This window comes from Sphingomonas sp. BL-S-28, from assembly GCF_055521515.1.
Genome location: NZ_CM145484.1, coordinates 7,501 through 118,471, shown reverse-complemented (window position 1 = coordinate 118,471; position 110,971 = coordinate 7,501). Strand labels below are relative to the sequence as shown.

110 protein-coding genes (2 of these 110 running past the window's edge) are annotated in these 110,971 nt (G+C 65.8%); 65 read left to right on the top strand and 45 right to left on the bottom strand.

Annotation, left to right across the window (positions count from 1 at the left end; genetic code table 11):
• The 3 genes from ACZ1JC_RS09325 to ACZ1JC_RS09315 form a co-directional block, all read right to left on the bottom strand.
• A protein-coding gene (locus ACZ1JC_RS09325; protein WP_465137125.1) for a DoxX family protein crosses the window boundary here: on the bottom strand, positions 1-462 show its 5' portion. The gene continues 108 nt to the left of window position 1, outside the view; the window shows 462 of its 570 coding nt (coding positions 1-462); the start codon lies at positions 460-462; the stop codon falls past the left edge of the window.
• An 82-nt stretch (positions 463-544) separates the two neighbouring features.
• Positions 545-2,380: a flavin-containing monooxygenase gene (locus tag ACZ1JC_RS09320; RefSeq protein ID WP_465137126.1), complete on the bottom strand. Its 1,836-nt coding sequence runs from the start codon at positions 2,378-2,380 to the stop codon at positions 545-547.
• Positions 2,381-2,496: 116 nt separating this feature from the next.
• On the bottom strand, positions 2,497-3,423 hold the full coding sequence (locus ACZ1JC_RS09315) for an SDR family NAD(P)-dependent oxidoreductase (protein ID WP_465137127.1): 927 nt from the start codon (positions 3,421-3,423) through the stop codon (positions 2,497-2,499).
• Positions 3,424-3,661: 238 nt separating this feature from the next.
• Here ACZ1JC_RS09315 and ACZ1JC_RS09310 point away from each other — a divergent pair, with 238 nt between their 5' ends.
• The 6 genes from ACZ1JC_RS09310 to ACZ1JC_RS09285 all read left to right on the top strand — a co-directional run bounded on the left by ACZ1JC_RS09310 (position 3,662) and on the right by ACZ1JC_RS09285 (position 9,802).
• Positions 3,662-5,278 (top strand): SMP-30/gluconolactonase/LRE family protein, encoded by a 1,617-nt coding sequence (locus ACZ1JC_RS09310; protein WP_465137128.1) that lies wholly within the window; start codon positions 3,662-3,664, stop codon positions 5,276-5,278.
• 127 nt (positions 5,279-5,405) lie between these two features.
• Entirely contained in the window at positions 5,406-5,819 is a 414-nt protein-coding gene (locus tag ACZ1JC_RS09305) for an EthD domain-containing protein (protein WP_465137129.1), read from the top strand.
• Position 5,820: 1 nt separating this feature from the next.
• Positions 5,821-7,053, top strand: coding sequence for an MFS transporter (locus ACZ1JC_RS09300; RefSeq protein WP_465137130.1), 1,233 nt, complete (start codon positions 5,821-5,823; stop codon positions 7,051-7,053).
• An 89-nt stretch (positions 7,054-7,142) separates the two neighbouring features.
• Entirely contained in the window at positions 7,143-8,501 is a 1,359-nt protein-coding gene (locus tag ACZ1JC_RS09295) for an aromatic ring-hydroxylating oxygenase subunit alpha (protein WP_465137131.1), read from the top strand.
• A gap of 16 nt (positions 8,502-8,517) precedes the next feature.
• Positions 8,518-9,429, top strand: coding sequence for a VOC family protein (locus tag ACZ1JC_RS09290; RefSeq protein ID WP_465137132.1), 912 nt, complete (start codon positions 8,518-8,520; stop codon positions 9,427-9,429).
• A gap of 46 nt (positions 9,430-9,475) precedes the next feature.
• Entirely contained in the window at positions 9,476-9,802 is a 327-nt protein-coding gene (locus ACZ1JC_RS09285) for a YnfA family protein (RefSeq protein WP_465137133.1), read from the top strand.
• A gap of 3 nt (positions 9,803-9,805) precedes the next feature.
• Here ACZ1JC_RS09285 and ACZ1JC_RS09280 read toward each other — a convergent pair whose 3' ends face one another.
• Both ACZ1JC_RS09280 and ACZ1JC_RS09275 read right to left on the bottom strand, forming a co-directional pair.
• Positions 9,806-10,027: a hypothetical protein gene (locus ACZ1JC_RS09280; protein ID WP_465137134.1), complete on the bottom strand. Its 222-nt coding sequence runs from the start codon at positions 10,025-10,027 to the stop codon at positions 9,806-9,808.
• Between the two features lie 80 nt (positions 10,028-10,107).
• The gene (locus ACZ1JC_RS09275) at positions 10,108-10,629 is read right to left on the bottom strand and encodes a TlpA family protein disulfide reductase (RefSeq protein ID WP_465137135.1); all 522 of its coding nucleotides are present in this window, start codon (positions 10,627-10,629) and stop codon (positions 10,108-10,110) included.
• 82 nt (positions 10,630-10,711) lie between these two features.
• Between ACZ1JC_RS09275 and argH the strand changes: the two genes are divergently transcribed.
• The 8 genes from argH to ACZ1JC_RS09235 all read left to right on the top strand — a co-directional run bounded on the left by argH (position 10,712) and on the right by ACZ1JC_RS09235 (position 17,120).
• Entirely contained in the window at positions 10,712-12,085 is a 1,374-nt protein-coding gene (gene argH, locus ACZ1JC_RS09270; RefSeq protein ID WP_465138639.1) for an argininosuccinate lyase, read from the top strand.
• 5 nt (positions 12,086-12,090) lie between these two features.
• Positions 12,091-12,342, top strand: a complete 252-nt coding sequence (locus ACZ1JC_RS09265) for a hypothetical protein (protein ID WP_465137136.1) — start codon at positions 12,091-12,093, stop codon at positions 12,340-12,342.
• Positions 12,343-12,363: 21 nt separating this feature from the next.
• Complete coding sequence (lysA, locus tag ACZ1JC_RS09260; protein ID WP_465137137.1) at positions 12,364-13,629, top strand: diaminopimelate decarboxylase; 1,266 nt, start codon at positions 12,364-12,366, stop codon at positions 13,627-13,629.
• A gap of 39 nt (positions 13,630-13,668) precedes the next feature.
• Positions 13,669-14,457 carry a precorrin-2 dehydrogenase/sirohydrochlorin ferrochelatase family protein gene (locus ACZ1JC_RS09255; RefSeq protein ID WP_465137138.1) on the top strand — a complete coding sequence of 263 codons (789 nt, stop codon included), beginning with the start codon at positions 13,669-13,671 and terminating at the stop codon, positions 14,455-14,457.
• A 180-nt stretch (positions 14,458-14,637) separates the two neighbouring features.
• Entirely contained in the window at positions 14,638-14,817 is a 180-nt protein-coding gene (locus ACZ1JC_RS09250) for a hypothetical protein (protein ID WP_465137139.1), read from the top strand.
• Positions 14,818-14,839: 22 nt separating this feature from the next.
• Positions 14,840-15,793, top strand: a complete 954-nt coding sequence (locus ACZ1JC_RS09245) for a hypothetical protein (RefSeq protein ID WP_465137140.1) — start codon at positions 14,840-14,842, stop codon at positions 15,791-15,793.
• Positions 15,793-16,686 carry a transposase gene (locus ACZ1JC_RS09240; protein WP_465137141.1) on the top strand — a complete coding sequence of 298 codons (894 nt, stop codon included), beginning with the start codon at positions 15,793-15,795 and terminating at the stop codon, positions 16,684-16,686. Before ACZ1JC_RS09245 ends, ACZ1JC_RS09240 begins: the two co-directional genes overlap by 1 nt.
• An 83-nt stretch (positions 16,687-16,769) precedes the next feature.
• Complete coding sequence (locus ACZ1JC_RS09235) at positions 16,770-17,120, top strand: hypothetical protein (RefSeq protein ID WP_465137142.1); 351 nt, start codon at positions 16,770-16,772, stop codon at positions 17,118-17,120.
• Positions 17,121-17,124: 4 nt separating this feature from the next.
• Here ACZ1JC_RS09235 and ruvX read toward each other — a convergent pair whose 3' ends face one another.
• The 7 genes from ruvX to pyrE all read right to left on the bottom strand — a co-directional run bounded on the left by ruvX (position 17,125) and on the right by pyrE (position 22,657).
• Entirely contained in the window at positions 17,125-17,610 is a 486-nt protein-coding gene (gene ruvX / locus ACZ1JC_RS09230; RefSeq protein WP_465137143.1) for a Holliday junction resolvase RuvX, read from the bottom strand.
• Positions 17,611-17,641: 31 nt separating this feature from the next.
• A complete protein-coding gene (locus ACZ1JC_RS09225; RefSeq protein WP_465137144.1) occupies positions 17,642-18,763 on the bottom strand; it encodes an AI-2E family transporter in 1,122 nt (373 codons plus the stop codon).
• Entirely contained in the window at positions 18,760-19,689 is a 930-nt protein-coding gene (gene lepB, locus ACZ1JC_RS09220; protein WP_465137145.1) for a signal peptidase I, read from the bottom strand. The genes ACZ1JC_RS09225 and lepB overlap by 4 nt, the downstream gene beginning before the upstream one ends.
• 21 nt (positions 19,690-19,710) lie before the next feature.
• Positions 19,711-20,121 (bottom strand): holo-ACP synthase, encoded by a 411-nt coding sequence (gene acpS, locus ACZ1JC_RS09215; RefSeq protein ID WP_465137146.1) that lies wholly within the window; start codon positions 20,119-20,121, stop codon positions 19,711-19,713.
• Between the two features lie 115 nt (positions 20,122-20,236).
• Complete coding sequence (locus ACZ1JC_RS09210) at positions 20,237-20,980, bottom strand: pyridoxine 5'-phosphate synthase (protein WP_465137147.1); 744 nt, start codon at positions 20,978-20,980, stop codon at positions 20,237-20,239.
• Positions 20,977-22,059 (bottom strand): serine hydrolase domain-containing protein, encoded by a 1,083-nt coding sequence (locus ACZ1JC_RS09205; RefSeq protein ID WP_465137148.1) that lies wholly within the window; start codon positions 22,057-22,059, stop codon positions 20,977-20,979. The genes ACZ1JC_RS09210 and ACZ1JC_RS09205 overlap by 4 nt, the downstream gene beginning before the upstream one ends.
• A 13-nt stretch (positions 22,060-22,072) precedes the next feature.
• Complete coding sequence (pyrE, locus tag ACZ1JC_RS09200; RefSeq protein ID WP_465137149.1) at positions 22,073-22,657, bottom strand: orotate phosphoribosyltransferase; 585 nt, start codon at positions 22,655-22,657, stop codon at positions 22,073-22,075.
• Between the two features lie 221 nt (positions 22,658-22,878).
• Here pyrE and coxB point away from each other — a divergent pair, with 221 nt between their 5' ends.
• The 15 genes from coxB (at position 22,879) to ACZ1JC_RS09125 (ending at position 34,587) form a co-directional block, all read left to right on the top strand.
• Positions 22,879-23,949 (top strand): cytochrome c oxidase subunit II, encoded by a 1,071-nt coding sequence (coxB, locus tag ACZ1JC_RS09195; RefSeq protein WP_465137150.1) that lies wholly within the window; start codon positions 22,879-22,881, stop codon positions 23,947-23,949.
• Between the two features lie 28 nt (positions 23,950-23,977).
• Entirely contained in the window at positions 23,978-25,663 is a 1,686-nt protein-coding gene (gene ctaD / locus ACZ1JC_RS09190) for a cytochrome c oxidase subunit I (RefSeq protein ID WP_465137151.1), read from the top strand.
• Positions 25,664-25,780: 117 nt separating this feature from the next.
• Entirely contained in the window at positions 25,781-26,725 is a 945-nt protein-coding gene (locus tag ACZ1JC_RS09185; RefSeq protein WP_465137152.1) for a heme o synthase, read from the top strand.
• 11 nt (positions 26,726-26,736) lie between these two features.
• Positions 26,737-26,880, top strand: coding sequence for a hypothetical protein (locus ACZ1JC_RS09180; RefSeq protein WP_465137153.1), 144 nt, complete (start codon positions 26,737-26,739; stop codon positions 26,878-26,880).
• Between the two features lie 2 nt (positions 26,881-26,882).
• Positions 26,883-27,500 carry a cytochrome c oxidase assembly protein gene (locus ACZ1JC_RS09175; RefSeq protein ID WP_465137154.1) on the top strand — a complete coding sequence of 206 codons (618 nt, stop codon included), beginning with the start codon at positions 26,883-26,885 and terminating at the stop codon, positions 27,498-27,500.
• An 89-nt stretch (positions 27,501-27,589) separates the two neighbouring features.
• On the top strand, positions 27,590-28,411 hold the full coding sequence (locus ACZ1JC_RS09170) for a cytochrome c oxidase subunit 3 (RefSeq protein ID WP_465137155.1): 822 nt from the start codon (positions 27,590-27,592) through the stop codon (positions 28,409-28,411).
• Between the two features lie 114 nt (positions 28,412-28,525).
• Positions 28,526-29,092 carry an SURF1 family cytochrome oxidase biogenesis protein gene (locus ACZ1JC_RS09165; protein WP_465137156.1) on the top strand — a complete coding sequence of 189 codons (567 nt, stop codon included), beginning with the start codon at positions 28,526-28,528 and terminating at the stop codon, positions 29,090-29,092.
• A 234-nt stretch (positions 29,093-29,326) separates the two neighbouring features.
• Positions 29,327-30,727, top strand: coding sequence for a threonine synthase (thrC, locus tag ACZ1JC_RS09160; RefSeq protein WP_465137157.1), 1,401 nt, complete (start codon positions 29,327-29,329; stop codon positions 30,725-30,727).
• Positions 30,727-31,638: a class I SAM-dependent methyltransferase gene (locus tag ACZ1JC_RS09155; RefSeq protein ID WP_465137158.1), complete on the top strand. Its 912-nt coding sequence runs from the start codon at positions 30,727-30,729 to the stop codon at positions 31,636-31,638. Before thrC ends, ACZ1JC_RS09155 begins: the two co-directional genes overlap by 1 nt.
• 11 nt (positions 31,639-31,649) lie before the next feature.
• A complete protein-coding gene (locus tag ACZ1JC_RS09150) occupies positions 31,650-32,021 on the top strand; it encodes a dihydroneopterin aldolase (RefSeq protein ID WP_465137159.1) in 372 nt (123 codons plus the stop codon).
• A 2-nt stretch (positions 32,022-32,023) separates the two neighbouring features.
• Positions 32,024-32,350, top strand: coding sequence for a Rossmann fold domain-containing protein (locus ACZ1JC_RS09145; protein WP_465138640.1), 327 nt, complete (start codon positions 32,024-32,026; stop codon positions 32,348-32,350).
• Positions 32,351-32,357: 7 nt separating this feature from the next.
• Positions 32,358-33,374 (top strand): GTP 3',8-cyclase MoaA, encoded by a 1,017-nt coding sequence (moaA, locus tag ACZ1JC_RS09140; RefSeq protein WP_465137160.1) that lies wholly within the window; start codon positions 32,358-32,360, stop codon positions 33,372-33,374.
• A gap of 2 nt (positions 33,375-33,376) precedes the next feature.
• Positions 33,377-33,637 carry a MoaD/ThiS family protein gene (locus ACZ1JC_RS09135; protein ID WP_465137161.1) on the top strand — a complete coding sequence of 87 codons (261 nt, stop codon included), beginning with the start codon at positions 33,377-33,379 and terminating at the stop codon, positions 33,635-33,637.
• A 1-nt stretch (position 33,638) separates the two neighbouring features.
• Positions 33,639-34,085 (top strand): molybdenum cofactor biosynthesis protein MoaE, encoded by a 447-nt coding sequence (locus ACZ1JC_RS09130; protein WP_465137162.1) that lies wholly within the window; start codon positions 33,639-33,641, stop codon positions 34,083-34,085.
• Between the two features lie 70 nt (positions 34,086-34,155).
• Positions 34,156-34,587: a hypothetical protein gene (locus ACZ1JC_RS09125; protein ID WP_465137163.1), complete on the top strand. Its 432-nt coding sequence runs from the start codon at positions 34,156-34,158 to the stop codon at positions 34,585-34,587.
• A 102-nt stretch (positions 34,588-34,689) separates the two neighbouring features.
• Here the strand turns inward: ACZ1JC_RS09125 and ACZ1JC_RS09120 are convergent, their stop codons facing one another.
• Positions 34,690-35,205 (bottom strand): hypothetical protein, encoded by a 516-nt coding sequence (locus ACZ1JC_RS09120; RefSeq protein ID WP_465137164.1) that lies wholly within the window; start codon positions 35,203-35,205, stop codon positions 34,690-34,692.
• Positions 35,206-35,630: 425 nt separating this feature from the next.
• On the opposite strand from ACZ1JC_RS09120, the gene rplU reads away from it, so the two are divergent.
• From rplU to ACZ1JC_RS09100, 4 genes are all read left to right on the top strand, one after another.
• Positions 35,631-35,927 (top strand): 50S ribosomal protein L21, encoded by a 297-nt coding sequence (rplU, locus tag ACZ1JC_RS09115; RefSeq protein WP_465137165.1) that lies wholly within the window; start codon positions 35,631-35,633, stop codon positions 35,925-35,927.
• A gap of 23 nt (positions 35,928-35,950) precedes the next feature.
• Positions 35,951-36,220, top strand: a complete 270-nt coding sequence (gene rpmA / locus ACZ1JC_RS09110; protein ID WP_395330454.1) for a 50S ribosomal protein L27 — start codon at positions 35,951-35,953, stop codon at positions 36,218-36,220.
• A gap of 255 nt (positions 36,221-36,475) precedes the next feature.
• A complete protein-coding gene (locus ACZ1JC_RS09105) occupies positions 36,476-37,078 on the top strand; it encodes a GNAT family N-acetyltransferase (protein ID WP_465137166.1) in 603 nt (200 codons plus the stop codon).
• Between the two features lie 197 nt (positions 37,079-37,275).
• Positions 37,276-37,839: a GNAT family N-acetyltransferase gene (locus ACZ1JC_RS09100; protein ID WP_465137167.1), complete on the top strand. Its 564-nt coding sequence runs from the start codon at positions 37,276-37,278 to the stop codon at positions 37,837-37,839.
• 32 nt (positions 37,840-37,871) lie between these two features.
• Here the strand turns inward: ACZ1JC_RS09100 and ygfZ are convergent, their stop codons facing one another.
• Positions 37,872-38,627 (bottom strand): CAF17-like 4Fe-4S cluster assembly/insertion protein YgfZ, encoded by a 756-nt coding sequence (gene ygfZ, locus ACZ1JC_RS09095; protein ID WP_465137168.1) that lies wholly within the window; start codon positions 38,625-38,627, stop codon positions 37,872-37,874.
• 247 nt (positions 38,628-38,874) lie between these two features.
• Between ygfZ and ACZ1JC_RS09090 the strand changes: the two genes are divergently transcribed.
• Complete coding sequence (locus tag ACZ1JC_RS09090; RefSeq protein WP_465137169.1) at positions 38,875-39,453, top strand: nitroreductase family protein; 579 nt, start codon at positions 38,875-38,877, stop codon at positions 39,451-39,453.
• Positions 39,454-39,576: 123 nt separating this feature from the next.
• Here the strand turns inward: ACZ1JC_RS09090 and ACZ1JC_RS09085 are convergent, their stop codons facing one another.
• Positions 39,577-39,918, bottom strand: a complete 342-nt coding sequence (locus ACZ1JC_RS09085) for a hypothetical protein (RefSeq protein WP_465137170.1) — start codon at positions 39,916-39,918, stop codon at positions 39,577-39,579.
• Between the two features lie 218 nt (positions 39,919-40,136).
• Here ACZ1JC_RS09085 and ACZ1JC_RS09080 point away from each other — a divergent pair, with 218 nt between their 5' ends.
• Positions 40,137-40,784, top strand: a complete 648-nt coding sequence (locus tag ACZ1JC_RS09080; RefSeq protein WP_465137171.1) for an HPP family protein — start codon at positions 40,137-40,139, stop codon at positions 40,782-40,784.
• A 10-nt stretch (positions 40,785-40,794) separates the two neighbouring features.
• Here the strand turns inward: ACZ1JC_RS09080 and rarD are convergent, their stop codons facing one another.
• A complete protein-coding gene (gene rarD, locus ACZ1JC_RS09075; protein ID WP_465137172.1) occupies positions 40,795-41,694 on the bottom strand; it encodes an EamA family transporter RarD in 900 nt (299 codons plus the stop codon).
• 214 nt (positions 41,695-41,908) lie between these two features.
• Here rarD and ACZ1JC_RS09070 point away from each other — a divergent pair, with 214 nt between their 5' ends.
• Both ACZ1JC_RS09070 and ACZ1JC_RS09065 read left to right on the top strand, forming a co-directional pair.
• Complete coding sequence (locus ACZ1JC_RS09070; RefSeq protein WP_465137173.1) at positions 41,909-42,343, top strand: glycine zipper 2TM domain-containing protein; 435 nt, start codon at positions 41,909-41,911, stop codon at positions 42,341-42,343.
• Between the two features lie 309 nt (positions 42,344-42,652).
• Positions 42,653-43,345, top strand: a complete 693-nt coding sequence (locus tag ACZ1JC_RS09065; protein ID WP_465137174.1) for a hypothetical protein — start codon at positions 42,653-42,655, stop codon at positions 43,343-43,345.
• A gap of 3 nt (positions 43,346-43,348) precedes the next feature.
• Here ACZ1JC_RS09065 and ACZ1JC_RS09060 read toward each other — a convergent pair whose 3' ends face one another.
• Together ACZ1JC_RS09060 and ACZ1JC_RS09055 are read right to left on the bottom strand one after the other, a co-directional pair.
• Positions 43,349-44,758, bottom strand: a complete 1,410-nt coding sequence (locus ACZ1JC_RS09060; RefSeq protein ID WP_465148417.1) for a succinylglutamate-semialdehyde dehydrogenase — start codon at positions 44,756-44,758, stop codon at positions 43,349-43,351.
• 150 nt (positions 44,759-44,908) lie between these two features.
• Entirely contained in the window at positions 44,909-46,315 is a 1,407-nt protein-coding gene (locus ACZ1JC_RS09055; RefSeq protein ID WP_465137175.1) for a protein adenylyltransferase SelO family protein, read from the bottom strand.
• Positions 46,316-46,380: 65 nt separating this feature from the next.
• On the opposite strand from ACZ1JC_RS09055, the gene ACZ1JC_RS09050 reads away from it, so the two are divergent.
• The 5 genes from ACZ1JC_RS09050 (at position 46,381) to ACZ1JC_RS09030 (ending at position 52,239) form a co-directional block, all read left to right on the top strand.
• Entirely contained in the window at positions 46,381-47,247 is an 867-nt protein-coding gene (locus ACZ1JC_RS09050) for an alpha/beta fold hydrolase (protein ID WP_465137176.1), read from the top strand.
• Positions 47,248-47,258: 11 nt separating this feature from the next.
• On the top strand, positions 47,259-48,422 hold the full coding sequence (locus tag ACZ1JC_RS09045; RefSeq protein WP_465137177.1) for a glycosyltransferase: 1,164 nt from the start codon (positions 47,259-47,261) through the stop codon (positions 48,420-48,422).
• A gap of 163 nt (positions 48,423-48,585) precedes the next feature.
• Positions 48,586-49,407, top strand: a complete 822-nt coding sequence (locus ACZ1JC_RS09040; protein ID WP_465137178.1) for a tetratricopeptide repeat protein — start codon at positions 48,586-48,588, stop codon at positions 49,405-49,407.
• A 17-nt stretch (positions 49,408-49,424) separates the two neighbouring features.
• Positions 49,425-50,792 carry an outer membrane protein assembly factor BamB family protein gene (locus ACZ1JC_RS09035; RefSeq protein WP_465138642.1) on the top strand — a complete coding sequence of 456 codons (1,368 nt, stop codon included), beginning with the start codon at positions 49,425-49,427 and terminating at the stop codon, positions 50,790-50,792.
• A 106-nt stretch (positions 50,793-50,898) separates the two neighbouring features.
• Entirely contained in the window at positions 50,899-52,239 is a 1,341-nt protein-coding gene (locus ACZ1JC_RS09030; protein ID WP_465137179.1) for a methyltransferase family protein, read from the top strand.
• Between the two features lie 751 nt (positions 52,240-52,990).
• Here ACZ1JC_RS09030 and ACZ1JC_RS09025 read toward each other — a convergent pair.
• From ACZ1JC_RS09025 to ACZ1JC_RS09015, 3 genes are all read right to left on the bottom strand, one after another.
• Positions 52,991-54,364, bottom strand: coding sequence for a glutamate--cysteine ligase (locus ACZ1JC_RS09025; RefSeq protein WP_465137180.1), 1,374 nt, complete (start codon positions 54,362-54,364; stop codon positions 52,991-52,993).
• Positions 54,365-54,641: 277 nt separating this feature from the next.
• Entirely contained in the window at positions 54,642-55,385 is a 744-nt protein-coding gene (locus ACZ1JC_RS09020) for a 16S rRNA (uracil(1498)-N(3))-methyltransferase (RefSeq protein WP_465137181.1), read from the bottom strand.
• Positions 55,386-55,412: 27 nt separating this feature from the next.
• The gene (locus ACZ1JC_RS09015; protein ID WP_465137182.1) at positions 55,413-56,819 is read right to left on the bottom strand and encodes a M20/M25/M40 family metallo-hydrolase; all 1,407 of its coding nucleotides are present in this window, start codon (positions 56,817-56,819) and stop codon (positions 55,413-55,415) included.
• A 106-nt stretch (positions 56,820-56,925) separates the two neighbouring features.
• Here ACZ1JC_RS09015 and ubiA point away from each other — a divergent pair, with 106 nt between their 5' ends.
• Entirely contained in the window at positions 56,926-57,876 is a 951-nt protein-coding gene (gene ubiA / locus ACZ1JC_RS09010; RefSeq protein ID WP_465138643.1) for a 4-hydroxybenzoate octaprenyltransferase, read from the top strand.
• Positions 57,877-57,890: 14 nt separating this feature from the next.
• On the opposite strand, the gene ACZ1JC_RS09005 is transcribed toward ubiA, so the two are convergent.
• A complete protein-coding gene (locus tag ACZ1JC_RS09005) occupies positions 57,891-58,262 on the bottom strand; it encodes a VOC family protein (protein ID WP_465137183.1) in 372 nt (123 codons plus the stop codon).
• 102 nt (positions 58,263-58,364) lie between these two features.
• On the opposite strand from ACZ1JC_RS09005, the gene soxR reads away from it, so the two are divergent.
• Positions 58,365-58,805 (top strand): redox-sensitive transcriptional activator SoxR, encoded by a 441-nt coding sequence (gene soxR / locus ACZ1JC_RS09000; protein WP_132390452.1) that lies wholly within the window; start codon positions 58,365-58,367, stop codon positions 58,803-58,805.
• A gap of 164 nt (positions 58,806-58,969) precedes the next feature.
• Here soxR and smc read toward each other — a convergent pair whose 3' ends face one another.
• The 4 genes from smc to ACZ1JC_RS08980 all read right to left on the bottom strand — a co-directional run bounded on the left by smc (position 58,970) and on the right by ACZ1JC_RS08980 (position 64,746).
• Positions 58,970-62,407 (bottom strand): chromosome segregation protein SMC, encoded by a 3,438-nt coding sequence (gene smc, locus ACZ1JC_RS08995; RefSeq protein ID WP_465137184.1) that lies wholly within the window; start codon positions 62,405-62,407, stop codon positions 58,970-58,972.
• Between the two features lie 32 nt (positions 62,408-62,439).
• Entirely contained in the window at positions 62,440-63,210 is a 771-nt protein-coding gene (locus tag ACZ1JC_RS08990) for a thioredoxin domain-containing protein (RefSeq protein WP_465137185.1), read from the bottom strand.
• A 229-nt stretch (positions 63,211-63,439) separates the two neighbouring features.
• On the bottom strand, positions 63,440-64,195 hold the full coding sequence (locus ACZ1JC_RS08985) for a thioredoxin domain-containing protein (protein ID WP_465137186.1): 756 nt from the start codon (positions 64,193-64,195) through the stop codon (positions 63,440-63,442).
• Positions 64,192-64,746 (bottom strand): DUF721 domain-containing protein, encoded by a 555-nt coding sequence (locus ACZ1JC_RS08980; RefSeq protein ID WP_465137187.1) that lies wholly within the window; start codon positions 64,744-64,746, stop codon positions 64,192-64,194. Before ACZ1JC_RS08980 ends, ACZ1JC_RS08985 begins: the two co-directional genes overlap by 4 nt.
• Before the next feature lie 29 nt (positions 64,747-64,775).
• Here ACZ1JC_RS08980 and mutY point away from each other — a divergent pair, with 29 nt between their 5' ends.
• Genes mutY through nudC form a run of 3 tightly spaced genes read left to right on the top strand, consistent with a single transcriptional unit; the run spans position 64,776 to position 68,004 of the window.
• The gene (gene mutY, locus ACZ1JC_RS08975; RefSeq protein WP_465137188.1) at positions 64,776-65,822 is read left to right on the top strand and encodes an A/G-specific adenine glycosylase; all 1,047 of its coding nucleotides are present in this window, start codon (positions 64,776-64,778) and stop codon (positions 65,820-65,822) included.
• Between the two features lie 26 nt (positions 65,823-65,848).
• Positions 65,849-67,117, top strand: coding sequence for a serine hydrolase domain-containing protein (locus ACZ1JC_RS08970; RefSeq protein WP_465138644.1), 1,269 nt, complete (start codon positions 65,849-65,851; stop codon positions 67,115-67,117).
• On the top strand, positions 67,114-68,004 hold the full coding sequence (nudC, locus tag ACZ1JC_RS08965) for an NAD(+) diphosphatase (RefSeq protein ID WP_465137189.1): 891 nt from the start codon (positions 67,114-67,116) through the stop codon (positions 68,002-68,004). Before ACZ1JC_RS08970 ends, nudC begins: the two co-directional genes overlap by 4 nt.
• A 190-nt stretch (positions 68,005-68,194) precedes the next feature.
• Here nudC and ACZ1JC_RS08960 read toward each other — a convergent pair whose 3' ends face one another.
• The 6 genes from ACZ1JC_RS08960 to ACZ1JC_RS08935 all read right to left on the bottom strand — a co-directional run bounded on the left by ACZ1JC_RS08960 (position 68,195) and on the right by ACZ1JC_RS08935 (position 75,063).
• The gene (locus tag ACZ1JC_RS08960; RefSeq protein ID WP_465137190.1) at positions 68,195-68,899 is read right to left on the bottom strand and encodes an HAD family hydrolase; all 705 of its coding nucleotides are present in this window, start codon (positions 68,897-68,899) and stop codon (positions 68,195-68,197) included.
• A 211-nt stretch (positions 68,900-69,110) separates the two neighbouring features.
• The gene (locus ACZ1JC_RS08955; protein WP_465137191.1) at positions 69,111-70,388 is read right to left on the bottom strand and encodes an N-succinylarginine dihydrolase; all 1,278 of its coding nucleotides are present in this window, start codon (positions 70,386-70,388) and stop codon (positions 69,111-69,113) included.
• Between the two features lie 7 nt (positions 70,389-70,395).
• The gene (locus ACZ1JC_RS08950; RefSeq protein WP_465137192.1) at positions 70,396-71,415 is read right to left on the bottom strand and encodes an arginine N-succinyltransferase; all 1,020 of its coding nucleotides are present in this window, start codon (positions 71,413-71,415) and stop codon (positions 70,396-70,398) included.
• A complete protein-coding gene (locus ACZ1JC_RS08945; RefSeq protein WP_465137193.1) occupies positions 71,412-72,620 on the bottom strand; it encodes a hydrolase in 1,209 nt (402 codons plus the stop codon). Before ACZ1JC_RS08945 ends, ACZ1JC_RS08950 begins: the two co-directional genes overlap by 4 nt.
• On the bottom strand, positions 72,617-74,035 hold the full coding sequence (astD, locus tag ACZ1JC_RS08940) for a succinylglutamate-semialdehyde dehydrogenase (protein ID WP_465137194.1): 1,419 nt from the start codon (positions 74,033-74,035) through the stop codon (positions 72,617-72,619). The genes ACZ1JC_RS08945 and astD overlap by 4 nt, the downstream gene beginning before the upstream one ends.
• A complete protein-coding gene (locus ACZ1JC_RS08935) occupies positions 74,032-75,063 on the bottom strand; it encodes a 2-oxoadipate dioxygenase/decarboxylase family protein (RefSeq protein WP_465137195.1) in 1,032 nt (343 codons plus the stop codon). Before ACZ1JC_RS08935 ends, astD begins: the two co-directional genes overlap by 4 nt.
• Positions 75,064-75,434: 371 nt before the next feature.
• On the opposite strand from ACZ1JC_RS08935, the gene ACZ1JC_RS08930 reads away from it, so the two are divergent.
• Both ACZ1JC_RS08930 and ACZ1JC_RS08925 read left to right on the top strand, forming a co-directional pair.
• Positions 75,435-77,798, top strand: a complete 2,364-nt coding sequence (locus ACZ1JC_RS08930; RefSeq protein ID WP_465137196.1) for a glycosyltransferase family 4 protein — start codon at positions 75,435-75,437, stop codon at positions 77,796-77,798.
• On the top strand, positions 77,770-79,083 hold the full coding sequence (locus ACZ1JC_RS08925) for a glycoside hydrolase family 130 protein (protein WP_465137197.1): 1,314 nt from the start codon (positions 77,770-77,772) through the stop codon (positions 79,081-79,083). Before ACZ1JC_RS08930 ends, ACZ1JC_RS08925 begins: the two co-directional genes overlap by 29 nt.
• Here the strand turns inward: ACZ1JC_RS08925 and ACZ1JC_RS08920 are convergent.
• From ACZ1JC_RS08920 to zwf, 6 genes are all read right to left on the bottom strand, one after another.
• On the bottom strand, positions 79,055-80,008 hold the full coding sequence (locus ACZ1JC_RS08920) for a DUF2268 domain-containing putative Zn-dependent protease (protein WP_465137198.1): 954 nt from the start codon (positions 80,006-80,008) through the stop codon (positions 79,055-79,057). The genes ACZ1JC_RS08925 and ACZ1JC_RS08920 overlap by 29 nt on opposite strands.
• Entirely contained in the window at positions 80,001-82,799 is a 2,799-nt protein-coding gene (locus tag ACZ1JC_RS08915; protein WP_465137199.1) for a phosphoenolpyruvate carboxylase, read from the bottom strand. Before ACZ1JC_RS08915 ends, ACZ1JC_RS08920 begins: the two co-directional genes overlap by 8 nt.
• Positions 82,796-83,422 carry a bifunctional 4-hydroxy-2-oxoglutarate aldolase/2-dehydro-3-deoxy-phosphogluconate aldolase gene (gene eda, locus ACZ1JC_RS08910; RefSeq protein ID WP_465137200.1) on the bottom strand — a complete coding sequence of 209 codons (627 nt, stop codon included), beginning with the start codon at positions 83,420-83,422 and terminating at the stop codon, positions 82,796-82,798. Before eda ends, ACZ1JC_RS08915 begins: the two co-directional genes overlap by 4 nt.
• Positions 83,419-84,411 (bottom strand): glucokinase, encoded by a 993-nt coding sequence (locus tag ACZ1JC_RS08905; protein WP_465137201.1) that lies wholly within the window; start codon positions 84,409-84,411, stop codon positions 83,419-83,421. The genes eda and ACZ1JC_RS08905 overlap by 4 nt, the downstream gene beginning before the upstream one ends.
• Positions 84,408-86,222, bottom strand: coding sequence for a phosphogluconate dehydratase (edd, locus tag ACZ1JC_RS08900; RefSeq protein WP_465137202.1), 1,815 nt, complete (start codon positions 86,220-86,222; stop codon positions 84,408-84,410). The genes ACZ1JC_RS08905 and edd overlap by 4 nt, the downstream gene beginning before the upstream one ends.
• 234 nt (positions 86,223-86,456) lie before the next feature.
• Positions 86,457-87,929 (bottom strand): glucose-6-phosphate dehydrogenase, encoded by a 1,473-nt coding sequence (zwf, locus tag ACZ1JC_RS08895; RefSeq protein WP_465148418.1) that lies wholly within the window; start codon positions 87,927-87,929, stop codon positions 86,457-86,459.
• Positions 87,930-88,377: 448 nt separating this feature from the next.
• Here zwf and ACZ1JC_RS08890 point away from each other — a divergent pair, with 448 nt between their 5' ends.
• Positions 88,378-89,376 carry a sensor histidine kinase gene (locus ACZ1JC_RS08890; protein ID WP_465137203.1) on the top strand — a complete coding sequence of 333 codons (999 nt, stop codon included), beginning with the start codon at positions 88,378-88,380 and terminating at the stop codon, positions 89,374-89,376.
• 108 nt (positions 89,377-89,484) lie between these two features.
• Positions 89,485-90,156 carry a beta/gamma crystallin-related protein gene (locus ACZ1JC_RS08885; protein ID WP_465137204.1) on the top strand — a complete coding sequence of 224 codons (672 nt, stop codon included), beginning with the start codon at positions 89,485-89,487 and terminating at the stop codon, positions 90,154-90,156.
• Positions 90,157-90,174: 18 nt separating this feature from the next.
• On the opposite strand, the gene ACZ1JC_RS08880 is transcribed toward ACZ1JC_RS08885, so the two are convergent.
• A complete protein-coding gene (locus ACZ1JC_RS08880; protein WP_465137205.1) occupies positions 90,175-91,644 on the bottom strand; it encodes an OprO/OprP family phosphate-selective porin in 1,470 nt (489 codons plus the stop codon).
• Between the two features lie 305 nt (positions 91,645-91,949).
• Here ACZ1JC_RS08880 and ACZ1JC_RS08875 point away from each other — a divergent pair, with 305 nt between their 5' ends.
• The 8 genes from ACZ1JC_RS08875 (at position 91,950) to ACZ1JC_RS08840 (ending at position 100,736) form a co-directional block, all read left to right on the top strand.
• Complete coding sequence (locus ACZ1JC_RS08875) at positions 91,950-93,428, top strand: OprO/OprP family phosphate-selective porin (protein WP_465137206.1); 1,479 nt, start codon at positions 91,950-91,952, stop codon at positions 93,426-93,428.
• A gap of 209 nt (positions 93,429-93,637) precedes the next feature.
• Positions 93,638-94,681 (top strand): substrate-binding domain-containing protein, encoded by a 1,044-nt coding sequence (locus ACZ1JC_RS08870; protein ID WP_465137207.1) that lies wholly within the window; start codon positions 93,638-93,640, stop codon positions 94,679-94,681.
• Positions 94,682-94,714: 33 nt separating this feature from the next.
• Positions 94,715-96,088, top strand: a complete 1,374-nt coding sequence (gene pstC / locus ACZ1JC_RS08865; RefSeq protein WP_465137208.1) for a phosphate ABC transporter permease subunit PstC — start codon at positions 94,715-94,717, stop codon at positions 96,086-96,088.
• A complete protein-coding gene (gene pstA, locus ACZ1JC_RS08860) occupies positions 96,081-96,968 on the top strand; it encodes a phosphate ABC transporter permease PstA (RefSeq protein ID WP_465137209.1) in 888 nt (295 codons plus the stop codon). Before pstC ends, pstA begins: the two co-directional genes overlap by 8 nt.
• Before the next feature lie 4 nt (positions 96,969-96,972).
• Entirely contained in the window at positions 96,973-97,734 is a 762-nt protein-coding gene (pstB, locus tag ACZ1JC_RS08855) for a phosphate ABC transporter ATP-binding protein PstB (protein WP_465137210.1), read from the top strand.
• Positions 97,735-97,762: 28 nt separating this feature from the next.
• Positions 97,763-98,458: a phosphate signaling complex protein PhoU gene (phoU, locus tag ACZ1JC_RS08850; protein ID WP_465137211.1), complete on the top strand. Its 696-nt coding sequence runs from the start codon at positions 97,763-97,765 to the stop codon at positions 98,456-98,458.
• A complete protein-coding gene (phoB, locus tag ACZ1JC_RS08845) occupies positions 98,455-99,141 on the top strand; it encodes a phosphate regulon transcriptional regulator PhoB (RefSeq protein ID WP_465137212.1) in 687 nt (228 codons plus the stop codon). The genes phoU and phoB overlap by 4 nt, the downstream gene beginning before the upstream one ends.
• A gap of 182 nt (positions 99,142-99,323) precedes the next feature.
• Complete coding sequence (locus tag ACZ1JC_RS08840) at positions 99,324-100,736, top strand: voltage-gated chloride channel family protein (protein WP_465137213.1); 1,413 nt, start codon at positions 99,324-99,326, stop codon at positions 100,734-100,736.
• 280 nt (positions 100,737-101,016) lie between these two features.
• On the opposite strand, the gene ACZ1JC_RS08835 is transcribed toward ACZ1JC_RS08840, so the two are convergent.
• On the bottom strand, positions 101,017-101,547 hold the full coding sequence (locus ACZ1JC_RS08835; protein WP_465137214.1) for a YceD family protein: 531 nt from the start codon (positions 101,545-101,547) through the stop codon (positions 101,017-101,019).
• Positions 101,544-102,071 carry a ubiquinol-cytochrome C chaperone family protein gene (locus ACZ1JC_RS08830; protein ID WP_465137215.1) on the bottom strand — a complete coding sequence of 176 codons (528 nt, stop codon included), beginning with the start codon at positions 102,069-102,071 and terminating at the stop codon, positions 101,544-101,546. The genes ACZ1JC_RS08835 and ACZ1JC_RS08830 overlap by 4 nt, the downstream gene beginning before the upstream one ends.
• A gap of 220 nt (positions 102,072-102,291) precedes the next feature.
• Here ACZ1JC_RS08830 and ACZ1JC_RS08825 point away from each other — a divergent pair, with 220 nt between their 5' ends.
• From ACZ1JC_RS08825 to ACZ1JC_RS08800, 6 genes are all read left to right on the top strand, one after another.
• Positions 102,292-102,798 (top strand): outer membrane protein assembly factor BamE, encoded by a 507-nt coding sequence (locus tag ACZ1JC_RS08825; RefSeq protein ID WP_465137216.1) that lies wholly within the window; start codon positions 102,292-102,294, stop codon positions 102,796-102,798.
• A 131-nt stretch (positions 102,799-102,929) separates the two neighbouring features.
• A complete protein-coding gene (hslV, locus tag ACZ1JC_RS08820; RefSeq protein ID WP_395330565.1) occupies positions 102,930-103,487 on the top strand; it encodes an ATP-dependent protease subunit HslV in 558 nt (185 codons plus the stop codon).
• Between the two features lie 14 nt (positions 103,488-103,501).
• On the top strand, positions 103,502-104,803 hold the full coding sequence (hslU, locus tag ACZ1JC_RS08815) for an ATP-dependent protease ATPase subunit HslU (RefSeq protein WP_465137217.1): 1,302 nt from the start codon (positions 103,502-103,504) through the stop codon (positions 104,801-104,803).
• Positions 104,804-104,918: 115 nt separating this feature from the next.
• Positions 104,919-105,320, top strand: coding sequence for a GFA family protein (locus ACZ1JC_RS08810; protein WP_465137218.1), 402 nt, complete (start codon positions 104,919-104,921; stop codon positions 105,318-105,320).
• A complete protein-coding gene (locus ACZ1JC_RS08805; RefSeq protein WP_465137219.1) occupies positions 105,313-106,047 on the top strand; it encodes a phytanoyl-CoA dioxygenase family protein in 735 nt (244 codons plus the stop codon). Before ACZ1JC_RS08810 ends, ACZ1JC_RS08805 begins: the two co-directional genes overlap by 8 nt.
• A gap of 24 nt (positions 106,048-106,071) precedes the next feature.
• Entirely contained in the window at positions 106,072-106,272 is a 201-nt protein-coding gene (locus ACZ1JC_RS08800; RefSeq protein ID WP_021235064.1) for a DUF1737 domain-containing protein, read from the top strand.
• A 16-nt stretch (positions 106,273-106,288) separates the two neighbouring features.
• Here ACZ1JC_RS08800 and ACZ1JC_RS08795 read toward each other — a convergent pair whose 3' ends face one another.
• The 4 genes in view from ACZ1JC_RS08795 to ACZ1JC_RS08780 are tightly spaced (at most 58 nt apart) and all read right to left on the bottom strand, a layout consistent with a single transcriptional unit that may run on beyond the window.
• On the bottom strand, positions 106,289-106,855 hold the full coding sequence (locus ACZ1JC_RS08795) for a hypothetical protein (RefSeq protein WP_465137220.1): 567 nt from the start codon (positions 106,853-106,855) through the stop codon (positions 106,289-106,291).
• A gap of 58 nt (positions 106,856-106,913) precedes the next feature.
• Positions 106,914-108,734, bottom strand: a complete 1,821-nt coding sequence (locus tag ACZ1JC_RS08790) for an ABCB family ABC transporter ATP-binding protein/permease (protein WP_465137221.1) — start codon at positions 108,732-108,734, stop codon at positions 106,914-106,916.
• Positions 108,735-108,739: 5 nt separating this feature from the next.
• Positions 108,740-109,696: an aspartyl protease family protein gene (locus ACZ1JC_RS08785; RefSeq protein WP_465137222.1), complete on the bottom strand. Its 957-nt coding sequence runs from the start codon at positions 109,694-109,696 to the stop codon at positions 108,740-108,742.
• A gap of 55 nt (positions 109,697-109,751) precedes the next feature.
• Positions 109,752-110,971, bottom strand: partial view of an oligosaccharide flippase family protein gene (locus ACZ1JC_RS08780; protein WP_465137223.1) — the 3' portion only. Its footprint extends 331 nt past the window's final position; 1,220 of the gene's 1,551 nt are visible here — the last part of the coding sequence; its start codon lies off the right edge, out of view; its stop codon occupies positions 109,752-109,754.

Here is a 110,971-nt window from a genome sequence, read left to right as displayed (position 1 = left end):
ATCGGCGCGTGCCTCGGCCCGGGCGGCGCGCAGTTCGGCCTCGCGCACGCGGGCATCGGCATCGCGCGCGGCCAGTTCGCCGCGCCGCTCGCTGGCGATGGCGTAGTAGTGGTTCCACATCTGGCTATGTGCGAAGGCCAGACAGAGGCCGCCGATGATCGCGACGTTCTTCAGCGCCATGATCTGCTGCATCGGATCGGTGAACTGGCGGTGGAAGAACAGGATCGTCAGGGCCACGAAGCCAATCAGCAGCACCGAGACCAGCCGCACCATGAAGCCGGCAGCAAGGCACAGGCCCGTGATCAGTTCGAACAGCCCGGTGGGTATGGCAAGGCCGGCAGGCAGGCCGGCGGCGACGATCAGGGTTTCGGTGGCGGAAACGTCCATCAGCTTGGACGCGCCGGATGTGATGAAGATCAAGGCGATCAGGAAGCGCCCGATTATGGCGGCAATCTTGGACATGTCTGCTCTCCCGACAGGTCTTTATACTTGCCGGGAGTAGCGGGCGGGAACGCGGATTGTTCCCGCCCTGAGGTTTATTCGCTTAGTCTTCGAACTTCACGCCTTCGAGTTTCTCGCTCTTGCGCCAGTCACCCAGCATGTCGCGGAAGGCGTCCCAACCGGGCAGATAGCCGCGGAACAGCGCCCACTTCAGTTCCTTGTCGCCCTCGTTGTTGAAGTAGCTGGGCGTGCAATCGTTCTGGAAGCCGGACATGTCGACTTCGTTTTCCTTGCAGTGCGCGCAGTAGCCTTCGACGCCCTGCTTGGTGGCGGCGATGGTGCTGGCACCGCGGCGCAAGGTCTCGCCCACCATGAAGCCGATGTGCTCCGCCTGACGCCCGAACTGTTCGGTGGTGGAGGAGTTCGTCGCGCCCTGGATGTAGCCCATGTAGAACATCGCCGGGAACTCGTCGGTGATCACGCCGTGGAACGTGCTCGCGCCGTTGGTCCAGTGGTCGTAGATCGACTTGCCGCCGCGTCCTTCCACCGTGTCGATGCCCCAGCGGCGCTTCAGGTCGCTGGTCACTTCGAAGCCGGAGGCGAAGATCATCAGGTCTACTTCGTGCTCCACGCCATCGGCGATGAAGCCCTTCTCGGTCATCCGCTCAACCCCCTGCGTGCCGGACACGTCGATCAGCGTGACGTTGGGCTGGTTGAACGCGGGGTAGTAATCGTTGTTGGACAGCGGCCGCTTGCACATGAAGCGGAAGTAGGGCTTCAGCTTTTCCGCCGTGTCCTTGTCCTCGACGATCGAGTCCACGCGGCGACGCAGGCGTTCCATCACCTGGAAGTCCACCACTTCGCGGCGATCCATGAATTCCAGCGGATCGAGCGCGGGCCAGCCTTCCTCGCCCAGTTCGATGGCAAGGTTACGGCTGATCTCGGTCCAGATGTCGCAGATCAGGTCGGGCTCGCCGGGGATGAAGAACTGCTGCGCGGCGCGGTGGAAGTTCGCCATGCGCTCCTGCTGCCAGCCGGGCTGGAGCGAGGCCGCCCACTTGGCATCGGTCGGCGGATTGGGCCGCTCGTCGATGTTCGAAGGCGTGCGCTGCAGCACGTAGAGGTGCTTCGCATACTTGGCGAGATAGGGCACCGCCTGGACCGAGGTTGCCCCGGTGCCGACGATGGCCACGCGCTTGTCGCGCAGCTTTTCCAGTTCCGGCGCGGTCCACGAACCGCCGGTATAGTCATGCTCCCACCGGCTGGTGTGGAACATCTTGCCCTTGAAGTCGTGAATGCCGGGGATGCCGGGCAGCTTGGGCATGTTCATCACGCCGCCGGCCATCACCACGAAGCGGGCGCGAATGTCGTCGCCGCGATTGGTGGTCACATGCCAGCGCTTGATGCTCTCATCCCAGCGGATGCCGGTGACCAGCGTGTGGAACAGCGCCTTGTCGGCAAGGTCGAACCGCTCGGCCATGTCCTGGCAGTACTGCTGGATTTCCCAGCCATCCGAGAACTTCTTGCTGGGCATGAAGCCCGTTTCTTCCAGCAGCGGCAGATAGCAGTAGGCATCGTTGTCGCACTGCACGCCGGGATAGCGGTTCCAGTACCACACGCCGCCGAAGCCGCCGGCGTGATCGATGTTGCGCACATTGGAAACGCCTGCCTCACGCAGGTGATAGCCGGCGAGAATGCCCGAGAACCCGGCGCCGAGGATGGCGACGTCGATATCCTCCACCAGCGCTTCACGCTCGGTAACGGGCGTGAAGGGGTCGTGGGCGTAATTGTCCGAAAAGTCGTCGGTCGGCCGCATATACTGCTCGCCGCCCTCGCGCCGCATGCGCTTGTCACGCTCCTGACGATACTTGGCCTTCAGCGCCGGGATATCGAGTTCCTCAGGGCTTGGCACATCGGACTTGAGGCAGGTCATTTCCATCGAATGGGCATCCTCTTGGCGGCGACTCTGCTCCGGTCGCCCGTTACCGCTGAATCTGGCGCAGCAGCCGGTTAGTTGTCAACAGTGTTGTTTATTAGTGATGCTCGGGCGCCCCGTCAGGCATCCGCGCCAGCAGTCGCCATCTTGAATGAGTAGCCGATGTGATCGACATGCCCGTGCAGCCCGAAATCGTGCAGCTTCGCCTTGTCGTGGAAGGCTTCGGATGCCGCCGCGACATCCTCGATCGTCCAGTGCGGGCGGTAGACGCCCTCGGTTTCCGCCACGAACATCCGCGCCACGCGGCCCGCCATCGATGCGATCATTTCGCCGGTCACGGGGCACTGCTCATGCGCCAGCCAGCCGACCACCGGGGCCACCAGTTCGGGCTCCATCGGCGGGTACTGCGAGATGTCGAGCCCCTCGGCCATGCGCGTCACCGCGCCGGGCACGATCACGTTGCACTTCACATTGTGCTCTTCGCCCTCCAGCGCGGCGATGTTGTTCAGGCCCAGCATCGCCGACTTCGAGATGCCGTAGTTCACGCAGCGCTCGTTGCCGTAGAGCCCGCCGACCGAGCTGGTCAGCACGATGCGGCCATACCCGGCATCGCACATCGGCCCGAACGCCGCCTGCACCACATGGAACGCACCCAGCAGATGCACGTCGAGCACGGCGTGCAAGTCCGCGCTGGAAAGCTCGCGGATCGATCCGTAGCGCACGTTGCCGGCATTGTGGACCAGCACGTCGATGCGGCCCCACTTGTCCAGCGCGGCCTGGACGATGGCCTTGCCGCCTTCGGGCGTAGCGACGGAATCGGTATTGGCGATCGCTTCGCCGCCGGCCGCCACGATCTCGTCCACCACGCTCTGCGCCACGCTGATATCCGCGCCCGGCGCATCGAGATCGCCCCGGATCGCGCCGCCCAGATCGTTGACCACCACTTTGGCCCCGCGCGCGGCCAGCAGCAGCGCATAGGCCCGGCCAAGCCCGCGTCCGGCCCCGGTGATCACGGCCACGCGGCCGTCGAAACGCATCTCTTCCATGGAACTCTCCCGGCTGACCGTCTCTGATGGAGGCGGTCTCTTTTCCGTCTGACGATCGAATATGCGCACGGGGGAGGGCGGGGCAATCGAACAAAGCCCCGTGAACGTCGCCGGGGCGATAGTGCGCGCCCGAGAGGCTCTCGCCCGGGTCCTCGCGTTGCCTGCTTCGGATGTGCTGGATAGGCTCGAAGGGAAAAGAACGGCCGCAAGAGCGCCGGACGAGAGGACGATTTCACCGATGCTCGAACCCGCAGGACGCAATCACGGCGTCGTCTCCGCCCGCCCGGCCGAAGGCTGGATGCTGCACCGCATGACGCCGCCGACGCGGCTCTACAGCGCCAATGGCCTACGCACCGGGGCGGATGGGCGGATCTACGTCGCACAAGTGGGCGGCAGCCAGATCAGCGCGGTCGATCCGGACAGCGGCGCGGTGGAAGTGATCAGCCCGATGGGCGGCGGCATTACCGCGCCTGACGATCTTGCCTTCGATGAGGAGGGCAACCTCTACGCCACCGAAATCACCGAAGGCCGCGTTTCGGTGCTGCGCTCGAACGGCACCAGTGCGGTCGTCTACGGCGACCTGCCCGTCGCCAACCCGATCACCTATTCGCAGGGCCGCCTGATCGCGGGCGGATGCGAAATGGGCGCGCAAGTGCTCGAACTCGACCGAAACGGCGGGGCGCCGCGCGTGATCGCGAACAATGTGCCGATGCCCAATGCCTTCGAAGTGGGCCCCGACGGCAAGCTCTACATGCCGGTGATGGGGGCCAATGCGATCTGGCGCGTCAATCTGGACGGCAGCGGTGAGCCCGAAGTGGTCTGCGGCGATCTGGGTGTGCCCGATTCGGTGAAGTTCGATGCAGAGGGCATGATCGTCTCTACTCAGGTCGCCAGCGGGCAAGTGCTGCGCATCGATCCGCGCACCGGCGCCAAGACGGTGCTGGCCGATATTGGCGCCGGGCTGGACAACTGCACGTTCGTCGGCGACCGGCTGTTCATCTCGCACATTCTCGGCTCGATCCATGAGATCACCACGCCCAAGGCCGCGGGCGGGCTGGTGAAGCCGCTGATCGAGAAGGGCCTGCAATGGCCGCTCGATGTCTCGATGGGCGCCGATGGCGTGTTGTGGATCGCCGATGGCGGCTTCGTTTTCTCGCTGCGCGCGGGGGAGGCGGTGAAGCTGGAAGGCATGCTGTTCAGCCCGAACTTCCCCGGATATTCGCGCGGCGTCGTCGCAGCGGGAGCGGGCGAGATGATCGTGACGACCGCCAATGGCGAAGTCGCGAAGTTCCATCCCGCCGGCCCCTCGATGGAACTGCTGGCCAGCGGGTTCGACCAGTTGATGGGCGTGGCCGTTGCCCCCTCTGGCGCGGTGGTTTTCGCCGAATATGGCACCGGCAAGGTCCATTCGGTTTGGGGCGGCAAAGTGGAGGAGCTGGTTTCCGGGCTCGACCGTCCCAAGGGTGTGGCGGTGGCCGGGGACGGCACCGTCTATGTCGCGGAAAGCGGTGCGGGCCGGGTGGTCAAGCTGGTCGGCGGACGCGCGGAAGCGGTGATCGAGGATCTGGTCCGGCCGGAGGGGCTGGCGATCCGCGATGGCCGGATCACCGTGCTTGATGTGAAGCGCCGCGAAGTGGTGCAGTCGGACCTTTCGGGCGGCGCGCGCGAAGTGATCGCGCAGGGGCTGCCGGTCGGGCCGCCGGAAGGCACCGATCCCAAACCGCTCGGCGGCGTCGGCCACATGTGCGGGCCGATGGGCAACATGACCGGGCTCGATGTCGGGCCGGACGGCACGGTGTGGATCTGCGGCGACCTTGAAGGCAGCGTTCTGGCACTCAGGAGCAAGTCTTCGTGAAGGGTTGCGGCACCGGCCCGCTCCCCCACCCGACCTCCCATCAGGATACACTCGTGGGTGGTCGGGTGGGGGAGCGGGCCGGTGCCGCTTCGATCCGGCTGCGCCGGATCGTCAAAGGAGGGTAATCATGCTCAAACAGCTATGCTTCTTCAGGAAGCGGCCGGACATGACCATGGACGAGTTCATGGACTACTACGAGAACCAGCACTCGCAGCTTGCCAAGAAGATGGGCGCGGCGCCGGCGATCCCCGGCGCGGTGCGTTATGTGCGGCGCTATCTGGTGCCGGAGAAGAACCCGATCACCGGCGAAGTGCACGATCCCGGCTACGACTGCGTGATGGAAATCTGGTGGAACAGCCGCGAGGATTTCGAACGCTCGCAGGCGATCATCAGCGATCCCGCGCGCCTGCCGATGACCAAGGCGGATGAGGAAAAGCTGTTCGCCAGCCACGCCAATCCGGTCTGCACCTGCATCGAATACGATTCGCCGATGGGCCCCAATGGCGAAGCAACGCGGGTCGAACTTTCCTACGGTGACTGACGTGACGGCTTCGCCAACAGCACGAGACGAGTGGCGGCAGTTCGGGCTGGTGCCGGTGGCGGCCGGGCTCGGCTACGCGACCAGCGTGATCCATATCTACGGCATCGGGCCCTATATCGGCCCGGTGGCCGAAGCGATGGGATGGAGCCGCACCGAAGTGACCTTCGGGCTGACCATCGCCACATTGGTGCAGGCTATCGGAGGCATTTTCATCGGCCTTGCGGTCGACCGCTTCGGCCCACGCCGTTTCGGCGTGATCGGCATCGTGCTGTTGACGGTGGCGTTCGCGTTGCTCGGCACGGTGGGGGCCAGCCTGTCGCAGTGGTATCTGCTCTGGGGCCTGATCGCGATGGTTTCGCTGCCGGTGCAGGCCTCGGTCTGGACCAGCGCGGTGGCTTCGCGCTTCGAACTTTCGCGCGGACTGGCGCTGGCGGTGACGCTCTGCGGCGCGTCGATTGCGGCGGGGCTGTTCCCGATCCTGGGAACATGGGCGATCAAGACCTTCGGCTGGCGCATGGCCTTCGCGGTGCACGGCGGGCTGTGGTTCGTGGTGGCCGCTCCGGTGATTTTCCTGTTCTTTCGCGGCGCGCACGATCGCGGCAATCGCAAGGAACCGGCGCCTGCCAAGCGCGACCTTCCGGGCGCGACATTGGGTGAGGGGCTGCGCTCCAGCGTCTACCACCGCCTCTTCGTGGCTAGCCTGCTGTTCACTTTCACGATCATCGCCATCGTCGTCCACTTCGTCTCGATCCTGGGGGACCGGGGCGCGGATGCGATGACGGCGGCGGCCATCGCCTCGTTCGTCGGCTGGTTCTCGCTGGCCGGGCGGCTGGGGACGGGCGTGCTGCTCGACCGCTTCCCCGCCTCGCTGGTGGGCGCGGCGGTGTTCATGCTGCCGGTGATCGGCTGCCTCTTGCTGCTGGGATCGGGCACCTCGTTTCTGGCGCTGGTGCTCGCCTCCGGGCTGATCGGGCTGACCTTGGGGGCGGAGATCGACGTGGTGGTCTACCTGATCACCCGGCACTTCGGCCTCAGGAACTTCGGCGGGCTCTACGGCGGCGTGCTGGCGGCGCTCTCGATCGGCACGGCGGTCGGCCCCTTGGTGGCGGCGCTGATCCATGACCGGACGGGCAGCTACGAGATGTTCCTCTATCTGGCGATCGGCACGATGGCGGCCAGCAGCCTTGCCATCGGCACCTTGCCGCGCGGCAGCCGCAAATACGCACCGGCATGACGGCGGGTAGCGCCACGGCGATTGGCCTGGCGTGCGAATAATGGGATAACGGCCGCAAATCGGCGCGATAGCAATTTGGGAAAAGAGCGATGGGTGAAGAAGGCAGGATCGTGCAGGCTCCCGGGGACCTGACCGTCCCGGTCCGCGTCCCGGCCGAGGCCTACATCTCGCCGGACTACGCCAAGGCGGAGCGTGACAGGCTGTGGCGCAAGGTCTGGCTGCAGGCCGGGCGACTGGAAGACATCCCGGAGGTGGGCGATTTCATCACGTTCGACATCATCGACGATTCGGTGATCGTGGTCCGCGCCTCCGAAACCGAAATCCACGCCTTCCACAACGTCTGCCCGCATCGCGGCCGCAAGCTGGTCGATACCCCGGCCGGAAAACGCAATGCGCGCGGCACCCGTCGCAGCTTCATCTGCGGCTATCACGGCTGGACCTTCGGGCTCGACGGGGCGAACACCTATCTGGAGCATCAGGAGGACTGGCAGGGGCAACTCTGTGCCGGTAGGGCCGACTTAGGTGTCGTTAAGGTCGACACCTGGGGCGGGTGGATCTGGATCAATCTGGACCCCGATTCGATGCCGCTGGCCGACTATCTGCACCCGGCGGCGGGCATGCTCGATCCCTATGGCCTGCAGAACATGCGCCCGCGCTGGCGCAAGTGGGTGGTGTTCGAATGCAACTGGAAGGTCGCGATGGAGGCCTTTTGCGAGACCTACCACGTCGCCACCACGCACCCGGAATTCATGGAATTCGGCCAGTTTCGCGGCTGGGCCCGCAATCAGGGGCTCCATTCCAACATCGGCTATGACGCGCCGAAGGGGCAGGAGGAGGACTCCGGAAAACTCCGCCTCGGCGCCGGTGAGGATCCGCGCCTGACCACGGCGGAAATGCAGAATTTCACCTGGGCCAATGCCAATACCAACACGACGATGACGCTGGTCGGCGTCGCCAACCGCCTGAAGGACGAACTGCCCGAAGGCACTCCGGCGGCGGAAGTCTCGGCCTATTGGATCGGTACCGCGCGCAAGGAAGACGCGGAGCGCGGCGTGGTCTGGGCGCAAGTCGATCCGCAGCACACCGCGCAGGCAGGCACGGCCTGGCAGATCTTCCCGAATTTCCAGATCGGCCACGCGGTCAACAACATGCTTTGCTATCAGGCCCGGCCTTACGGCACCGATCCGGACAAGTGCATCTTCGAAGCCGCCGTCTACGAACTCTGGCCCGAGGGCGAGGCGCCCGAGACGGAGTGGGATTATACCCCGCCTGCCGATTGGCCGCCGGTGCTGCAGCAGGACTTCGCCAACATGGCGGCGGTCCAGCAGGGCATGAAAAACGTCGGTTTCCGAGGCGCGCAGCCCAATCCCTACATGGAGCGATCGGTGGCATCGCTGCACATGAACCTTGCCAAGTTCATGGGCACCGGCTCCCCGGAAAAGTACTAGGATTTCCGGCCGGAACATGCAGTTTCCGCTGGTCCACGTAAGCTGGTCGCTGGCTGATAACGACCAGCGGCCGGCCTGCGACGCCTTCTTTCGCGAGGTGTTCGGGGCAGGCACCGCGCATGAAATCCTGATCACGCCGGAAACCGAGAAAATGGGGCTCGACCGCGAGGAGAGCCTGCTCATGATCGGCGATACCATGCTGATCCCCATCGCCCCGGCCGGGCGCGGCGCGCAGGAAGGTCATCCGCTGGGCGACATGCTGCGCCGTTCGGCCGCACCGCATCGCTGGATCGGCGTGGCGCTGAAAGTCCGCGATCTTGCCGAGGCCGATGCATGGTTCGCCGCGCGCGGGTTCAAGCGGCATTACGATCCGGGGATGGAGGCATTCTACTTCCTCGTCCCGCGCGGGCAGGCGCTGGGGATGCGGCTGGAGATCGTCCGGCAGGACATGCCCGGCGATCCGCGACGCGATCCCGCATGGCGGCCTGCCGCCGACCATCCGCTGGGGATCGAGGGGCTTCAGGCTATCGGCCTGTCGACACCCTCGCTGGAAGAGGCCCGCGCGCTTTTCGCGGAAAAGCTGGAATGGCCGGAGATCGGAACACGCGACTTGCCCGAGGCCCGCTGCGCGGCCTTCGCCATGGGCGATACGGTTCTGGAAGCGCTCGAAGGCCGCGAAGGCTCAGCCATCGCGGCCCATGCCCGCGATGTGAAGGGCCTCTACCATCTCGTCTTCAAAGTCCGCGATGCGGAGGCGACCGCCCGAACCCTCCGCGCGCGCGGCCTGCCGCTGATCGGCGACACCGCCACGCGCTTCGCCATCGATCCCGACACCGCGCATGGACGGCTGATCTGGTTCACCGATCAGGTGCCGCAGGGCTACCCAACGGCAGGATCGAAACTGGGCGAAATATCGCTGCCGGCCTGAGCTTTACGGGGAAGACGCGGGGGAGCCGCCGCGCTAGGCAGACCAGATGCAATCGATTCTCATCTACTTCGGCGCGGCGCTGGCGGAGATTGCCGGGTGCTTTTCGTTCTGGGCATGGCTCCGCATGGAGAAATCGCCGTGGTGGCTGGTGCCGGGATGTGGATCGCTGGTGCTGTTCGCCTGGCTGCTGACGCTGGTGGACAGTTCGCAGGCCGGCCGCGCCTATGCGGCTTACGGCGGCATCTACATCACGATTGCGCTGCTATGGCTTTGGGTGGCGGAAGGCGTCCGGCCCGATCGGTGGGACCTGGGCGGGGTCGCTTTATGTCTTGTCGGCGCGGCCGTGATCCTGTTCGGACCGCATCGCGCCTGACGATCAGGTGCGGGCCGTTCGGCCGCGCAACGTGCGGCACAGCCCGAACCCGATGCCGGCCACCGCGAAAGCGCCGGTCAGCAGTATCGCGATCTTCGCCAGCCCAATAAATGCCGGGCCGACAGTCACAATGAGGACCGCCGCTGTGCCCATCAAAAGCATCAGCAGCATTGCCGCGGCGAACATCACCGTCACTGCGGGATCGCGTCCCAGGAAGTTTCGCATGAGGGCGCTCCTTCGATGAAGATGCAGTCTCTCATGCAAGGCGGCGGCGGGCAAGCTGCCCGGCCGCCGCGCTCCAATCCTTACTTGGCCTCTGCGATCAGCTTCTTCGCTTCGTCGCTGGTCCAGTCGTTGCCGCCGACGAAACGCCAGACTTCCTTGCCCTGACTGTCGAACAGGATCGTGATCGGCAGGTTTCCGCCGTATTGGAAGCCAAGATCGCCATGCTCGTCCTGCCAGGGTTCGATATGGTCCAGCTTGCGGCGGTGGAGGATCTCCACGACTTTGCCCATGTCCGCCGTGTCTTCGGAGATCGGCAGGATCTGCACCGGCGAATCGGGATTGGCGGCCAGTTCGTTCAGCGTCGGCATCTCGGCGATGCAGGGCGCGCACCAGGTGGCCCATAGGTTCACCAGCAGCGGCTTGCCCTTGAGCGAAGTGAGGTCGAGGCTCTCCCCCGTATTGTCCACCAGGGTCACGTCGGGGATCGGCTCGCCCTTGTGCGAACGGTCCAGCTTTTCGTTGGATTTCGGCGCCTGAGCGGTGGATTCCGTAGCCTGCGGTTGCGCCTCCTTCCCGCTTTGCCTATCGCAACCCGCGATCATGAGGGCCGACGCCCCCGCCAGTGAACACAGGACAAGCGACTTGAGCGAAGTGGACGACAGCAAGGGGGCAGGCTCCAACCAGATGTGGGGCGGACGGTTCGCGGAAGGACCGTCGGCGATCATGCGCGAGATAAATGCCTCGATCCCCTTCGACAAGGCGCTCTGGCGGCAGGACATCGCGGCCAGCAAGGCGCACGTCGCGATGCTGGCGGCCTGCGGCGTGGTGACTGAGGCCGATGCCGTGTCGATCCGCGATAGTCTCGATACGGTCGCCGCCGAGTACGAAGCCAGCGGCGTGCCCGAAAACTGGGACCTCGAAGACATCCACATGACCACCGAGGGTCGCCTTGCCGAACTGATCGGCGCGGCGGCAGGCCGCCTGCACACGGCCCGTTCGCGCAACGATCAGGTGGCGACCGATTTCCGCCTCTGGGTCCGCGATGCGATGGATCAGGCCGATGCCGGCCTCGATGCGCTGCAGAAGGCGCTGGTGATCCGCGCCGGCGAACATGCCGATTCGATCATGCCGGGCTTCACCCACCTGCAGACCGCGCAGCCGGTGACGCTGGGCCATCACCTGATGGCCTATTACGAGATGATCGGGCGGGACCGTTCGCGCTTTGCCGATGCGCGCAAGCGCATGAACCGCAGCCCGCTAGGCGCGGCGGCGCTGGCCGGCACCGGCTTCCCGATCGACCGGCACATGACCGCGCAGGCGCTCGGCTTCGACGCGCCGACCGACAACAGCCTCGATTCGGTGTCGGACCGCGACTTCGCGCTCGATTACCTGATGGCGGCCAGCCAGTGCTCGCTGCATCTCTCGCGCCTGGCTGAAGAGTTCATCATCTGGGCCAGCCAGCCCTTCGGATTCGTGGCGCTGCCCGATTCGCTGTCCACCGGCAGCTCGATCATGCCGCAGAAGAAGAATCCGGACGCGGCGGAACTGGTGCGCGGCCATTCGGGCCGGATCGTCGGCTGCCTGACCAGCCTGATGATCACCATGAAGGGCCTGCCGCTCGCCTATTCGAAGGACATGCAGGACGACAAGCCGCCGGTATTCGAAGCCGCCAGCCTGCTGGCGCTCTCCATCGCTGCGATGACCGGCATGGTCGCCGAGACCCGCTTCCGCACTGATCGCATGCGCGGCGCCGCCGAACTCGGCTTCGCCACCGCCACCGATCTGGCCGACTGGCTGGTGCGCGAAGGCAACATTCCCTTCCGCGAGGCGCACCACATCACCGGTTCTGCGGTGAAGCTGGCCGAGCAGCGCGGCGTCGCGCTCGATCAATTGCCGCTGGAAGACCTCAAGGCCATCGACAGCCGCATCGACGAGCGCGTATTCAAGGCGCTCTCGGTCGAGGCTTCGGTTGCCGCGCGCAAGTCGCACGGTGGCACCGCGCCCGATCAGGTACGCCTGCGCGTGGCCGAAGCCCGGCTCGCGCTCGGTCTGGAGTGAGCTTGATGCGCAAGACTGCCGCCCTGATCCTGTTACCGGTCCTTGCCGCCACGCTGGCGGGCTGCGGGCAGCGCGCGCAGCTGACGGTCAAACAGGGCGAGCAGTTGCCGGCCGCGCCTTTTGGGCGCGCGGTGCAGCCCAAGGCGGCGGAATTGCTGACGCCGCCCACGCTGGCCATCCCCGAACGCAGCGTGGAACTGCGCACCCGCTCCGAGGAACGGCAGGACGATCCCTACGATCTGCCGCCGCCCGAATGAACACCTGACGCCGAGTACACCATGGACCATTTTGCCCTGAACAACGGCGAGCTTTTCGCCGAAGACGTCTCGCTGGCCGCCATTGCCGCCGAAGTCGGCACGCCCGTCTACGTCTATTCGCGCGCGACGCTCAGCCGCCATGCGCGCGTTTTCCGCGCCGCGCTGTCCGCGCTGCCCAGCGTGCACATCGCCTTCGCCGTGAAGTCCAACCCCAACCTTGCCGTGCTGCGCCTGCTGGCGAACGAGGGCTATGGGGCGGACGTGGTTTCGGAAGGCGAGATGAACCGCGCGCTGGCCGCCGGCGTTCCGGCGGCGGACGTGGTGTTCTCCGGGGTCGGTAAGACGCGCCGCGAACTGACGGCGGCGGTGAAGGCGGGGATCGGCCAGTTCAACCTCGAAAGCGAGGAGGAGGGTGTCGAACTCGCGGAAATCGCGGCGGAACTGGGGCTGGTCGCCGCTTGTGCGCTTCGCGTGAACCCGGATGTCGACGCGCGTACCCATGCCAAGATCTCCACCGGCAAGGCGGAGAACAAGTTCGGCGTTTCCTACGACAGCGCGGCCGGCATCTATGCGCGGCTTTCGGCGCTGCCCGGCCTCGATATGCGCGGGCTTGCCGTGCACATCGGCAGCCAGATTTCCGACCTCGAACCTTCGCGTCAGGCCTTCATCAAGATGGGCGCGCTGATGGAGGAGATCCGCGCGGCGGGGCACAAGGTTACCCACATGGACCTCGGCGGTGGCCTTGGCGTGCCTTACAAGGCAAGTGATGTGCTGCCGACGCCCGAGGATTACGGCGCGATGGTCGCCTCGGTCGCCAAGGACTGGGGCGTGACGCTGATGTTCGAACCCGGCCGCGTGATCACCGGCAATTCGGGCGTGCTCGTCACCGAAGTCGTGCGCGTGAAGCAGGGCACGGTGAACCCGTTCGTGGTGGTCGACGCCGCGATGAACGACCTTGCCCGTCCCGCGATGTACGATGCCTGGCATGACTTCGCGGCAGTGAAGCCTAGCGGCAAGACGATCACCGCCAACATCGTCGGCCCCATCTGCGAAAGCTCCGACACCTTTGCGATGGGCCGCGAGATCGATGAGGTCGCCGCCGGCGATCTGGCGATCTTCCGCACCGCCGGCGCTTACGGTGCGACGATGGCGAACACGTACAACAGCCGGGCGCTGGTGCCCGAGGTCATGGTCGACGGCGACAAGTGGGCGATCGTGGCCGAGCGTATCGAGCCGGCGACGATCCTGGCTGCCGAAACCGTGCCGGAGTGGCTGAAGCAGGGGTGAGCGGTTGCGCGCCGCTTCGACAGGGCTAGGATCGCCGACATGATCGTCAGCCTGCCCCTGTTCCACCGCGTCGCCGACAGCCCGGTGATCGTGCTTGGCACGGGCGAGGCGGCGGAGGCGAAGCGGCGGCTGGTCCTGCGCGCCGGGGCCGTGCCGTTTGACGATCTGGAGGCGGGTTGCCGTGCCGGCGCCCGGCTCGCTTTCGTCGCGCATCAGGATGCCGCTGCAGCCGAAGCCGATGCCCGGCGGGCGCGGCAGGCGGGGCTGCTGGTCAATGTCGTCGACCGGCCGGCGCTATGCGATTTTACCGTGCCTTCGGTGCTGGACCGTTCGCCCGTTCTGATCGCGATCGGCACGGGCGGGGCTTCGGCCGGTTTGGCAAAGCAGCTTCGGCTACGCCTCGAAGCGCTGCTGCCTGCCTCGCTGGGGCAATTGGCCGATGCGCTTTATACGGCGCGCGCAGCCTTGCGCGCCCGCTTTCCCGACGCGGGTGATCGTCGCCGCGCACTCGATGCCGCGTTGGGTTCGGGCGCGGTGCTGGACCCATTGAGTGCGACTTCCGCTGCCCATGTCGAGAGCTGGTTGGCAGGCGCGGGGATGGAGGCTGGCGGGCGCGTCGAAATAAGGCTGCGCAGCCACGATCCGGAAGACTTGACGCTGCGTGAGGCGCGCCTGCTCGGCTCGGCCGATCTGGTGCTGCATGACGCCGGCGTGTCCCCCGCCGTGCTTGATCGCGCCCGCGCCGATGCCGCGCGCGGCGTGCTCGGCAAACATCGCGAGGACGCCGAGGAGCGCGCGCTGGTCATCGTCCTGCTGGCGCCGCAATAGGTAGTTCACCTTGGCCGCCGCGATCGGAAGAGGGGCGGTTTTTGCGCGAAGCCGGCTTGAATAGCGGGTTATTCAAAGTTAATTATGCATTTATAATTGCAAGGAATTAATTCACGCTGCCCGATAGCCTGCGGCATTTTCGTGCGAACGGCGGTGGCCTATCATGCCAAGGGGAACATTGTGCAGCAGACGGATTTTCCGATACCCATCCTGCCTCGCATCGACATCTCCCGGATACCCGAATTCGGCGATCTGACCGGTTTGTTCGGCGTGTCTGCCGATGCCGCGCGGCGGTATTCGCTGGACGATAACCGCGCCGAACTGCTCGACTGTCTTTACCCCTTCCATCCCGGCGCATGAAAGACGGGTCGAAGAGCGGGGAATGACAGGTTTCGAAATGAATGGGATGGATTGGGAGTCCGGCCAGCGCCGGTTGGCCGCTGTCGTCAGGACCTGGCGCGCCGATGAAGGGACTGCGCCGATGCTGGCGGCACTGGGGCGCTTTGCCGATGGCGCGCCGATCGACGATTGCCCGGCGCTGGCGGATCTTTTCGGCGAGGACGGATCATCCGCCGCACACTTGGTGGGCGCCCTTGTCGATGCCGTGGTGCCGGCACTTCGCGAAAATCCGCTGGGGCAATTGCCGCTGCGCAATGCCCGCCGAAAGACGGCTCACACGCTGCTGCTCGCGCGGGAAAAGGGCGTCAGCCTTGCCGTAACCGTGCATGACGGGGCAGCGCTGGCGGCGCGGCCGACGCCGCACAGCGCGGAATTCGCGCCGGTCGAGACTTGGGTGCGGGTTCTGACCGGAACGGGCATGGCCGAAGCGTGCCTGCGCGATCTCTCGCGGCCGGGCGAGGTCCTTCGGCAGGACATTGCCTTGGCAGAGGGGACCGTGCTGCGCCGTGACGGGCGAAGAGAGGCGATGGAAGTACGCTCCGCGCAAGGCGCGCTGGTGGTCCTGCGCCTTCAGCGCCGTCTGGATGATGACGATCCCGTGTGCGAATTCGCCTTTGAGGATGGCACCTTGCTGCACCGGGCGGCGGGGCGGGCGGAAGATAGCCGGCTGGAACTGGCGGTCGCGGTGCTGGCGGCGCAAGGCCGCCGAGACGCGGTGCCTGCGCTGGGGCGGATCGTTTCGGGTTCATCCGCGCCCTCGCTGCGCTGGTCGGCTCTGCGGGCGGTGCTGGCGCTGGATACCCGGGCCGGCCTGGTGCTGCTGGGCGAGCTTGCCGATGGCGACGAGCCGGCGCTGGCGGCCGCCGCCGCGGGGGTCCTGCGGGACTTGCTGGCCGAATGGCCCGAACTGGAAAAGGTGGCGCAATGGCGCGGGTAATGACACGGCGCGATCCAACCGAGGCTTCGCTGGCCGAATGCACCGAGGCGCTGGCGACCTGGGGATTCGATCCGGACGACGAAGTCAGCCTCTCGCACGCGGCCAACTGGCTGCAGCGGTTGGGCAACGATCGCCTGTTTCTGGGCGATGTTCTGGTCGACCTGCTTGCGGGGCTGGCTTCGGTGCCCGCCGATGCCGAAGGCCTGGCCACGGGCGGCCCGCAAACGGTAATGCTGGTGCCGCCCGGACGCGGCAACTTTTCGATCCGGGCGCGCATCTGGCCGTCGCCGAGAGAGGCCGTCTATCGCGCCAGCGGCCCGATCGCTTGCGGCTATGGCGAAGCGCACGATTTCGCGGGCGACGTGCTCTCGCTCGGCTATTTCGGCCCCGGCTATCTGGGCGAGGACTACGAATACGGCGCCGAAGCGGTGATCGGCCACGCGGGAGAGCGGGTGGAACTGCGTCTGGTGGGCCGCGGGCCGCTCGACGAAGGGCGCATGGTCCACTACCGCGCTCGGCGCGACGTGCTGCTGCGCCAACCGCCGGAGGCGCTTTCGGTATCGCTGGACCTTGTTCACACCGACCCGACGCAAGGCTGGGAAAGTCGGCATGCCTTCGATGTTACCCGGGGTGAGATTACCGACCTGCTGGGCCACGGCCCTTCGGAGAGCTTCCTGCGCGTGGCGGTGGCGCTGGGCGGGGAAGAGGCGGCGGACCTTGCCTTTCGCTTCGGCCGGACCCACCCCAGCGACCGCATGCGGCTGGTCGCCTGGCAGGCGCTGGCGGCGCAGGCGGACGATCTTGATGCGCGCGATGCTGTTTGGGCAGCTGCGGAACGATCCGGCAGCCGCTTGGTGGAGCAGGAAGCCAAAGCGCGGCGCACCGGGACGTGAAGGTGCCAACGCGGCCGCGACTGCGCCGATGGCTTCGCAGAGTCGCAAGGGCGGCAACCGGGATGGGGCTCGGGGCCTGGCTGATGTTGTCGCTTGTCGTTTGGCAGAAGCCAGACTTGGCGCAGCCATTGCACCCCTATTGTAATGCCGCCTACTTCATCATGATGCTCGGCGTATTCGGAGTGCAAACCACTGGCCGTGCGCGGGCGGTCAATCGTCAGGGGGCGGACTGGAGCGGAGCGATGACCGTGCTGCTTTGTGGGGCAGCGGGCGGGATCGCGATTTGGTGGAGCGCATGGCCGGCGCGTATTTTCGTCATGATTGCCGTGGCAGTCGTGACATTGATGCTCGCGGCGGGGGCGGCGTGGTTCGCTTGGCGCCATCGCGGCGACATCGGCGAACTGCGCTTCGAAACCAACCGGTCGCCGGAATGAGAGCTTAGAACATCCCGCCGGCCAGCGCATCGATCGCGCCTTGCAGGATTACGGCGGCGGCGGCGGAATCGATGCGGGTGGCGCGCTTGGCCCGGCTCATGTCCTGTTCGATCAGCCCGCGTTCCGCGCCGCTGGTGGACCAGCGTTCGTCCCACAGCAGAATCGGCAGGCCCAGCGCGGCAAGGTTGCGGGCATAGGCGCGGCTCGATTGCGAACGGGGGCCTTCGGAGCCGTCCATGTTGAGCGGCAGGCCGATGACCAGGCCCTTGATCGATCGTTCGCGGATCAGTTCTTCCAGCAGCACCTTGTCCGCGCCGAACTTGCCGCGTTTCAGCGTCTTGCCGGGCGAGGCGAAGCGCCAGCCGGCGTCGCAGAAGGCGGTGCCGATAGTCTGGGTGCCCAGGTCGAGCCCGAGCAATGCGCCGCCCGTTTCCGGCAATGCGTCCCGGTATTCGAGCGCGCCGGTGGTGATCACTGTGCCGTCTGCCATCAAGGCCGTCCTCTTCGCGAATGGACGGCCCTCATAGAGAGGTCACGTGCTCCGGGGAAGCGGGGGCGAGATCGTCGTTCAGCTGGGCCTGGCGTTCCAGCCAGATCTTGATCATCGCCACCAGCGGATCGGCCAGTGCCAGCCCCAACAGGCCGAACAGCACGCCCATGATCAGCTGCGCCGCCAGCACCAGCGCGGGCGGCAGGTCCACCGCCTTGCGGGCGATGACCGGCACGATCAGGTAGCCGTCGATCAGATGGATCAAGGCGTAGACGAAGATCGTGTAGAGCCCCATCTCATAGCTGCCGGAAAAGCCGACAAGGATCATCAGCAGGCCCGAAATCGGCGCGCCGATGTTGGGCAGGAAGGCCAGCAGGCCGGTGATCAGCGCCAGCAGGGTCGCCATCGGCACGCCGTAGATTTCCAGCATGACCCAGGTGAACAGGCCTTCCACCGTCATGCCGATCACGCGGCCGAGCAGCAGGCGGCGCAAGGCCTGGCCCATGATCCCTGCCGTTTCCTCGAAATGTTCACGGCGGTCGTGGGGCAGCATCCAGCCCACCCCGCGCCGGTACAGCAGCGGTTCGAGCGCGAAGTAGATGCCCAGCACCAGTATCAGGAACAGCGTGGTGAGCCCGCCGATCAGGCCGCCGACCATGCGCGTGACTTGCCCGATGCCGCCGCCCACGCCGCTGACCGCCTCCTTGGCGAGCGAGCGCATGTCGGTGACGCGCAGCCCGAAACCGTGGCTTTCCAGCCAGACGGCGCCGCGATGGAACTGGCTTTCCAGGGTAGCGGGAAGTTCCGCGGCCTGCGCGGCGATCTGGCTGCCGGCGAAATCGCCCATCCAGATCACGAAGGCCAGCGCCAGCAACAGCACCAGCGCCACGCGCCAGCCGCGCGGGATCTTCAGCACTTTGCCAAGCAGGCGGGCGCCGCCGTCGATCAGCGCGGCAACCACCACGCCGCCGAAGATCACCAGCAACGATTGCGACAGGAACACGACCAGCGCGAAAAGCGCGGCCATGCCGATCCACACGAAGGCCTTGCGCGCCTCTGTGCGGATCAGCGGGTCGGCAATGTCGGTCGGCCCGGTGCGCTCCTCAAGGGGGACGGTCCCTTCCGGGGGCGAGGAGTGACCCGGTCCGCTCACTTCCAGGCCTTGGCGGGATCGACGGGCGGGCGCAGGCTGGAGAAGGCACGGCCCTCACGCAGGGCCCGCCACCAGCTCAGCGGGTTCCAGGTCTGGGTGCCGTCCAGCGAGAAGGTGATGAATTCGGCGCGGCCGCCGATATTGGTCAGCGGCACCGGGCCGCCAAGCCCACCGCTGGGCTGGCCGAACATGTCCAGTTCGAACGGGGCGCGGCTGTCCGCCGAGCGGTCGCGGTCGTCGCCCATCAGGAACACATGGCCTTCGGGCACCTTGATCTCCGGATAATTGTCCAGCTCCTGATCGATGTAGTCGATCACATCGTAACTGGCACCGTTGGGCAAGGTTTCACGATAGGTCGGCAATTCGTACACTTCCTTGCCGCTGGGCAGGCGGGTGCGGAACTGTTCGAAGCCATCATAGCAGTGGCCGGGCTCGGCATCGCCTTCGCAGCGTAGCGAATCGTCAGCGGGAATGCGCACCGGCGGCTCCATCTCACGCGGGACGAAGGTGCCGTTCAGGCGGATGCGGCCGTCGATCACCGCGATCCGGTCTCCCGGCCGCGCGACCACGCGCTTGATCAGGTCGGCCGTGCGGTTGCCGGGCACGACGATCACGATGTCGCCATATTCGGGCGTGCGTTCGAAGATATGCCAGGTGCTGCGCGGCAGCAGGTGGAAGCTGATTGACGACCAGTTCCAGCCATAGGGATACTTGGAAACCACCAGCCGGTCGCCCACCAGCAGGTTCGGCATCATCGAGATCGACGGGATGTAGAACGGCTTGGCGATCAGCGAGTGGAACGCCAGCACGCCCAGCAGCATCAGCGCCAGCCCGCGCAATTCCTGCAGCCAGTTGACCTTTTCCTTCTCGGCCGCCTTGGCAGGCGTGTTTTCAGGTGCGGAGGTCTGGGGAAGGTCTTCTGCCATGGTGAGGGCGCAGAACTCGAATCAGGATTGGGGGAGGGGACGGGCTTCGATGATCACGAAGGCCTGGGCCCATGGGTGATCGTCCGTGAGCGTTAGGTGAATGACGGCCTCATGGCCAGCCGGAACCATGCTTTCCAGCCGGGTTTTTGCGCCGCCGGTCAGCGCCAGGGTCGGCGCGCCGGAAGGGGCGTTGACCACGCCGATGTCCTTCATGAACACGCCGGCCTTGAAGCCGGTGCCCACCGCCTTGGAAAACGCCTCTTTTGCCGCGAAGCGCTTGGCCAAGGTACCGGCGATGGTGTGCGGACGACGGGCGGCCTTGGCCCGCTCGACCTCGGTGAAGACGCGCTGGAGGAAGCGCCCGCCATAGCGGTCGAGCGAATTTTGGATCCGCTCGATATTGCAGAGGTCGGAGCCCAGGCCGATGATCACGACGAACCTCCCAGCTCGTCGCCCCAGCGAAAGCTGGGGGCGCTCTCAATCAAGCACTGCGCCAGCGGCACGCGATCCCGGCGTTCGCTGGGATGACGGGGGAAGAATCGGTCCTTCACCGCACTTCGTCCATCAGGGCGCGCATCTTCTTCACGCTTGCCTCCAGCCCGCAGAAAATGGCTTCACCGATCAGATAGTGACCGATGTTGAGTTCCGCGAGTTGCGGAATGGCGGCAATCGGCTGCACGTTGTCGTACGTGAGACCGTGGCCGGCGTGCGGCTCGATGCCGTTCTTGGCGGCCAGCGCGGCCATGTCGACGATGCGGCGCAGTTCCACCGCGACCTGCTCGCCCTCGGCATGGGCATATTCGCCGGTGTGGAACTCCACCACTTGCGCGCCCAGCTTCATCGCCGCTTCGATCTGGCGCGGTTCGGGGGCGATGAACAGGCTGACGCGCACGCCGGCATCGGCCAGCCGCGAAACGATGGGGGCAAGGCGGTTGTGCTGCCCGGCCGCGTCCAGCCCGCCCTCGGTCGTCCGCTCCTCGCGCCGTTCGGGCACGATGCAGGCGGCGTGCGGCTTGTGGCGCAGCGCGATCTCCAGCATCTCGTCCGTCGCGGCCATTTCCAGATTGATCGGCAGGCCGGTGGCGGCGGCCACGCGCTCCAGATCCTCGTCGCGGATATGGCGGCGATCCTCGCGCAAGTGGACGGTGATGCCGTCGCCTCCCGCTGCCGCCACGATCTGCGCGGCGCGGGCCGGATCGGGATGTTCGCCGCCGCGCGCATTGCGGATGGTGGCGACGTGGTCGATGTTCACGCCAAGGCGCAGGCGGGACGGATTGAGCACGGAAGTCATCGGCAGTTCACCATGGAAAGCACGTCATAGGCAAAACCCTCTTGTTTCCAGGGATCGCCGTAATTCGCGGGACGGTGGCGCGAAAAGAAGATCACCGCGCGCCCGGTGCGGGGAAGCAGATAATTGCGATGTTCGAAACCGGCAATAAGTCCTTGCCGTTCGACCACGCGTTCTTCGGTGGCGCAGCCCGAAAGCCGGCTGGGAAAAATCCACTGGAAGAAGCCGTAAAAGCCGTTTTCGCGGGTGGATTGCCACATCGCCTCCCGCTCCGGCGCCTTCAGCAAGGCGCCGGAGAGCAGGGCGTGGTCGAAGCGCCAGAGATCGCGAATCGTCCCATAGGCGCCGCCGGACGCGCCGTAGACGCCCAGATTCAGCAGCGGATCGATCGCGCTGTACGCGCCATTGGGCAAGACTTGCCCGGCCGGACGTGGGCCGAGGGAATAGAGGCCGATGCTCCTCGCGCCGGTCGGGCGGGAGATTCGCTCGGTCAGCAGATCCGCGAACCGCTTGCCGGTTACGCGGTGCAGTACTTCGGCCAGCACGATGGTGTCGCAATTGTTGTATTCGAAGCCGGCAGGCGGCGCGGCGCGGGCGGGGCCGGCGCAAAAGGCACTGGCGGCGGCTTCCGGCGTGACTGCGGCGGAACCGTAGAAGGCGGGCACGCCCTGGGCGTCGGCCGGGCTCTCGTCGGGTTGCGGCAAGCCGCTGTCATGACGGAGCAGGTCGCGAATGCGGATATGTGCGGCCTGCGGGGCCTGCCACTCGGGCCAGTATCGCGTGACCGGCGCGTCCAGCTCGATCCGGCCCGCTGCCACTTCCTGCATGGCGATCACGGCGGCGAGTTGCTTGGTGATCGAAGCCCAGCGCCAGACGGCATCGGCAGGAACCGGATCGGGGCCGAGGGTCAGGATCTGAAACGTGCCGTCCTGCTCACCAATCAGGATTGTGCCGTCGAATCGCTCGGTCTCGGCACGATCACGGATTCGGTCGGCGAGAGAGGGGGTGGACGCCCATGCCGCGACCGGGAAAGCGAGTATCGCCAGAGCGATAGCCAGCTTGCCGGGAAGCCGCATGGACATCGTTTGGCCGCTCTCAGGCCTGCGCGCGGCTGCCCGGCTTGACGGCCTGGGTGGCAGCCAGTTCCGGCGGCAGTTCATCCGGCGCGTAAGTCGGGAAATTGAGCGCGACGAGCGGGAAATAGGGCACGCCCAGATCCACGGAGCCGCCCGAACGGTCCACCAGCGATGCGGCCGCGATCACTTCGCCGCCGGCTTCCTCGATCGCCTTGATCGCCTCGCGGCTGGAAAGGCCGGTGGTCACGACGTCTTCCACCATCAGCACCTTGTCGCCCGGTTCCAGCGCAAAGCCGCGGCGAAGCTCGAAAGTGCCGGTGGGGCGCTCGACGAACATCGCGTCAACTTGCAGCGCGCGGCCCATTTCCTGGCCGATGATGACGCCGCCCATGGCCGGCGAGACCACCTTGTCGATCGTCTTGCGAATATCGTGGGGGAGTTTTGCAGCCAGCGCCACGGCGAGTCGCGCGGCGCGATCGGGGTTCATCAGAACCCGGGCGCACTGCAGGTAATGCGCGCTGTGACGGCCCGAGGAAAGCAGGAAATGCCCCTCAAGCAAGGCCTTGCTGGCGCGGAACTCGATGAGGACGTCTTCTTCCTGCATGGCGGCGTAATCCTTTGGTGCAATTTGCAATGTTCGGGCGCGATATCGCGCCATGGGGGAGCGAAAATCCCCTAGAGGCGCTTGAGACCAGCGGCAAGGCCGCGTATAGCCCCCTGAGAAGGGGGGCAAAAGCCTCCGCAACAGGGGTGCGCGCTTGGGAGGCGACTCTTTCTGGAGACGTCACTCCAGGCGCGAATAAGAAACGGGAAAGCGCTGAATCCATGACATTGGGCAAGACCGTTCGTAATTTGGGTGAGGCTGCAAAGGCCTTTGGATTGGCAATTTCCGCGTTCGGTGCCGTTTTCGGCGCCTCTGCCGCTGCCTACGCGGCGGAAGCGGCTGCGGCCGGACCTGTAACTGCGCCTGTCGCCGGATACACGCCGATGAAGCCGACGCCGGGTATCGGCATGCCGGTGGACGGCGCGATCGGCCTGCAACACGAATATTCGAAGATCGGCGAATATGGTGAGTGGATACACGACATCGTGTTGATGCCGATCATCACGATCATCACCGTGCTGGTGCTGTTCCTGCTGCTCGTCATCGTGGTGCGTTTCAACCGCCGCGCCAATCCGGTTCCTTCGAAGACCAGCCACAACACCATTCTCGAAGTGGTGTGGACGCTGCTGCCCGTGCTGATCCTGATCGGCATCGCGGTCCCCTCGATCGACCTGATCGCCAAGCAGTACAAGCCGGCCCCCAAAGGCGCGCTGACCATCAAGGTCACCGGCAACCAGTGGTTCTGGACTTACGGCTATCCCGACAATGGCGATTTCGAAGTCGTTTCGAACATGCTCAACATCCCCGGCCAACCGGTGATCAACAACGGCGTGCGCGAAGTGGGTTCCAAGCCCTGGGACGGCCCCTCGCACCTTGAAGTGGACAACCGCATGGTCGTGCCGGTGGGCGAACCGATCCGCCTGCAGATCACCGCGGCGGACGTGATCCACTCGTTCGCGGTCCCCTCGCTCTGGTTCAAGCTTGACGCGGTTCCCGGCCGCATCAACGAGAAGGTCCTCCTGGTCGAAAGGCCGGGCGTCTACTACGGCCAGTGCTCCGAACTGTGCGGTGCCAAGCATGGTTACATGCCGATCGCGGTGGAGGCGCTGCCCCGTGCGCAATACGATGCCTGGGTCCTGACCCACGCCGGCGGCGTGATCGACGGACAGGCCAAGCCCGCAGCGGCTCCGGCCGCTGCCGCCGGCGCGGCACCGGCAGCGACTGCCACGGCGGAAGCTTCCGAAGCTGCCCCCACGGCCGGCGCGGCCGACGCCAACGCAGCCGCCGAATAAGAGCGAATTGAAGGACAGGGTCCCGACCATGGCTACCACCGCAGACCACTTCCAGGGCCACGCCGAAGGGCACGGCCACTCGGATCACGATCACAAGCCGGCCTTCTTCGCCCGCTGGTTCATGTCCACCAACCACAAGGACATCGGCACGATGTACCTGATCTTCGCGATCATCGCGGGGATCATCGGCGGCGCCGTTTCCGGCGTCATGCGCGCCGAACTGGCCGAACCCGGCATTCAGTACCTGGGCTTCTTCGCCAAGCTGGTGGGTGACAATCCCGACGATTTCAACGCCACGCTGCACATGTGGAACGTGCTGATCACCGCCCACGGCCTGATCATGGTGTTCTTCATGGTCATGCCCGCCATCATCGGCGGCTTTGGCAACTGGTTCGTGCCGCTGATGATCGGCGCGCCGGACATGGCCTTCCCGCGCATGAACAACATCTCGTTCTGGCTGACGGTGGCGGGCTTCTGCTCGCTGATGTGCTCTGCCTTCGTGCCGGGCGGCACGGGCATGGGCGCCGGCACCGGCTGGACGGTCTATGCGCCGCTTTCCACTTCGGGCTCGGTCGGCCCGGCGGTCGATTTCGGCATCTTCGCGCTGCACCTTGCCGGTGCCGGCTCGATCATGGGCGCGATCAACTTCATCACCACCATCTTCAACATGCGTGCCCCGGGCATGACCATGCACAAGATGCCGCTGTTCGTGTGGTCGGTGCTGGTCACCGCCTTCCTGCTGCTGCTGGCGCTGCCGGTGCTTGCCGCCGCGATCACCATGCTGCTGACCGATCGCAACTTCGGCACGACTTTCTTCGATCCCGCCGGTGGCGGCGATCCGGTGCTCTACCAGCACCTGTTCTGGTTCTTCGGCCACCCCGAAGTCTACATCATGATCCTGCCGGGCTTCGGCATCATCTCGCAGATCGTTTCCACCTTCTCGAAGAAGCCGGTGTTCGGCTACCTCGGCATGGCCTACGCCATGGTCGCGATCGGCGTGGTCGGCTTCATCGTCTGGGCGCACCACATGTACGCCACCGGCATGTCGGTGAACACGAAGATGTACTTCACCGCCGCCACCATGGTCATCGCGGTGCCCACCGGCATCAAGATCTTCTCGTGGATCGCCACGATGTGGGGTGGTTCGGTCGAGTTCAAGAGCCCGATGGTCTGGGCGATCGGCTTCATCTTCTTGTTCACCGTCGGCGGCGTCACTGGTGTCGTTCTGGCGAACGGCGGCGTCGACGACGTGCTGCATGACACGTATTATGTGGTGGCCCACTTCCACTACGTGCTCTCGCTGGGCGCGGTGACCGCGCTCTTCGCCGGCTTTTACTACTGGTTCCCGAAGATGAGCGGGCGGATGCATTCCGAATTCCTCGCCCACGTCCATTTCTGGATCTTCTTCGTCGGCGTGAACATGATCTTCTTCCCGATGCACTTCCTCGGGCTGCAGGGCATGCCGCGCCGTTATCCGGACTATGCAGAGGCCTATCACTACTGGAACCACTTCGCGACGATCGGCTACATGATCATGGCCGTCAGCATCGTGGTCTGGCTGATCAACATCGTCTACGCCTTCGCCGCCGGCAAGAAGGCCGAAGACAACTACTGGGGCGAAGGTGCCACCACGCTGGAGTGGACGCTGAGCAGCCCGCCGCCGTACCACCAGTTCGAGACGCTTCCCGTCATCGGCGAAACGGCGCACCACTAAGCCGCTATCGAACGCCGCCCGGACCCGGTTCCGGGCGGCGTTTCGGTATCGGCGTCCCGCGTTGCTCCACGCAGGCCCTCGCTTTTGCGGCGCTTGCGGGTGTATGGGCCCAACACCATGACCACCTCGATTCCCTCTTCCACGACCGCCCAAGCTGCAGCTGTTTCGGCCGCAGCCCCCTTGCCCGCCGATTGGCGCGACCTTTTCGCGCTGACCAAGCCGCGGGTGATGACCCTTGTGATCTTCACGGGAATCTGCGGGCTTCTCGCCGCGCCGGAACGCATTCACCCGATTCTCGCCTTCACGGCGATCCTCTGCATCGCCATGGGCGCCGGCGGTGCCGCCGCGCTCAACCAGTGGTGGGAGGCCGATCTCGACGCCGGGATGAAGCGCACCGCCAATCGCCCGCTGCCGCAGGGCCGCATCGATCGCACCACCGCGCGTGACTTCGCCGGCGTGCTTTGCGCCGCCTCGGTCTTCCTGATGGGCTTTGCGGTGGGCTGGCTGCCCGCGGCGATCCTGGCGATCTCGATTTTCTACTACGCCGTGGTCTACACGATCTGGCTGAAGCCGCGCACGCCGCAGAACATCGTGATCGGCGGCGGCGCCGGCGCGTTTCCGCCGCTGATCGGTTGGGTCGCGGCCACCGGGCACGTCTCGCTGATGCCGGTGCTGCTGTTCGCCATCATCTTCTTCTGGACGCCGCCGCATTTCTGGGCGCTCGCGCTGTTCGTGAAGAGCGATTACGCCAAGGTCGGCATCCCGATGATGCCGGTGGTCGCGGGCGAAAAGTCCACGCGGCGCCAGATCCTGCTTTACGCCGTTTTGCTGCTGCCCCTGGCCGTGCTGCCCTGGGTGATCGGCGGCACGCACGCGATCTACGGCATTTCGGCACTCGTGCTTTCCAGCCTGTTCCTCGTCTCCTCGATCCGCGTGGGCCTACGCGAACGCAGCGGCCCTGACGATACGATGAAGCCGGAGAAGCAGCTGTTCGCCTTCTCGATCGTCTATCTCTTCGCCCTGTTCGGGGCGCTGGTGGTCGATCGCTTCATCGTCCTGTGAAAAGAGGCCTCATGACCGAATCGCACATCGAACCCGGCCAGCCTGACCCGCGCAACCCGCAGGACATCCGCCGCAGCCGAAACAGGGTGCTGGGGCTCGGTCTGGCGGCTTTCGTGATTCTGGTGTTCTTCATCTCCATCGCGAAGATGAGCTGATCATGGCCCAGGGGACGGCCGGCGGGACGGCCACGGAAACGCGCAGCAACAAGCGCGTCGCGTTCATCGCCCTGTCGATGGCTGTAGGGATGCTGGGGCTGGGTTTCGCCTCCGTCCCACTCTACCGGATCTTCTGTCAGGTGACCGGGTATGACGGCACCACCCGCCGCGTGGACGAGGCGCAGGCCGCGGCCGTGCAGGTGACCGACAAGACGATGTCGATCCGCTTCGACGCCAATGTCGAACGCGGAATGCCGTGGCAGTTCAAGCCGCTCCAGCGTACCGATACGGTGACCATCGGAGAGCGCGACATGGCGCTTTTCTGGGCCAAAAACGATTCCGACAAGGTGATAACTGGCACCGCCAGCTTCAATGTGGAGCCGGAACAGGCGGCCCGCTATTTCAACAAGATCCAGTGCTTCTGCTTCACCGAACAGACGCTGCAGCCGGGTGAGGCGGTGAAGATGCCGGTGATCTATTACGTCGATCCGGGCATCCTGAGCGATCCCGACAACAAGGACGTGCAGCAGATCACCCTCAGCTACACCTTTCACGTGACCGGCATCGCCGATGCGGGAGCGGACGCGAAGGCACTGGACCGCAAGCAGACAGGCGGTTAAGGCCTTACACAAGAAATAAATCACGGGGGAACGAACAGCCCCCGCAAAGATTCGAACAGGCAGATTCGAGCAACGGGGACGAAGGCGCCATGGCCGGTACCAAGAACCACGATTACCATATTCTTCCGCCGGACATCGCGCCGCTGGCGACCACTATCGGTGCGTTCACGTTCACGACCGGCATGGTGCTGTTCATGCACAAGATGCCCGGCGGCGCTTTCGTGCCCTGGCTGGGCCTCTCCATCCTGCTCGCCTCGATGTTCATGTGGTTCTCCAAGATCATCAAGGAAGCGCACGCGGGCGATCACACGCCGATCGTCCAGTTGCACCAGCGCTACGGCATGATTCTGTTCATCGCTTCGGAGGTGATGTTCTTCGTCGGCTGGTTCTGGGCCTTCTTCGATTTCTCGCTGTTCCCCTCGACCATTGCCGAGGTGGTCGGTGGCCAGTGGCCGCCCAAGGCGATCGAGGCGGTGATGGATCCGTTCGACCTGCCGCTGCTGAACACGCTGATCCTGCTCTGCTCGGGCACCACGGTTACCTGGGCGCACCACTCGCTGATCCACGGCGATCGCGACGGGCTGAAGAAGGGCCTTTGGGCGACGGTGCTGCTGGGCCTGCTGTTCACCTCGATCCAGGCTTACGAGTACATCCACGCCCCGTTCCCCTTCGGCCAGAACACGTATGGTTCGGCGTTCTACATGGCGACCGGCTTCCACGGCTTCCACGTGATCGTCGGCACCATCATGCTGATCGTTTGCCTGGTGCGCGCCTACAAGGGCGACTTCACGCCGCGCCAGCACTTCGGCTTCGAAGCGGCGGCCTGGTATTGGCACTTTGTCGACGTGGTGTGGCTGTTCCTCTTCGTCGCGATCTACATCTGGGGCGGCTGGGGCCACCCGACGCACTGATCGCCGCAGGACGGCATTCGCATTATCCCCGAAGGGCAGTCGGACACGCGTCGGCTGCCCTTTCGGTTTCTGGCCTTTCGGTTTCTGGCCTTCCGCTTTCCTATGGGTGACCGCTTGCCCCGTATCCCGATCCTTCCGACCATTCTCGTCCTTGCCGCCGTCGGAGTGATGGTCTGGCTCGGCTTCTGGCAGCTACGCCGGCTGGACGAGAAGGAGTCGCTGCTTGCGCACTACGCTGCCGCGCAGACGACAGGTGCGCAAGTCGCCTGGCCTAAAGGAGAGGCGGCGGAGAAGGATCTGCTTTACCGCCATGCGCGGATCGACTGCGTAAGCGTCACCAACCGCTCCAGCATGGCCGGTCGCAATGCGAAGGGCGAATCGGGGATGGCGCAGACGGTGCAGTGTGTGCAGGCGGATGGATCGAAGGCGCTGGTCGTGCTCGGCTGGTCGCGCCTGCCGATGGCGGAGGGCGGCTGGACCGGCGGCACGCTGCACGGCGTAATCGCGCCGGGGCCGCGTCTGGTTGCCGTGCCGGCCGTGGCGGGACTGGAGGCCAATGCCATTCCCGATCCGTCCGAAATTCCCAACAACCACTTTGCCTATGCGGTCCAGTGGTTCGTCTTCGCGGCGACGGCGCTGGTGATTTATGCGCTGGCGCTGATGAAGCGGGGGCGGAAGTGAGCCGCTGCATGAGCGTTTTCTAAAACCACCCCTAACCCTCGTCATTCCCGCGAAGGCGGGGATCCCGCTTTTCTTTCGGCGTCCGGGTGAGAAGGAAGCGGGGCCCCCGCCTTCGCGGGGGCGACGAAGAGATGCGGGTATCGTCGCAGAACTACACGCCCCTTTAGGAATTGTTCGCGCGCCAGCCCAACGACAGGCTTTTCATTTCGCGCCCCTCCGGCTAACCGCGCCGTCATGGACTACATCAGCACCCGCGGCAGCGCACCGGCGCTCGACTTCGAAGGCGCCACGCTCGCCGGTCTCGCATCCGACGGCGGGCTTTACGTGCCGCGTGAATGGCCGCGCTTCTCGGCCGAAGAGATCGCCGCGATGGCAGGGCTGCCCTATGCCGAGCTGGCCGCGAAGATCATGTTCCCCTTCGTCGAAGGCAGCCTGACTTATGACCGCCTGCTGGAACTGACGACTCAGGCTTACGGCCGCTTCGCGCACAAGGCGGTGACGCCGCTGAAGCAGCTGGACGAGCAGCAATGGGTGTTGGAACTGTTCCACGGCCCGACGCTGGCGTTCAAGGACGTGGCGCTACAACTGCTGGGCCTGCTGTTCGAGGAATTCCTCGGCCGTTCGGAGCGTAACCTGACCATAGTCGGCGCGACTTCGGGCGACACCGGCTCCGCCGCGATCGACGCGGTCGCGGGCCGTGCCAAGGTCGACATCTTCATGCTGCACCCCAAGGGCCGCGTGTCCGACGTGCAGCGCCGCCAGATGACCACGGTGCTGGCGCCCAACGTCCACAACATCGCCATCGAAGGCTCGTTCGACGACGCGCAGGCCACCGTGAAGCGCATGTTCAACGACAAGGCGATGACCGACCGCTTCGCCATCGGTGCGGTGAACTCGATCAACTGGGCGCGCCTGATGGCGCAGGTGGTCTATTACTTCGCTGCCGGGCTTCAGCTGGGCGCGCCGCACCGCAAGGTCGCCTTCTCGGTGCCGACCGGCAACTTCGGCGATGTCTTCGCCGGTTATGTCGCCGCGCAGATGGGCCTGCCGGTCGAGAAGCTGATCGTTGCCACCAACGTCAACGACATCCTCCACCGCGCACTGGCAGAGGGCGACTACTCGCAGGGCACCGTCACGCCGACCGCCGCCCCTTCGATGGACATTCAGGTCTCGTCGAACTTCGAACGCCTGCTGTTCGACCTGAACGGCCGTGACGGCAAGGCGCTGGCCGAGCAGATGTCCGGGTTCGAAGCGACCAAGGCCATGCAACTGACGAACGCGCAGCGTGAAGGCGCCGCCGCGCTGTTCTCCTCCGCCCGCACCGATGCCGACGAAATGGCGCAGGCCATCCGCTGGGCCTGGGAGAACTGCGGCGAGCTGATCGATCCGCACACCGCCTGCGGCCTTTTCGCTGCCCGCACTGCCGGCATCGACGCCAGCATCCCGGTCGTCACGCTCGCCACCGCGCATCCGGCGAAGTTCCCCGACGCGGTCGAACGCGCCACCGGCCAGCGCTCGGGCCTGCCCGCGCGCGTCGGCGACTTGTTCGAGCGCGAAGAGAAGTGCGTCGACTTGACCGGCGACTACGACTCGATCGCTGATTTCGTGGCCCAGCATGCGAGCCCGAAGATCTGATGGCACGCCTGGAAACCCAACCCGTCATCCTCGCCGGAGAGGGCTGGGACGATTACGGCCTTGTCGATTCGGGCCACGGCCGCAAGCTGGAGCGCTATGGCGACTACCGCTTCGTGCGCCCCGAACCGCAGGCGATGTGGACCCCGCGCCTCGAAAACTGGGACGCGCACGGCGAATTCGTGCCCGGCTCGGACGAGGACGGCGGCGGCAGGTGGCAGTTCGATAGGCCAGTGCCGCGCGATGGCTGGCCGCTGGCGTGGAACGAGGTCCGCTTCACCGCGCAGTGCACCCCGTTTCGCCATCTCGGCTTCTTCCCGGACATGGCGCCGGTGTGGGACTGGATGCGTGAAATGCTCGCCGGTCGGGACGATGCCAATACGCTGAACCTGTTCGGCTATACTGGCGTCGGCTCGCTCGCGCTGTCGGCGCATGGCCCGGTCACCCATGTCGATGCCTCGAAGAAGTCGGTTGGTCAGGCGCGTGAGAACGCGGCGCTGGCGGGGCTGGAGGATCGTCCGGTCCGCTGGCTGATCGACGATGCTGCCAAGTTCACCGCGCGCGAAGTGCGCCGGGGCAAGCGCTATGACGGCATCATCCTCGATCCGCCGAAGTTCGGGCGCGGGCCCACGGGCGAAACGTGGCGTCTGGAAGAGAACCTGCCCGGCCTGCTGGCCGATTGCCGCCAGCTTCTGGATGGCGACAGCAAGTTCCTGTTCCTCACCGTCTACGCCGTGCGCATGTCCTCACTGGCGCTGGCCGGGCTGATGGAAGAACTGTTCCGCGATCTGCCCGGAACCATCGAGCATGGCGACCTTTCGGTCCGCGAAGACACCCTTCGACAGGCTCAGGATGAGCGGGATGGTCGCCTGCTGCCGACGGCAATCTTCGCACGTTGGCGGAATAACGGCTAAGAGCCCCCGCCATGACCGATTCGCTTATCCTCGAAGTCGCCGATTTCGAACACGACGTTCTCACCGGGATTTACTCGGAAGAGACCGGTAAGCCGCAGCCGCTGCGCTTCACCATCCAGGTCTCGATGAAGCCGATCGACCGCTACACGCCCGATACGCCGCTGGCCGAGAGCAAGAACTACATGGACCTCAAGTTCGCGGCCAGCGATGCGCTGCCGCAGGGTGTCCATTTCAAGCTGATCGAGGCGGTGGCCGATCACGTCTGCGAAACGCTGTTCCTGCAGGACGCGCGGATCGAGGCGGTGACGGTGAAGATCGTCAAGCTGGCGATTGCCGAAGCGGGCGAGAAGATCGGCATCACGCTCACCCGGCACCGCCGTTGAGCGTGATCCTGCGGGTGGGGCCGCTGGCGGAAAATCCGCTGGATGCAGCCGCGCAGTTCCATGCCGAAGTCTTGCCGCTTGCGCGCGCAGCGCTGATCGAAAGCGCAGTGGTGACGCTGGTTTTCGCCGTTGCCGATCACACCCATCGCGGCTGGCGCCTTGCCGCCGTGCAGGGGTTGGCCCGCGATCATGCACCGGTGCGGATCAATGCGCTGGAGGGCGACGATCAGCCTGCCATCGATGCCGCCGCCGCCTATTTGACCACGGCTGAAAGCGTGACCGGACAATTGCTGCGCATCGATGGAACCGGCGTCGGAGCAATGCTATAGCAGGGGCATGAGCGCACCAACGCCCGCACCAATGCCTCTGGTCGATCAGTTCCGACGCCGCATCACCTACCTGCGGCTTTCGGTGACCGATCGGTGCGATCTGCGCTGTTCCTACTGCATGCCCGAACGCATGACCTTCCTGCCCAGGAAGGACGTTCTTTCGCTCGACGAACTGCACAAGCTGGCGCTCGGCTTCATCGGCCGCGGCGTAACCAAGCTGCGCCTGACCGGCGGCGAACCGCTGGTGCGGCGTGACGTGATCGAGCTTGTCCGCGCCCTTGGCCGCAAGCTGGGAGACGGGTTGGAGGAACTGACGCTCACCACCAATGCCACGCGCCTTGCGGAATTCGCGGACGATCTGGCAACGGCCGGCGTGCGGCGGATCAACGTCTCGCTGGACACGCTGGACCGTGCGACGTTCGAACGCATTTCGCGCCGCGATTCGCTGCCGCAAGTGCTGGACGGGCTGGCGGCGGCCAAGGCGGCGGGGTTGGCGGTGAAGCTCAATACCGTGGCGCTGAAGGGGCTGAACGAGGGCGAGATTCCCGACATCGTCGCCTGGGCGCATGGACAGGGCTTCGATTCCACGCTGATCGAGGTGATGCCGCTGGGCGATGTGGAGGAAGACCGCATCGACCATTACCTGCCGCTCACCAAAGTGCGGGCAGATATCGAACGGCGCTGGACACTGACCCCCAGCGATCACCGCACTGGCGGCCCGGCGCGCTATTTCGATGTGGCGGAAACGGGCGGCCGGATCGGCCTCATCACCCCGCTGACCGAGAATTTCTGCGAAAGCTGCAACCGCATCCGCGTCACCGCCACCGGGCAGCTCTACGCCTGCCTTGGCGGGAACGAGCGCGTGGACTTGCGCGCGGCGCTGCGCGGCGATGAGCCTGAGGCCGCGCTGGACGCTGCGCTCGATATGGCGATGCGGATCAAGCCCGAACGGCACCACTTCGCCATCGATGCGCGCGGCGCAGCGCCTGCGCTGGATCGCCATATGTCGATGACGGGGGGCTGAGGGTGCGGGCCAAGGTGGTGTTCCTCGGCCGTCTGGAGGATCTGGCGGGGCGCGCGGGTCACGATGTTGCCGCCGATGCGCCGCTCGACTGGTATGACGTGATCGGCTGGCTGGGCGATCATTTTCCGCCGGAACTGGCCGATGCGGTCGCGGGCGAAAAGGTGAGGGTGGCGATCAACGGCGCGCTCGTTGCGGACAAGCACATGCTGGTTCTTGCCGATGGCGACGAGCTGGCTTTTCTGCCGCCGGTTTCGGGAGGCTGAGATGGACAGCAATGTTCATCTGTTGACCGGGATTTTCGACCCTGCGGCCATGCTGACCGGCTTCACCGCTGCACTTCCGCATGCCGGCGGCGTCGTCAGCTTCCTGGGGCAAGTGCGTGCGGGAGAGGGCGTGGAGGCGCTGGAACTGCGGCATTACGATCCGCTCACGCTGCCGGCGATGCGCGATCTGGCCGTGCGGGTGCGCGGGCGTTGGGATCTGGATGGACTGCTGATCGTCCACCGCAGCGGGCAGATGGCGCCGGGCGAGCCGATCGTGCTGGTTGCCGCCGCCGCCCGCCACCGGCGGGACGCTTTCGCCGCCGCCGACTTCGCGATGGACCACCTCAAGAGCGAATCGTGGTTCTGGAAGCGGGAGAAGCGTGCCGGCGCATGGCACTGGATCGAACCGCGCGAGCAGGATTTCGAGGATATCGCCCGCTGGGGCTGACGATCGGTTTGATCCGCGTCAATGAATCGGAGGCTTCCCTTCGGCATGGCAGGCGCAGGAGGCCATCGCCATGTCACAGCGTCTCAGCCAGCAGCAAGTCCGTGAACTGATCACCGTATCGCCGGTATTGCCGGAACAGCCTCCGGTCCGCGCGATGGACCGAAGTTTCGGGCTGCCGACGGGGCTCTACGCGGCCACGGTAGCGCTTTACCTCGCCTTTATCGGCGTCATGGCCGGTCTGTTCCTCAATCCGGAACTGGCCATTCCCATGGTGATCTTCGCCAGCTTCGTGATCTTTGCCTTCGGTCTTGCCGGCTGGTGGACGCGGATGAAGCCGGCAAACGACAGCGCGGCGCGCAATTGGGCGCACTTTCGCGCGCAGGGAATCGAAACTCCAAGCGGATGGCTGACGGCTGGGGAGGCGACCGTTCAGGTCCTCCTCCTTCCTGTGCTGATCCTGGGATGGGGACTGGGCGTTGCCCTGATCGTCGCCTTGACCTGATTTTCCGGCCCCCGCCGGGGGGCTTCTCGGGCCGAAAATCGGTATCGCTTGGATACCCCTCCCTCTGCAACGGGGGAGGGGTTTTCGTTGATGCGGGGCGGTTCAGTTACCCAGCCGGGCGTCCAGTCCGGAAACGACGGCGTCTTGCGCGTCCACTTGCGCCTGCACTTTTCCGCGTGCCGCATCGATGCTTTGCGCGCTGGGCGATTCCCGGTCGGGCGAGGCGTCGCGCGCGGCCGCGAACATGGTGTCCAGTTCCGCCAGCGCGGCGATCGCGGGATCGCGGCTTGCCTGCAGCGTGGAGACGGCCACTTGCGCGTTCAGCCACGAATCGCTGCCTTTCGATCCGGCGGCGGCAACCGCGCGCTCGGCAGCCGGGCGCTTCGTGCCGAATGCGCTGTCCGCCTGTCCGGCGGTGGTGAGAATACCGTCGATGCGGCTGACAAGGTCCGCGCTTGGCGGTGGCAGCGGGGCAACCGCGTCGGCCGGATCGGGCGCGACCGGAGTGGCCCGCTCTACCGGACGGTAGGCCAGCGAGGGATATTGGCTGGCCGAGGAACAGGCGGCGAGACCTGCAGCGAGGAAAAGCGGCAGCAGGCGGGCTTTTGCGCGGATCATCCCCGTGCCATAGCACGCGCGCCGATAATCGCGAGCGGCAATCGCATGAGGCAGGCGCATAAGGCGGGCGCATAAGGCAGGCGCGTAAGGCGCATAAGTAGGGCCAAAGGCGGCGGGCCCGACACACGCGCACTCGCCAGTTGCCCGACTCTTGCCTATAGGCGGTGGCGCATCCGGTATCCGGTCATGCAAGAGTCGCATTTCTGCGGCTTAAGGCCAAGTTCCTGCCCACGCTTTGGCAAAGTCCTTGGTTGACACGAATCAGCCGTTGCACTAACGGCACCCACTCTTTCCGGTACCTCGTTCGTGAACGGGGGATCGGCGCGTCGCCCGCAAGGCTCCACGGTTCCTCGTCGGACCTGAGCGGCCGGGGCAAGTTTGTTTCGGCCCATCACGGGCACACATAGAGATTAGGTAAGGGCACCATGTTCGCAGTTGTGCGCACGGGCGGCAAGCAGTACCGGGTTGCCGCCGGAGACAAGATCGCGGTTGAAAAGCTGGCTGGTGAAGCCGGTGAGACCATCACCCTGGGCGACGTTCTGCTCGCTGGCAAGGACGGCGAAGTCGTCGACGCCGCAAAGATCTCGGTTTCGGCCGAAATCATCGCGCAGGCCAAGAGCGAAAAGGTCGTGGTGTTCAAGAAGCGCCGCCGCCACAACTATCGTCGCAAGAACGGCCACCGCCAGCAGATGACTCTGCTGCGCATCGTGTCGGTCGCCTGAGCCAAGATCGGAAGGACTGAACAATGGCACATAAGAAAGCTGGCGGTTCGTCGCGTAACGGTCGCGACTCTGCAGGCCGCCGTCTTGGCGTGAAGAAGTTCGGCGGTCAGGAAGTGATCGGCGGCAACATTATCATCCGTCAGCGCGGCACCCGCGTGTATCCGGGCGTGAACGTCGGCATGGGCAAGGATCACACCCTGTTCGCCACCGCCGAAGGTCGCGTGCGCTTCCACGACGGCAAGCAGGGCCGTAAATACGTCTCCGTAGACGTAATGGCTGCAGCCGCCGAATAATCGGATGGTCGATAAAAGGGCCATCCCTGCGGGATGGTCCCGCCGATCCTCACGGGTCGGCTGAACGAGGGAGAGGGGCCAGCCCGTCTCCCTCTTTTCGTGTCTCCCTCACTCACGGCTCGCGATCCGGCGGACGTGAATCTCGCGCGTTTTTCCGTAAAATGTGCCTGATTTCCGCCAATTGACCGCGCGCGTAATCGCAATGTCACGCGTCCTTCCTATGAAGGCAGCGGGGCTGATGAGTGGAGATACACTATGTTCATTCGCAGCGAACGCCTGTTCCTGCGGCCAGGCTGGCCCGAGGATCGGGACGAGCTTCTGGCGCTGGTTGCCGACGAATCCGTCGTTCGCAACCTTGCACGCGCACCCTGGCCCTATACGGCCGACGATGCCCGGCGCTTCCTCGACATGCCGCAGGATCATTTCCTGCCGCGCTTCCTGATCACCCATCCCGGTGCCGGTGGCGCCCGCCTTTTGGGCTGTGTCGGCCTTTCCGAAATGCACGGCGAGGCCAATCTTGGCTATTGGATTGCGCGCGAGCACTGGGGGCAGGGTTTCGCCAGCGAGGCGACCCGCGCCGTGCTGTCTCTGGCGCGCTCGATCGGTCACAAGCGGATCGTCGCCAGCCACTTCGTCGACAATCCGGCCTCTGGGCGCGTTCTCGAAAAGGTGGGTTTCGCGCGTACCGGCCGAATCGTCGAGCGGTTCAGCCAGAGCCGCGGCATGGCATATGCGGCACGCGAATATGTTCTGGAATTTGATGCACCCTGCGATTGCGAAGACGATTCGGACAATCGCGGCGTGTCTTCCGCCCGAATGTCCCCGGCGCGGCTGACGCCCCGCTGCCGGGCTGCGTGATTCGCCGATGGCGGGACGGGACTCTACGGAGCCTGTCCCGCAGCGGAATTTAATCCGCGCCCAGCATGACCGTGCGTGGATGGTGGAATGCCCGGATTTGGCGGTGCCGGAAGGACGGCGCATCGCAAAGTCCGTGCAACGCGGGCCCGCATCATGCATGGTGAGGCTGCGGGACAAAAACAACGGAGAACCGTGACATGTTCGTCCGCACGGAGAGGCTCTTCCTCAGGCCCGGTTGGCCCGAGGATGTCGACGAACTGGTGGAGGCCATTTCGGACGAGGCGGTGCAGCGCAGTGTCGGCGTCAGCACGCTGCCGCGCACGGCGCAGGCCATGCGCGATTATCTGACGCTGGATCGTGATCCGCGTCTGCCCCATTTCTTCATGTACTTGCGTGCGCCCGACAGACCGCGGCTGGTGGGCGGCATCGGCCTGGGCCGGTTCGGCGACGATGTGGAGATGGGCTACTGGATAGCCCCAGCCTATCGTGGCAGGGGCTATGCGCGGGAAGCGGTACGTGCCCTGTTGGAGCAGGCCCGCGCGTTGGGCCATCGCCGCGTGCTCGCGAGCTATTTCGAGGAAGCGCCGGCGACGCGGAGCGTGCTCGAATCGACCGGCTTCAACGATAGCGGAGAGTATCGAGAACGCTTCAGCCAGACGCGCGGCACACCGATTCGCGCGCGCATCTATGTCGCGGCGCTGGGCGGAGACGGCGATTCACGGCACGCGCCCGATCAGGCGCCGGTGACTTGCCTGGGCTAGTCACCCGCTTGGGCTAGTCGTCGGGCCCGCTCTCAGGCCTCTTCGTCAGGCTTCAGCCAGGCGGGCCTGAGTGCGGGATCGATATCCTCCACGCGCAAGTGGTCGATCGCGAAACCGAGGTCGGGATAGGCCACGCGGCGGCGTTTCTCGTCCGATCGCGCGAGCGGCACCACGATCAGGCGGCGATTGACCTTCTGGCGCCAATTCATCCGAGCAGTGTTTTCCTGCCCGACGTAGCAGCCCTTGGTGAAGCTGACGCCGTTCAGTTCCACCGCGTTGCATTCCAGCCAGAGCGTTTCGCCTTCACCCAGTTCGGCCCGGCCTTCGGGCACGCCCATGCGCAGGCGATGCGCGCGCCATGCGGCATCGGCGCCGGGTTCGTGCTCGGCCGGGTCCATCTCGTCGATACGGCCCACCCAGCGTTCGCCAAGGGCGTGGAGGCGCGGATCCGGCGCGGCGCCGTCTCCCACATGCGGGCGCCAGTGGACCGAAAGCCGCTCGTCCCGCGCGATATCGATGGCGCGGCGCAAGCGATACATCGACAGGCGCTTCACCAGCGCGTCGGCGTGTTCGGCCTCGCAGTCGATCAGAAGGTCCTTGCCTGACGGCCAGACGATGAAATCGAACAGCGCCTTGCCCTGCGGCGTGAGCAGCGCGGCCCAGCAGGGCAACTGTGTCTTCACGTCAGACGTCACCAGCCCCTGCAGGAAATCGGCGACATCTTCTTGCGAATCGGGGCGGGGAGAAAGCCGGATCACGGCGCGGTCGAACAGGCGGCTGGCAGTCATGGCCGTTAAGTGGGGGAACCGGGGGCCGCGCGCAAGATACTGGATTCGGCAAAAAAGCACGCGTTCCGCTAACAGGACGAAAGGGCGCGGGCGATCAAGACCGGGTGCGGCGGCCAGTTCATAGACTGCGTGACGGCTTTTCCACTTAGTGGAACAGTTCAGTCGAAATTATCCCGATTTCCCGATAGCCCTTCGCAGGCTATCCCACTTTTCAAGATTTCCACTTCTCTTCCAAGGATACCGCAAGATGACCGGACGCATTGCCCACCCCAAGGTTGAAAAGCTGATCGTCAATCGCTGGTCGCCGCGCGCTTTCGACGGCAGCGAGATCCCGCAGGAAGACCTTGACGTGATCTTCGAAGCCGGCGGCTGGGCCCCTTCTGCCTATAACGTGCAGCCCTGGACCTTCCTCTATGCGAAGAAGGGCGATGCCAACTGGGACCTGTTCCTGTCGCAGTTGATCGAGTTCAACCAGGGCTGGGCCAAGGATGCCTCCGCGCTCGTCTTCGTGGTTTCGGACAGCCAGATGCGTTCGGACAAGGGCAATTCGAACAACCACAGCCACAGCTTCGATGCCGGTGCGGCATGGGCTTTGGCCGCGCTGCAGGCGCAGGCGCTGGGTTATCACACCCATGGCATGACCGGCCTGAAGTTCGGTGAGGCCGAAGCCGCGCTGGGCATCCCGGCCGACCATCGCCTGGAAGCTGCCTTTGCGATCGGCAAGATGGGCGACAAAGCCTCGCTTCCCGAATTCCTGCAGGAGCGAGAAGTGGCCAGCAACCGCAAGCCGGTGGCGCAGATCGCCAAGGCTGGCAAGTTCGCCTGAATGATGTTCGCCTGATTTCCCCCCCAATCAGGCTGAAGGCGCCCCGTCCTCCTCCGTCGCAAGGGGCGCTTCAAGAACCCGGTCCGCTTTCCTCCCGGCGGACCGGGTTTTTTCGTGCCCGGATCAGAACCCGATCTTGACGCCTGTCATGATCCGGTTGCTGACGACGCCGCCCGGCATCGTCACCGAATCCATGTGAACATCGGCAACCACGCCCGGCGCGATTTGCCGTTCGGCGCGGCCCAGGCCTTCGGTCACCTTGTAGCTATCCGGCAGCTCACGCAGGCGATTCGCCTCGGGATCGGGTGCGCAGACCACGATTTCGCCAGGGCGGCCTTCTGGGCAGCGGCGGGGCACGACCACGATGCCGTTCCGTTCGGAGGTGCGCAGCTGTGCCAGATCGAACGCATCGAGCGTCTGTTCGGCGGCGATCGGCGGCGGGGCAGGCGCATCGGCGGTCGGCATCAGGGTCGCACTCCTGCTGTTCGGCGTCGAACCGGATGGGAGCAGACAACCATCTGATCGTGGCCGATTTGCGGCAGGAGCGTGACGCCGTGCCGCACGTGACAGCGCGACTTGTTCGCCACAAAGATCTCCCGCGTGGATCGCCCGGCGCAATGGGCTATAGGCGCACCGGTTCTTGCAAGGAGGTTGGCGCGGCCGTGGCGTTGAGCAGCATTATTATGACCCAGGCTGGTGGCAAGCGCCGCTTTGCCCCTTTGCGCGCGGCGCTGGGCGCACTTTTCGGGATTGCCATGGCCGGCGCGCTGACGCGGCTGCTGGAAAGCGGATACGATCCGGCCCTGCCGTTCCTTGTCGCTCCGTTGGGCGCATCGGCAGTGCTGGTCTTTGCGGTGCCGGCCAGTCCGCTGGCCCAGCCGTGGGCGGTGATGGGCGGTAACCTGCTCTCGGCCGTGGTCGGAATCGCGGTGGGCAAGCTGGCCGGCGATCCCTGGCTGGCGGGTAGCCTTGCTGTCGGGCTGGCCATCGCGGCCATGATCGCGACGCGCAGCCTGCATCCGCCGGGCGGCGCCTGCGCACTGCTCTGTGCCCTGGGCGCAACCGGGACGCCGGCTTGGGGCTGGGAGCATCTGCTGCCTTTCGCGGTCAACGTGGTGACGCTCTGCGCGGTCGGCTGGATCTACAACAACGCCACCGGCCACGCCTGGCCGCACCATGCGCCCCCCGTCGCGCATCAGCCGGGCGAACCCTATACGCGCGCCGATATCGAGGCGCTGCTGGCCGAGTGGGATGAGACGCTGGACGTCGATGCAGACGATCTGGACGCTTTCGTGCAGGAACTGCTGAAGCGAGGCAAAAAGCCTACCTGAGCCTGAACGCTCAGGCAGGAACCGCGGTGCGGCGGCGCTTCAGCAGATCCCAGCAGAACACCGCGATCGCCACCCAGATGAACAGGAAGCACACGAGCTGCGAGGATCTGAGCGGCTCGTTGAAAGCAATCAGCCCCATCAGGAACACGCCGGTGGGCGTTACGAACTGAATGAAGCCCAGCAGGGAGAAATCCAGTTTCCGCGCCGCGCTGGCGAACAGCATCAGCGGGATTCCAGTGATCGGCCCGGCGAAAGCGAGTAGCAGATCGATCCGCAGCGACGATCCCATAGAGAGGCCGGCGGCGCTGTTCGCCTGCCAGATCAACATGCCGATGGCCGGGACCGTCAGCACCATCGTCTCCACCGTCAGGCCGGGCAGCGCCGTCACCGGCGCCAGCTTGCGCGTCAGGCCATAACCGCCGAAGCTGAGCGCCAGGCCGGCGCTGATCCACAGCGTGTCCAGCGCATCGCGCGCCAGCATGGCAACGCCGATCGCCGCAAGCCCCACTGCCAACCATTGCAGCCGCGACAGCTTCTCGCGCAGGAAGATCGTGGCCGCCAGCACATTGACCAGCGGGTTGATGTAATAGCCAAGGCTGGCCGCCAGCACGTGCCCGCTCATCACCGCGATGACGTAGATCGACCAGTTGATGCCGATCAGCAGACCGCTCAGCGCCAGGGCGGCGACGATGCGCGGGTTGGCCAGCGCAGTACGCAGTTCGCTGCCCTGCTTAAGTACGGCGGTCATCAGCAGGCAGAACGGCAGCGTGAACAGGATCCGCCAGGCCACGACCTCGAAGGCTGCGACTGCGTGCAGCAGCGCGAAATAGAGCGGGAACAGGCACCAGACGAAATAGGCACCCAGCGCTTGCGCAAGGCCGCCGGAGCGGCGGGGGGGAGTCGGCTGCATTATAATCGGGCCCCGAGGCGGAAAATCGAGCCGGTTCGATAGGGGGGCGGGCGAACAGCGGCAAGCGGTTCGTCGCATCCTGCCCTTCGCCTTGTCGATATTGGCAATTCTGACGACCGCGTTGCAGTGTGTTCAGGTTCAACGTCTTAAAGATGAATGCATGCAGCGGAGACCGGGTTGCGACTGCCCTCCGCCAGACTGAAGGAGAATGACAATGCGTGCACTGACCAAGGCCACCGCCCTTGCCGCTGCCGCCGTCGCCACCGTCTCGCTGGCGGGTGCGATGCCGGCCAATGCGGCTCCGACCTTCCATGCGGCCAGCGAATTCGTGGCGCCGGGGCAGGAGACCAATGCCCATAGCCGCCAGCGCTATTCCCGGGACGATTACCGTCGCGGCTATGGCTATCGCGGCGGCTATCGCGGCGAGCCGGTCTATCGCGACACCCGCGTGTGGCGCGGCGACAATGGCCGCTATTACTGCCGCCGACAGAACGGCACCACTGGCCTGCTGATCGGCGGCGCGGCGGGCGCCCTGCTGGGCCGTGAGGTTGACCAGCGCGGCGATCGCACGCTGGGCACCGTGCTCGGCGCGGTAGGCGGCGCGCTGTTGGGCCGCGAGATCGATCGCGGCGGTTCGTCCTGCCGGTAATTACGGCGCAACATCACCCCCTTTCCCCGCGCTGACGGCGAAGCGCGGGGAAGTCCGCCTGACCCCCTGGGGAGTGGGTGGAGAGGGCGTCCGCGGCAACCCCGCGGGCGCCCTCGACACGTTGGCAACACGTTTCCGCCGCGCCTTAAGCATTGGCGCGCAACTATTCCCGCTTTGGCACAAGCGCCTGATCGGAGGCTTCTCACCCTTGTCTTTCGGGGCATCCGGGGAGAAGGCTTGCCCGATAGTCGTTGAAAATCAGCAGTGCGGGCCGCGATTCTCCCGCCGCCGGGGCCGGAAAGGGACGTCATGAACAAAGCCACCGCAAGCGCCATGGGCATCGCTCTCGCTGCAACCGTGGCCCTCGCCGGGTGCTCGAAGGCGGGCAAGACCGAAGCCGACAAGACCCAGGCCGCGCTGGGGGACGAGATCGTCGTCGATCCCACCATGACGGCCGAAAGTGGCGCGGCCGGCGCCGAGAAGGGCATTGCTCTTTCTCCCGACAGCCGTTCGCCGCAGGCTATCGAGGCCACGCGCAAGGCAGCGGCCGATCTGGCCGGCGGGCTGCGCGAACTGCCGGCACCGGTAAAGGGCAGCGCATCGCAGCTGTCCGAAATCGCCGCTGCCGCCGCGCAGGCCACGCCCGCTGCCAAGGCGGCGAAGACCGATTGCACCACCAAGGTCCAGTACAGCCGTGATTGGGCGCAGAAGCTGCCTACCGAACTGCCGCTCTATCCCCGCGCCGCAGTGCAGGAAGCGGCGGGCACCGACAGTGACGGTTGCGCGCTGCGCGTGGTCAGCTTCGGCACCCCGGTCGCCCAGCAGGACGTAATCGGCTTCTACCGCGCGATGGCGCTGAAGGCGGGTTACTCGGCCGATTACCGTCTCGACGGCAGCGATCAGGTGGTGGGCGGCAAGAAGGGCGGGCAGGCCTATGTGGTCTTCGCGCGCAAGCAGGCCAACGGCGTGACCGAAGTGGACCTGATCACCAGCGGCCACTGATCCTTATTTGAGGCCGATCCCGATCATCGCGCGCGGCTGCTCCATCTCGCCCGAGGCGACCGGATAGGCGCAGTAATCGGCGGCATAATAGCCGCTCGGTCGGTGGTTGCCGGAAAGGCCGATACCGCCCATCGGCGCCGAATGGCTGGGGCCGGTGGTGGTGCGGTTCCAGTTGATGATCCCGGCGCGCACATGCGCCCAGAAGCGGTTGTAGTCCTGCGGGCTGCCGCCGATCAGCGATGCCGCCAGACCGAAACGCGTGTTGTTGGCCTCTGCAATCGCCTCGTCGAAATCGTCGACGCGGACCACTTGCAGGATCGGGCCGAACAGTTCGACGTCGGGCCGGTCTTTCAGCGCGGTGGTGTCGATGATCGCCGGGCTCAGAAACGGCAGGTCGTCATGCTGGCGGACAAGGTGCTTGATCGCCTTGCCGCCGTTGCTGAGCAGATAGAGGAAGCTTTCGGAAAGCCCGTCGGCCGCGGCATTGTCGATCACCGGGCCCATGAATGGCGCGGGTTCGTCGAACGGGGCGCCGACGATGATGCGATCGGCCAGCGCCTTGATCTCTGCCATCATCGCATCGTGGATCGATGCCTTGACGATCAGCCTGCGCGCTGCCGTGCAGCGCTGCCCGGCGCTGGCGAAGGCGGATTGCACCACCAGCGCGGCGGCGTCCGTCACCTTGGGCGTATCCCAGAGCACGATCGGATTGTTGCCGCCCATCTCCAGCGCAACGACCTTGTCCGGGCGGGTGGCGAGGCGGCGGTTGATCGAGATGCCGGTGTTGGCGGAGCCGGTGAACAGCACCCCGTCCACGCCCTCATGCGCCACGAACTCCTGCCCTTCCAGCGGGCCGCCGATGGCAAGCTGGACGACCCCGGCGGAAATCCCGGCGCGGTGGAAGCAGCGGGCAAGCAGTTCGCCGGTGGCGGGGGCCTTCTCGCTCGGCTTGAAGATCACCACGTTGCCCGCGATCAGCGCGGGCACGATGTGGGCGTTGGGCAAGTGCGCGGGGAAATTGTACGGCCCCAGCACCACCATCACGCCATGCGGCTTGTGGCGCACGGCCATGCTGCCCTGCAAGGCGCTGTCCAGCTTTCGCTGGCTGGTCCGCTCCGCATAGGCGCGGATCGAGACTTCGACCTTGGCGACCACCGATTCGACTTCGGCGCGGGCTTCCCATAGGGGCTTGCCCACTTCGCGGGCGATCAGGTCCGCCAGCGCCTCGGCTTCCTTGCGCACTTCGTTGGCGAAGCGGCGGACCAGCTCCATGCGTGTGGACAGCGGCTGCGCGGCCCAGGCCGGCCAGGCACGGCGGGCGCGGTCAACCACGTCGTTCACGTCGCAAGGCATGCCGCGCCAGATCTCCGCGCCCGTTGCCGGTTCGCAGGAAACGATCTGTTCAGCGCTCACGGTATCGACGGGTCCTCGTTTGTGGTTGCCCGGAAGGGCGGGAAGCGGGGCCTTGGTTGCGGTTGTGGCTGCACCGTGCATGACGGGGTCTGTCCGTTGCGGGTAGATCAAAGCGAGACAGAGCTATGCACGCTTATCCCTAATGAGAGCCTAACGAATGTGCCCCGCCGGCACCGGCGCCGGGCCCAGTTGGCGGCCCAATTCGCGGATCGCGGCAACCTTTTCGTGAAGCGGGGTCCAATCGTCATTCTCGTCGATGGCGGACCAGATGCGCTCCACCTCGTCGATCAGAACCCCCGGCGGTGCCGGTTCGTGCCAGATAGATGCATCCGTATCGGAGCCTGGGCGGCGGGCCTTCAGCAGCTCTCCAAAGGCATCGTCACCCGCATTGCGACCGGCGCGATGGCGGAAATAGAACGTCTCCGGCGCCTCGCCGCTGGCGACCATGGCCTTCTCCGCCGCCTGGATCAGCGCAAGGTCGGCCGCGTCGTCCTGCTGCTCGACGCCGAGCCGCCAGCAGGAACGGCGATACATCGCCTGCTGGTAGAGCGGCGCAAAGCGGTCGAGCGCGGCCACCAGAGGCTCGGTTTCGGCCAGCAGGCGCAGCGCCACGGCCAGTTGCCCGCAGTCCCACAGCACCGCCTCGGGCTGGCGGCCGAAGGCATAGAGGCCGGCATGGTCGAAATAGGCGGCGGTAAAGCCGGGTTCCCAGCTCGGCAGCCAGCGCCAGGGGCCGTAATCGAAACTCTCGCCCGAGACGTTGATATTGTCGCTGTTGAGCACGCCGTGAACGAAGCCGGCGACCATCCAGCTGGCCGCGGTATCGGCCATCCGCTCCACCACCTGATGCAGCAGGATCACCGCCGGCTCATCGCGGCCGGGCACATCCTCCGGCGGCAGCGGGCCGGGGAAAGTGGCAAGGCAATAGTCGACCAGCGCCGCCATGTGCTCCGCATCGTCCATCGCCAACAGGCGCTGAAAGCTGCCTATCCGCACATGGCCGTGACTGAGACGCACCAAGGCCGCCGAACGCGTGGGCGAAGGCTCGTCCCCCCGCCACAGCGATTCTCCCGTCTCCACCACCGAGAATGTCTTGCTGGTGTTGACCCCCAGAGCCTCCAGCATTTCGGTGGCGAGAATCTCGCGCACCGCGCCTTTCAGCGTCAGCCGGCCGTCACCGTCGCGGCTGTAGGGCGTCTGGCCCGAACCCTTGGTGCCAAGGTCCAGCACCCGGCCTTCGCCGTCCAGCATCTGCGCGAACAGGAAGCCGCGCCCATCGCCGATATTGGGGTTGTACACGCGGAACTGGTGGCCGTGGTAGCGCAGCGCCAGCGGCCGGGGCAGGTTGCCCGGCAGCGGTTCGAAACGTCCGAAATGGGCGATCCATTGCGCATCGTCCAGGTCGTCCAGACCGACCGCGCGGGCCCACCTGTCATTGCGGAAACGCAGGATATGTTTGGGGAATTGGGCCGCATCCACCGGGCTCGCGATCCAGTCGGAAATAGCCTCGATACGGGGGGCAGGGCGGTAGGCACTTGCTTGCGGTTCGCTTCGCATCGGGCGATAGTGGCGATGGATGGCCCGTCGATCAAGGTGGGTGCAGGAGGTCGCAGGCTTCACAGATGACGGGTTTTGAAGATCGGTTCTGGTCGAGCCGCGATGGATTGAAGCTGCATTTCCGCGATTATGCCGGGCCCGAAGGCGTTCAGGACGGTCCTCCGGTGATCTGTCTTCCGGGGCTGACGCGCAATGCCCGCGATTTCGAGCGGCTGGCCCCCCGCCTTGCCCAGCAGCGCCGGGTGATCTGCCCGGACATGCGCGGCCGGGGCGACAGCGAATATGCGCGCGATGCCGCCAGCTACAATCCAGTGCAATATGGCGAGGATCTGATGGCCCTGCTGGAGCAGGAGGGGATCGACCGCTTCGCCGCCATCGGCACTTCGCTGGGCGGGCTGATGATCATGGGCCTGGCCACGATGATTCCGGATCGTCTGGCCGCCGCCGTGATCAACGACGTGGGCCCCTATCTTGAACCCGTGGGGATGGAGCGGATCAAGGATTACGTCGGTCAGGGCCGCAGCTTCCCCACTTGGGTCCATGCCGCGCGCGGGATCGAGGATACGCAGGGCGATGCCTATCCCGGCCACACGCTGGATTTCTGGATCGGCATGGCCAAGCGGCTGATGACGCTTTCCGGCAATGGCCGCATGGTGTTCGATTACGACATGAAGATCGCCCAGCCGCTGGACGCCTATGACGTCGACACTCAGCCCGATCTCTGGCCGGCCTGGGAAGCGCTGGCGGACCTGCCCGTGCTGGTGCTGCGCGGCGAACTGTCGGACTTGCTCTCGGCGCCGACGCTGGAAAAGATGCTGCGCCGCGTGCCCAGTGCCGAAGCGCTGACGGTGGCCGATGTCGGCCATGCGCCGACGCTGGATGAGCCCGAAGCGATCACCGCGATCGAGGCGGTGCTGGCGCGGGCAAGCTGACCCATCGAGCCATGCGCATCCTGCACCTTCATTCCAGCTTCGCCGCGGGCGGCAAGGAACTGCGCGCGGTGCGGCTGATGAACGTCTTCGGGCGGGGCATCGGGCATGACGTGGTTTCCGCCCAGCCCGGTGCGCTGGGGGCGGCGGTGGTGCTCGATCCCGCGCTGGACGTGGGCTTTCCGGACGACTTTCCCAGCCTGCAGGGCCGCCCGACGCCGGCGCGGCTATGGCGTATCGCGCAGGCCATGCAGGGCTACGACCTTGTGCTCACCTACAACTGGGGGGCGATGGACGCGGTGCTGGCGCATCGCCTCTATGCCGGACTGCTGCAATTGCCGCCTCTGGTCCACCATGAGGACGGCTTCAACGAGGATGAGGCCCATGGCCTGAAGCCATCGCGCAACCTGTTCCGCCGCATGGCGCTGGCGGGGGCGGCAGCGCTGGTCGTGCCGAGCCGCCGGCTTGAGGCGATCGCGCGGCAGGCATGGCATCAGCCGCCCGAACGCCTGCGCTTCATTCCCAACGGCATCGATTGCGGCGCCTTCATCGACAAGCCCCGGCCCGATGTGCTGCCGGGCGTCGTCAAGCAGGAGGGGGACCGCTGGGTGGGCACGCTGGCGGGGCTGCGCCCGGTCAAGGACCTGCCCCGGCTGGTGCGCGCCTTTGCCGGCCTGCCGGAGCCGTGGAAGCTGGTGATCCTGGGCGAGGGCCCCGAACGCGGCGCCATCATGGCCGAGGCGGAGCGTCTGGGCGTGGGCCACCGCGTGCATCTGCCGGGCTTCGTCGCCGATCCCTCGCGCGCGGTCGGCCTGTTCGATCTGTTCGCGCTCTCTTCGAAGAGCGAGCAGTTCCCGATCTCGGTGGTGGAGGCGATGGCGGCGGGGCTGCCGGTGGCCGCGCCGGCCGTGGGCGACGTTGCCGACATGGTCGCGGGGGAGAATGCGCCCTTCATCGTCCCGGCGGAGGACGATGCCGCGCCGGTCGACGCTCTGGCCGAAGCTCTGGTCGACACTCTGGCTACCGCGCTGGCCACGCTGGCCGATGCGCCCGCGCTTCGTGCCCGCGTCGGCGCGGCCAATCGTGCGAAGGCGCAGGCCGAATACGACGAGGCAGCAATGATTTCCGCCTATCGCACGGTCTACGGGCAAGCAGTGGGAGCGGAGGAACTGACCTGACGGTGCCTCGTTAGTGTTACGCCCCAGCGTATTATTCTGGGGCAAAGCACCGTTCAGCCGGGCTTCACCCCTTGCGGTCCACGCCAGATCATCGTTGAAAAGCCGCCACCATTCGCTAAACAGCCCGGCAACCATTCAGACATCCGCAGAAAGCGCCCGCAAATTGGCCCTGCCTCCTTCCGATAGTTCGACCTCCAATACCGTGTCTGCCCAGCGACTCGCCGCGCAGCAGGATGTATTCCTGCGCGAAGTCGACGATGCGCTGCGTCACGATCAGGTTGAAGGCTTCTTCAAGCGCTTTGGTCTGCCGCTGCTGGCGGTGGTTTTGCTGGGCCTTGCCGCGTTCGGCGGCTTCCTGTTCTGGCAGCACCGACAGGAAGAGGCGCGCGCCGCCAATTCCGAGGCGTTCACCCAGGCGATCGACGCGCTGAAGGCGCAGAATTTCGACAGCGCCAAGGAAAAGCTGAACGCGATTGCCGACAGCGGTTCGGACGGCAGCGCCACGTCGGCCAGGCTGCTGCTGGCGGGCATTGCCCTGCAGCAGAACAAGCTCGCCGATGCGCTGAAGCTTTACGATGCCGTCGCCAACGACGCCAAGGCGCCGCAGCCGATGCGCGATCTGGCGATGATCCGCGGCACGGCCGCCAACTTCGAGGCGATGAAGCCCGAAGACGTGGTGGCCAAGCTGAAGCCCTATGCCGCGCCCGGCAACCCGTGGTTCGGCCCTGCCGGCGAACTGGTGGGTATGGCCTACCTCAAGATGAACAAGACCGATCAGGCCGGTCCGCTCTTCGCCGCCATCGCGAAGGACGAAACGGTCGAAGACGGTCTGCGCAGCCGCGCGCGCCAGCTGGCCGCCGCGCTGGGCGTCGATGCCGTTGACGATATCGTCGACGAGCGCGGCGAACCGCTGGGCATGGGCCAGAACGGCCAGCCGAGCGCACTGCCGGCGGCTCCCGCCGCTGCCGCGCCTGCCGGAGAATGACGATGTCGATTGAAAACATGCGCATGACCGCTGCCGATTCGAAACCGCGTGCTGCGCGGGGCCGGCAGGTTCGCGTTGCCTCGCTGATCGCGCTGGCGCTGGTGGCGGGCCTTTCCGGCTGCAAGTCCGGCAGCAAGGGCCCGAAGACGCCGACCGTGGGCGAACGCGTGCCGATCCTTTCGCGCATCGAAGCCGGCGCCAAGGTCGACCCCGCGCTGGAAGCCGTGTCGGTGATCCTGCCGCCCGCCACTGCCAATGCCGAATGGGCACAGGGCGGCGGCAATGCCGGCAAGTCCTATGGCCACCTGGCGCTGGCGGAAAACCCGCAGCGCGTCTGGACCGCGCAGATCGCCGGTTCCACCACGCGCCAGCGTCTGGCCGCCTCGCCGGTGATCGGCGACGGCAAGCTCTTCGTGATGGACACCGACGGCGTGGTGCACGCCTTCGATGCCGAGAAGGGCAGCCAACTCTGGACCAAGAATTTCGCGGTTTCGGGTGACAATACCAAGGCCATCTTCGGCGGCGGCGTCAGCTTCGATTCGGGCAAGCTCTACGTCACCACCGGCCTTGGCGAAGTGGCCGTGCTCAACGCCAACGACGGCACCCAGGTCTGGACCAAGAAGCCCGGCGGCCCGCTGCGCGGATCGCCCACGGTCAGCTTCAACGCCGTCTATGTGATGACGCAGGACAACCAGATCATCGCGCTCAACGCGGCCGATGGCGAAGTCCTGTGGAACGAATCGGCCTCGCTCACCCAGTCGGGCGTGTTCGGCGTGGCGACGCCGGCGGCCGGGCAGGGCACCGTGATCGCGGGCTATGCCTCGGGCGAGCTGGTTGCCTACCGTTACGAGAACGGCCGCCAGCTGTGGTCTGACGCGCTGGCCCGCACTTCGATCTCCACCGAAGTGGGCAGCATCACCGACCTTGATGCCGACCCGATCATCGATCGTGGCCGCGTCTATGCGCTGGGCCAGGGCGGCCGCATGGCAGCCTACGAACTGGTCACCGGCCAGCGTATCTGGGAACTCAACCTTGCCGGCATCTCGACCCCGGCGATCGTGGGCGACTGGATCTTCACGCTGGACGATCATGCCGAAGTGCTGGCCATTGCCCGCACCAGCGGCAAAGTGCGCTGGCTGACCCAGCTTACGCGCTACCAGAACGCGAAGAAGCGCAAGGGACCGATCTTCTGGGTGGGCCCGGTGCTGGCCGGCAACAAGCTGTGGATCGGCAATTCGCGCGGCGAAATCGGCACGATCGATCCGGGTACCGGCGCCTATACCAAGTTCCAGGAGCTGAAGGATCCGATCTCGCTGGCACCGGTGGTCGCCAACCAGACGCTCTATATCCTCGACGATTCGGGCCAGATCAGCGCCTTCCGCTGATCGCGCGGACAGCGAGTGAAAAGGACAATGGGCCGCCGGTATCTTCCACGATGCCGGCGGCCTTTCCTTTGCGGCCGTTTAACCATTTGCCGCTAGGCCTCCTGCGATGACCGGCAGCCCTTCCAGACCAGCAAGCGACGTTTCGGCAGGCGTGGGCCTGACCGGGCTGGCGGCGCTGCTCGGCTGGCTGCTGGTGTGCCGCAATTGGGCTGCGATTGCCGATACTTTCGCGCTGCCGGGCCCCCACGCGCCGATGAGCGGGCCTTACGCCGCCGTCGCCACGCTGTTCCTCACGGGCCTTGCCATGAGCCTTTACGCGCTGCTGGTGGACAAAGTGCATCGGCGGCCGTCGACCGGCATCGACTGGACCCGCGCGCGGCCCTTTGCCGAAACGCTGGACATTTCCATCACCAAGCTGGCCGGGCTCTGGGCCACATGGGCGCTGATCGCGGGCTACTACTGCATCGGTCGCTGGTATTGGGACGGGCAGTACCTCTTCGCGATGGAAGTGATCGGCGCGGCAGCCGTGCCGCTGCTGGTGCTCTCGATCCCCTACGTGTTCTGGCTGGACCGCCATCTGGTCGAGCCGCGCGATGCCGCTTGGCACTTCGGCGCCATGCTGATCGGGCGCGAGGCTTGGGAGATCGATCAGGTGAAGCGCCATGGTCGGGCCTGGGCGATCAAGGCCTTCTTCGGCGCCTTCATGATCTCCATCCTGCCGGGCGGGTTCGCGCAGATCGTCAACGCCGATTTCGGCAGCTTGATCCACGATCCCGTCCGACTGGGCCTGACGCTGATCGCGCTGCTGTTCCTGATCGACGTGCAGATCGGCACGGTCGGCTACATCTTCACCTTCCGCCCGCTCGACGCGCATATCCGCAGCGGCAATCCCTTGCTGGCGGGCTGGGTGGCAGCGCTGATGTGCTATCCGCCCTTCGTCTGGGGCACGATGGGCCGTGCGGACGTGCTGGGCTACGAAGTGAACACGCCGGGCTGGGCCTACTGGCTGCAGGGCCACACGGCCCTCCTGTGGCTCTGGGCGGCACTGCTGGTCACGCTGACGGCGATCTATGCCTGGGCAACTTTCGCCTTCGGCCTGCGATTCTCCAACCTCACCTATCGCGGCGTGCTGACGAACGGCCCTTACCGCTTCACGCGGCACCCGGCCTATCTGTCGAAGAACCTGTTCTGGTGGTGCTCGACGCTGCCGTTCCTCGTTTCCAACCACGCGCTGACCGATATGGAGCGCAACACCGTGCTGCTGGGCGTGGTGAGCGCGATCTACTACTGGCGCGCGCGGACCGAGGAAGCGCATCTGCTGGCGGAGGACGCCAAGTACCGCGCCTATCACGCATGGATGGCGGAGAACGCGCTGATCACGCGAACGCTGACGAAGCTGGGCGAAAGGCTGCGGCCGGGCGCGCGGGAGCCGCAGGCGGCGGAATAAGTATGAAAGAGAGCTGATCTCCTTCTGTTGGGAGATCTTTGATGCGGGCAATTGCGGTTTTTAAATCGTTCTTCCAGAGCGAAGTCGGAAGGAAATCGTTTTGGCATTGAGCAAAATTGCTTGGACGCGAAAGGGTGTAATTGTCATTGTCATATGTGTGATTGCAGTTTCATATCTAATATTGACTGCAATAGCGTTTTATGGCCGCGTATATATATGCCCTTCTCCGCTCCACCGTGTTTCTGAGGGCGAAATTTTGCGTAATGTCGCCGAGTACGTGCGTTCACGATCCGATTTTCCGGACGAAATTCGCGATATCGACCCAAAAAATTGCTGTGAAGTTGTTAACGAGCGGAGTTCGCCGGAAGATGCCGTACGTTTCAAAACTGTATTATTGAACAAATGGGTCGACATTGTTCGAGTAACATACGGCAATGATCCGAAAAAACAGCTCTACTTTCGGATAAATCAGTGTGGCCGTGTTGTTGCAGGCGACCAATAATGAGCGTTTTCTAAATAGCGAGAATTTCGCAGAGTCTTGGGGGATGATCCCCCAGACCCTCAAAGCGTCTTCGTCGTGCCTTGCCTATCCGTCCTGCGCTCCTTGCTGCGCGGCCAGTAAGTCTTCCGACGCAGCCATGGGCGTGTAACCGATAGGGCTGGGCGCTACGGGGACGGTATTGGGGGTGCAGGGGGGCGACGTTTATCCCGAGCTTCGCCGAGGGGCTCCCCTGCTTTTCCCTTCAAACCTTCAGAAGCTCTTGAGCGCGTAGATCTTCGAAAGATCGCCGCCCCACTCGCCGTTGTAGAGGTCGAGCAGGCGCTGCGCCGGGACTTTGCCGGATGCGACGATTTCGGCCAGCGGTTCCAGATAGCCGGTCTCGTTGTCGCCGCCCGCATTGAGGCGCGCGCGCGCAGCCAGACCCGAGCGCGAGATATTGAGCACTTCGCCGGCAATGTCGCGTAGCGTACCACCGCCCGGAAGCGGGGCGTCGAGCGCCAGCTTGGGCACGGAATTGCGCAGTTCCTCGCGGCCTTCCATGTCCCAGTCCTTGACCAGATCCCATGCGGCGTCGAGCGCGGTCTGGTCGTAGAGCAGGCCCACCCAGAATGCGGGCAGGGCGCAGATGCGGCCCCACGGACCGCCGTCGGCGCCGCGCATTTCGAGGAAGGACTTCAGGCGCACTTCGGGGAAGGCGGTGGAAAGGTGGTCCTGCCAGTCCGACAGACGCGGCTTTTCGCCGGGGAGCACCGAAAGCTCACCCTTCAGGAAGTCGCGGAAGGACAGGCCGGCGGCATCGATATACTTGCCGTCGCGGAACACGAAATACATCGGCACGTCGAGCATGTAGTCGACATAGCGCTCGTAGCCGAAGCCGTCCTCGAACACGAAGGGCAGCATGCCGGTGCGTGCGGGATCGGTGTCCGACCAGATGTGGCTGCGGTACGAGAGGTAGCCGTTGGGCTTGCCCTCGGTGAAGGGCGAGTTCGCGAACAGCGCCGTGGCCAGCGGTTGCAGCGCCAGCGAGGTGCGGAACTTCTTCACCATGTCCGCCTCGCTCGAATAGTCGAGGTTGACCTGGATGGTGCAGGTCCGCAGCATCATGTCGAGGCCCATCGTGCCCACGCGCGGCATGTGCCGCAGCATGATCTCGTAACGGCCCTTGGGCATGATCGGCAGTTCGGCGCGGGTCTTGTCCGGCCACATGCCAAGGCCGAGGTAGGCCTTGCCGATGTGATCGCCGATGGTCTTCACTTGCGCGAGGTGGCGGCCGGTTTCGGCGCAAGTCTGGTGCAGGTTTTCCAGCGGCGCGCCGGAAAGTTCCAGCTGGCCCGCCGGTTCCAGACTGACGTTGCCGTCAAGGCCCTTCAGGGCGATGACGTTGTCGCCCTCGATAATCGGCTCCCACCCAAACTGGGTCAGCGCGTTCAGCAGATCGCGGATGCCGCCTTGCTCGTCATAGGACGGGGCATGGTGGTCGGTGGTGTCGTAGACGAATTTCTCGTGCTCGGTGCCTATGCGCCACGCTTCGCGCGGCTTTTCGCCCGCAGCCATCGGCGCGGCGAGTTGATCCAGGCTTTCGATCACCGGATCTTCGCGATCCGAAACCTCACGGGTGCTCATGGGCGCGGAGGTAGAGTGCCTTCGGGCCGGACGCTAGAACTTTTTGTACCGCTCGGTTTCTTTTGTTCGAGAGGCAAGGTTTTCGGGCGTTTTTAGCGTGATCCGAGCGGTTGATGCTTCCGGCCTAACGGTGGGGACTTGAGCAATTCACTCCGTCGCCCCGGCGAAGGCGGGGGCCCCGCTGTCTTCGCGCTACGCCTCAAGAACAAGCGGGATCCCCGCTTTCGCGGGGATGACGAGGTATGGTGTTGAGGGAGGAGTGAACGGAGGCGAGCCCTCACCAATCCCCCGAAACCGCCATCCACAGCGCGGTTGCGCCAATACTCGCCGTCTCTCCGCGCAGGATACGCGGCCCCAGCGTGATCGCGCGTGCCATCGGATGCGCGCGGATCAGCGCGCGTTCCTCTTCGTCGAAGCCGCCCTCCGGCCCCACCAGCAGTGCCGCCGGGCCCGAATGCGCGGCGAACTGCGCAGCGGCAGGCTCCCCGCCGGTCTCGTCCGCGAAGAACAGCGCGCGACCTTCGGGCCAATCGCGCAGCAGAGCTTCCAGTTTCACCGGATCGGCCACTTGCGGCAGTGCGGTGCGGGCGCATTGCTCGGCCGCTTCGGTGACGATGGTGGCCGCACGCTCGGCATTGAGCTTGTCGGCAACGCAGCGGCGAGTGATCATCGGCTGGATTTTCGCCACGCCCAGCTCGGTGGCCTTTTCCAGCACCAGATCGAAGTTCGGCTTCTTGAGCAGCGCGGCGCAGAGCCAGAAGTCCGGCACCGCCTCCCGCTCGCGCAGGCGCTGGCGTAGTTCCAACACGACGTCGCGCTTGCCGGCCGAGGTCACTTCGCCGGCCCATTCGCCGGTCTCGTCGTCGCAGAGGATCACGGCGTCGCCGGGGGCGACGCGCATGACTTTGGCAAGATAGTGCGCCTGCCCGCCGTCGATCGTGACGGACTGCCCTTGCGCAAGCGGCCCGGTCACGAAAAGGCGCGGCGCCGAACGTGGCGGCCAGGCGGGGGTGGCACCCATCTTGTACTCAGCTCCTATTTGGCCAGCTTACTTGGATAATGACTTGAGCAGCGATTCCCACTGCTTCACGCCCGGATCAAGCGTGGCGAGCGGCAGGCGCTCGTTCAAACCGTGGGAAAAGCTATCTTCGGCACGCATGAAGCTGGCAGAAACGCCGAAAGCGGGAATGCCCTTGGCACGGAAATGCATCGAATCGGTGGCGCCCGCGCTCATGCCCGGCACGATCGCGAGGCCCGGCGCGCGTTTGTGAACGGCCTTTTCGACCGCCGCCAGCACGTCGGGCCGCAGCGGCGATTCGATGGATTCCAGCGTGCCGTTGTCCTTGAAGGCGATCTTGATCGCCGGGTTGCCGACCACTTCGGCCAGCGTTGCCTGCACTGATGCCCGCGTTGTGCCGGGGAAGATGCGGCAGTTCACATTGGCTTCCACCGATTGCGGCAGGGCGTTCGGGGCATGGCCGCCCTTGATCATCGTCGGCACGCAGGTCGTGCGGATCACGCCGACATATTCACGCTTGGCGGAAAGCGTCGCGGCGGCAGCGGCATCGTTCGGATTGGCGGCGAAAGCGCGCATCGCGGGTGCCACGTCGGCGGGCGCGACTTTGGCCGATCCTTCGAGATAAGCCTTGGTCAGTGGGCTGAGCTGCACGGGGAACTTGTGGGTCCAGACCTTGTCGGCCGCCTCGCCCATCGCCGCGATCGGGTTGGTCGCGCCGGGGCGGCTGGAATGGCCGCCGGGATCGGTGAGCGACAGCGTGTAGTCCGCATATGTCTTCTCGCCCGCCTGGATCGAGTAGACGAAGGGCTTGCCGCCGGTGTCCAGTTCGCCGCCGCCGGAATCGCCGTTGAGCACCAGCGCGGCATTGGAGAGGGCTTCGGCCATGGCCCTGGTGGTGGCCATCTGCGTTTCCTCGTCGCCCGAGAAGCCGATGACGATGTCGCGCGCGGGCACCCAGCCGGCGCGCTTCAGTTCCATCACGGCGGCCACGATCATCGACAGGTCGCCCTTGTTGTCCCGCGCGCCGCGGCCGAAGACGTAACCGTTCTCGATCACCGCCTTGAAAGGATCGCGCTCCCAGTCGGACGGTTTGGCCTCCACCACGTCCATATGGGCGATGACGACCAGCGGCTTGGCCTTGCGGTCGCGGCCCGGATAGCGTGCGGTGAGGTATCCGGTTTCGCCCAGCGGCGTGAAAGTCACGTCCCCATCGGCAAAGCCCGCCGCGACAAGGCGCGCCTTCAGGCTGGCGGCCAGCTTGGGCACTTGCCCGCGCCCGGCGACGGTGGGCGTCTCGATCGCTTCCTTCAGGATATCGAGCGCTTCCTTGCCGGCCGGCGTAACCGGCGCGCCATCGGCGGCGAGCGCCGGCGCGGCAGCCAGAATCAGTGCACTGGCGGAAAGCACGGCGGAGAAAGCGACCCTCGATTTTCTCATTTTCGTTTGGTTCCCCTGAATGTGATGCGGAAGCGACGAGGCGCCTTTGTTGCGCGATCACACGCCGGAAGCAACGCCGCGCCATGGGCAATTGTCACGTTCTTACATGACAGCGCGGGGCGTTTGCATTACCCCGGCCGCCGTGAGCGACTCTCTACTCGTCCCTGATACCGAACATCGCGGCCTCGTTTCCGCCCTTCCGCCATTGCCGCGCGCCTTTGCGATGCTGGCGCGGTTCGATCGCCCGATCGGCTGGTGGCTGCTGTTCTGGCCTTGTGCCTGGGGCGTGCTGCTGGCGGGCGGAGAGGCACGCTGGGGCCTGATCCTGTGGCTGCTGGCGGGCTCCATCGCGATGCGCGGCGCGGGCTGCGTCTATAACGACATCGTCGACGCCGATCTGGACCGCAAGGTGGCGCGCACGGCCCAGCGGCCGATCGCCAGTGGTATGGTCAGCCCCAAGGCGGCGTGGATCTGGCTGTTGGCGCTCTGCCTCGTCGGGCTGGTGGTGCTGTTCCAGCTTCGCCCCATGGCACAACTGGTCGCACTAGGCAGCGTCGCTCTGGTGGCGGCCTATCCCTTCATGAAGCGGATCACCTGGTGGCCGCAGGCGTGGCTGGGCATGGTGTTCACCTGGGGCGCGCTGGTCGGCTGGGTGGAGATCCGCAGCGATCATCTGGAAGTGCTGGCGGCGCTTTATCTGGGCTCGATCGCCTGGTGCATCGGCTACGACACGATCTACGCCATTCAGGACCGCGAGGATGACGCGCTGGTCGGCATCCGCTCCTCGGCCTTGCGCATGGGCACCCATGTGCGCGGCGGCGTGGCCGGGTTCTACGCGATAGCCGTGGCGTTCTGGGCGCTGGCGTTCTGGATGCTGCGCCACGACTGGGTGGCGATGGTCGGGCTGGTGCCGGTGGCGCTGCATCTGGCGTTTCAGGTCATCACGCTGGATACCAAGGACGGCGATAATGCTTTGGCCCGCTTTCGCTCCAACCGCGATCTTGGCCTGGTGATGGCGCTGGCCTGTTGGGTCGTCGGAAACGCCGGGATCATCTGACCCCGGCGCCGATTTCAGTTGTAACTCACCAGTTCGAACTCGATCCCGTCCCAATCGAAGAAGTAGAACCGGCGACCCGGCTCGTAATCCCCGTGGTTGAACGGCACGAGCCCCGCCGCGACCACGCGGCGTTCGGCCTCATCCAGATCGTCCACCACCAGCCCGATATGGTTGAGCGGCGTGCCCTTTGCGAAACGCTCGTGTTCTTTCCGGTCGGTGTAGACCGCGATGTAGCTGAAATCCCCGCCGACATGGATCGTCTCGCCGCCATTGATCGCGGGACCGCGCCAGCGTTCGTGCCAGCCGAGCAAGTCCTGCAACAACGCGGAGGAACGGTCGATATCGCTGACGGTGATGTTGGCATGTTCGAGGCGGCCCTGGGCCATCGGAATGTCTCCTGCTTTTCCCACCGGTCGAATCGCCGGCTTGGCCTTCATGCAACCTCAAGTTAACTTGAGGTCAAACGGAAAAAGCGGCAGAAGAGGCGGATGGTCGAAGATCGCTTCATTTCCATCGGCTATCTGGCCCGGCGGACCGGCGTCGCGGTGTCGGCCATCCGGTTCTATGAGGAGAAGGGCCTGCTCACCGCGCTGCGGTCGAGCGGCAACCAGCGGCGCTTCCTGCGCTCCGACATTCGCCGGGTCAGCTTCGTGCTGATCGCGCAGAAACTCGGCCTTGGCCTTGCCGAGATCGAGCGCGAACTCTCGTCGCTGCCACAAGGTCGCACGCCGACGATGGAGGACTGGGAGCGCATCAGCCTGTCGATGCGCGAGGCGATCGACACCAAGATCGCGCTGTTGGAACTGACCCGCCGCAAGCTGGACGAATGCATCGGCTGCGGCTGCCTCAGCCTCGCCAAGTGCCGTCTTTACAACCGCGATGACGAGGCAGGCGCGCTGGGCCCGGGGCCGAGATTTGTGCTGAAGTAAGCCGGTTTAACGGAGCGACACAACAATCACTCCGTCACCCCCCGCGAAGGCGGGGGCCCCGCTTCCTTCTCTCCCCGCTGCAAGAACAAGCGGGATCCCCGCCTTTGCGGGGATGACGAGGTTTGGGAAGTCAGGGCTTATCCCTGATCGCTCGCCGAATATCGCTATTCCGCCGCCAGCAGTTCCTCGGCGCCGACAAGGTCCACGCTGACGAGGCGGGAGACGCCCTTCTCGACCATGGTCACGCCGAACAGGCGATGCATGCGGCTCATCGTCACCGCATTGTGGGTGACGACGAGGTAGCGCGTGTCGGTTTCCTTGGTCATCGCTTCCAAGAGGTCGCAGAAGCGTTCGATATTGGCGTCGTCCAATGGCGCATCGACTTCGTCGAGCACGCAGATCGGCGCGGGGTTGGTGAGGAACAGGCCGAAGATCAGCGCCACGGCGGTCAGCGCCTGTTCGCCGCCCGACAGCAGCGTCAGCGACTGGAGCCGCTTGCCCGGCGGCTGGGCGAAGATTTCGAGGCCGGCCTCCAGCGGATCGTCCGAATCGACCAGTGCCAGATGGGCCTGACCGCCCTGGAACAGCCGGGTGAACAGACGGCGGAAGTGGCCGTCGACCGCCTCGAACGCGGCGCGCAGGCGTTCGCGGCCCTCACGGTTGAGGTTGCCGATGGAGCCGCGCAACCGGCTGACCGCTTCGGTCAGTTCGGCCTTTTCGGTGACGCTGACGCCAAGGCGCTCCTCCGCCTCGGCCAGTTCGTCGGCGGCGAGCAGGTTGACCGGGCCGATCCGCTCCCGCTCGGCAACGAGACGGTCCATGCCGGAGCCTTCGTTTTCGGCATGGCCGACATCGGCGGGGGCGAAGTCGAAGCGCTCGGCCAGCACTGGCGGCGGGCACTGGAAACGTTCGCCCGAAACGCGCGTAGTCTCCACGCGGCGGGCGTCCTCGTTCTCGGCACGGGCAGCGGCACCGGCGCGGTATTCGCGGGCGGAGGCCAGCGTTTCCTGCGCGGCGGAGAGCGCCGTATCGGCCTTGCGCGCGGTTTCGGTGAGGGTGGCGACGGCGGCGTCCGCCTTCGCCAGTTCCTCGGCCAAGCGGTTGCGGATCGCCTCGCCCTGTTCGATCTGGTTCATCAGCGAGGCGGGCTTGGCGGTGATCACCGCGCGTTCGCTCTCGATCTCCTCCAGCCGTCCGCCCATCTGGGCGAGGCGGTTGGCAGCGTCGCCGGCGCGGGCCTGCCAGCTCTTCATGTCGCCCGCCTGCGAAGCGGTACGCTCGCGCGCGACGGCAAGGCCTTGATCGTGCGCGGCCAAGGCGGCGATGGCAGACTGGTGCGCGGTGCGGGCGGTGTCGTTCTTCAGCTTGGCAGAATCGAGTGCGGCGCGGCCGGTTTCCGGGTGAGGCAGGGCGGCGCGCTTGGCCTCGGCAGTGGCAACATCCTGTTCGGCCGCCTTGCGCTGGTCTGCCAGCTCTTCCTCGGCACGGGCGATTTCGGCGCGGCGGGCGGCGTGGCGCTGGCGGGCGTCCTCGGCCTGATCGACGCTGCGTAGAGCGGTGCGCTCGGTCGTGGCGGCATCGGCGATGGCCCGTTCGGCGGCGACTACGGCAGTGGAGAGCGCGGCAAGCTGCTGCTGCACTTCGGTCTGCCGCGCCTCGGCGGAGGAAACCGCCGCGCGCAGCGGCGGCAATTGGGCATCGAGCTGCGCGAAGCGGTTCTCTGCCTCCAGTCGCGCCGCTTCGGCAGCGCCTTCGCCGCGCGCGATGAAGCCATCCCAGCGGCGCAGCACGCCGCTGCGTGTGACCAGCCACTCGCCGGGCCCCAACACGCGCGCATCGTCTTCGTCGGCGACATGCACCAGCGCAAGGCGAGCGGTAAGTTCCGGTGGGCAGAGGGTAACATGCGCGGCAAGGCTGTCCTTGACCGCAGCGGGGGCCTCGGCACCGGTCCAGAACCTGCCATCGGCCTTCGCGACTTCACCCAGCGGCGCGCGGGCATCGCGGCCCAGCACGGCGGCCAGCGCGCGTTCGTAACCGGGCGCGACTTTCACCGCGTCGATGGCGACGGGCAGGCCATGCGCGGCCTTGGCACCCTTGGCGCGGGCCTCGCGATCCTTGAGCAGCGCTGCATGTTCGCGCTCGATCCCGGTAAGATCGGCGCGGGCGGCGGCCAGAGCGGAGGCGGCGGTGTCACGCTCCGCCTGAAGCTCGCCCTTGCGCGCCTGCTGCGCCTCCAGCCCTTCGCGGGCGGCAACCAATGCCGCACTGGCAGCTTCGGCCCGCGAACGCGCCTCGGCCACGGCAGCATCAAGGTCACCAGCTTGCGCCAGAGCCTCGACTTGCGCGGCCAGCCGGGCCGCTTCGGCCGCAAGCCGGTCCGACCGTGCGCGGGCCTGCGCCAGTTCGGCTTCGGCGATCCGCCATTCGGCCTCGACCCCGGCCTGTGCGGCGGTGGCCTGCGCCAGATCGAGTTCGGCGGCGCGGGAGGCGCGCTCCGCCCCTTCCAGCGCATTGGCAAGGCGGGGGCGGGCAGCCTCGTCCTCTTCCAGCTTGCGCTTGCCTTCGGCCAGTTCCTTTTCCAGCCGCTCCAGCGCCTCGGCAGCGTCGCGCGTCAGCCGGTCGGCATCGCCGCGATCTTCCTCCAGCCGGAGCTTCTGGCGGTCGAGGTCTTTCAGGCGCTGCTCGGCGGCTTCCAACTGACTGGTCAGCGTCGCCATGCGGTGGCTCTGCGCGCTGGCATCGTCGCGCCGGTCGGCCAATTCGTCACGGGCGAGAATCAGCGCTTCGGCTGCCGCCGCCTGTCGCTTCTGCGCTTCGGCGGCGAGGTCCTGCGCGGCGGTCACTCGCAGTTCGGCGGCCTGCGCTTCCTTGCGCGCCGCTTCGGCAGCAGCAGCGGCATCGCGCCAGCGGGCGAAGACCACGCGCGCTTCGGCAAGGCGGATCTGGTCGGTCAGCCCCTTGTAGCGCTCCGCCGCTTTGGCCTGACGGCGCAGCGCGAGGACCTGCTTGTCCAGCCCCGCCATCAGGTCTTCCAGCCGGGCCAGATTGGCCTCGGTGGCGCGCAGCTTGGTTTCGGCGTCCTTGCGGCGGACGTGGAGGCCGGCGATGCCCGCCGCCTCTTCCAGCATGGCGCGGCGTTCGGCGGGCTTGGCGGCGATGACGGCGGCGATGCGGCCCTGCGAGACGAGCGCCGGGCTATGCGCGCCGGTGGCGGCATCGGCGAAGATCAGCGCCACGTCCTTGGCGCGCACGTCGCGGCCGTTGACGCGGTACGCGCTGCCGGCGCCGCGCTCGATCCGGCGAACGACTTCCAGTTCCTCCCGCATGCCGGTCGCATCGGCGGCGGTTTCGGCGTGGAGCACCACTTCGGCAAAGGCGCGGGGCGGGCGGCTGGCGGTGCCCGCGAAGATCACGTCTTCCATCCCGCCGCCGCGCATCGACTTGGCCGAGCTTTCGCCCATGACCCAGCGGATCGCTTCGAGAAGGTTGGACTTGCCGCAGCCGTTGGGGCCGACGACGCCCGTCAGCCCCGGTTCGATGCGCAGTTCGGCAGGCTCTACGAAGCTCTTGAATCCACTGAGCTTGAGCCGCTTGATGCGCATCGATTCAGGTCAGATGAAGGACCGGCGGCGCATCAGCGCGCGCCGGCTTCCTGCAGCTTCGCTTCCAGTTCCTTGAACTCCATCGAACCGACGTTGTTGCCGTTGATGAGGAAGGTGGGCGTGCCGGTGATGTTGAAATCCTTGGTCGCCGTTTCGGTCTGGTCGGCCAGGGCCTTGGCGCGCGCGGTGTCGCGCAGGCAGGCGCTGGCCTGATCGCGCGAGATGCCACGAGAGGCGAAGAATTCGGTCATGCCGCTGACTTCGGCAATGGCGGGAAGCTGCTGTTCCTTGGGCATGCTCTGGATCGCTTCCAGGCGCGACTTGTCGGCCGCCTGCAGCTTTTCGAACATGTTGGGCTGCCAGGCCCAGAACTGCTCGGCCAGCGGCAGGGCTGCCTCGGTCGTGCTGCATGTGGCCAGCAGGGTGGCCGGGAAGTCATAGGCGTTGAGCATGAAGAAACGGATTTCGTAGCTCACGCGGCCGCTGTTGACGTAGGTATCGCGCAGCGTGCCAAAGCCGTCGGTGGCGAACTTGGCGCAGTGCGAGCACGACAGCGCGCCATATTCCACCAGCTTGATCGGCGCTTCGGGATTGCCGATGCGGAAGCCGCCTTCGGGAGTCTTCTCGACGACGTCCGACCAGGTCTTGCCGGCTGGGGCGGGAACCTTGGCCAGTGCCTCGCTGGAAACGGGGGCGGACGTCGAACCGTCGGTCGCCGCCTTCTTGCCGCAGGCGACAAGGCCCAGCGCGAGCGGGGCGATGGCGAGGCCGAGAACGATCTTGCGAAAAGCGGGACGGGTCATCGATGCGAATCCTCGAATGGAAGTGCGAAAGTTAGCGTAACGGCTTTGGCGTTCAAAGCGCGTGGAAGGCCCGGAATGCCTGCTTTCCCACAGGATTCCGGGGGGCTTTGGTTCGGCACCGGCCCTCTCCCCCACCCGGCCACCCACGAAGTGTACCCTGTTGGGTGGTCGGGTGGGGGAGAGGGCCGGTGCCGCAAAATTCGCCTTCAGCGAATTTTCAAACAGACTCCTAGATCGAACCCTTGCGCTGGGCGGCCTGCTTGTCGGTCAGCGCCTGCGACAGGCCGGCCCAGTCGTGCGCGTCCAGCAGCTTGCCATCCAGCACGAAGCTGGGGGTGCTGTTGGCGCCGACGGCCTGCACCGTCTTCTGCTGCTGTTCCAGCTTGGCGAAGGCGGCCTTGTCGTTGATGCACTGGTCGGCCTGCGCGTGGCTGACGCCCCAGGGCGCGACCATCGAATAGAAGTCGAAGTCCGCCGCGATCAGGCGCATGCGGGCCTGGATATCGCCTTCATACCAGCGCTTCTGGCGGTCTTCACCCAGCGTGTTCAGCTTCGCCATCCAGATGTCCTGCATGGCGAGGAAGGCGTTGTGGCGCACGACGAAGCGCTTGGGATCGCCGCAAGTCGTCAGCATGGCGATGGTCAGGTCGATCGGGTTGCGCAGCAGGTTGGTGATCGTCAGCGCGACCTGGCCCTTGGCTACCATGGTCTGGCGCAGCGGGGCGTCGGATTCCTTGGTGAAATGGGCGCAGTGCGGGCAGGTATAGCTGACGAATTCGGTGACCTGCGTGGCCGCCTTGGGGTTACCCAGCATATGGCTGCCGTCCGCGGTGATCGTGACCAGCGAGCCCCAGTTACCCGGAGCCGCCTTCTGTGCAGGGGCCTTCGCAGCCGGCTTGCGCGCGGGTGCGGCGCCGGTGACGAGCAGGGCGGCGGCTGCCAGCACGCCGAATTTCGCGACATGCGACTTCGAAAACATCATCATTTCCCCTGTTTGTCCTGTTCGTCCCTGGCGGCAAGGCTGCGCGCCAGCGATTCCAGCACCGCGCGAAGCTCCGGATCGCCCACATCGCGCAGCGATTCGCCCAGTTCGAACGGCACCGGCTTCACACTGGGCGGCGCGGTCTGCGGCCTTGCAGCAGGTGGCGCCTTAACCTCGCCTTGCCGGATTTTCGCTTTGGCCACAGCCTTGTAGCCGAAGAAGCGGTTCACCCGCTCGATGATCTCGGGCACGACATGCTGGATCATCGGTGCATGCGCGGGGGCGACGACCAGCTGCAGGATGCCGTCGCACTTCTCGCCCGGAGGAAAGCGGATCGATTCGGGCGAGCAGACGCGGGCGTGGCGGGCGCCGACGATCTCCGGCCAGCGCGTCACCACGCTCGATTGCACGAAGCCGAAACGGCGGAATGCAGTGCGGCCCACTTCGGGCATGAGGTCGGCAATCATGCGCGCCTGTCCGCCGCGAGCACGTTCGAAACGCTTCGGCGTCTTTGCGGCGTTCTTGCCGCTGTTCTTTGGGCGATCCCGTTCCATTGTCGGCGCTCCAATGCCATAGGGCTGGCATGGACGCCAGCCGCGATACGATCTCCGAACTGCTTCTGGGCTGGTATGACCGCCATGCGCGCACGCTGCCGTGGCGCGCGGCGCCGGGAACGCCCGCGCCGGAGCCTTACCGGGTGTGGCTGTCCGAAGTGATGCTGCAGCAGACCACGGTGGCGGCGGTGAAGGACTACTTCGCCAAGTTCACCGCGCGCTGGCCGCAAGTGACCGACCTTGCGGCGGCGCCCGATGAGGAGGTGATGGCGGCATGGGCGGGGCTCGGCTATTACGCCCGCGCCCGCAACCTGCTGGCTTGCGCCCGCGCTGTGGCGGAGCGGGGCGGGGTGTTTCCCGATACCGAAGACGAATTGCGCGCGCTGCCGGGTCTGGGCGCCTATACCGCCGCCGCCGTTGCCGCCATCGCCTTCGGGCGGCGCGCGGTGGTGGTGGACGCCAATGTCGAGCGCGTCGTTTCCCGCCTTTTCGCTTTGGATGAGCCGCTACCCGGATCGCGCCCGGCGATCCGCGCGCTGGCCGATACGATCACGCCGGATGCGCGTGCGGGCGACTTCGCGCAGGCCATGATGGACCTTGGCGCTACCGTCTGCACGTCGCGCGCGCCGCGCTGCCTGCTCTGCCCACTGGCCGGTCCCTGCAAGGCGCGGGCGCAGGGCGAGCCGGAGCGGCTGCCGGTCAAGGCAGCGAAGAAGGCCAAACCGACCCGGCAGGGGCGGGCGTTCTGGATCGAGCGGGATGAGCATGTCTGGCTGGTCCGCCGTCCGGAGAAGGGGATGCTCGGCGGGATGCGCGCGCTGCCCGATGACGGCTGGATCGCCCGCAGCGACGGCAGCGGCAAGGGACCGATCGATGGGCCCTGGGAGAGCGCGGGACGGGTCGGCCACGTCTTCACCCACTTCGCGCTGGAACTCTCGCTTCAGGTGCATATCGGCAGGTTGGCGGGCGATCCGCCGGGTGAGGGCGAATGGTGGCCGCTTGACCGGATCGATGAGGCCGGTCTGCCGACGCTGTTCGCCAAGGCCGCCCGCCTCGCGCTGGTGGAGACTGCGTGAGCCTTTCCGCCCTGATCGATCGCCGCATGGCCCTGAGGCTGGGCGCGGCGGCGGGGCTGGGGGCGGCCTTGATGCCGCGACTGGCATGGGCGGTGGAGCAGCCTGCCGCACTGCCCAAAGTCTCGGCCCTGGTCGAGCGCTGGGTTGGCATCGGCAAGTTTCCCGGCATGGTCGCCTCGGTCGGCATGGCAGGGCGAGGGGCCAGCTTCGTGGCGCGCGGCGCGCAGGGTTTCGATGACGGCACGCCGATGGGGCCGGACAGTCTGTTCCGCATCTATTCGATGACCAAGCCGATTACCGGATTGATGGCGATGCAACTGGTGGAGGAAGGGCGCCTTTCGCTCGACCAGCCGCTGGCCGACATCCTGCCCGCATGGCGCACGATGCAGGTGCAGGACCGCTACGACGGGGCGCTGGACCGCGTGCATCCCGCGCCGCGCCCGATCACGATGCGCCATCTGGTCACGCATACATCAGGCATCGGCTATTCCATCGTCCAGACCGGGCCGATCCATGACGCCTATGTCCGGCAGGGGCTGGTGCCCGGCCGCATCAGCCGGATCGAGGTACCGGGACTGACTTATGGCCCGACCGTCCACGGCCTCGACCATTTTGCCGACCGGCTGGCGGCGCTGCCGCTGGTGGCCGATCCCGGCACGCGCTGGTCCTATTCGATGGGGCTGGACGTGATGGGCCGGGTGATCGAGGTCGTCACCGGCAAGAGTTTTGATGCCTATCTGGCCGAAGCGCTGTTCGGCCCGGCGGGCATGGCGAGCACCGTGTTCACCGTGCCGCGTGCGCAGGCACGGCGGCTGACGACCAATTACGGCGCGCTGGGCGGTGTGCTGGTGCCGATCGATCCGCCGGAAAGCTCGGTCTATCTCGATCCTCCGGCCTTTCCTTTTGGCGGCTCCGGCCTTGTCAGTACGCCGCGCGATTACGACCGCTTTCTGCGTCTGTTGGCGCAAGGCGGTGTGATCGACGGGCGGCGTGTTTTGTCGCAGCGGGCGGTGGCGGTGGGGACGTCGAACCTGCTGCCCGATGGGGTGGACCGATCGCATATGATTGGTGGCCCTGCGGCCTTCGGCGCCGGAGGCCGCATTGGGCTGGGCGCGGAGGCTGGCATCTTCGGCTGGTCCGGCGCGGCAGGGACGGTGGGCATGGTCGACATGAACCACGCCATCCGCTCGCAACTGTTCGTCCAGTTCATGCCCAGCGACGCGATGCCGCTGCTGCCCGAGTTCCAGACTGCATTGAAGGCCGATGTCATGGCCCTGTTGGAGAAGCCCGCTTGATTCTGCCAATTGCCTTCTCAGGCGCCCATCTCGACCGCGCCGATCATGTGCGCAACGATCCCGAAGCGCTCGCCGCCTTGCAGGGGCCGAACGCGCGGCTGCTGCGGCTGGATGGGCTGGACGCGGTGCTGGCGGGGAGCGGCGCGCTGCTGTGGGACGGGCTTGATCGGGCCGCGCCGGACAGCGAACTGATCTTCCTCGGCCTCGATGGAGAGGTCGCCTGCTTTGCCGAAGTGCCCGCCGTCACGCCGCCGGGCGGGCCGCATGCCACCCCGGTCAACTGGCTGACCATGGCGGTCCTGCCGCCTTACGAACTGGCCGCCTATGGCACCGCGCGCAGTCTGGTCAGCTGGCATTGCCGCCATCGGTTCTGCTCCACCTGCGGATCGGGCACCGTGCTGGCCAAGGGCGGCTGGCAGCGGTCTTGCACCAATCCGGAATGCCGCACCGAACACTTCCCGCGCGTCGATCCGGTGACGATCATGCTGGTCGAGCATGAGGGCCGTGCGCTGCTGGGCCGTCAGCCGCGCTTTCCAGAGGGGCGCTATTCGACGCTGGCGGGCTTCGTGGAGCCGGGCGAGACGGTGGAAGAAGCCGTCGCCCGCGAGATTTTCGAGGAAGCCGGCGTGCGGGTGCGCGATGTGCGCTATGTCGCCAGCCAGCCCTGGCCGTTCCCGTCCTCACTGATGATCGGCTGCTACGCGGTGGCGGAAAGCGATGGGATTACCATCGACATTACCGAGCTTGAGGATGCCCGCTGGTTCACCCGCGAGGAAGTGGCCGATGCGCTGGAGGCTATCGGCCGGAACGAGAGCGGCAAGGCATTCGGTGCGCCGCCCGCCCATGCGATCGCGCATGTGCTGATGCGGTGGTGGCTGGATCAGTAGGCGCAGGGGCGGGCTAGCCCATTGCAGATCCCATCCAACCCATCAAACCTCGTCATCCCCGCGTAGGCGGGGATCCCGCTTATCTTTGCGAGCGTGGCGAGAAGGTAGCGGGGCCCCCGCCTTCGCGGGGGCGACGATGAGTTTGGTTGAGGAGTTGGGCCTCAGGCTGGGCCAGCGTCCTGCCTGAAACTTACCCCGCCTCGGTAGGCGCCAGCAGCAGATCGCGCAGCGCGTGCAGGCTCGGCAGCACTTCGGCGCTGGCGAGAATCATTTCCTCGGTCGGCGGCAGCAGGTCCGGCACCAGCACGGTGGCGATCCCGGCCGAGGACGAGGCGCGCACGCCGGCGGGGCTGTCCTCCACCGCCACGCAGTGCGCGGGATCGACACCCAGACGGCTGGCGGCCAGCAGGTAGGGCTCCGGGTGCGGCTTGGCGTGGGTGACGTCGCTGCGTGTCACCACCACGTCGAAGTAGTGCAGCAGCCCGGCCTTCTCCAGCCGCTGCGCCGCGTAAGGCGCTTCGGTGGAGGTGGCGATGGCGAGTGGAATGCCGGCCTTGGTGAAGTGCTCCAGGATCACTTCGGCGCCGGGGCGCAGCGCGATGCCGGCATCGACCATGGCTTCGAACAGCACGTCGCTTGCCTCGAAAAAGCGGTCGAGCGGGAAGTCCGCGCCCATGCGGTCGGCCACCAGCACGCGGCTGCCGCCGCGGTGCACGCCGACCATAGCGTTGAGCAAATCGCCCGGTAGGGGCACGCCCATGGCATGGCCGGTTTCCACGAAAGCGCGTTGGTGCGCAGCCTCGGTGTCCAGCAGAGTCCCGTCCATGTCGAAGATCGCGGCGCGGATCGGGTCGGGAAGCACGCGCGGCGCAGCAGTCAGCATCGATGTAGCCATGACTCCAATATGAAGGCTGGTTGCTGCGGAACCATTGCAAAACACGAAACCAGGATTGCGGAAAGTGGGCTTTTCGCTGCCATAGCCTTTTCGTCATCCCCGCGAAGGCGGGGATCCCGCTAATTTGAACCGTGGCGGGAAGGAAGCGGGACCCCCGCTTTCGCGGGGGCGACGGGAGTTTGACGGAAGATCGGAGCGCGGATCGAACCGGTTAGAACCGCTCGCGGTCCAGTTCTTCCAGCCCCAGCTCCGCGCAAAGTGCGGAGCGTGCGGCAAGGCACTGCTTCCAGATCGCCGGTTCGGCAAGGTCTTCCACCGCGATCCGGTCCGGCCAGAGGCGGTTCACCAGCGCCTCGATACGGTCCAGCTTGTCGGCCGTGGCCAGGAAGCGTGGATCGACGGTCGCCGGGTCGGCCACCACGCGCAGGCGCAGGCAGGCGGGGCCGCCGCCGTTGGCCATCGATTCGCGCAAGTCGTGGATGAACAAGTGGCGGATCGGGCCGTTGCCGGAAACCAGCTTTTCCAGCCAGCGCCAGACGGTGGGCGATTCCTGCGCTTCGGTCGGCAGGATCAGCGCCGCCTCGCCCGAAGGCAGCGTGACCAGCTGGGCATTGAACAGGTAGGACTGGATCGCATCGAACAGGCTGACTTCGCTGGCCGGGATCTCAACGATCTCGATCTCCGGCAGCTTGGCGCGCAGATCGGCGTAGAACTGCTCGCGCTGGGTGAAGGCGTTCTCGTGCGTGAACAGGATGCGTTCGTTGGCGACGGCGACGACGTCGTTGTGGAAGGCGCCGGCGGCGATCGCTTCTTCCGACTGCTGGACCAGGATTGTGCGTTCCGGATCGAGGCCGTGGAGGCGCGCGACGGCGGCGCTCGCCTCGCGGTGCTGGCGCGCGGGGTAGGGGCCGATCGGCTCGCCGCCGCCGGTGTGGCCGTAGACGAAGACCTCGACGCCCGGCGCATCATGGCTGGCGCAGAGGCGCATGTGGTTGGCGGCGCCTTCGTCTCCGAACGGCGGCGGCACCGGTCCGTGGACCACGAAATGCGCGGGATCGGCGAAAGCGATGCGCAATTGCGCCAGCGCCTCGCGCCATTCGTGACTGCGGTGCGGCATCGTCACCAGATTGGCGACGGTCAGGTGGCAGCGCCCGTCCGCCGTATCCGGCGCAGGGGAGACGGTGGCGGCGTTGGCCGCCCACATCGAGCTTGCCGACATCGCATTGGCGCGCAGGCGCGGGTCGGCGTTCTCCAGCGTCATGCCCAGCTGACCCAACCAGTCGGTATCCGGCCGGCGCTGGGGCAGGAAAAAGCCCTGCACCAGCCCGCGTTCCAGATTGGCGCGCATCTTGGCCAGCCCTTGCAGAGCGGCGGCGCGCGGGGCCGAGACCTTGCCGAAGTTCCTCGTGGAAGCGAGGTTGCCAAGGCTGAGCCCCGCATAATTATGGCTGGGGCCGACGATTCCGTCGAAATTGATCTCGGTAAGCATGGGTAAGTCAGGCGCTCGCGTAAGTAATACTGTCGCCCCTCGTCACGCCTAGCAGAGCGGCCGCTTCGGCATCAAGGGAGACACCCCCCTCAGCCGCATCGACTTTCCCCAGACATGCGCGAAATTCGGCCAGATGGCCGGTGGCGACCAGGTGGCTGGCCTCTTCCAGATCGGCTTCGGCGATCTCCACGATCGTTGCCGTGCGGGCATCCTGCACGGTGCGGATCTGGTCGGTCTTGGCCAGCATGGTCGGCCCGCCGTCGAAGATGTCGACGTAGTTCTGGAACGCGAAGTTCTCGTTCTCCAGCATGCGCATCGCCGGGCGGCCCGAATAGTGCGGCTGCCCCATCACCTGCCGCGCCGCTTCGGACAGCAGCGCGCAATAGATCGGGTGCTTGGGCATCAGGTCGGCGATGAACTGGTTGCCGTGCTTCGCATTGAACTCGTCCGCATCGCGGAAGCTCATATCGAAAAAGCGGCCGGCAAGCCCGTCCCAGAACGGCGAGTTGCCGGCATCGTCGATGGCGCCGCGCAGTTCGGCCAACGTGGTATCGCCAAAGCGCGAACGGTGCATCTTGATGAAGAGATAGCGGCTGCGCGCCAGCAGCTTGCCGACGCCGGCCGAACGCTCGGTGGCGTCCAGATAGAGCCCGCCCACTTCGCTCGCCCCGTCCAGATCGGTGCAGAGCGTCAGCATCTCTGCCCGGAACGTGCGGTCCAGCTCCTTGGAATGCTGGGTGATCCGGCCGATGCGGTAGGAATAGAACGGAAATTCCGTGCCCACTTGCGAGAATGCCTGGCAGGTGCCGCGCACTTTGCCGGTTTCGGTGTCTTCCAGAATGAAGACGAACAGGTCGTTGGCAATCTCGTCGCTTTCGCGCGCGAAGCTCTTGGCCGTGCGCTGCAGCTTGGCGTCCAAGGTCGGCTTGTCGGGCGGCAGGTTGGTGAAACCGCCGCCAGTGCCCTTCGCCATGCGGTAAAGCGCTTCAAGGTCCTTTTCCTGTGCGGTGCGCAGGAGGAATGTCATGCGGGCAAAACTCCGTGACGATCGAGTCTGTATAGGACGAGGGCAGTTAGACGGGCGCGGGCATCTAGTGAATCTGCCAGCAAAAATTCGTCGGGTGAGTGGATCGAGCCGCCGAGCGCGCCCATCGTGTCGAGCACGGGCACCCCGCAGGCGGCGATGTTGTTGCCGTCGCAGACGCCGCCGGTGTCCTTCCAGCTCATCGGCTGGCCAAGATCGGCAGCGGCCTTGCTGACCACGCCATAAAGCGCCTCGGTCCGTTCCGAGATCGCCTTGGGCGGGCGCGAGACATGGCCGTGAATGTGCATGTGCACGTCATGCGCGGCCGAGACTTCGGCGACGGCGGCCTTGATATGCGCCTGCGCCTCGGCCGCAAGTTCGGGCGTGGCGGGGCGCATGTTGAAGTGCAGGATCGCAAGGTCCGGCACGGTATTGTTCGGCGCACCGCCCTCGATCTTGGCCGGGTTCACTGACAGGCCGGGACGGCGCATCGCGGCAAGGCGCAAGGCAAGGTCGCTGGCGGCGAGAATGGCGTTGCGGCCTTCTTCCGGATTGCGACCGGCATGGGCGGATCGGCCATGGACGACCACGGCGTAGTTGCCCGAACCGGGCCGCGCGCGCGCCATCTGGCCGCCGGGCAGGGCAGGCTCGTAGGTCAGCGCCGCCAACTTGCCCTTGGCCAGATCGGCGATCAGCGGGGCGGAGGAGAGCGAGCCGGTCTCCTCGTCGCTGTTGATCAGGACATCGTAGCCGAGCGTCGGGCTTGCCTGCTCGTAGGCCATGAGGCCGGCCAGCATCAGGGCAAGGCCGCCCTTCATGTCCGCCGTGCCGGGGCCGTGGAGGGTGTTGTCGTCCAGCCAGTCGCAAGTCTGGAAAGCGTGCTCGCGCGGGTAGACGGTGTCCATGTGGCCGGTCAGGATCACCCGGCGCTCCGCCTCGGGCCGGACCGAGAGCACCATGTGCCGGCCATGGGCCACTTCGCGGGTCTGGCCCTGGCTGTCGACTTTCTCGACCGGAGCGGGATCGACCAGCCGCACCTCGCCCGGCAGTGCCGAGAAGGCGTCGGCAAGGCATCCCGCCATCGCCGCCAATCCTTCGATATGGGCGGTGCCGCTGTTGATCGCCGCCCAGTCGAGCGTGTGGGCAAGGATCGGCGCCCGCTCCACCGGGGCGAGCAGGGCCTGTTCCTCCGGCGTCAGGCCGATCATCCGCGCAGCTTGCCGGTTAGCGCACCGCTGTTGCCCGCCACGCTCGCCGCCTCGAAACTGGCGACGGGATAGGCGCAGTAATCGGCGGCGTAATAGGCGCTGGGGCGGTGGTTGCCGCTGTCGCCCAGCCCGCCGAACGGCATCGATCCCGCCGCGCCGGTGGTCGGGCGGTTGCGATTGACCACGCCCGCGCGGCTTTCCAGCACGAAGCGGTCCCACAAGGCATCGTCACCGCTGATGAGGCCCGCCGAAAGGCCGAAGCGCGTGGCATTGGCGGCGGCCATGGCGGCATCGAAGTCCGGCACGCGGGTCACTTGCACCACCGGGGCGAAGATTTCCTCGTCCGGAACGTCGATCCCGGTCACGTCCAGGATGCCAGGGGTGACGAAGGCATTGCCGCGTCCTTCCACGCCGGTGAAGGCACGGATCACTTGCGCGCCACGCGCCACCAGTTCGGCAACGCGCTCCTGCGCGGCTTCCGCTGCGTGGCCGGAGATCAGCGGGCCGAACCACGGTTCGGGCGTCTCGTTCCAGGCACCGATGGTCATGCGGTCCGCCAGTGCGGCGACGGCATCGACCAGCGCGGTGCCGAAGGCATTGTCCGGCACGATCAGCCGGCGCGCGCAGGAGCAGCGCTGGCCTGTGGTGATGAAGCTGGACTGCACGACCACCGAGGCGGCCTCGTCCACGTCGCCATCCCAAGCGACCAATGGGTTGTTGCCGCCGAGTTCGAGGGCGAGGATCACGTCGGGCCGATCCGCGAAGATCCGCCGGAAATGCGCGCCCGCGCCGGCCGATCCGGTGAACAGCAGTCCGTCGATATGGCCCGCCACCAGCGCCTCACCCGTGGCGCGGGCGCCGTGGACGATCTGGAACACGCCATCGGGCAGGCCCGCTTCCGCCCAGGCATCGGCCATGGCCTGCCCGGTCGCGGGGGTCATTTCGGAGGGCTTGAACACCACGGTGTTGCCCGCCAGCAGGGCGGGAACGATGTGGCCGTTGGGCAAGTGGCCGGGGAAGTTGAACGGCCCCAGCACCGCCATCACCCCGTGCGGACGGTGGCGCAGCACCGCTTGCCCGAACGGCATGTCGTTCCGCTTCTCCCCCGCGCGTTCGGCCTGTGCGGTGACCGAGATGCCGACCTTGCCGATCATCGAGGTCAATTCGCCGCGCGTTTCCCACAAGGGCTTGCCGGTCTCGCGAGAGATCGTCTCGGCCATCGCGTCCTTGCGATTTTCGAGCACGGCCTTGTAGCGCTGGACCGCCTCCACACGCACCGCGACGGGCAGCGCCGCCCAGCCAGGAAACGCCGCGTGGGCGCGCTCGATGGCGGCATTCACCGCGGCCGCATCGGCAATTTCGCCTTCCCAGACGAGCGCGTCGGTGGCGGGGTCGTAGGAGCGGAGCAGGCTCATGCGTTCCTCGTGACGGCGAAAATGCCGGTGGCGTTGCCAGAATCGAACGTGAGATCCAGCTTGCCGGTCTCCGGATCGATGTCTCGGGTGATGAATTCGTAGAACGATCCGGGCACCGGCAGCGGCACTTCGCTGCCGTCCGCCTCGCGGAACGGGCGCACGACCTTGTCGGCCAGGATCGCGGTCTGCCGCACGCGGCCGTTCTGCGAAATCTCGACCGAGGGCTTCATCGGATAGCCCTGTTCCTTCAACGCGTCCGACAGGGTCATGACATCCGCCGTGCGGGTGGTTGCATGGTTGAAGGCATTGCCCTCGGTAGCGATCCAGGCGCCTTCCTTGGTTTCGGGCAGCAGCACTTCATAGTCGGCCAGCGTGGGCGGTTCATGCTGGCGTTCGAAGCAGGCGATGGCGCCCTTCAGTGCGGTGACGGCCATGTCGAAGCCGCATTCGCCGTCGCTGGCGAGCGTATCGAGCGCGGTCCATTCGTCCTCGCCCAGCGGATCGACCGAGGTGCCGAAGACATTGGCGCAGGCGCCCTGCGCGGCCTCGGGCAACTGGTCCACGTGAAGTTCGGAGACGAAGAACTGGGGAATCGTCTCGGGCAAGTCGCGCTGGGCATAGGCGCGGCCGGTCATCTTCAGCTTGGGCAGCGGATAGAGCCCGACGACTTCATAGCCCAGCGGCGCCAGGAAGCGGCCGAAGGCCATGTGCCCGGCCGGCAGCGCGCCGGTCTCGCCATCGATGGTGCGCAGGGCGCCATGATCGAAGACGATGGTTTCGCCCGCCGCGCGCACTTCGTCGATATAGCGCTGCGCGGTGGGCACGCGGTCCAGCAGGTCGGCAAACAGCGCTGCGTTCAGCGCCATGGCCACGTGCGCGCGGCTGGCGGTCTCTCCGGTGCCGGCAAGCGCCGGGTCGATGGTCAGCGTGGTAAGTGCCAGCGCGGCCTTGGTTTCGCCGATGGCAGCGGCCAGCAGGCGGAACAGCGTCTGGTCCGGATTCGCGTGAGATTGGGGGGCGGAGGGCATCGTTTTCCCGTCGTTCCTGTTGTTTCGCGTGGGTGAAGACATAGGAAAGCCCCCGCACCAAGTCCATGCCGCAAGGGCGGCCGATGCGCTTTTTTGTCTATACGTAATGATTGGCGGCGGATCGGGACTTTTCTCTGGCCGCTATCGCGCCGTTTCCTCCGAATCGGACCGGCCGCGGCGGCCACACTGGTCGGGGGAGAACGCGGTTTCGCCGTCCGGCGGCGGCAGATTCATGGCACCGCCGCTCCACAGGCCGCCTGTCGGCCCCGCTTCGCCCCGTTTGCCGGAACTATTTTGCAGTGCAGCGGGAAACTCATGGCATGTTCGCGCTTTCTGGATTCGATCTCCCCTCCTGCCCCCTAGGAGCGCGCATGAACTGGTTGCCTCGTGATGAAGAACCCGGTTGGAAATCGGGTTCGAACAAGGTGCGTTCGATATTTGACGCCACCGTCGGCGCCGATCCCAATACAAGGATCAAGCCCGCGCATATTGCGCTGATCGGCAATTTCGCCCCTCGCAAGTGCGGCATAGCCACGTTCACGACCGACATTTTCGAACAGCTGCGCGAACATCACCCGGAAATCGCCATCGACGTCTATGCATTGGACGATCCCAAGCATCCGCTCGAATACCGCGACGTTGCGGGCACCATCGCCTGCGACGATGCGGAGGACTATGCCGGCGCCGCGCGGCGGATCAATGAAAGCGCGGTCGATGCCGTGTGGTTGCAGCACGAATACGGCATTTTCGGCGGCAAGGACGGCGATCTGGTCTGCCATTTCGTCGACAGGCTGGCCGCACCGCTGATCCTGACGCTGCATACGGTGTTGAAGGAGCCGTCCGCGCACCAGCGGGCGATCCTGGACCATCTGGTGGTGCGGGCATCGCGGATCATGGTGATGTCGCAGAATTCGAAGAACGTGCTGGAGCAGGACTATGGCGTCCCCTCCCGCGTGATTCAGGTGATCGAGCACGGCGCGCCGGACCGTCCGTTCGGCCGCCACGACCATTTCAAGGCATTGCTGGGCCTGCAGGACCGCAAGGTGCTGATGACGTTCGGCCTCTTGGGGCATGGCAAAGGGCTGGAACACGCGATCGCGGCGCTGCCCCGGATCGTCGCGCGCCATCCGGATGTGCTCTATCGCATTGTCGGTGCCACGCACCCCAACCTCGTCGCGCACGAGGGTGAAGCCTATCGCGAGGAACTGGAACGGCTGGCGGCGGATCTTGGCGTTGCCGATCATGTGGCTTGGGACAATCGCTTCCTCGAAACCGAGGAATTGCTGGATCAACTGGAAGCCTGCGACATCTACCTGACGCCCTATCCCGGGCTGCAGCAGGCGACATCGGGCACGCTCAGCTATGCGGTGGCGCTGGGCAAGGCATTGGTCTCCACGCCTTACGTCCATGCCCGCGAACTGCTGGGCGACGGTGTAGGCGTGCTGATCGAACCGGGCGAAAGCGGCGCGATTGCCGATGCGGTGAACGCGCTGCTGGATGATTCGGACGAACTGGCCGCGATGCAGCGCCGTGCCTGGGCGCGCGGGCGGGAGATGATCTGGCCGCGCTTTGCGGAAAGCTCCGCCCGGTTGATCGCCGATGCCCGCGCCCCGCGCGCGGTGGTGCCGCCCGTAACTGCGACGCCGGGGCTTTCGGCGGTCTTCGCGATGAGCGATGCCACCGGGATGCTGCAGCACGGCGTCGGCGTCGTGCCCGACCGCCGCCATGGCTATTGCCTGGATGACAATGCTCGCGCGCTGATGCTGATGAACGTGGCGCACGGCGTCGCGGCAGCCGAACGGATGAAGTGGAGCCTCTCTTACGCAGGCTTCGTGCAATATGCATGGAACCCCGATCTCGGCCGGTTCCGCAACTTCATGCGCTATGACCGCAGCTGGTGCGAGGATGAGGGATCGGAGGATTCCAACGGCCGCGCGCTCTGGGCGCTGGGGCAGACCTGCGAATGCAATCTGGATGCCCAACTGGGCAACTGGGCGCTGGACCTGTTCGAGCAGGCGCTGGGCGCGGTGGGGGAAACCGGATCGCCGCGCGCGGTCGCTTTCGCGATGCTGGGGGCCTGCGCGGTGCTGCGCCGCGATCCGGCTCACGCACAGGCGCGGGAGCGCGTGGAGACCGGTGGCGAGTTTCTGATGAAGCTGCTGGGCCACGGCCGCCGGCCGGACTGGGCCTGGTTTGAGGCGGTGCTGGGTTACGACAACCCCCGCTTGCCGCAGGCGCTGATCGAGGCGGGCATGGCGCTGGGGCGGGAGGACTGGATCGGCGACGGCCTGGCCACGCTGGAATGGATTTGCCACCAGCAGCTTTCCGCGCGCGGGCAGTTTCGCCCGATCGGATCGGAAAGTTTCCACAAGCCCTACAGCTACTTGCCGTTCGACCAGCAACCGCTGGAGGCCCAGGCGGCGATCGAGGCGTCGCGCACGGCATGGCGCGTTACCCACGGCGCGTTCTGGCGCGAACATGCGCTGGCGGCGTGGCGCTGGTTCTTCGGCGGCAACGATCGCGGGGTCGCGCTGGCGGACCTTGCCTCAGGCCGCTGTCACGACGGGGTGACGCCGCGCGGGGCAAATGGCAATTGCGGTGCGGAATCCATTCTCGCTTTTCAACTTTCGCATTATGCTCTGGCCGAACTCGCCCAGCAGGGCCCGGTCGTATCGTCCGGTCCCCTGGCATCTGGAGGAGGTTGGCTTGAATCGGCCCGAGACAGCCTGGTCTGAACCGCTGCACGTTTTCGAAACACGCCTCCACGCCGATCCGGCGCGGGTGGTGCTGCGCCCCTTTCACCTCGGCTGGCAGGCGAAAAACGCCCCCGGTGGCCGGGCGATGAAACTGGTGGAGGACATCGCCGCGCTGACCGAAGAGCGTGCCGACGCGGAATACGAACGCGTGCTGCGCGATTTCAAGGAACGCCACTGGCAGACCGAAACGATCTTCGAGGAGCGCTTTGCCGAAGTGGCGGCGAATCTCGATCTGGACCCATCGCGCTTTTCCGAATCGCGCAAACGGCTGATCGGATCGTACTTCTGCCATGAGTACACGTTCGCCGCCGCCGCACTGATGAACCCCTCCATCGTGCCCGCGCCCGATCAGTCGGGCATGCAGGACGGATCGGTGCGCTTCATCATGAGCCTGCGCGCGGTGGGCGAAGGGCACATCAGCTCCATCGCCTTTCGCGAAGGCATTGCCGAGGAGGACGGCACGTTCAGCCTCTGGCCGCAGGCCTCCTTCGCGACATCGGTGGAACTGGACGACGAGGAACAGATCGATGCCGAGGACACCAACGTCTTCGTTCATCGCCAGCCGGATTCCAGCCTTTCGAACACGGTGATCTTCCCGATCACCGAACAGCAGCGCGGCGGGCTGGAAGACTTGCGCCTTGTCCGCTTCGACCATGGCGATGGCGATTACGAATGGGTGGGCACTTATACTGCCTATTCGGGCAGCTCGATCCGGTCCGAACTGCTGCGCACGCGGGACTTCCGCGCGTTCGAACTGGAGCCGATCCACGGCCGCGCCGGGCGCAACAAGGGCATGGCGCTGTTTCCGGAGAAGGTCGACGGGCAATATTGCATGGTCGGCCGGCAGGACGGGCAGAACCTGTTTCTGCTGAAGTCGGACGAACTCGCGGTCTGGGACGATGACGGCGTGCTGCTGATGGAGCCCGCCTACCCTTGGGAGTTCATCCAGATCGGCAATTGCGGCAGCCCGATCCGCACAGACGAAGGCTGGCTGCTGTTCACACACGGCGTCGGCGCGATGCGCAAGTACGCGCTGGGCTGCGCGCTGCTGGACCTGAAAGACCCCTCGAAAGTGCTGGCCCGTACGGTGGAGCCGGTGCTGACGGCGGAGAACGCGGATCGTTCGGGCTATGTGCCCAACGTGGTCTACACTTGCGGCGCGTTGAAAGTGGGGGAGCGGCTGCTGATCCCCTACGGCATCTCCGACAGCACCGTGGGTTTCGCCACGTGCGAGATCAAGGCGCTGATGGGGTTGATGGAGTAGAGCCGGCCGGCAATGGCGCCGGCGTCCAGCCGCTTTCGGCCAGTATGGTCTTGGGCGAATCGAGCCTGATCAATGCGGCAAGCGCTGCGCGCTTGTCTGCGGCGTGATCGTAGTAGGCTCTGGCGATCCGATACCCCTCCCAATAGCCCAGATCGCCGGGTTGGTCGGGCGTGCCGGCACCGTTATAGAGCCAGTCGGAGAGGTCCGTGCTGTCGGCTTCCGCCAGAAAGCGCTTGTCTATCTGCGCCTGCTTGTCGCGCGTCCAATTGCGTAAGTGGGCATTGCTGATGTCGCCTGAACTCAGTTCGGCCAGAAGTTCGGCAATGCCTTCGATCAGCGACTGACGCAGGACCGTCGTGGGAAGCGTCTCGTCGTTCAGCACTGCGGGTTGCTGGATGTGGCCATATTCGTGGGCGATGAGGTGCACCAGCCGGTCGGCAAGGTCGGCCTGCAGCCAATCCGATCGGCAGGCCACTTCAAGGCCGATAAGCACACCCGAAGCGCCGGTGGTGCCGCCGCTGTTGTTGCGTCCGATCAGGATGGTAACGGGGGGAAAATGCGCTTGCGGGTCCAGCTTGGCCAGTTTGGCAAAAGCCGTTTCCAGCCGCGCCTTCACCGTGGGCAGGACTTTCAGGCAGGCTCTTGCGCCCTGGTAGATTTCGGGATGCAGGGCAATTTCCGCGGCCAACTTCTGACCGGAGAGGATACGTTGCGGCACGAACTGGCGCACGCCGTCGCTGCCCGCATCGATATAGTCGTGTTGCAGGACTTCGGCCGAAGGTTTGCCGCCGGCGGCGTCGTAGAGCGCATAGAAGCGGTCCACGTCGCCGATGCGGATTTCGGCCGAAGCCTGAGGCCGCGCGGCGGCGGGTACGGCGAACAGGCTAACGCCCATCGCCACCGCCGCCGCGAGGACTTTACCCATGCGCGCCGAACTCGTTGGCCAGCGCGGTGGTGATGCGCAGGCTCAGGGCGTAGCACCGCGCGATCGGGTCGATGAATTCGCGGTGGATCTGCGCATAGCCGGTCGCACTCGAATCCGGATAGTCGCTGGGCTTGTCCACCGTGAAGTCGTCGATCGACGGGAAGCTGGTCGGGAAGGCACGGCGCAACTGGGCCAGCCCGTCCTCGACGCGCAGGGTGAAGAACATCTCCAGCACGTCGTCGCGGCTGATATCGTTCGCGCGGCTGAACTGCGGCACCATCACGGCGCGCAGGAACATGTGCTTGAACAGCGCGATGCGCAGCGATTGCAGCACGCCCAGACTGCGACGGGTATGCTCGCGGTCGGGCAGCGGCGCCTCGTGCGGCAGCGAGTCCAGCAGGAAGTGCAGCTTCATCGCATCGACGCGCAGGCGCGAGGCGAGACGGCGATAGACCCCGGCGCGGTCGTCCTTGGTCAGATATTCCGCCAGCTTCAGGCAGGCCTCGGCAATGTGCCGCTCGTCACCGCGATAGGGGCGGCTGGCCCAGTAGGCGGAATTGAAGAGTTCGCCATAGGCCGCGACCGTCTTGATCGAGGCCAGCGCATTGGCCGCGCGGGCCAGACGCATCAGCTGCTGCCCGCGCTCACTTTCGCGCAGCAGGCCGGCGATCTCTTCCCGGTTGCCGTCGGACGCGGTGCCGATCCCCGCGATCACGTTCACCGGATAACCCAGCTGCTGCAGGATGGCGTTGTGCGGGATCGCGCGGATCTGGCGCAGGCTCATCGAACGGTCGGCGGCAAGGTCCGACTGGCGGCGCGACTTGCGGCTGCCGGTATCGTTCAGCAGCCCGAGCCCAAACGCGGTGATCGCGCGGCTGTAGGTGGAGCTTTCCAGATGCTCATGCTGCACGCCCCGGATCGCGCGGTAGAAATCGAGGCTGAGGTCCGTGCGGCGATAGAACAAGTCGGTCGGTGCATCGACATCGGCACCCCATAGCGGCATTTCGGCCATGCGGGTGAGCGTGGCCAGTGCCAGCTCGTCCGATCCGAACCAGAGGTAGCCGTCGCCACCCTGGAACGAGACTTCAGGCTCCAGCCGGATTCCCGCGCGCAGGAAACGGCGGCGGGCCCAGGGGGACATCGGCCACTGGAAGCGGTCCTGAAGGCTGGAGGGATGCGCGCCGCGGCCCATCGATTCGCCGTGGGTGTTGAAGATCAGCGCCGAAACGTCGGTAAGGCCATTGGCCACCATCGCTTCGGACAGGCGGCCCTGCAGACGCTCGATGGCGAGCGCGGCGGGAACCTGGCCGACGAAGCGGCCCGCGTCCGAAAAGCCGGTCTGGATCGAGACGCGGCCGCGCTTGTGCGCGTATTCGCGGTAGGCCGGTTCGGCCAGTACCGCGTCGAGGAAGCGGCCGCCGTGTTCCAGCGCGGTCTCGGTCTCGAACAGGGGCGAGACGTCCACCTTTTCGTCGATCCCGAACATCCGCGCGAAATAGAGCGCGGCCAGGATCGTGGTGGGCTCCTCGCATTCGGCCACCAGCATGCGGATCGGCGCGTCGGCGTCGATATGCGCAAGGATCTGCGCCATCGCCAGGAACTGGCGCACGGCGGTCGAATTCTCGATGGCGAGTGCGGCGAAGTTGGACTTCAGCGGCGTGACTTCGGCCAGCAGCTCACGCATGCGGACCAGGGCGGCCTGGCTGGCAAGGTTCAGCTTGCCCTCCGGATCGATGCGCAGGCGGATCGCGTTCTGCAACTGGGAGGCGTTCACGCGGAAGTGGATCAAGCCCATGCCAAGCCCGTCCGCGCGCATCGCAGCGGCGGCGACCAGCAGCGTGCGGGCCTGATCCTGATCGGCGTGGCGCGCTTCGGATTCGAGGTGGCTGACGATCGGATCGAGGCTGATCAGCTTGTCGGCATGATCGGCGGTCAATGCATTGGCGGCGTCGGACAGGGCCTCTGGCGAGGAGAGATCTGCGGCGAAGCGCTGCGCCATCTCTGCCGCCAGTGCACCGGCGCGGGCCAGCTTTGCCGAAGTGTCGGGCGCGGTATGGGCCAGCATTTCGGCATAGCTGGCAAGGCGCTGGGCCTTTTCTTCCAGCCGGTAGCGGATCGAGGTGAACCAGCCGATGTCGGTGCGGCCGTCCATGTCGTACCCCACCCATGAGGCGAAGCGCGCCGGCATGGGGTTCAGGCCCTTCCAGCGCTTCGGCCAGCGGGCGGCGGCAATGTCCAACAGACGCGCATTGATCCGGTCGCGCGCCTTTTGGCCGCGCGCGATGGCTTCCATCGCCTTGCCGTGTTCGTAATCGAGGGTGATCGTGTCGCGTGCGGGGGAGGCCGCGCAGACGGTGGCCTCGCTATGGTCGCCGGTGGAGGCGGCGTGGGTAACCGCTTCGGTCTGAGCCGTTGAAAGCAGGAAAGTGGGGTGGCCTGTGAAAACCACGTGGGCGGAAGGCCGCTGCCAGCGCACGGCGAAGGCGGTGAAGTCCTCTTCGCTGGCGGCGGCGTCCAGCCGCTTTTCGTTTTCGGCCGGGGCGATGGGGGCCAGCATGCGGTCAAGCCGCGCGGCGCGGGCGCGCAGCCCTTCGCACTCCATCTCGGCGACGAGGGCCTCGATCGTGTCGAGGCCCATTTCGCCGTTTTCCAGCTGGCGCGACAGTTCGAGCCCCAGCTGGAAAACCGGATTGTAGAGCGGCGTCTGGGCGGTCAGGACATGGAGTTCCTGAAGCCGGCGGTCGAGATCGTCGACCGTGTTCAGCGGCGTTCCCGCCTCGCCGCCGCTCACCGGGGAAGCCCCGCAGCGAGGCGGGCGGCCGCCTCGATCTTGGCGACATCGGGCTTGCCCTTGGGCACCATCCAGCTGCCGCCGACGCAGAGCACCGCGTCGAGACCCAGCCATTCGGGCGCGTTCTCCGGCGTGACGCCGCCGGTCGGGCAGAACTTCGCCTTGAACAGCGGGGCGGCGATCGCCTTCAGCGCCGAAGGACCGCCCGCCGCCATGGCGGGGAAGAACTTCAGACGGTCGAACCCGCATTCGAGGGCAAACATCACGTCACTGGCGTTGGCGGTGCCGGGCAGGAACGGGATCTTGGTCTTGTAGGCGGCTTCGGCCAGCATCGGCGTGAGGCCGGGCGAGACGATGAATTCCGCGCCCGCGTCGATGGAGCGCTTCAGGTCATCCGGCGAAAGCACGGTGCCGGCGCCGACCACGGCGCCGGGAACCTGCTTCATCACCTTGATCGCATCGATCGCACATTCGGTGCGCAGCGTTACTTCCAGCGCGGGCAATCCGCCGGCGACCAGCGCTTCGGCGATCGGCAGGGCGTGTTCGATATCCTCGATCACCAGCACCGGGATCACCGGCGCCAGACGCATGACCTTTTCGACGGCTTCGGACGGGCTGCTCATTGAACGTGCTCCCTGACATAGGCGGCAGCCGCGCCGAACAGGCCGGGCTGCGGATGGGTGATGAGCTTGACCGGGATCTGCGCCATCATGCCGGCAAAGCGGCCCTTGGCGGCAAATCGCTCGGCAAAGCCCGAGGACAGAATGGTTTCGCGGATGCGGTAGCCGAGGCCCCCGGCGATAACGACGCCGGCCGCTCCGTGGGCAAGCGCGTAGTCGCCCGCCGCGCTGCCGAGTGCCAGGCAGAAGCGGTCGACGGCGGCGGCGGCCAGCGGGTCTGAATGGTTGGTGCCGGCGGTCCAGATCTCCACGTCGGTCACGTCATGCACCGCGCGCGTCTCCATGGCGGCCAGCGTCTGGTAGATGTCGACGATAGCGGGGCCGGAAACCACGCGCTCGGTAGAGACGCGGTTGTGGCGCTTGCGCAGGCGGGCGAGGATCGCATCCTCGATCAGGTCCAGCGGCGCATAGTCGGTATGGCCGCCTTCGGTCGCCTGCACATGGTAGAAGCCGCCCTGCCCGTGGGGCAGGCCATTGCGCCACAAGTGCGCGACGCCAAGGCCGGTGCCCGGCCCGAGGACGCTGAGCGTGCCCGAGCGGGGCAGCGGCACGTCTGGTCCGGCCAGGTGCAGGAACTGATCGTCCGACGCCAGCGCGACGGCGTAGGCGACCGCCGCGAAGTCGTTCACCACGGTGTAGTGCGACACGCCCATTTTCTCGGGGATCATCGCGGGGCGAATGATCCAAGGGTTGTTGGTGAAACGGATCACATCGCCGCCGACCGGGCCGGCGATCGCGATCGAGATGGCATCGGGCAGCGTGCCGCCCATGCGCTCGCGGAAAGCCTGCCATGCCAGCTGGAAGCTGCCATGGTCGCTGGTGTGCAGAGTGACGGGTTCGTCCAGCGTGATCTGGCCCTGATCGTCGACCGAGGCTAGGGCAAAGCGGGCATGGGTGCCGCCGATATCGACGGCTACGAGTTCAGTGCTCACAGGCCTGCAACCTCCAGCATCGAGGAACCGCCCTGTTCGGCGCCGCCTGCGTTCATGCGGAACATCGCGAAGAGTTCGCGGCCCATGCCTTCAGCGGGCGCGGGCAGCGGCGCGGGCGAACGGCCGGAGAGGTCTGCCGTGGTGGAAAGCGTGCCGTCCTCGGCCGAGAGGCGAACGATGTCGCCATCCTGCAGATAGGCGATGGGGCCATCGGCCAGCGCTTCCGGCGTGACGTGGATCGCCGCCGGCACCTTGCCCGAAGCGCCCGACATGCGGCCGTCGGTGACCAGCGCCACCTTGAAGCCGCGATCCTGCAGCACGCCCAGCGGCGGGGTCAGCTTGTGCAGTTCGGGCATGCCATTGGCGCGCGGACCCTGATGGCGCACGACCACCACGACATCGCGGTCCAGCTCGCCCGCCTTGAAGGCATTGATGACGCCTTCCTGCGTTTCGAAGACGCGGCAGGGTGCCTCGATCGTCCAGCGTTCCTGATCGACCGCGCTGGTCTTGAACGTGGCACGGCCCACGTTGCCGGAGACGAGGCGCATGCCGCCATCGGGCAGGAAGGGCTTGGCCACCGTGCTCAGCATCGCATCGTCCCCGCTGACGGCCGGGGCGGGCTTCCACTTGAGTTCGCCCTCATCCAGCGTCGGCTCGGTGGCATAGGCACGCATGCCGTCCTTGGAGACAGTCAGGATGTCCTCATGCGCGAGGCCCGCGTCCAGCAGTTCGCGGACGACCCAGCCCATGCCGCCGGCGGCATGGAAGTGGTTCACGTCGCCCGAACCGTTGGGATAGACGCGGGTGATCAGCGGCACGGCGGCGGAGAGTTCGTCGAAATCCTGCCAATCGATATGGATGCCGGCGCAGCGGGCCATGGCGGGCAGATGGATCGCGTGGTTGGTCGATCCGCCGGTGGCCAGCAGGCCGACGATGGCGTTCACGATCGCCTTTTCATCGACGACATGCGCCATCGGGCGGAAGTCGTCGCCCTTGCGGGTCATCTCGGTCACGCGGTGGACAGCGGCGCGGGTCACCGCCTGACGCAGCGGCGTGTTCGGCGGCACGAAAGCGGCGCCGGGGATGTGCAGGCCCATCATCTCCATCATCATCTGGTTGGAGTTGGCGGTGCCGTAGAAGGTGCAGGTGCCGGCCGAGTGATAGCTGGCGCTTTCGCTGGCGAGCAGTTCCTCACGCCCCACCTTGCCCTCTGCATAGAGCTGGCGGACCTTCTGCTTCTCCTTGTTGGAGATGCCGCTGGGCATCGGGCCGGAGGGGATGAACACGGCGGGCAGATGGCCGAAGCGCAGCGCGCCCATGACCAGCCCCGGCACGATCTTGTCGCAAATGCCCAGCAGGGTCATGCCGTCATACATCGCGTGGCTCAGCGAGACGGCGGTAGACAGGGCGATGGTATCGCGGCTGAACAGCGAGAGTTCCATGCCGTCGAAGCCCTGCGTCACGCCGTCGCACATGGCAGGCACGCCGCCGGCGACCTGCGCCGTCGCGCCCACTTCGCGGGCATAGAGCTTCATCTGCTCCGGATAGCGACCATAAGGCTGATGCGCCGAAAGCATGTCGTTATAGGCGGTGACGATGCCGACGTTGATCGCCTTGCCGGTGGCAATGGCGGGCTTGTCCTCACCGCTCGCGGCGAAGCCATGCGCGAGGTTGGAGCACGAAAGGAACGAACGGTCCGAATGGCGACCGGCCTCGCGGTCGACCATGGCGAGGTAGCGTGCGCGGCTGGGCTTCGACCGTTCGATGATGCGGTCGGTTACGCGGGCTACCACCGGGCTGAGGGTGCTCATGGGGTTACTCCTGCTCTGTCCGTCTGCCACTTGTACCGTGGCGTCTGTCTTTTTGTATCAGCCTTCCGAAGCCGCGCTCTCGGGATCTCCCGGGCAGGGCTTGAAGGCATTTAGGTAACCGGTGTCAATAGCTATCTTCCACCGGTCTGCGGGGGAATGGGCACGGGAAACGGCGCGCACCCCGGTATATAGGGTGCGCCGCGCGTTCATGCCCGTACCGTTGGCCTTACGGGATCACTCATGCCACGTGACGCCATCGCGCTCGGCGAGGGCGATGGCGGCGGAGGGGCCCCAGCTGCCGGCGGTGTAGGTCTTCGGCTCTTGAGCCTGTTCCTCCCACTCGGCGCGGATGGCGTCGATCCAGTCCCACTGCGCTTCCACCTCGTCCCGGCGGACGAACAGCGTCTGCTCACCCTCGATCAGGTCCAGCAGCAGACGCTCGTAAGCGATGCGGCGCTGCGGACCGGCGAAAGCGTCGGGCATGGTGATGGCGAGCGGGATGGAGCGCAGGCCGAAGCCGTTGCGGTCCAGCCCCGGCACCTTGGCCATGAGCGACAGCGTGATGTTCTCGCTCGGCTGGATGCCGATCACCAGACGGTTCGGCACCGTCTTGGCGCCGCGGCCGTGGAAGATCGAGTGCGGCACATCGCGGAACTGGACAACGATCTCGGTCGTGCGCTTGGGCAGGCGCTTGCCGGTGCGCAAGTAGAAGGGCACGCCCTGCCAGCGCCAGTTATCGATATGCGCCTTGATCGCGACGAACGTCTCGGTGTTCGAATCCTTGCCGAGTTCGTCGTCGTAACCCGGCACGGCCTGGCCGCCGATGGCGCCGGCGCGGTACTGGCCCGTCACCGTCTCGTTGGCGGCGACCTTGCGCAAGCTGCGCAGGATCTTCACCTTCTCGTCCCGCACGCTGGTGGCGTCGTAGCTGACCGGCGGCTCCATCGCGACAAGCGCGAGAAGCTGCAGCATGTGGTTCTGCACCATGTCGCGCAGCGCGCCCGAATCGTCGTAATAGGCCACGCGCGATTCAAGGCCGACGGTTTCGGCCACGGTGATCTGCACATGGTCGATATGCGCTGCGTTCCACAGCGGTTCGAACATCAGGTTGGCGAAGCGCAGCGCCAGCAGGTTCTGGACGGTTTCCTTGCCCAGATAGTGGTCGATGCGGAAAATGCGGTCTTCCGGGAAAGCGCGGGCGACGGCATCGTTGATCACCTTGCTGGAGGCAAGATCGATGCCGAGCGGCTTTTCCAGGCCGATGCGCACGTTCTCACCGGAAAGGCCGCTGGCCTGCAGGCCGCGAATGGTCGGTTCGAACAGGCTGGGTGCGGTGGAAAGGAAGATCGAAAGGCCGTCCTTCGGCTCCCCCACCTTGGCCGCCAGCGCGTTGAAGCCTTCCATCTGGTTGGCATCCAGCGTCTGGTACGACAGGCGGTTGAGGAACCGCGCCATGCCGCCCCGCCGCTCAGCCGGCAGGAACTGTTCCAGCGACTGACGCGCGAAATTGCGGAATTCGGCATCGTCATGCTCGGAACGGGCGGTTCCGATGATCTCGACCTTGGGGTCGAGCAGGCCTTCGGCGTCGAGCGCGCAGAGCGAGGGAAGGAGCATACGGCGCGAAAGATCGCCCGTCGCCCCGAACAGGAGCAGGCGGTCTGACGTGAATTGGCCGGACGCGGATTGGGCCGGAGTAGAATTGGTCACTGGGCGCTTTCCACCTTCTGGGGGTTATTCACCTTTACAATTTTCCGCCGAGGACCGGCGGGCTCCTCCTCCCGAGTCCAGGTCATGCGCACCGCATCGACAAGGCCAGCCATCGGATAGCGCCGATCCCGTGCACGCGCTCCTGTCCCAGCGGCAGGAGGTGACGATCGGCGTTAAGGCAGGGCCTTTGTTCTTCGCGGTTGCAGCATAACATGGACTGCGTGCGAAGTGCTAGGCGAGAGCGGGCGAAAGCTCAACCTCGATTGCACGGATTGAACAAGACTTATGCGCGCATACGTATTTGGCAGGTACGTTAAGCGCGATTTTCCGCAAGTTCGTTGCCCGGCCGTCTTTGTCCTGTCGTCCGGGACGGGCATGGAAGCAGGTCAGGATTCACGCAAGCGACGGCGCGGCAGCGGACGCGCATTGAGAAAAGAAGGCGAAAACAATGGCCGGTGACGGCGTCCAGCTTCTCGAACACCTCCAGACGCCGGCAATGATGGTTTCGCGCGGGCAGGTCCGCTTTGCGAACAGTGCAGCCAAGGCGCTGCTGGGCGCGCATATCGTCGGGCAGGACGTGCGCATCGCCATTCGCGAGCCGCGTGCGGTGGCCGCGATCCTCAGCGACGGCGGCGGGATCGCCCGCGTCACCGGGCTTTCGACCGGGGGCAGCGTGTGGGAAGTCGATTGCCGGGCGATCTCCGCCACCGATCGGCTGGTCAGCCTCTACGACTTGTCCGAACGTGTCAGCGTGGCCAAGTCGCACGCGGATTTCGTCGCCAATGCCAGCCACGAACTGCGCACGCCGCTGGCCAACGTGATCGGCTATGTCGAGACGCTGACGAACCCCAAGGCGGGCGGCGACGAGAGCGTGCGCAATCGCTTCCTCGACACTATCCGGCATGAGGCGCAGCGAATGCAGGCGCTGATCCTCGACCTGATGAGCCTTTCGCGGATCGAGGCGGTGAAGCACGAAGTGCCGCAGGACCGGGTGGAGATGGTGGCACTGGCGCAGGAGATGGCGGGCGAATCGAAGCCCGGATCCAACGTTGCGGTCCACACCAACTGCGAAAGCGCGGTCGTAACGGGCGATCGCGGCCAGCTGGCGCAAGTGCTGCGCAACCTGATCGACAACTCGATCAAGTACGGCAAGCAGGGCGGCAAGGTCGATGTCTCGCTGGAGGCGACCGCCACCGGCTGGGTGCTGATCACCGTCAGCGACGAAGGCGACGGCATCTCGCCCGAGCATCTGCCGCGCGTGACCGAACGCTTCTACCGCGCCGACACCAGCCGCAGCCGCGCGGTGGGCGGCACCGGGCTGGGCCTGTCGATCGTCAAGCACATCGTCGAGCGCCATCGCGGCCGCTTCGATATCGACAGCCGCGCCGGGCAGGGCACCACCGCCTCGGTCATGCTGCCGCTGCGCAAGGAAGAGGCGCAGGGTTGAGAGGGGGGATCGGCGGTTTCCCCCCACCGATCCCGGCAATTATGCCCACTTGAACAAAGCGGCGCGTGCATCGACAAGAAGGCGGCGGGGGCTCTTGTGGAGGTTCCGATGCGTGCTGCCAGATATCTGCTTGTCGGCGTTCTCTTCGCCGGATCGGGCCTGCTTCCGATTTCCGTTCCGGCATACGGCCAGCAGGCGACAGCGCATCGGCCGCCAGCGCCGCCCACGCAGACGGCGGGCGAGATCATCATCTATCGCGATCGCAACTTCGCCGGGCCGGCGGTCAGCATCCGGCAGGACCAGGCCAACCTGCGGCTGGCCTGGCCGGTGCGATCCGCCAGGGTTCGCAGCGGCACCTGGGAACTCTGCGAAAGGGCGGCGTTTCAGGGGCGTTGCCTGACCGTCACCCGCGATAACCGCGATCTTGGCCAGCGCGCCGTGCAGAGCGTGCGCGGAAGCCGATCGGCCGCATGGCGTGCGTTCGGCAGCACCGACGTCACCCGCTTCGGCTGGGACCGCAAGGTCATTTCCGCGCTCGGCTCTCCGCGGCTCTGGTCGATCCGCCTTTGCGCCGATGGCAACGCGGTGCAGCTTCGCGAAGCGCGCGCCACTTTCACCAACCGCCAATCCGAAATGCTGCATGTGCCGGCGCGGCTGGCCGCTGGCACCTGCACCGGCCCGCTGGCCTTCGCGTCGCGCCAGAACCTGGCTTCGGTGTCGTTCTCGGCATCGACCGTGTCGCCCTCCGCCCGCGTGCGGGTTCGGTTGGAAGGGCGCTGATCCGGTCGGCGGTACCGGTCAGAAATCCAGTTCGAAGCGCGTGCCCAGCACGTTGACGGTGTAGTCCGTCCGCCCCGAATCCAGCGCCTTGGCGCCCTTGTAGGCCAGCAGCGCGTAGTTGATGTTGAAGCGCAGGTACTCCACCGGGGTCCAGACCAGTGCGGCGATGGCGGCGTTCTGGGTGCCGCCGCGAATGTCGCGGTCGTTGAGGTCCAGCCAGTCGTAACGGGCGGTCAGCTGGATCGATCCGATGCCGCCATCGCCCAGCGGATGGGCGGGCGCCTTGTTGGTGAAGATGCCTTCCTTGTAGCCCCGGCTGTCACCCGAAGTCAGGAACAGGCCCAGCTCGGCATAGGCCCCCTGAAAGCGGACGGAAGACAGGCCCACCCGGTCGGCCGTGAGTGTGTTGTATTCCGCCGCCGCGTGCCAGCGGCCCCGGATCGCGGCCATTTCCACGCCCCAGTTGACCTCGCGCTCTACTTGCATGGCGGGCGTGCCGATCAGGCGGGTATTGGTGGAATGGACATAGGGGCGCTGGCGATAGCGCGTGTCGCCCTCGGCCAGTCGCGCAAGGTCGCGCCAGTGGGCGGAGCCGCCGAAGTGGAGCTGCGTGTCCCCCAGCTTCGGGGCGTAGACCAGCCGCGCATCGACGCCGGGGCTGTTGTTCTCATCCCCGCCCTCGACGCCGTCCGAATCGTTGGCGAGCGCGCCGATATCGTCGCTGAACAGGCCCAGCTGCGCCAGCACCGGCCCGCGCTGATACTGCACGGAAGCACCCAGGCGGCGTTCGAAATTGAAGGCGTCGGTAAAGGCGGCACGCTCCATCACGCTGCCGCTGGTGTCGCCGGTCAGTTCGTCCAGCGACTGGAACGGGTTCTGGTTGCCCAGCTTCACCGTCCAAGGACCGTGCTTGTAGCTGACATAAGTATCGACCAGATCGACGCTGTTGTCCGAGAGTTCGAGTTCCAGCTTGTAGCCGAACCCGCCGCCGATCCCGCCTTCGCCGCCCAGCCGGATGCGCCGCATCTCGGTAGAGAAACCAAGGCCCTTGTCGTCCAGCCCCTTGGGCGCGCCGACATAGTTGGCATCGGCCTGAATGCGGCCCTTCACCTTGAACGACCGCTCACCCGAGGTGAATTGCGGGCTGCCTTTCCATCCGATGGCGGTGGACGGGGTGGCGGTGACAGGGGCGGCTGGGGCGGTGGTCGGCTGAGCGGGGGCGGCGCTTGCCAAGGGCGGCGATGCCGGAATGGCAGTGGCAGCCGGCGAGGAGGCTTGCGACGGCAGTCCCGCCGAGGCCAATCGCGCTTCCATCCGTTCCACCTGCTCCTTCAGCGCGGCGACTTGCGCGCGCAGGAGTGCGGCTTCCTCGGCAGAGATCGGCTTCACCTGCGCCTGACTTTGGGCCTGCGCAGCCGGAGCGAGGGGTAGCAGCAGGCACCCTGTCAGCAGCGGCGCTGCGGCGACGCGGGTCAGTTTCGAAGGCATCTGGGTTCGGCTTCCGGGCAAGTCATGACGGCACCCGCGGCGCGGGTCTCGGCTGGCCGGTTATGGCGATGACATGACGGTTCGGTGACAAATGTGACCGCCGCGCGCGCAGTCACCCTTTGTCACGGAGCGGCCTTAAAAGAGCCATAAACTTTCTCGGCAAAATCCGCAGAAAACCGCGGTTCCGCGTCTACCAGCTATAAAGTGTCATGGAACTGAAACATTCCAGTCATACTGGCGTCGTGTCAGTGCCATCAAAGTTTCATGGAAGGTCGACCAAGTTGAGGAATCCAAAGGCAATTTTGATGGTGGCGCTTTCCGTGCCCACGCTCGCCGTCGCGGCAGGGTGGGCACCGCCAGCCTATGCGCAGTCCGCCGATTCGGCGGCGATCCGGCAGGAATTGGAGGCGATGCGGGCGCAGATGAAGGCCATGGAAGGCCGCATCGAATCGCTCGAAGGGCAGCTCAATGCCGCCAATGCGCGCGCCGATGCCGCCACCCAGGCCGCGCAGGGCGCGTCGCAGGCCGCCTCGCAAGCAGCATCGCAGGTGGCCGCCCAGTCGGCCAGCATTGCCGCGGCTGCCAAGGCACCTGCAACCGCGCCGACCGCTGCCGGAACGGCGAAGGCCGCATCCGATGCCTCGCCGATCCAGGTCGTCTGGAAGGGCGGTCCGGAATTTCGCGGCGACAACGGCTGGAGCTTCAAGCCGCGCGGCCGGCTCCAGATCGACGCCGGCGGCGTGAACGCGCCCTCCGGCCTTGACGAGACATCCAGCGATCACCTTGGCTTCAGCACCGAACTGCGCCGTGCCTACCTTGGTTTCGACGGCACGATGCCGGGCGGCTTCGGCTATCGCTTCGAAGTCGATCTGGCCAATTCCAGCGTCGTCATCAACGACATGTATCTGACCTACCGCGTGAACAAGAACGTCACGCTGGCGCTGGGCAACCAGAAGCCGAACACCGGGCTTGAAGATCAGACTTCGGACCTGTTCACCAGCTTCATGGAACGCGCCAGCTTCACCGGTGCCTTCGGCTTCGAACGCCGCGTCGGCCTGAACGCGCAGTATCTGAACAAGGCGGTGCTGGTGCAGGCGGGCGTGTTCAGCGACGATCCGAACTCGCTGAACAGCGATTACGACAAGTCATGGAGCACGGACGGCCGCGTGGTGTTCATGCCCACGGTGGCCGGCGGCACGCTGCATCTGGGCGGATCGGTCCACTGGCGCACGCTGAACGATTCGATCCCGACGGTGACGTACCAGAGCCGGCCCTTCGTCCACACCACGGACCTGCGCTTCCTCAGCGCCGGCGTCACCAATGCCGACAACGAACTGGGCCTCGGCCTCGAAGCGGCGTGGATCAAGGGCCGCTTCCACGCCTCCGGCGAAAGCTACTGGCAGAAAGTGCGCCGCGAAGGCTTTGCCGATCCCACCTTCAATGGCGGCTATGCCGAAGTGGGCTACATGCTCACCCATGACGACACCGCCTACAAGGCCGGCGTCTTCGAACGTATCCGCCCGCACAACGGGATGGACAAGGGCGGCCTCGGCGCGGTGCAACTGAACGTCCGGTACGACTGGCTAAACCTCAACGATGCCGGCATCGTCGGCGGGCGCGAGCAGACGGCGGGCGTCTCCGCGATCTGGATGCCGACCGACTATGTGCGCTTCATCCTCAACTACGGCCATATCTGGGTGAAGGATTCGCCGGTCCTGGTGGACGGCACGGATAATACCTACGGCGTCGATTCGATGGGCATGCGCGCCCAGTTCGATTTCTGATCGCATTCTTGAATGTTCCGGGGCGGTCCATCCGTGCCGCCCCGGAAAAGCCCGTCTCTGCGCCGGATTGTCATAATTCGCGATCCGCCGAAGAAACTACGGATTTCCAGCAATTTCGCCAGGCCGAGAACAATGTCACTTCTTTGTCATGGAAGTGTCATTGTAGCCCAATAGGGGCAACTCACACTTGAAGCCCAAGGGGTGACATCATGCGTTCCACCAAGACCTTTCTTATCGTTGCCGTTTCGAGCGTGGCGCTTGCCGGCTGCGGCGGCTCTGGCGGTTCGGCCGCCGGTTCGCGCGACTTCGTACGCGCCGTCGGTTCCTCGACCGTCTATCCCTTCGCCACTGCCGTCGCCGAAGAATTCGCCAAGGCCGGCGGCAAGTCGCCCGTCATCGAATCGACCGGCACGGGCGCGGGCATGAAGCTGTTCTGCGCCGGCGTCGGCGCCCAGCACCCCGATATCGAGAACGCTTCGCGCCGGATCAAGAAGTCCGAGTTCGAGGAATGCCAGAAGAACGGCGTGACCGACATCGTCGAAGTGCAGGTCGGCATCGACGGCATCGCCTTTGCCGAAGCCCAGAACGGCCCCGGCATGAAGCTGACGCCGACCGATATCTACAAGGCGCTGGCCGCCAATCCCTTCGGCAAGCCGAACACCGCGAAGACCTGGAAGGACGTGAACCCGTCGCTTCCGGCCGAACCGATCCTGGTCTACGGCCCGCCGTCGACCTCCGGCACGCGTGACGCGCTGAAGGAACTGATCCTGGAAGCCGGTTGCAAGACCGATGCCGCCACCGCCGCGCTGAAGGAAACCAGCAAGGACAAGTACGAGGCGATCTGCCACGATATCCGTGAAGACGGCCCCTACGTGGACGCGGGTGAGAACGACAACCTGATCGTCCAGAAGATCTCGCAGAACCCCAAGGCGATCGGCATCTTCGGCTATTCGTTCCTGGAAGAGAACGCCAAGACCATCAAGGGCATCCCGATGTCCAACGTGATCCCGACGTACGAGACGATTTCGAACTTCAGCTACCCCGGTGCGCGTCCGCTCTACATCTACATCAAGAAGCAGCACCTCGCCCCGATCAAGGGCCTGCAGGGCTACGTCAACGAGTGGGTGAAGTCGTGGGGCCCCGATGGCTATCTGAAGGCCAAGGGCATGGTGATCGCGCCTGACGACGTGCGCACCAAGAGCGCGGACATCGTTGCCAAGATGACCCCGCTCAACCCTGCCGACCTCAAGTAATCGCTTAATCCGAAAGGCGCCGGAACGGCCTTTATGATGCTTACAGGAGTTCTCTTGGCCGTTCTCGGCCTCGGTCTCGTCGGCTGGTTTGCCGCGCGGGGCCGGGCCCGGCTGCTCCACACGGGGCGCGGCTCGCTCAATTCGCTGCCCAACTACCACGGCTGGCATGTGCTGCTGTGGATCGTCGTCCCGGCGCTGATCGCCTGGGGCGCATGGTCCGCGATCATGCCGGGGCTGGTCGATGGCGCGGTTCTGGCCGATCCGGCCGCCGCCCAGCTTCCGGCCGATGCGATGAGCCGTGCCGCCGTGCTTTCCGAAGCCAAGGCGATTGCCGACAATCCCGGGCAGGCTGCGTTCAATCCCCTTGCGCAGACCCTGTCCGAACCGGTGCGCGCCGCACACCAGCGTTTCGGCCTGATCGGCGCGCTGCTGGTGGTGATCGTGGCACTGGCCGGCGGCGGCTGGGCCTTCACCAAGGTCCGCGCCAATTATCCGGCGCGCACCCGCGTGGAGCGGGCGGTGATGGGCGTGCTGCTGCTCGCCTCGCTGATCGCGATCCTGACCACGTTCGGCATCGTCGCCTCGCTGGTGTTCGAAGCGGGCATGTTCTTCAAGGACGTCTCGCCGATCGACTTCCTTCTCGGCACCCACTGGTCGCCCGGCTCCGCGCGCGGGGACAATTTGGGTGAAAGCTTCGGCGCCGTGCCGCTGTTCTGGGGCACGATCTATATCGGCGCGATCATCGCCATGATCGTCGCCATCCCGCTGGGCCTGATGAGCGCGGTCTATCTGACGCAATACGCCACGCCCACCATCCGCAAGTGGCTGAAGCCGGTGCTGGAAATCCTCGCCGGTATTCCCACGGTGGTCTACGGCTACTTCGCGGCGCTGACCGTGGCGCCGATCTTCCGCGATTTCGCCGCCTCGCTCGGCATGCCCAACCCCTCCACCGAAAGCGCGCTGGCCGCCGGTGTGGTGATGGGCGTGATGATCATTCCCTTCGTCTCCTCGATGGCGGACGACGCGCTGGCCGCCGTGCCCCGCGCGATGAGCGACGGTTCGCTGGCGCTGGGCGCCACCAAGTCGGAAACGATCAAGAAAGTGCTGCTGCCCGCCGCGCTGCCCGGCATCGTTGCCGGCGTGATGCTGGCCGTCAGCCGCGCCATTGGCGAGACGATGATCGTGGTCATGGCCGCCGGTGCCGCCGCCAACCTTTCGGCGAACCCCTTCGCCTCGATGACCACGGTCACCTACCAGATCGTCCAGATGCTGACGGGTGATCAGGAGTTCAACAGCCCCAAGACGCTCTCCGCCTTCGCGCTCGGCCTGGTGCTGTTCATCGTCACCCTCGTTCTCAACATCATCGCCCTCCGTGTGGTGAAGCGTTTCCGGGAAGCTTATGAGTAACGCACGCTGGCAGACTGCGGAGGCTACACGGCGGATCGCGCGCCGCAATGCCGCCGAACGCCGCTTCAAGCTGCTGGGTCTGGGCGCGATCGCCCTCAGCCTCGCCTTTCTGGCACTGCTGCTGGTGATCATGCTGAAGAACGGCCTGGGCGGACTGGACTGGTCGTTCCTGACCGGGTCGGACTCCACCAATCCCGATGTCGCCGGCGTCTGGGGCGCCACCAAGGGATCGCTGCTGACGATGTTCGTCACGCTGGTGCTCTCCTTCCCGATGGGCGTGCTCGCCGCCGTCTATCTGGAAGAGTTCGCCCCCAAGGCGCGCTGGATCGAATGGGTGGAAGTCTCGATCAACAACCTGGCCGCCGTGCCGTCGATCATCTTCGGCCTGCTGGGTCTGGCGGTGTTCATCAACACGCTGGGCATGCCGCGTTCGTCACCGCTGGTCGGCGGTCTTACTCTGGCGCTGATGACGATGCCGGTCATCGTCATTTCCGGCCGCAACGCGATCAAGGCGGTACCGCCTTCGATCCGCGACGCCGCGCTGGCGGTGGGCGCAAGCAAGGTGCAGACCGTGTTCCACCACGTCCTGCCCCTGGCGCTGCCCGGCATCCTCACCGGCACGATCATCGGCATGGCCCGCGCGCTGGGTGAAACCGCGCCGCTGCTGATGATCGGCATGCGTGCCTTCGTCGTCACTCCGCCGGGCGGGATCACCGATCCTTCCAGCGTGCTGCCGATGCAGATCTTCCTGTGGTCCGACGAAATCGACAGCGGTTTCGTACAGAACACGTCCGCTGCCATCATTGTCCTGCTGGTCTTCCTGCTGGCGATGAACGGCCTTGCAATCTACCTTCGAAACAAGTTCGAAGTGCGCTGGTAGAACCATGACTGAAGCCAAACTTATCGCCCGCAATGTCGACGTCTTCTACGGCGCGAAGAAGGCCATCAACGGTGTGTCGATCGAGATCGACAACGGCATCGTCACCGCCTTCATCGGTCCGTCGGGCTGCGGCAAGTCCACGTTCCTGCGGTCCTTGAACCGCATGAACGACACCATCGCCGATGCCCGCGTCACCGGCGAGATCCTGCTGGATGGCGAGAACATCTACGCGCCGGACATGGATCCCGTGGCCCTGCGCGCCCGCGTGGGCATGGTGTTCCAGAAGCCGAACCCGTTCCCGAAGTCGATCTACGAGAACGTGGCCTATGGCCCGCGCATCCACGGTCTGGCGCCGGCCAAGGCGGACATGGACGGGATCATCGAAAGCTCGCTGACCAAGGCCGGTTTGTGGGATGAAGTGAAGGACCGCCTGCACGAACCCGGCACCGCGCTTTCGGGCGGCCAGCAGCAGCGCCTGTGCATCGCCCGCGCCATCGCCGTCAGCCCCGAAGTGATCCTGATGGACGAGCCGTGCTCCGCGCTCGACCCGATCGCCACCGCGCGTATCGAGGAACTGATCGACGAGCTGAAGGACACGTACGCCATCGTCATCGTCACCCACTCGATGCAGCAGGCGGCGCGCGTGTCGCAGCGCACGGCGTTCTTCCACCTCGGCAACCTGGTGGAATACGGGGACACGAGCCAGATCTTCACCACCCCGCGTGAAGAGAAGACCAAGGACTACATCACCGGTCGCTACGGCTGACGGCGAAGACAGGAACAGGACAAGAGCCATGGTTGACCACACCGTAAAGGCCTTCGACAGCGAGATCGGGCAGCTTCGCGGGCTTGTTGCCGAAATGGGCGGCCTTGCCGAAGTCGCGATCCGCGACGCCATCGTCGCGCTGACCCAGCATGACGAGGATCTGGCCGCGCAAGTCGTCGCCGCCGACGCCCGCCTCGATGCGCTGGAGGCCGAAGTAGACCGTCTTGCGGTCCGCACGATCGCGCTGCGTGCGCCGATGGCGGACGATCTGCGCGACGTGATCGCCGCGTTGAAGATCTCCGGCGTGATCGAACGCATCGGCGACTATGCCAAGAACATCGCCAAGCGCGTCAACGCGATGGAGAGCCGGGGCAAGATCGAGCCGCTGGAACTCGTGCCGATGATGGCCGAGATTGCCGAGGGCATGGTGCGCGACGTGCTGAACGCCTATGGCTCGCGCGATGCCGCGCTGGCGCAGGAAGTGATCCGCCGCGATGAGAAGCTGGACCAGTTCTACAACACGCTGTTCCGTTCGCTGCTCACGCACATGATGGAGAACCCGGCGACGATCACCAGCGCCGCCCAGTTGCTCTTCATCGCCCGCAACCTCGAACGCATCGGCGATCACGCCACCAATGTCGCGGAAATGGTCTATTACGCCGCCACCGGCGAATACCATGCCGAACGCGACAGCCAGACCAACGACACGCGAGGCCTGCCGTGAACCCTTCCGTTCTGGTCGTCGAGGACGACCGCGCTCTCTGCGAATTGCTGACCTGGAATCTCAGCGCCGAAGGCTATCAGGTGCGCAGCACCGGCGATGGCGAGGAAGCGCTGCTGATGGTGCAGGAACAGGCGCCCGACGCGATCATCCTAGACTGGATGATCGAGCATGTGCCCGGGATCGAGGTTTGCCGCCAGCTCCGCAAGGACAAGGAAACAGCGCAGATCCCGATCCTCATGCTCACCGCGCGCGGCGAGGAGGAGGACATGATCCGCGGCTTCAAGACCGGCGCGGACGATTACGTCACCAAGCCGTTCTCCCCGCGCGAACTCATGGCCCGCGTCGAAGCGCTGCTGCGCCGCGCGCGCCCGTCGCTGGCGGGCAACGTGCTGCAGTGGGGCGATATCGAGCTGGACGTCACCAGCCACCGCGTGCGTCGCGGCGGCGAGGCGCTGCACCTTGGCCCCACCGAATTCCGCCTGCTGCGCTACTTCATGGAACGCCCGAACCGCGTGGTTTCGCGCCAGCAGATCCTCGACGGCGTCTGGGGCATGGATTCGGATATCGACGAGCGCACGGTGGACGTCCACATCCGCCGCCTGCGCAAGGCGATCAACCGCGCCAACGACACCGACCCGATCCGCACCGTGCGCGCGGCGGGTTATGCGATGGACGTGACCTGAAGGCACTGCGCCTCGTTGCCCGCCGGACAACGAGGCGTTGACGATCAGGCCGCCATCCTTATAGGCGGCTGCACGGCAATGGATTTCTGCCGGGCTTTTCAGGAGCGATGCGCTCCGGGCCGAACCGCCCTAGCAAGGGACGATGATTCCTGACTGGCGCCGCAAGGCAGCAAGGAGGAATCGTGCGTGCTACTTTCCGTGCTCTTTTCGCAGAACTGAACCTTTCGGCACTCGCCCGGCGGCGCGGCGATCACGGCCTGCCTGTACCGGGATGGCCGGTCTTGGGCTGGGCTTTGATGCTGGCGCTGATGGCCATGGTCGTGGGCACACTCTGCGCCGCTTTCCTGTGGAGCCTCGATACGGCAACGCAGCTTCGCTTCGCGCATCCCTGGCTGCTGTTCCTGCTGCCGCTGGGCGGCGCGGCGGTGGCCGGGCTCTATCACTATGTCGGCCGCCCGGTCGAAGCGGGCAACAACCTGATCGTCGAACAGATACACGAGCCCGGCGGCGGCGTGCCGCTGCGCATGGCGCCGCTGGTGTTCCTGGGCACGATCGTCACCCATCTGTTGGGCGGATCGGCGGGGCGCGAGGGGACGGCGGTGCAACTGGGCGGCAGCCTTGCCAGTGCGATCGCCAGGGCGTTCCGGCTGGACGCGCCCGGCGTCAGCATCCTGCTGAAGGCCGGCGTCGCGGCCGGTTTCGGCGCGGTGTTCGGAACGCCACTGGCCGGCGCCGTGTTCGCGCTGGAAGTGCTGGCGATCGGGCGGATCGACTATGCGGGGCTGCTGCCCTGTCTGGTCGCCGCGCTGATCGGGGACTGGACCTGCCACGCCTGGGGCATTCATCACACCCCCTACCACATCGCCTATGCCGCCGCCGTGGCGGACCAGCTTGCGACAACGCCGCTGCTGCTGGCGAAGGCGGCGATCGCCGGCGTCGTCTTCGGTCTGGCCGGGCTGACTTTTGCGGAGGCCAATCACGCGCTGGGCGGGTTCCTGAAGCGCGTGGTGCCCTTTGCGCCCTTGCGGGCGGCGCTGGGCGGCGTGGCGGTGATCGCGCTCGTCTACCTTTGCGGCACGCGCGCCTATCTCGGCCTTGGTGTCTGGTCCGCGATTCCCGGCGATCCGACCATTAGCGGCTTCTTCGGCCCTCACATCGATTCGTGGAGCTGGGCGCTGAAGATGCTGTTCACCGTCGTCACCCTGAGCGCGGGCTTCAAGGGCGGGGAGGTGACACCGCTGTTCTTCATCGGCGCGGCACTGGGCAATGCGCTGGCCGGGGTACTGGGCGCGCCGGTCGACCTGTTCGCCGGGCTGGGCTTCGTCGCGGTCTTCGCCGGCGCGGCCAATGTGCCGCTGGCCTGCACGATCATGGGGATCGAACTGTTCGGGGCGACCCACGCCGTGCCGATCGCGGTGGCCTGCTTCGTGGCCTACCTCTGTTCGGGCCACAACGGCATCTACCTGTCGCAGCGGATCGCCGTGCCGAAGCGGTCCTTCGGCCAACAGCCGGTCGCTCAGGACGCCCTGACATTACGCGATGTTCGCTCGGCCCGTCCGAACCGCTTCGCAAAACCGTCTCGGGCGGAAGGCTGAGCCGCCCCCGGCACGATCGGTTTTCCTACACCTGATAGGCAGGGTTAAGCTCTGCGAATGTCCAGATTGGCCGATTTCCGCTTATCGCGCGCACGCGGTGCCAGCCCGGCAACCGGCCCGAGCGCCGGTGTCGCCAGCTACAAGGGCCAGTCACAAGGTGACGGTTTTCCGGACGCTTGGAGGCAAGGTGACACTTTTCCCTCTGGACCGTGTCAACTGTGTCAACACGAAGTGTCACCTTGCGGTTCGGCGGAGGCCGGCGGATGGTCCGGCAGGCGGATTACTCGCCGGTCTTCAGGCCCTTCAGCGCGGCGAAGGGGCCGTTGTCTTCCGGCGTGCCGATTCCGGCAGCCTTGCGGGCATTGTCGGCGTCGGGGCCGGTAAGGAACGGATCGATGGCCAGCGCCAGACTCTGCGCTACGGCCTCGCCCAGGTCGATGTGGGTGCCGGTGTACTCGATCTCGTCCAGTTCGTCGGCAGTCAGTTCCAGCTCCTCGCCCGCCACGTGGTTTTCGGGTTCGGGAACGAAGCGGAACAGCAGCGCTTCGTTCACGGAAACCGGCAGGTCTTCGGCCGAAACCGCGCAGGACTGGATGAACTCCGCCTTGATCGTGCCTTTCGCCTCCACCTTGCGGTCCTTGCGGACAAGGTCGAGGTCGGCGGAGAGGCTGTCTATCCGCACAAGGCCGAAGCGTTTGGCCAGCGCGGCGCGCTCGGCCTCGTTCGCCTCGACATGGGCAGGTTTGCTTTCCACCTGTCGGATATCGACGCGGCGGGAAAATTCGGGGGTGTAGTCGGTTGATTCGCTCATCGTGCGATCCTTGCCGCCAGAAGGTCCTCCGCCGCAAGCGCATCGACCTCAGCGGCCAAAGCTTTCACCGGCTCGATCAGCGCGGCCGGATCCGCGCCTTCGCGCAGCGTCACGTTGCGGGCCAGCACGGCGGCGAGGGCGGCGTCATCGGCGGTGAGGGCCTCACGAAGCGCGCCGATGCGGCCGCCCAGCGCGCTCATCAGCTTGCCCATATGCTTGCCGACCACCAGATCGCCGATGCCGGACTGGCGCAGCTGGCCATCCATATCGTCCACGAACAGTTCGGTCAGCCGCGCGGCGGGATCGATCAGCGCGTCGTCACGCTCCATGCGCAGAACGACCAGCGCCATCACCAGCGTTATGGTGTCGAAACGGCCGGCGACGGTGTCGGCAATGCCATGCTGCGCATACCAGGGCTTTTCGCGGGCGATCTCCACCACGCGGTGCCACAGCGGGCGCACGGCATCGCGGCGGGCCTGGTTTGTATCAGGTTGTCTGCCGATCAGGCGGGAGAGCAGGGTCACTTCGCTTCGGGCCTTTCCTCTGCTGCCCCCCGTCCGGCATTCGTCCGATATTCGGCGCGCCGGTTTCGTTCAGGGGCAATTCAATCAAGCTGCCCCAACGCCCATTGCGCGACAAGCCGCTGGGCCCTAAGGCTCGGTACCGTTATTTGGGTCGATATATGGCTCTGGCACCGGCAGGCAATGGCCGGAGCGGACCAGCCCCGTGAATTGGAGTGGGAAAATGCGCGGTTCTGGTCATGGCTCTCGCCAAAAAGCTAAGGCGGCGGCTGTTGTTCTGGCGCTGGCTGCGCTGACGGGGGGCTGCACCTCGATCCGGGATCACCGTGGTTATCTGGTCGACCAGACGCTGCTCGATTCGGTTTCGCCCGGCGTGGACAATCGCCAGTCTGTGGAAAAGACGCTCGGCCGTCCCACTTTCGTCAGCCAATTTGGCGAGAAGGACTACTACTACGTCTCGCAGCTGGTGAAGACGCCGCCCTTCGGCCGTCCGCGTACGGCAACGCAGCAGATTCTGCGCGTGCGCTTCGATCCGGCTGGCAACGTCGTCGCGGTGGACAAGGCCGGCACGCAGGACGTGGCGCGCATCCGCCCCGAAGGCGATACGACGCCGACGCTGGGCCGCCATCGCGGTCTGCTGGAAGATCTGTTCGGCAATATCGGCCAGGTCGGCGCCGCCGGTATGGGCACCGGCCAGCAGCCCAGCGGCCCTGGGCCGAACGGCAGCTGATCGACCACGTCTCGATCGATTCGAAATGCCCGCGAAGTCGCCAGGTCGATTTCGCGGGCATTTTCGTTCGATGCATGGGCTTGCGCGGTTCCAGCGCTTGAACCGCAAGCCAGCGGTCATATATCCGCGGCATGGACAATAGCGGGGCGAGCCACGGCCTGATCCAGTGGCACGGAACCACCATCATCGGTGTGAAGAAGGGCGGCAAGACCGTCATCGCCGGCGACGGCCAGGTCTCCATGGGCAATACCGTCATGAAGCCCAACGCGCGCAAGGTGCGCCGGATCGGTGACGGAAAGGTGATCGCGGGCTTCGCCGGCGCCACTGCCGATGCTTTCACTCTGTTCGAACGCCTTGAGCGCAAGCTGGAACAGCATCGCGGCCAACTGATGCGCGCGGCGGTCGAACTCGCCAAGGACTGGCGGACCGACAAGTATCTGCGCAATCTGGAAGCGCTGATGATCGTCGCCGACGAAGAGACGCTGCTGGTGCTGACCGGCAATGGCGACGTGCTGGAGCCCGAAGGCGGCATCACCGCGATCGGCTCCGGCGGCAACTACGCGCTGGCCGCGGCCCGCGCGCTCGACGAGTACGAGGAAGATGCCGAGCGGATCGCCCGGCGCGCCATGGCCGTCGCCGCCGACATCTGCGTCTTCACCAACGACCGCGTCACGGTCGAGACCATCTGAATTTGCGGGACATCATGAAAGACAACCTGACCCCCAAGGCCATCGTCCGCGCGCTGGACGAGCACATCATCGGGCAGACCGAAGCCAAGAAGGCCGTCGCCGTCGCCCTGCGCAACCGCTGGCGCCGCCAGAAGCTGTCGCTCGACTTGCGTGATGAAGTGACGCCCAAGAACATTCTGATGATCGGGCCCACGGGCTGCGGCAAGACCGAGATCAGCCGCCGTCTGGCCAAGCTGGCCGATGCGCCCTTCGTGAAAGTGGAAGCCACCAAGTTCACCGAAGTCGGCTACGTCGGCCGCGATGTCGAGCAGATCGCCCGAGATCTGGTGGAAGAGGCGATCCGTCTGGAGAAAGACCGCCGCCGCGAATCGGTGCGTGAGGCAGCCAGCAAGGCGGCGATGGAGCGCCTGCTCAACGCGCTTGTCGGCGAAGGCGCTTCGGAGGCGACCCGCGCCTCGTTCCACCAGCGCATCACCGAAAACGCGATGAACGAGACCGAGGTGGAGATCGAGGTGGAGGATACGCCCTCGGCGCCGATGGAGATCCCCGGCATGGGCGGCTCGGTCGGCATGATCAACCTGTCGGACATCATGGGCAAGGCGTTCGGCGGCCCCAAGCTGACGCGGCGCAAGATGAAAGTGCCCGACGCCTGGGACAAGCTGGTCGACGAAGAGTCGGAAAAGCGCATGGACCAGGATGATGTGGCCCGCACCGCCCTGGCCAATGCCGAGACCAACGGCATCGTCTTCCTGGACGAGATCGACAAGATCGCCGTTTCCGACGTGCGCGGCGGCTCGGTCAGCCGCGAAGGCGTGCAGCGTGACTTGCTGCCGCTGATCGAGGGCACCACGGTTGCCACCAAGTACGGCCCGATGAAAACCGATCACGTGCTCTTCATCGCTAGCGGTGCGTTCCACGTGGCCAAGCCCAGCGACATGCTGCCCGAACTGCAGGGCCGCCTGCCGATCCGCGTCGAACTGAAGGCACTGACCGAGGAAGACTTCGTGCGCATCCTCTCCGAGACGCGCGCGAATCTGGTGGCCCAGTACAAGGCGCTGCTGGCGACCGAGGAAGTGACGGTGGACATCTCGGCCGATGCCGTGAAGGAAATCGCCAAGATCGCCGCGCAAGTGAACGAAAGCGTCGAGAACATTGGCGCCCGCCGCCTGCAGACGGTGATGGAAAAACTGCTGGAAGAACTCAGCTTCGAGGCCGAGGATCGCAAGGGAGAGACGGTCTCGATCGACCAGGTCTATGTGCGCGAAAAGCTGGCGGGGCTGGCCGGAAACGCCGATCTGTCGAAGTACATCCTTTAATTCCCGGCCTTCGGGTCGGAAGCGAAAAGGGCGCGGGGCTTCGGTCTCGCGCCCTTTTTGTTCCTTGAATGTTCTTTTTAATCGGCTAGATTCGGTGGGGACAAGGAGAATCGTCATGAAGCTAGAAGGTGGTTGCCAGTGCGGCGACGTGCGTTACCGCGTCGAGGGTGATCCTCTCCACGCCGCATTCTGCCATTGCACGGACTGCCGCAAGTCGGCGGGCGCGCCGGTGGTCGCATGGGGCGCATTCAACCATGCCGAGTTCGAAGTGCTTCAGGGCGATGCCGCGGTGTTCAATTCCAGCGGATCCGCCATGCGCCACTTCTGCCCGCGCTGCGGGACGGGGCTCTGGTATACCAACGCGGAATATCTGCCCGGCATCGTCGATATCCAGATCGCGACGCTCGACGATCCCGAAGCACTGCCGCCCGGCGCGCATATCCAGGTTGCCGAGCGGGTGTCGTGGATGAAGGACACGACCCACGTACCGGAATTCGAACGCTACCCGGGTGGGTGATCTGGCCGCGGCCGTAACGGCCGACGCGTCCATGCTGGACCTCGATCGCGATGGGGCCTGTCTCTATCCGGGACTGGCGACTGCGATCCTCGGCGATCTTGCGTCCATTCTGGCGGAATGGCCCGATGGTCATGCCGGCATTCGCATATCCGGCGATCCCGATCTGGCGCGAATGCTGGCTTCGGAAGGAGCCATCGGCGCGATGGCGGCCGAAGCGAAGGGCCGCGATGTGCGGCCGGTACGCGCCGTGCTGTTCGACAAGAACGAACGGGCGGATTGGTCGCTCGGCTGGCATCAGGACCGGACGATCGCCGTGCGCGAACGGGTCGAAGTGGCGGGCTTTGGCCCGTGGTCGGTCAAGCAGGGCATCCGGCATGTCGAGCCGCCCTTTGCGGTGATCGAGGAGATGGTGACGGTGCGCATCCATCTCGATCCGGTGGACGAGGACAATGCGCCCTTGTTGATCGCGCTGGGCTCGCACCGGCTGGGTCGCATTCCGGTGGGTGAGGTTGAGGCGGTGGTCGCGGGCCTGCCCGTCCATGCCTGCCTTGCCCGGGCGGGCGATGTCTGGTGCTATCGCACGCCGATCCTCCATGCCTCGAACGCGGCCCGGGCCGAATCCGGGGCACCGGTCAAAACTGGATCAGGAGGCCGCAGACGGCGGGTACTTCAGGTCGATTATGCCGCCGGGGACTTGCCAGCGCCACTGGACTGGCTAGGCATCTGAACATTCGAAATCGCGAGGTTGCCAATGTACCAGACCCCCGAAGACCGTCCGATCTACCGCCTGCTCACCGGAGCGGATGACCGCGCATTCTGCGAGCGCGTGTCCGAGGCGCTGGCGCAGGGCTGGCGGCTCTATGGTTCGCCCTCGCTGTCGTGGGATACGGCGGAAAACTGCATGAAGGCGGCGCAGGCTGTGGTCTGGCATGAGGCTGATGTCGTGAAGTGATAGTGCGTGCGGTGGATCAGCGGTCCACCGCGCCTTCGGGCAGAAGCGGCGCAAGCCGTTCGATGATCAGCCGGCCCTCGGCATCGTCGATGCCTTGCCCCATGCGGATCGTCGAGGCGCCGTAATCGAATGACATGCAGCCCATGCGCCGCGTCATGAACGGGCCGCCCCAGCCACCACTGAAGTTGAAGGCGAAGGGCACCGATCCGTTGATGCGCATGTGATGTACTATCGCCAGCAAATACGCCCGTTCGCGGCTGAAACCCAACATGCGCCAGCCATGGATCAATTGGCCTGACTCCACGCGGATCACTTCGGAGCCGGTAAACTGCCAGAGGATCGTGCTGGCCGCGAAGACCCAGCCAATGGCCCAGAAGACGAGCCAAACGGCCAGAAACAGCTGCGGCCAAAGGAAGAGTGTGGAGACTGCGGCCACGCCGCCTGCCGTCCATAGCGTTAGCCAGAAGCACAGGAAAACCAGTCCGAACCAGAATTTCCGCGCCGGTATGCGGATTTCCGGCTGGCGAACGCCGCCTTCGATGGTGAAGCGGGCGGGGCGGAAGGGGGCTTCCTTAACGACCATTCCGTTTGGCTAAGTCAGCTTCCGCACGAAAGCGAATTAAATCAATTCGCTCTTTCGCTCACTCCGCCGCCTCGGTCATTGCTTCCGCTTCGGCTGCCTGGCGCGCCCACATTTCGGCGTAGAGGCCGTCGAGCCGCAGCAGCTGCGCGTGCGTGCCGCTTTCGGCAAGCTGGCCCTCGTTCAGCACCAGAATACGATCGGCATCGGCAATCGTCGAAAGGCGGTGGGCGATGGAGAGGCTGGTGCGGTTTTCCGACACGCGGTGGAGAGTCGCCAGAATGTCTTGCTCGGTGCGGGTATCCAGCGCCGAGGTCGCCTCGTCCAGCAGCAGGATCGGCGGGTTCTTGACCAGCGTGCGGGCAATCGCCACGCGCTGCTTCTCCCCGCCGGAAAGCTTCAGGCCGCGCTCGCCCACTTCGGTGGCGTAGCCCTGCGGCAGGCGGTCGATCAGGCCCAGCAGCGCGGCGCCCCTGGCGGCGGCCTCCACTTCCTCCTGCGTCGCACCGTCGCGGCCATAGGCGATGTTGTAGCCGATGGTATCGTTGAACAGCACCGAATCCTGCGGGACGATGCCGATGGCGGCGCGCAGCGAGGACTGCGTCACTTCGGCGATATCCTGCCCGTCGATCAGGATGCGGCCCTGCTGCGGATCGTAAAAACGGAACAGCAGCCGCGCGATGGTGGACTTGCCCGCGCCGGAGGGGCCGACGATGGCGAAGTTCTGCCCGGCAGGCACTTCGAACGACAGGCCCTTGAGGATGCCGCGATCCGGCTCATAGCCGAACACCACGTTCTCGAAAGCGACCGAGGGGCGGTTGATGACAAGCGCGGGCGCACCGGGCTTGTCGGAAACTTCCTGCGGTTCGTCCAGCAGGCGGAACATTTCCGCCATATCGATCAGGCCCTGCCGGATCGTGCGGTAGACCATGCCCAGCATGTCGAGCGGGCGGAACAGCTGGGTGAGGTAGGTCTGGACGAACACCAGTTCACCGGCGGTCGCCTGCCCCTTGTACCAGTCCCACACCGTGTAGCCGAGCGCGCCTGCCATCAGCAGGTTCACCACAACGCCCTGTGCGATGTTGAGCAGGCCCAACGAATTCTCGCTCTTCACCGCGGCATCGGCATAGGCGCGGGTGGCCTGCGCGTAGCGCGCCTTTTCGCGGTGTTCGGCGGAGAAGTACTTCACCGTCTCGTAATTGAGCAGCGAATCCACCGCGCGCGCCAACGCCTGCCCGTCGAGCCGGTTCATCTGCTCGCGCAGCTTGGTGCGCCACTCGGTGATCGCCCGCGTCACCCAGATATAGGCGGCGATGGAGATGGCGGTGGCGACGACGAGGCCGGGGCCGAAGTTCACGTAGAAGATCACCGCGACGGCAACCAGCTGCAGCACGGTGGGGGCGATGTTGAACAGCATGAAGTAGAGCATCGTGTCGATGCTCTTGGTACCGCGCTCGATCGTCTTGGTCACTTCGCCGGTGCGGCGGGCGAGGTGGAAGCGCAGCGACAGATTGTGCAACTGGCCGAAGACGCTTTCCGCCAGTTCGCGGGTCGCATCTTGCCCCACGCGCTCGAACACGATGTTGCGGACATTGTCGAAGAGCGTCTGCAGCAGACGGCCGGCGGAATAGCCGAGCACCGTCAGCATCGCCAGTTGCAGCAATTTCGGGCCCGTGGCGCCCATCAGGTCGACCGCCCACTTCATCAAATAGGGCAAGGCAAGCTGGGTCGCGGTGGACAGCAGGATGAACAGACAGGCCCAGACGATCCGCCAGCGCAGTGCCGGATTCTCCCGCGGCCACAGATAGGGCATGAAGCGAAGGAGCGTGCGCCAGCCGTCATGGCGGGCTGCGGGGGAGTTTACGGCGGTGTCTGGTGGCATCCGCGCTATTTAGTGCGCGGTTCGCTGGAGGCAATCTTTCTGATCCCGTCCGCGGGCTGTCCGCTGTTCCGCGGAATGTCGAACAGGACCTTGCGGGATGAAAAGTCGATGGCGATCCGCCTGAAAATGCGCAGTTCACGCATGCCGAGGAATAGCGCGGGGCGCTTGTCCAGTCCCAGTTCGCGGAAGGCGGGAGAATCGGCGAAGGCGATAACGATGTTGGTCACCCCCAGTTCGCCGATCTTCAGCTTCTGGGCCACGGCCAGTTCTGCGGAGAGCATATCCCCGGTTACGCTTGCAAGCTTGACGGTGCCGGCCAGATGTTTGCGCATGGCATTTTGCAAGGCAAGGTTGCCTACCGCGCTGCTGGCGCCGGTGTCGATGACGACGCTGGCGCGAATACCGTCGACCACCGCATCGGTCATGATCAGCCGCCCCAATCGCCGCCGTGCCCGCACGACGATTTCGTAGCCCTTGTTGTCCGACACTTCCTCGACCGGATTGATCGCGATCGTGCTCCGCTCGAAATCGAGCGTGACGCGTTGGCCTTGAAGGCTATCCGTTCCCACGATGCCGTCGGCGCCGATGTGCTCCGCCTCCAGCAGCGGTACCGTCAGGTCGCGGAACGAGCGCTGGCCGATCGCCAGCGTGTCGACGCGCGCGGTGGATACGTTGCTGGCTCCGGCCATGCCGATCACCGTTACCTCCGGGCCCAGCGGCAGGCCCAGACTGCCGGCCAGCGCGCTGGAAACCACGGTTTGCTGCGATCCTGTATCGATCAGGAAGTGATAAGGCCCTTGCCCCTGCACTGCGACAGCCACCGTCATCCGCTCATCGGGATCGGTGCCGGTTTTCAGCGTTTGCCCGGCGGGATCGCTCTCGTCGGGGATAGTCACGGGGGCTGTGCCCGACGCTGCGGGCGTCGCAGCGACAAGCATCAGCGCAAGGGCGCCGCCAATCATGTCATCCTCCCCGCGGAGCTTCACCTCCGTCGGATATTGTGAGGCTGACAGATTATCACGAATCGGGCGAACGCGCCACGTTTTGCCCGCGTTGCAGCCCGGGAATTCTGGACATGACCGGATGGATGAGATGAAGCGCCATGCCAGCCAGATCGGCGCGTGCCCGGTGGCGAAACAGGACGATTGCCAGCCCCCAGCACAGCCCGCCCAGCGCCGCGCTTGCCGACAGTCCGACAAAGCCCAGCGTAGCCGGATCGCGCCAGTAGGTCACGGCCCATAGTGCGGGCAGCGCGGTCGCCAGGGCAACGCCCGCGCTCGCCGCATACGTGCGCAACATCGCCCGCCAACGGAAGCCGACCAGCCGGTGCATCCATCCCGCATAGATGCACACCCAGCCAATGCCGTAGACGATGCGGGAGGCTGCGGCCGCCTCCACCCCGATCGCCGCGCCGATGATCAGCGTGCCCACCGAAAGGGCTGTGTCCGCCAGGTTGAACCAGAACAGTCGGCGCAAATGGCCCAGCAGGATGGGAAGGTCCATATGCAGGGGCAGCGCCACGAAACAGCACTCGGCAAGCGCAACGTAGGTCAGCAGCGGCGCGGCGCCGGACCAACCGGGGCCATAGAGCAGCAGGATCACCGGCTGCGACAGCACGGCCAGAAGGGCCATAGCGGGCCAGACGATAGCGCCGTGCGCGGCCACCACACGCTCGTAATAGGGGCCCAGTTCCTTGCCCTCGTCACGCAGCCGCGCGAACGTCGGGTAATAGATGGAGCTTACGGCCCCGGCGACGAGGTAGTGAAGCTGCGATGCCAGGGCCACGCCGCGGCTGAACAGGCCGGTTGCCGCCATTCCCTGCAGGCGGCCGACGATCAGGTCTGGCGTGCGCATACCGATGCCGCCCGAAAGGTAGAGCAGGGCGCTGCCCGAACCGAATGCGATGATTTCCCGCAGTCGGGCCGGCTTCAGTCCAAGGCCGGGGCGGGCCGGCCGCAACACTTGCGCAACCACTGCGCGCACCGCCGATTGCGCGATCATCGCCCAGGCCAGCGATGCCGCGGAAAACCCCAATGCCGCCAGGATCAGCGCGCAGCTGCTGTTGGCGATTGCGCCGGATGCATTGACCAGAAACGTGCCGCGAAAATCGAGCCGCCGCGATAGCAGCGCCACCGGCACCACGCTCCACGGATTGAGCAGGTAAGAGGCGGCGATCAGACCCAGGATCGGAAACAGGCGTGGCTCACCGTAAAAGCGGGCGACCGGCCAGGCGAGCG

Bases quoted from the DNA above. Each gene is read 5' to 3' on its own strand.
- thrC (WP_465137157.1), top strand. From the start codon at position 29,327: ATGGACTACATCAGCACCCGCGGCAGCGCACCGGCGCTCGACTTCGAA.
- pyrE (WP_465137149.1), bottom strand. From the start codon at position 22,657: ATGCAGGAAGAAGACGTCCTCATCGAGTTCCGCGCCAGCAAGGCCTTG.
- ACZ1JC_RS09285 (WP_465137133.1), top strand. From the start codon at position 9,476: ATGCAATCGATTCTCATCTACTTCGGCGCGGCGCTGGCGGAGATTGCC.
- lysA (WP_465137137.1), top strand. From the start codon at position 12,364: ATGGACCATTTTGCCCTGAACAACGGCGAGCTTTTCGCCGAAGACGTC.
- ACZ1JC_RS09155 (WP_465137158.1), top strand. From the start codon at position 30,727: ATGGCACGCCTGGAAACCCAACCCGTCATCCTCGCCGGAGAGGGCTGG.
- ACZ1JC_RS09080 (WP_465137171.1), top strand. From the start codon at position 40,137: ATGACCCAGGCTGGTGGCAAGCGCCGCTTTGCCCCTTTGCGCGCGGCG.
- pstB (WP_465137210.1), top strand. From the start codon at position 96,973: ATGACTGAAGCCAAACTTATCGCCCGCAATGTCGACGTCTTCTACGGC.
- ACZ1JC_RS08785 (WP_465137222.1), bottom strand. From the start codon at position 109,696: ATGATTGGCGGCGCCCTTGCGCTGATGCTTGTCGCTGCGACGCCCGCA.
- hslU (WP_465137217.1), top strand. From the start codon at position 103,502: ATGAAAGACAACCTGACCCCCAAGGCCATCGTCCGCGCGCTGGACGAG.
- ACZ1JC_RS08890 (WP_465137203.1), top strand. From the start codon at position 88,378: ATGGCCGGTGACGGCGTCCAGCTTCTCGAACACCTCCAGACGCCGGCA.
- smc (WP_465137184.1), bottom strand. From the start codon at position 62,407: ATGCGCATCAAGCGGCTCAAGCTCAGTGGATTCAAGAGCTTCGTAGAG.
- ACZ1JC_RS09015 (WP_465137182.1), bottom strand. From the start codon at position 56,819: ATGAGAAAATCGAGGGTCGCTTTCTCCGCCGTGCTTTCCGCCAGTGCA.
- ACZ1JC_RS09175 (WP_465137154.1), top strand. From the start codon at position 26,883: ATGGCCCAGGGGACGGCCGGCGGGACGGCCACGGAAACGCGCAGCAAC.
- pstC (WP_465137208.1), top strand. From the start codon at position 94,715: ATGATGCTTACAGGAGTTCTCTTGGCCGTTCTCGGCCTCGGTCTCGTC.
- ACZ1JC_RS09085 (WP_465137170.1), bottom strand. From the start codon at position 39,918: ATGCCGACCGCCGATGCGCCTGCCCCGCCGCCGATCGCCGCCGAACAG.
- ACZ1JC_RS09105 (WP_465137166.1), top strand. From the start codon at position 36,476: ATGTTCATTCGCAGCGAACGCCTGTTCCTGCGGCCAGGCTGGCCCGAG.
- ACZ1JC_RS09245 (WP_465137140.1), top strand. From the start codon at position 14,840: ATGACAGGTTTCGAAATGAATGGGATGGATTGGGAGTCCGGCCAGCGC.
- edd (WP_465137202.1), bottom strand. From the start codon at position 86,222: ATGAGCACCCTCAGCCCGGTGGTAGCCCGCGTAACCGACCGCATCATC.
- ACZ1JC_RS09305 (WP_465137129.1), top strand. From the start codon at position 5,406: ATGCTCAAACAGCTATGCTTCTTCAGGAAGCGGCCGGACATGACCATG.
- ACZ1JC_RS09125 (WP_465137163.1), top strand. From the start codon at position 34,156: ATGTCACAGCGTCTCAGCCAGCAGCAAGTCCGTGAACTGATCACCGTA.
- ACZ1JC_RS09210 (WP_465137147.1), bottom strand. From the start codon at position 20,980: ATGACTTCCGTGCTCAATCCGTCCCGCCTGCGCCTTGGCGTGAACATC.
- mutY (WP_465137188.1), top strand. From the start codon at position 64,776: ATGGACGCCAGCCGCGATACGATCTCCGAACTGCTTCTGGGCTGGTAT.
- ACZ1JC_RS08970 (WP_465138644.1), top strand. From the start codon at position 65,849: ATGGCCCTGAGGCTGGGCGCGGCGGCGGGGCTGGGGGCGGCCTTGATG.
- ACZ1JC_RS08985 (WP_465137186.1), bottom strand. From the start codon at position 64,195: ATGATGATGTTTTCGAAGTCGCATGTCGCGAAATTCGGCGTGCTGGCA.
- phoU (WP_465137211.1), top strand. From the start codon at position 97,763: ATGGTTGACCACACCGTAAAGGCCTTCGACAGCGAGATCGGGCAGCTT.
- ACZ1JC_RS09025 (WP_465137180.1), bottom strand. From the start codon at position 54,364: ATGAGCACCCGTGAGGTTTCGGATCGCGAAGATCCGGTGATCGAAAGC.
- ACZ1JC_RS08945 (WP_465137193.1), bottom strand. From the start codon at position 72,620: ATGATCGGCCTGACGCCGGAGGAACAGGCCCTGCTCGCCCCGGTGGAG.
- ACZ1JC_RS09055 (WP_465137175.1), bottom strand. From the start codon at position 46,315: ATGCGAAGCGAACCGCAAGCAAGTGCCTACCGCCCTGCCCCCCGTATC.
- ACZ1JC_RS09240 (WP_465137141.1), top strand. From the start codon at position 15,793: ATGACACGGCGCGATCCAACCGAGGCTTCGCTGGCCGAATGCACCGAG.
- ygfZ (WP_465137168.1), bottom strand. From the start codon at position 38,627: ATGACTGCCAGCCGCCTGTTCGACCGCGCCGTGATCCGGCTTTCTCCC.
- coxB (WP_465137150.1), top strand. From the start codon at position 22,879: ATGACATTGGGCAAGACCGTTCGTAATTTGGGTGAGGCTGCAAAGGCC.
- ACZ1JC_RS09310 (WP_465137128.1), top strand. From the start codon at position 3,662: ATGCTCGAACCCGCAGGACGCAATCACGGCGTCGTCTCCGCCCGCCCG.
- ACZ1JC_RS09185 (WP_465137152.1), top strand. From the start codon at position 25,781: ATGACCACCTCGATTCCCTCTTCCACGACCGCCCAAGCTGCAGCTGTT.
- ACZ1JC_RS08875 (WP_465137206.1), top strand. From the start codon at position 91,950: ATGGTGGCGCTTTCCGTGCCCACGCTCGCCGTCGCGGCAGGGTGGGCA.
- ACZ1JC_RS09320 (WP_465137126.1), bottom strand. From the start codon at position 2,380: ATGGAAATGACCTGCCTCAAGTCCGATGTGCCAAGCCCTGAGGAACTC.
- ruvX (WP_465137143.1), bottom strand. From the start codon at position 17,610: ATGGCAGACGGCACAGTGATCACCACCGGCGCGCTCGAATACCGGGAC.
- argH (WP_465138639.1), top strand. From the start codon at position 10,712: ATGTGGGGCGGACGGTTCGCGGAAGGACCGTCGGCGATCATGCGCGAG.
- ctaD (WP_465137151.1), top strand. From the start codon at position 23,978: ATGGCTACCACCGCAGACCACTTCCAGGGCCACGCCGAAGGGCACGGC.
- ACZ1JC_RS09050 (WP_465137176.1), top strand. From the start codon at position 46,381: ATGACGGGTTTTGAAGATCGGTTCTGGTCGAGCCGCGATGGATTGAAG.
- ACZ1JC_RS08990 (WP_465137185.1), bottom strand. From the start codon at position 63,210: ATGACCCGTCCCGCTTTTCGCAAGATCGTTCTCGGCCTCGCCATCGCC.
- hslV (WP_395330565.1), top strand. From the start codon at position 102,930: ATGGACAATAGCGGGGCGAGCCACGGCCTGATCCAGTGGCACGGAACC.
- ACZ1JC_RS09315 (WP_465137127.1), bottom strand. From the start codon at position 3,423: ATGGAAGAGATGCGTTTCGACGGCCGCGTGGCCGTGATCACCGGGGCC.
- ACZ1JC_RS09030 (WP_465137179.1), top strand. From the start codon at position 50,899: ATGACCGGCAGCCCTTCCAGACCAGCAAGCGACGTTTCGGCAGGCGTG.
- ACZ1JC_RS08930 (WP_465137196.1), top strand. From the start codon at position 75,435: ATGAACTGGTTGCCTCGTGATGAAGAACCCGGTTGGAAATCGGGTTCG.
- moaA (WP_465137160.1), top strand. From the start codon at position 32,358: ATGAGCGCACCAACGCCCGCACCAATGCCTCTGGTCGATCAGTTCCGA.
- ACZ1JC_RS08950 (WP_465137192.1), bottom strand. From the start codon at position 71,415: ATGACATTCCTCCTGCGCACCGCACAGGAAAAGGACCTTGAAGCGCTT.
- ACZ1JC_RS09005 (WP_465137183.1), bottom strand. From the start codon at position 58,262: ATGGCCCAGGGCCGCCTCGAACATGCCAACATCACCGTCAGCGATATC.
- pstA (WP_465137209.1), top strand. From the start codon at position 96,081: ATGAGTAACGCACGCTGGCAGACTGCGGAGGCTACACGGCGGATCGCG.
- ACZ1JC_RS09100 (WP_465137167.1), top strand. From the start codon at position 37,276: ATGTTCGTCCGCACGGAGAGGCTCTTCCTCAGGCCCGGTTGGCCCGAG.
- ACZ1JC_RS08920 (WP_465137198.1), bottom strand. From the start codon at position 80,008: ATGGGTAAAGTCCTCGCGGCGGCGGTGGCGATGGGCGTTAGCCTGTTC.
- ACZ1JC_RS09150 (WP_465137159.1), top strand. From the start codon at position 31,650: ATGACCGATTCGCTTATCCTCGAAGTCGCCGATTTCGAACACGACGTT.
- lepB (WP_465137145.1), bottom strand. From the start codon at position 19,689: ATGGCAGAAGACCTTCCCCAGACCTCCGCACCTGAAAACACGCCTGCC.
- rpmA (WP_395330454.1), top strand. From the start codon at position 35,951: ATGGCACATAAGAAAGCTGGCGGTTCGTCGCGTAACGGTCGCGACTCT.
- ACZ1JC_RS09180 (WP_465137153.1), top strand. From the start codon at position 26,737: ATGACCGAATCGCACATCGAACCCGGCCAGCCTGACCCGCGCAACCCG.
- ACZ1JC_RS09020 (WP_465137181.1), bottom strand. From the start codon at position 55,385: ATGGGTGCCACCCCCGCCTGGCCGCCACGTTCGGCGCCGCGCCTTTTC.
- ACZ1JC_RS08835 (WP_465137214.1), bottom strand. From the start codon at position 101,547: ATGAGCGAATCAACCGACTACACCCCCGAATTTTCCCGCCGCGTCGAT.
- ACZ1JC_RS08980 (WP_465137187.1), bottom strand. From the start codon at position 64,746: ATGGAACGGGATCGCCCAAAGAACAGCGGCAAGAACGCCGCAAAGACG.
- ACZ1JC_RS08885 (WP_465137204.1), top strand. From the start codon at position 89,485: ATGCGTGCTGCCAGATATCTGCTTGTCGGCGTTCTCTTCGCCGGATCG.
- ACZ1JC_RS09045 (WP_465137177.1), top strand. From the start codon at position 47,259: ATGCGCATCCTGCACCTTCATTCCAGCTTCGCCGCGGGCGGCAAGGAA.
- ACZ1JC_RS09290 (WP_465137132.1), top strand. From the start codon at position 8,518: ATGCAGTTTCCGCTGGTCCACGTAAGCTGGTCGCTGGCTGATAACGAC.
- ACZ1JC_RS08795 (WP_465137220.1), bottom strand. From the start codon at position 106,855: ATGGTCGTTAAGGAAGCCCCCTTCCGCCCCGCCCGCTTCACCATCGAA.
- ubiA (WP_465138643.1), top strand. From the start codon at position 56,926: ATGACAGCGCGGGGCGTTTGCATTACCCCGGCCGCCGTGAGCGACTCT.
- ACZ1JC_RS09280 (WP_465137134.1), bottom strand. From the start codon at position 10,027: ATGCGAAACTTCCTGGGACGCGATCCCGCAGTGACGGTGATGTTCGCC.
- soxR (WP_132390452.1), top strand. From the start codon at position 58,365: ATGGTCGAAGATCGCTTCATTTCCATCGGCTATCTGGCCCGGCGGACC.
- ACZ1JC_RS09275 (WP_465137135.1), bottom strand. From the start codon at position 10,629: ATGATCGCGGGTTGCGATAGGCAAAGCGGGAAGGAGGCGCAACCGCAG.
- ACZ1JC_RS08825 (WP_465137216.1), top strand. From the start codon at position 102,292: ATGCGCGGTTCTGGTCATGGCTCTCGCCAAAAAGCTAAGGCGGCGGCT.
- eda (WP_465137200.1), bottom strand. From the start codon at position 83,422: ATGAGCAGCCCGTCCGAAGCCGTCGAAAAGGTCATGCGTCTGGCGCCG.
- astD (WP_465137194.1), bottom strand. From the start codon at position 74,035: ATGAGCCTGCTCCGCTCCTACGACCCCGCCACCGACGCGCTCGTCTGG.
- ACZ1JC_RS08960 (WP_465137190.1), bottom strand. From the start codon at position 68,899: ATGGCTACATCGATGCTGACTGCTGCGCCGCGCGTGCTTCCCGACCCG.
- ACZ1JC_RS08810 (WP_465137218.1), top strand. From the start codon at position 104,919: ATGAAGCTAGAAGGTGGTTGCCAGTGCGGCGACGTGCGTTACCGCGTC.
- ACZ1JC_RS09065 (WP_465137174.1), top strand. From the start codon at position 42,653: ATGAACAAAGCCACCGCAAGCGCCATGGGCATCGCTCTCGCTGCAACC.
- ACZ1JC_RS08870 (WP_465137207.1), top strand. From the start codon at position 93,638: ATGCGTTCCACCAAGACCTTTCTTATCGTTGCCGTTTCGAGCGTGGCG.
- ACZ1JC_RS08800 (WP_021235064.1), top strand. From the start codon at position 106,072: ATGTACCAGACCCCCGAAGACCGTCCGATCTACCGCCTGCTCACCGGA.
- ACZ1JC_RS09130 (WP_465137162.1), top strand. From the start codon at position 33,639: ATGGACAGCAATGTTCATCTGTTGACCGGGATTTTCGACCCTGCGGCC.
- ACZ1JC_RS09295 (WP_465137131.1), top strand. From the start codon at position 7,143: ATGGGTGAAGAAGGCAGGATCGTGCAGGCTCCCGGGGACCTGACCGTC.
- ACZ1JC_RS08935 (WP_465137195.1), bottom strand. From the start codon at position 75,063: ATGCCCTCCGCCCCCCAATCTCACGCGAATCCGGACCAGACGCTGTTC.
- rplU (WP_465137165.1), top strand. From the start codon at position 35,631: ATGTTCGCAGTTGTGCGCACGGGCGGCAAGCAGTACCGGGTTGCCGCC.
- ACZ1JC_RS09170 (WP_465137155.1), top strand. From the start codon at position 27,590: ATGGCCGGTACCAAGAACCACGATTACCATATTCTTCCGCCGGACATC.
- ACZ1JC_RS09265 (WP_465137136.1), top strand. From the start codon at position 12,091: ATGCGCAAGACTGCCGCCCTGATCCTGTTACCGGTCCTTGCCGCCACG.
- ACZ1JC_RS09235 (WP_465137142.1), top strand. From the start codon at position 16,770: ATGTTGTCGCTTGTCGTTTGGCAGAAGCCAGACTTGGCGCAGCCATTG.
- ACZ1JC_RS08790 (WP_465137221.1), bottom strand. From the start codon at position 108,734: ATGCCACCAGACACCGCCGTAAACTCCCCCGCAGCCCGCCATGACGGC.
- ACZ1JC_RS09205 (WP_465137148.1), bottom strand. From the start codon at position 22,059: ATGTCCATGCGGCTTCCCGGCAAGCTGGCTATCGCTCTGGCGATACTC.
- ACZ1JC_RS09090 (WP_465137169.1), top strand. From the start codon at position 38,875: ATGACCGGACGCATTGCCCACCCCAAGGTTGAAAAGCTGATCGTCAAT.
- ACZ1JC_RS09035 (WP_465138642.1), top strand. From the start codon at position 49,425: ATGCGCATGACCGCTGCCGATTCGAAACCGCGTGCTGCGCGGGGCCGG.
- ACZ1JC_RS09070 (WP_465137173.1), top strand. From the start codon at position 41,909: ATGCGTGCACTGACCAAGGCCACCGCCCTTGCCGCTGCCGCCGTCGCC.
- ACZ1JC_RS08955 (WP_465137191.1), bottom strand. From the start codon at position 70,388: ATGCTTACCGAGATCAATTTCGACGGAATCGTCGGCCCCAGCCATAAT.
- ACZ1JC_RS09120 (WP_465137164.1), bottom strand. From the start codon at position 35,205: ATGATCCGCGCAAAAGCCCGCCTGCTGCCGCTTTTCCTCGCTGCAGGT.
- rarD (WP_465137172.1), bottom strand. From the start codon at position 41,694: ATGCAGCCGACTCCCCCCCGCCGCTCCGGCGGCCTTGCGCAAGCGCTG.
- ACZ1JC_RS08880 (WP_465137205.1), bottom strand. From the start codon at position 91,644: ATGCCTTCGAAACTGACCCGCGTCGCCGCAGCGCCGCTGCTGACAGGG.
- ACZ1JC_RS09255 (WP_465137138.1), top strand. From the start codon at position 13,669: ATGATCGTCAGCCTGCCCCTGTTCCACCGCGTCGCCGACAGCCCGGTG.